At 71.0% G+C, this 94,647-nt stretch carries 92 protein-coding genes and 1 pseudogene (1 of these 93 cut by a window edge); 59 read left to right on the top strand and 34 right to left on the bottom strand.

Translation table 11 applies throughout. The annotated features are described in order from the left end of the window. On the top strand, window positions 1-405 hold a 405-nt coding region (locus ACGF3C_RS05160), incomplete at its 5' end, for a tetratricopeptide repeat protein (protein ID WP_393218879.1). Here the strand turns inward: ACGF3C_RS05160 and ACGF3C_RS05155 are convergent. Continuing rightward, a complete protein-coding gene (locus ACGF3C_RS05155) occupies window positions 399-1,673 on the bottom strand; it encodes a glycosyltransferase (protein ID WP_357226130.1) in 1,275 nt (424 codons plus the stop codon). The two genes, ACGF3C_RS05160 and ACGF3C_RS05155, sit on opposite strands and share 7 nt — an antisense overlap. Before the next feature lie 136 nt (window positions 1,674-1,809). On the opposite strand from ACGF3C_RS05155, the gene ACGF3C_RS05150 reads away from it, so the two are divergent. The 12 genes from ACGF3C_RS05150 to ACGF3C_RS05095 all read left to right on the top strand — a co-directional run bounded on the left by ACGF3C_RS05150 (window position 1,810) and on the right by ACGF3C_RS05095 (window position 15,770). After that, a complete protein-coding gene (locus tag ACGF3C_RS05150; protein WP_393218876.1) occupies window positions 1,810-2,670 on the top strand; it encodes an Fpg/Nei family DNA glycosylase in 861 nt (286 codons plus the stop codon). A 264-nt stretch (window positions 2,671-2,934) separates the two neighbouring features. Beyond that, the gene (locus ACGF3C_RS05145; RefSeq protein WP_357226158.1) at window positions 2,935-4,506 is read left to right on the top strand and encodes a sugar transferase; all 1,572 of its coding nucleotides are present in this window, start codon (window positions 2,935-2,937) and stop codon (window positions 4,504-4,506) included. A gap of 39 nt (window positions 4,507-4,545) precedes the next feature. Continuing rightward, window positions 4,546-5,772, top strand: coding sequence for a histidine kinase (locus tag ACGF3C_RS05140; protein WP_357226122.1), 1,227 nt, complete (start codon window positions 4,546-4,548; stop codon window positions 5,770-5,772). A gap of 23 nt (window positions 5,773-5,795) precedes the next feature. Then, window positions 5,796-6,557 (top strand): LytTR family DNA-binding domain-containing protein, encoded by a 762-nt coding sequence (locus tag ACGF3C_RS05135; RefSeq protein WP_355005152.1) that lies wholly within the window; start codon window positions 5,796-5,798, stop codon window positions 6,555-6,557. Between the two features lie 66 nt (window positions 6,558-6,623). Continuing rightward, on the top strand, window positions 6,624-7,292 hold the full coding sequence (locus ACGF3C_RS05130; RefSeq protein WP_357226118.1) for a DUF5701 family protein: 669 nt from the start codon (window positions 6,624-6,626) through the stop codon (window positions 7,290-7,292). A 145-nt stretch (window positions 7,293-7,437) separates the two neighbouring features. After that, entirely contained in the window at window positions 7,438-8,118 is a 681-nt protein-coding gene (locus tag ACGF3C_RS05125) for a response regulator transcription factor (RefSeq protein WP_357226115.1), read from the top strand. Continuing rightward, window positions 8,115-9,188: an ATP-binding protein gene (locus tag ACGF3C_RS05120; protein ID WP_393218871.1), complete on the top strand. Its 1,074-nt coding sequence runs from the start codon at window positions 8,115-8,117 to the stop codon at window positions 9,186-9,188. Before ACGF3C_RS05125 ends, ACGF3C_RS05120 begins: the two co-directional genes overlap by 4 nt. Then, complete coding sequence (locus tag ACGF3C_RS05115; protein WP_393218868.1) at window positions 9,185-11,023, top strand: DUF4153 domain-containing protein; 1,839 nt, start codon at window positions 9,185-9,187, stop codon at window positions 11,021-11,023. The genes ACGF3C_RS05120 and ACGF3C_RS05115 overlap by 4 nt, the downstream gene beginning before the upstream one ends. 44 nt (window positions 11,024-11,067) lie before the next feature. Next, entirely contained in the window at window positions 11,068-11,481 is a 414-nt protein-coding gene (locus ACGF3C_RS05110; RefSeq protein WP_328651696.1) for a hypothetical protein, read from the top strand. Then, window positions 11,482-13,122, top strand: coding sequence for a cation acetate symporter (locus tag ACGF3C_RS05105; RefSeq protein ID WP_357229328.1), 1,641 nt, complete (start codon window positions 11,482-11,484; stop codon window positions 13,120-13,122). It begins immediately after the preceding gene. Window positions 13,123-13,317: 195 nt separating this feature from the next. Next, entirely contained in the window at window positions 13,318-14,082 is a 765-nt protein-coding gene (locus ACGF3C_RS05100) for an ABC transporter ATP-binding protein (RefSeq protein ID WP_357229331.1), read from the top strand. Continuing rightward, window positions 14,067-15,770 carry an ABC transporter permease gene (locus ACGF3C_RS05095; RefSeq protein ID WP_393218862.1) on the top strand — a complete coding sequence of 568 codons (1,704 nt, stop codon included), beginning with the start codon at window positions 14,067-14,069 and terminating at the stop codon, window positions 15,768-15,770. Before ACGF3C_RS05100 ends, ACGF3C_RS05095 begins: the two co-directional genes overlap by 16 nt. On the opposite strand, the gene ACGF3C_RS05090 is transcribed toward ACGF3C_RS05095, so the two are convergent. Then, on the bottom strand, window positions 15,767-15,910 hold the full coding sequence (locus ACGF3C_RS05090; protein ID WP_393219106.1) for a DUF397 domain-containing protein: 144 nt from the start codon (window positions 15,908-15,910) through the stop codon (window positions 15,767-15,769). The two genes, ACGF3C_RS05095 and ACGF3C_RS05090, sit on opposite strands and share 4 nt — an antisense overlap. Before the next feature lie 70 nt (window positions 15,911-15,980). Beyond that, window positions 15,981-16,313: a hypothetical protein gene (locus ACGF3C_RS05085; RefSeq protein WP_393218859.1), complete on the bottom strand. Its 333-nt coding sequence runs from the start codon at window positions 16,311-16,313 to the stop codon at window positions 15,981-15,983. Between the two features lie 173 nt (window positions 16,314-16,486). Between ACGF3C_RS05085 and ACGF3C_RS05080 the strand changes: the two genes are divergently transcribed. The 12 genes from ACGF3C_RS05080 to ACGF3C_RS05025 all read left to right on the top strand — a co-directional run bounded on the left by ACGF3C_RS05080 (window position 16,487) and on the right by ACGF3C_RS05025 (window position 28,360). Then, window positions 16,487-17,080, top strand: a complete 594-nt coding sequence (locus tag ACGF3C_RS05080; protein ID WP_393219103.1) for a flavin reductase family protein — start codon at window positions 16,487-16,489, stop codon at window positions 17,078-17,080. 176 nt (window positions 17,081-17,256) lie between these two features. Continuing rightward, window positions 17,257-17,622 carry a DUF485 domain-containing protein gene (locus ACGF3C_RS05075; RefSeq protein ID WP_355004471.1) on the top strand — a complete coding sequence of 122 codons (366 nt, stop codon included), beginning with the start codon at window positions 17,257-17,259 and terminating at the stop codon, window positions 17,620-17,622. Beyond that, window positions 17,600-19,291 carry a cation acetate symporter gene (locus tag ACGF3C_RS05070; protein ID WP_393218855.1) on the top strand — a complete coding sequence of 564 codons (1,692 nt, stop codon included), beginning with the start codon at window positions 17,600-17,602 and terminating at the stop codon, window positions 19,289-19,291. The genes ACGF3C_RS05075 and ACGF3C_RS05070 overlap by 23 nt, the downstream gene beginning before the upstream one ends. Before the next feature lie 89 nt (window positions 19,292-19,380). Then, the gene (locus ACGF3C_RS05065; protein ID WP_357229340.1) at window positions 19,381-20,358 is read left to right on the top strand and encodes an NAD-dependent epimerase/dehydratase family protein; all 978 of its coding nucleotides are present in this window, start codon (window positions 19,381-19,383) and stop codon (window positions 20,356-20,358) included. 76 nt (window positions 20,359-20,434) lie between these two features. Further along, entirely contained in the window at window positions 20,435-21,661 is a 1,227-nt protein-coding gene (locus ACGF3C_RS05060) for an LCP family protein (RefSeq protein WP_393218852.1), read from the top strand. 159 nt (window positions 21,662-21,820) lie between these two features. Next, window positions 21,821-23,092 carry an LCP family protein gene (locus ACGF3C_RS05055; protein WP_393218849.1) on the top strand — a complete coding sequence of 424 codons (1,272 nt, stop codon included), beginning with the start codon at window positions 21,821-21,823 and terminating at the stop codon, window positions 23,090-23,092. A 190-nt stretch (window positions 23,093-23,282) separates the two neighbouring features. Next, entirely contained in the window at window positions 23,283-24,230 is a 948-nt protein-coding gene (locus tag ACGF3C_RS05050; protein ID WP_393218846.1) for an LCP family protein, read from the top strand. 58 nt (window positions 24,231-24,288) lie between these two features. After that, the gene (locus ACGF3C_RS05045; protein WP_030331693.1) at window positions 24,289-24,624 is read left to right on the top strand and encodes a rhodanese-like domain-containing protein; all 336 of its coding nucleotides are present in this window, start codon (window positions 24,289-24,291) and stop codon (window positions 24,622-24,624) included. A 10-nt stretch (window positions 24,625-24,634) separates the two neighbouring features. Further along, the gene (locus ACGF3C_RS05040) at window positions 24,635-25,423 is read left to right on the top strand and encodes a glycerophosphodiester phosphodiesterase family protein (RefSeq protein ID WP_357222633.1); all 789 of its coding nucleotides are present in this window, start codon (window positions 24,635-24,637) and stop codon (window positions 25,421-25,423) included. A 54-nt stretch (window positions 25,424-25,477) separates the two neighbouring features. Next, complete coding sequence (locus ACGF3C_RS05035; RefSeq protein WP_393218842.1) at window positions 25,478-26,932, top strand: ATP-binding protein; 1,455 nt, start codon at window positions 25,478-25,480, stop codon at window positions 26,930-26,932. A 61-nt stretch (window positions 26,933-26,993) separates the two neighbouring features. Beyond that, complete coding sequence (locus ACGF3C_RS05030; protein ID WP_357222637.1) at window positions 26,994-27,413, top strand: ATP-binding protein; 420 nt, start codon at window positions 26,994-26,996, stop codon at window positions 27,411-27,413. Between the two features lie 59 nt (window positions 27,414-27,472). Beyond that, a complete protein-coding gene (locus ACGF3C_RS05025; protein ID WP_357193613.1) occupies window positions 27,473-28,360 on the top strand; it encodes a DUF5926 family protein in 888 nt (295 codons plus the stop codon). A gap of 76 nt (window positions 28,361-28,436) precedes the next feature. Here ACGF3C_RS05025 and ACGF3C_RS05020 read toward each other — a convergent pair whose 3' ends face one another. Further along, entirely contained in the window at window positions 28,437-29,654 is a 1,218-nt protein-coding gene (locus ACGF3C_RS05020; RefSeq protein WP_357222639.1) for an arginine deiminase, read from the bottom strand. Between the two features lie 163 nt (window positions 29,655-29,817). On the opposite strand from ACGF3C_RS05020, the gene ACGF3C_RS05015 reads away from it, so the two are divergent. The 5 genes from ACGF3C_RS05015 (at window position 29,818) to pheA (ending at window position 33,314) form a co-directional block, all read left to right on the top strand. Then, window positions 29,818-30,555, top strand: coding sequence for a hypothetical protein (locus ACGF3C_RS05015; protein ID WP_355004480.1), 738 nt, complete (start codon window positions 29,818-29,820; stop codon window positions 30,553-30,555). Between the two features lie 169 nt (window positions 30,556-30,724). Further along, on the top strand, window positions 30,725-31,183 hold the full coding sequence (locus tag ACGF3C_RS05010) for a hypothetical protein (RefSeq protein WP_357222641.1): 459 nt from the start codon (window positions 30,725-30,727) through the stop codon (window positions 31,181-31,183). 75 nt (window positions 31,184-31,258) lie between these two features. After that, window positions 31,259-31,648, top strand: a complete 390-nt coding sequence (locus tag ACGF3C_RS05005; protein ID WP_357193605.1) for an ACT domain-containing protein — start codon at window positions 31,259-31,261, stop codon at window positions 31,646-31,648. Window positions 31,649-31,855: 207 nt separating this feature from the next. Beyond that, entirely contained in the window at window positions 31,856-32,350 is a 495-nt protein-coding gene (locus tag ACGF3C_RS05000) for a hypothetical protein (RefSeq protein WP_393218836.1), read from the top strand. 10 nt (window positions 32,351-32,360) lie between these two features. Continuing rightward, a complete protein-coding gene (gene pheA / locus ACGF3C_RS04995) occupies window positions 32,361-33,314 on the top strand; it encodes a prephenate dehydratase (RefSeq protein WP_357222646.1) in 954 nt (317 codons plus the stop codon). Window positions 33,315-33,401: 87 nt separating this feature from the next. On the opposite strand, the gene ACGF3C_RS04990 is transcribed toward pheA, so the two are convergent. The 3 genes from ACGF3C_RS04990 to ACGF3C_RS04980 form a co-directional block, all read right to left on the bottom strand. Beyond that, window positions 33,402-34,124, bottom strand: coding sequence for an AIM24 family protein (locus tag ACGF3C_RS04990; protein ID WP_112583872.1), 723 nt, complete (start codon window positions 34,122-34,124; stop codon window positions 33,402-33,404). A gap of 128 nt (window positions 34,125-34,252) precedes the next feature. Continuing rightward, entirely contained in the window at window positions 34,253-34,600 is a 348-nt protein-coding gene (locus tag ACGF3C_RS04985; protein ID WP_357193788.1) for a metallopeptidase family protein, read from the bottom strand. A 149-nt stretch (window positions 34,601-34,749) separates the two neighbouring features. Further along, entirely contained in the window at window positions 34,750-35,181 is a 432-nt protein-coding gene (locus ACGF3C_RS04980; RefSeq protein WP_357222648.1) for an OsmC family protein, read from the bottom strand. A 131-nt stretch (window positions 35,182-35,312) separates the two neighbouring features. On the opposite strand from ACGF3C_RS04980, the gene ACGF3C_RS04975 reads away from it, so the two are divergent. The 3 genes from ACGF3C_RS04975 to ACGF3C_RS04965 all read left to right on the top strand — a co-directional run bounded on the left by ACGF3C_RS04975 (window position 35,313) and on the right by ACGF3C_RS04965 (window position 37,859). Further along, complete coding sequence (locus ACGF3C_RS04975) at window positions 35,313-36,053, top strand: hypothetical protein (protein WP_393218831.1); 741 nt, start codon at window positions 35,313-35,315, stop codon at window positions 36,051-36,053. A gap of 172 nt (window positions 36,054-36,225) precedes the next feature. Next, window positions 36,226-37,047, top strand: coding sequence for an HAD hydrolase family protein (locus tag ACGF3C_RS04970; protein WP_355004487.1), 822 nt, complete (start codon window positions 36,226-36,228; stop codon window positions 37,045-37,047). After that, window positions 37,047-37,859, top strand: coding sequence for an HAD family hydrolase (locus ACGF3C_RS04965; protein ID WP_387351708.1), 813 nt, complete (start codon window positions 37,047-37,049; stop codon window positions 37,857-37,859). Before ACGF3C_RS04970 ends, ACGF3C_RS04965 begins: the two co-directional genes overlap by 1 nt. 2 nt (window positions 37,860-37,861) lie before the next feature. On the opposite strand, the gene ACGF3C_RS04960 is transcribed toward ACGF3C_RS04965, so the two are convergent. Then, window positions 37,862-38,464 carry a bacterial proteasome activator family protein gene (locus tag ACGF3C_RS04960; protein ID WP_355004489.1) on the bottom strand — a complete coding sequence of 201 codons (603 nt, stop codon included), beginning with the start codon at window positions 38,462-38,464 and terminating at the stop codon, window positions 37,862-37,864. A gap of 84 nt (window positions 38,465-38,548) precedes the next feature. Here ACGF3C_RS04960 and ACGF3C_RS04955 point away from each other — a divergent pair, with 84 nt between their 5' ends. Both ACGF3C_RS04955 and ACGF3C_RS04950 read left to right on the top strand, forming a co-directional pair. Continuing rightward, the gene (locus tag ACGF3C_RS04955) at window positions 38,549-39,346 is read left to right on the top strand and encodes an alpha/beta hydrolase family protein (RefSeq protein WP_393218825.1); all 798 of its coding nucleotides are present in this window, start codon (window positions 38,549-38,551) and stop codon (window positions 39,344-39,346) included. An 81-nt stretch (window positions 39,347-39,427) separates the two neighbouring features. Beyond that, entirely contained in the window at window positions 39,428-40,615 is a 1,188-nt protein-coding gene (locus tag ACGF3C_RS04950; RefSeq protein WP_357222658.1) for an ABC transporter substrate-binding protein, read from the top strand. Window positions 40,616-40,682: 67 nt separating this feature from the next. Here ACGF3C_RS04950 and ddaH read toward each other — a convergent pair whose 3' ends face one another. Next, window positions 40,683-41,516, bottom strand: a complete 834-nt coding sequence (gene ddaH / locus ACGF3C_RS04945) for a dimethylargininase (RefSeq protein ID WP_393218822.1) — start codon at window positions 41,514-41,516, stop codon at window positions 40,683-40,685. 59 nt (window positions 41,517-41,575) lie between these two features. Here ddaH and ACGF3C_RS04940 point away from each other — a divergent pair, with 59 nt between their 5' ends. Both ACGF3C_RS04940 and ACGF3C_RS04935 read left to right on the top strand, forming a co-directional pair. Beyond that, entirely contained in the window at window positions 41,576-42,040 is a 465-nt protein-coding gene (locus tag ACGF3C_RS04940) for an Lrp/AsnC family transcriptional regulator (protein ID WP_030331732.1), read from the top strand. A 72-nt stretch (window positions 42,041-42,112) separates the two neighbouring features. Further along, a complete protein-coding gene (locus ACGF3C_RS04935; protein ID WP_393218818.1) occupies window positions 42,113-43,069 on the top strand; it encodes a zinc-binding dehydrogenase in 957 nt (318 codons plus the stop codon). A gap of 6 nt (window positions 43,070-43,075) precedes the next feature. On the opposite strand, the gene ACGF3C_RS04930 is transcribed toward ACGF3C_RS04935, so the two are convergent. From ACGF3C_RS04930 to ACGF3C_RS04920, 3 genes are all read right to left on the bottom strand, one after another. Beyond that, the gene (locus ACGF3C_RS04930; protein WP_393218815.1) at window positions 43,076-44,182 is read right to left on the bottom strand and encodes a hypothetical protein; all 1,107 of its coding nucleotides are present in this window, start codon (window positions 44,180-44,182) and stop codon (window positions 43,076-43,078) included. A gap of 81 nt (window positions 44,183-44,263) precedes the next feature. Then, window positions 44,264-44,530: a DUF6457 domain-containing protein gene (locus ACGF3C_RS04925; protein ID WP_355004496.1), complete on the bottom strand. Its 267-nt coding sequence runs from the start codon at window positions 44,528-44,530 to the stop codon at window positions 44,264-44,266. Next, window positions 44,527-45,366, bottom strand: a complete 840-nt coding sequence (locus ACGF3C_RS04920) for an NTP transferase domain-containing protein (protein ID WP_393218811.1) — start codon at window positions 45,364-45,366, stop codon at window positions 44,527-44,529. Before ACGF3C_RS04920 ends, ACGF3C_RS04925 begins: the two co-directional genes overlap by 4 nt. Window positions 45,367-45,634: 268 nt before the next feature. Here ACGF3C_RS04920 and fdhD point away from each other — a divergent pair, with 268 nt between their 5' ends. Then, window positions 45,635-46,501: a formate dehydrogenase accessory sulfurtransferase FdhD gene (fdhD, locus tag ACGF3C_RS04915; protein WP_357222666.1), complete on the top strand. Its 867-nt coding sequence runs from the start codon at window positions 45,635-45,637 to the stop codon at window positions 46,499-46,501. 13 nt (window positions 46,502-46,514) lie between these two features. On the opposite strand, the gene ACGF3C_RS04910 is transcribed toward fdhD, so the two are convergent. The 4 genes from ACGF3C_RS04910 to ACGF3C_RS04895 form a co-directional block, all read right to left on the bottom strand. Beyond that, the gene (locus tag ACGF3C_RS04910; protein WP_393218807.1) at window positions 46,515-47,231 is read right to left on the bottom strand and encodes a GAP family protein; all 717 of its coding nucleotides are present in this window, start codon (window positions 47,229-47,231) and stop codon (window positions 46,515-46,517) included. A gap of 119 nt (window positions 47,232-47,350) precedes the next feature. Then, complete coding sequence (locus ACGF3C_RS04905; RefSeq protein WP_393218804.1) at window positions 47,351-47,749, bottom strand: hypothetical protein; 399 nt, start codon at window positions 47,747-47,749, stop codon at window positions 47,351-47,353. Continuing rightward, window positions 47,746-47,997 carry a hypothetical protein gene (locus tag ACGF3C_RS04900; protein WP_357235635.1) on the bottom strand — a complete coding sequence of 84 codons (252 nt, stop codon included), beginning with the start codon at window positions 47,995-47,997 and terminating at the stop codon, window positions 47,746-47,748. The genes ACGF3C_RS04905 and ACGF3C_RS04900 overlap by 4 nt, the downstream gene beginning before the upstream one ends. Before the next feature lie 60 nt (window positions 47,998-48,057). After that, the gene (locus ACGF3C_RS04895) at window positions 48,058-49,101 is read right to left on the bottom strand and encodes a DUF4192 domain-containing protein (protein WP_393218800.1); all 1,044 of its coding nucleotides are present in this window, start codon (window positions 49,099-49,101) and stop codon (window positions 48,058-48,060) included. 173 nt (window positions 49,102-49,274) lie between these two features. Between ACGF3C_RS04895 and ACGF3C_RS04890 the strand changes: the two genes are divergently transcribed. The 5 genes from ACGF3C_RS04890 to ACGF3C_RS04870 all read left to right on the top strand — a co-directional run bounded on the left by ACGF3C_RS04890 (window position 49,275) and on the right by ACGF3C_RS04870 (window position 55,957). Next, window positions 49,275-50,189 carry a fructosamine kinase family protein gene (locus tag ACGF3C_RS04890; protein ID WP_393218797.1) on the top strand — a complete coding sequence of 305 codons (915 nt, stop codon included), beginning with the start codon at window positions 49,275-49,277 and terminating at the stop codon, window positions 50,187-50,189. Continuing rightward, a complete protein-coding gene (gene moaA, locus ACGF3C_RS04885) occupies window positions 50,186-51,199 on the top strand; it encodes a GTP 3',8-cyclase MoaA (protein WP_355004504.1) in 1,014 nt (337 codons plus the stop codon). The genes ACGF3C_RS04890 and moaA overlap by 4 nt, the downstream gene beginning before the upstream one ends. A gap of 3 nt (window positions 51,200-51,202) precedes the next feature. Then, entirely contained in the window at window positions 51,203-51,457 is a 255-nt protein-coding gene (locus ACGF3C_RS04880; RefSeq protein ID WP_393218793.1) for a MoaD/ThiS family protein, read from the top strand. A 14-nt stretch (window positions 51,458-51,471) separates the two neighbouring features. Beyond that, window positions 51,472-52,716: a metallophosphoesterase gene (locus ACGF3C_RS04875; protein ID WP_393218789.1), complete on the top strand. Its 1,245-nt coding sequence runs from the start codon at window positions 51,472-51,474 to the stop codon at window positions 52,714-52,716. Between the two features lie 61 nt (window positions 52,717-52,777). Continuing rightward, window positions 52,778-55,957, top strand: coding sequence for a UvrD-helicase domain-containing protein (locus tag ACGF3C_RS04870; RefSeq protein ID WP_393218786.1), 3,180 nt, complete (start codon window positions 52,778-52,780; stop codon window positions 55,955-55,957). A gap of 210 nt (window positions 55,958-56,167) precedes the next feature. On the opposite strand, the gene ACGF3C_RS04865 is transcribed toward ACGF3C_RS04870, so the two are convergent. Together ACGF3C_RS04865 and ACGF3C_RS04860 are read right to left on the bottom strand one after the other, a co-directional pair. Beyond that, entirely contained in the window at window positions 56,168-56,821 is a 654-nt protein-coding gene (locus ACGF3C_RS04865) for a prepilin peptidase (protein WP_393218783.1), read from the bottom strand. A gap of 10 nt (window positions 56,822-56,831) precedes the next feature. After that, the gene (locus ACGF3C_RS04860) at window positions 56,832-57,860 is read right to left on the bottom strand and encodes an EamA family transporter (protein ID WP_393218780.1); all 1,029 of its coding nucleotides are present in this window, start codon (window positions 57,858-57,860) and stop codon (window positions 56,832-56,834) included. A 417-nt stretch (window positions 57,861-58,277) separates the two neighbouring features. Between ACGF3C_RS04860 and ACGF3C_RS04855 the strand changes: the two are divergent. From ACGF3C_RS04855 to ACGF3C_RS04845, 3 genes and pseudogenes are all read left to right on the top strand, one after another. After that, window positions 58,278-58,763: pseudogene (locus tag ACGF3C_RS04855) on the top strand (hypothetical protein); the annotation flags it as partial. Between the two features lie 494 nt (window positions 58,764-59,257). Further along, complete coding sequence (locus ACGF3C_RS04850) at window positions 59,258-59,707, top strand: hypothetical protein (RefSeq protein WP_393219099.1); 450 nt, start codon at window positions 59,258-59,260, stop codon at window positions 59,705-59,707. Between the two features lie 136 nt (window positions 59,708-59,843). After that, window positions 59,844-61,085, top strand: coding sequence for an AAA family ATPase (locus ACGF3C_RS04845; RefSeq protein WP_393218777.1), 1,242 nt, complete (start codon window positions 59,844-59,846; stop codon window positions 61,083-61,085). Between the two features lie 7 nt (window positions 61,086-61,092). On the opposite strand, the gene ACGF3C_RS04840 is transcribed toward ACGF3C_RS04845, so the two are convergent. After that, on the bottom strand, window positions 61,093-61,641 hold the full coding sequence (locus ACGF3C_RS04840; RefSeq protein ID WP_357226344.1) for an N-acetyltransferase: 549 nt from the start codon (window positions 61,639-61,641) through the stop codon (window positions 61,093-61,095). A gap of 133 nt (window positions 61,642-61,774) precedes the next feature. On the opposite strand from ACGF3C_RS04840, the gene ACGF3C_RS04835 reads away from it, so the two are divergent. Both ACGF3C_RS04835 and ACGF3C_RS04830 read left to right on the top strand, forming a co-directional pair. Then, a complete protein-coding gene (locus ACGF3C_RS04835; RefSeq protein WP_357201811.1) occupies window positions 61,775-62,320 on the top strand; it encodes a DoxX family protein in 546 nt (181 codons plus the stop codon). A gap of 215 nt (window positions 62,321-62,535) precedes the next feature. Continuing rightward, window positions 62,536-64,002 (top strand): glycosyltransferase 87 family protein, encoded by a 1,467-nt coding sequence (locus ACGF3C_RS04830; RefSeq protein WP_393218772.1) that lies wholly within the window; start codon window positions 62,536-62,538, stop codon window positions 64,000-64,002. A 3-nt stretch (window positions 64,003-64,005) separates the two neighbouring features. Here the strand turns inward: ACGF3C_RS04830 and ACGF3C_RS04825 are convergent, their stop codons facing one another. The 5 genes from ACGF3C_RS04825 to ACGF3C_RS04805 all read right to left on the bottom strand — a co-directional run bounded on the left by ACGF3C_RS04825 (window position 64,006) and on the right by ACGF3C_RS04805 (window position 70,115). Beyond that, window positions 64,006-64,434, bottom strand: a complete 429-nt coding sequence (locus ACGF3C_RS04825) for a molybdenum cofactor biosynthesis protein MoaE (protein WP_130405760.1) — start codon at window positions 64,432-64,434, stop codon at window positions 64,006-64,008. Next, entirely contained in the window at window positions 64,431-65,690 is a 1,260-nt protein-coding gene (locus ACGF3C_RS04820) for a molybdopterin molybdotransferase MoeA (RefSeq protein WP_393218767.1), read from the bottom strand. Before ACGF3C_RS04820 ends, ACGF3C_RS04825 begins: the two co-directional genes overlap by 4 nt. Before the next feature lie 99 nt (window positions 65,691-65,789). Beyond that, window positions 65,790-66,260, bottom strand: a complete 471-nt coding sequence (locus tag ACGF3C_RS04815; protein ID WP_393218764.1) for a molybdenum cofactor biosynthesis protein B — start codon at window positions 66,258-66,260, stop codon at window positions 65,790-65,792. Then, window positions 66,257-66,748: a cyclic pyranopterin monophosphate synthase MoaC gene (gene moaC, locus ACGF3C_RS04810; protein WP_088987073.1), complete on the bottom strand. Its 492-nt coding sequence runs from the start codon at window positions 66,746-66,748 to the stop codon at window positions 66,257-66,259. Before moaC ends, ACGF3C_RS04815 begins: the two co-directional genes overlap by 4 nt. Window positions 66,749-67,010: 262 nt before the next feature. Next, window positions 67,011-70,115: a BTAD domain-containing putative transcriptional regulator gene (locus ACGF3C_RS04805; protein WP_393218761.1), complete on the bottom strand. Its 3,105-nt coding sequence runs from the start codon at window positions 70,113-70,115 to the stop codon at window positions 67,011-67,013. A 721-nt stretch (window positions 70,116-70,836) separates the two neighbouring features. Here ACGF3C_RS04805 and ACGF3C_RS04800 point away from each other — a divergent pair. The 5 genes from ACGF3C_RS04800 to ACGF3C_RS04780 all read left to right on the top strand — a co-directional run bounded on the left by ACGF3C_RS04800 (window position 70,837) and on the right by ACGF3C_RS04780 (window position 76,651). Beyond that, the gene (locus tag ACGF3C_RS04800; RefSeq protein ID WP_393218758.1) at window positions 70,837-73,359 is read left to right on the top strand and encodes a putative bifunctional diguanylate cyclase/phosphodiesterase; all 2,523 of its coding nucleotides are present in this window, start codon (window positions 70,837-70,839) and stop codon (window positions 73,357-73,359) included. A 50-nt stretch (window positions 73,360-73,409) separates the two neighbouring features. Next, on the top strand, window positions 73,410-74,789 hold the full coding sequence (locus ACGF3C_RS04795; RefSeq protein WP_393218755.1) for a glycosyltransferase 87 family protein: 1,380 nt from the start codon (window positions 73,410-73,412) through the stop codon (window positions 74,787-74,789). Window positions 74,790-74,830: 41 nt separating this feature from the next. Further along, window positions 74,831-75,463, top strand: coding sequence for a phosphoribosyltransferase (locus ACGF3C_RS04790; RefSeq protein ID WP_357227162.1), 633 nt, complete (start codon window positions 74,831-74,833; stop codon window positions 75,461-75,463). Window positions 75,464-75,485: 22 nt separating this feature from the next. Further along, window positions 75,486-75,866: a zf-TFIIB domain-containing protein gene (locus ACGF3C_RS04785; protein ID WP_357227160.1), complete on the top strand. Its 381-nt coding sequence runs from the start codon at window positions 75,486-75,488 to the stop codon at window positions 75,864-75,866. 104 nt (window positions 75,867-75,970) lie between these two features. Then, window positions 75,971-76,651 (top strand): maleylpyruvate isomerase N-terminal domain-containing protein, encoded by a 681-nt coding sequence (locus ACGF3C_RS04780; protein WP_393218751.1) that lies wholly within the window; start codon window positions 75,971-75,973, stop codon window positions 76,649-76,651. 23 nt (window positions 76,652-76,674) lie between these two features. Here ACGF3C_RS04780 and dnaB read toward each other — a convergent pair whose 3' ends face one another. Further along, window positions 76,675-79,515 carry a replicative DNA helicase gene (gene dnaB, locus ACGF3C_RS04775; protein ID WP_357227155.1) on the bottom strand — a complete coding sequence of 947 codons (2,841 nt, stop codon included), beginning with the start codon at window positions 79,513-79,515 and terminating at the stop codon, window positions 76,675-76,677. Window positions 79,516-79,896: 381 nt separating this feature from the next. On the opposite strand from dnaB, the gene ACGF3C_RS04770 reads away from it, so the two are divergent. Further along, the gene (locus tag ACGF3C_RS04770; RefSeq protein WP_393218746.1) at window positions 79,897-81,456 is read left to right on the top strand and encodes a hypothetical protein; all 1,560 of its coding nucleotides are present in this window, start codon (window positions 79,897-79,899) and stop codon (window positions 81,454-81,456) included. 110 nt (window positions 81,457-81,566) lie between these two features. On the opposite strand, the gene rplI is transcribed toward ACGF3C_RS04770, so the two are convergent. The 4 genes from rplI to rpsF form a co-directional block, all read right to left on the bottom strand. After that, window positions 81,567-82,013 (bottom strand): 50S ribosomal protein L9, encoded by a 447-nt coding sequence (gene rplI / locus ACGF3C_RS04765; RefSeq protein WP_145778354.1) that lies wholly within the window; start codon window positions 82,011-82,013, stop codon window positions 81,567-81,569. 14 nt (window positions 82,014-82,027) lie between these two features. Then, window positions 82,028-82,309, bottom strand: a complete 282-nt coding sequence (gene rpsR / locus ACGF3C_RS04760; protein WP_051723758.1) for a 30S ribosomal protein S18 — start codon at window positions 82,307-82,309, stop codon at window positions 82,028-82,030. Next, complete coding sequence (locus tag ACGF3C_RS04755; RefSeq protein WP_181518404.1) at window positions 82,309-82,845, bottom strand: single-stranded DNA-binding protein; 537 nt, start codon at window positions 82,843-82,845, stop codon at window positions 82,309-82,311. The genes rpsR and ACGF3C_RS04755 overlap by 1 nt, the downstream gene beginning before the upstream one ends. An 81-nt stretch (window positions 82,846-82,926) precedes the next feature. After that, complete coding sequence (gene rpsF, locus ACGF3C_RS04750) at window positions 82,927-83,217, bottom strand: 30S ribosomal protein S6 (RefSeq protein WP_036391391.1); 291 nt, start codon at window positions 83,215-83,217, stop codon at window positions 82,927-82,929. A 628-nt stretch (window positions 83,218-83,845) separates the two neighbouring features. Here rpsF and ACGF3C_RS04745 point away from each other — a divergent pair. Both ACGF3C_RS04745 and ACGF3C_RS04740 read left to right on the top strand, forming a co-directional pair. Continuing rightward, window positions 83,846-84,637 carry a deoxyribonuclease IV gene (locus ACGF3C_RS04745; RefSeq protein ID WP_357201849.1) on the top strand — a complete coding sequence of 264 codons (792 nt, stop codon included), beginning with the start codon at window positions 83,846-83,848 and terminating at the stop codon, window positions 84,635-84,637. Beyond that, complete coding sequence (locus ACGF3C_RS04740) at window positions 84,634-86,937, top strand: hypothetical protein (RefSeq protein WP_393218739.1); 2,304 nt, start codon at window positions 84,634-84,636, stop codon at window positions 86,935-86,937. Before ACGF3C_RS04745 ends, ACGF3C_RS04740 begins: the two co-directional genes overlap by 4 nt. 119 nt (window positions 86,938-87,056) lie before the next feature. Here the strand turns inward: ACGF3C_RS04740 and ACGF3C_RS04735 are convergent, their stop codons facing one another. Beyond that, window positions 87,057-88,562 (bottom strand): glycosyltransferase family 87 protein, encoded by a 1,506-nt coding sequence (locus ACGF3C_RS04735; protein WP_393218736.1) that lies wholly within the window; start codon window positions 88,560-88,562, stop codon window positions 87,057-87,059. Window positions 88,563-88,688: 126 nt separating this feature from the next. Then, on the bottom strand, window positions 88,689-90,998 hold the full coding sequence (locus tag ACGF3C_RS04730; RefSeq protein WP_393218733.1) for a transglycosylase domain-containing protein: 2,310 nt from the start codon (window positions 90,996-90,998) through the stop codon (window positions 88,689-88,691). Between ACGF3C_RS04730 and ACGF3C_RS04725 the strand changes: the two genes are divergently transcribed. After that, on the top strand, window positions 90,961-91,671 hold the full coding sequence (locus tag ACGF3C_RS04725; protein WP_357231682.1) for a hypothetical protein: 711 nt from the start codon (window positions 90,961-90,963) through the stop codon (window positions 91,669-91,671). The genes ACGF3C_RS04730 and ACGF3C_RS04725 overlap by 38 nt on opposite strands. Before the next feature lie 139 nt (window positions 91,672-91,810). On the opposite strand, the gene ACGF3C_RS04720 is transcribed toward ACGF3C_RS04725, so the two are convergent. After that, window positions 91,811-92,260, bottom strand: coding sequence for a DUF5318 domain-containing protein (locus ACGF3C_RS04720; protein WP_355004535.1), 450 nt, complete (start codon window positions 92,258-92,260; stop codon window positions 91,811-91,813). 175 nt (window positions 92,261-92,435) lie between these two features. Between ACGF3C_RS04720 and ACGF3C_RS04715 the strand changes: the two genes are divergently transcribed. Together ACGF3C_RS04715 and ACGF3C_RS04710 are read left to right on the top strand one after the other, a co-directional pair. After that, on the top strand, window positions 92,436-93,074 hold the full coding sequence (locus ACGF3C_RS04715) for a PadR family transcriptional regulator (protein WP_030331823.1): 639 nt from the start codon (window positions 92,436-92,438) through the stop codon (window positions 93,072-93,074). 23 nt (window positions 93,075-93,097) lie between these two features. Next, window positions 93,098-94,177, top strand: a complete 1,080-nt coding sequence (locus ACGF3C_RS04710) for an inositol-3-phosphate synthase (protein WP_357231685.1) — start codon at window positions 93,098-93,100, stop codon at window positions 94,175-94,177. A gap of 62 nt (window positions 94,178-94,239) precedes the next feature. On the opposite strand, the gene ACGF3C_RS04705 is transcribed toward ACGF3C_RS04710, so the two are convergent. Both ACGF3C_RS04705 and ACGF3C_RS04700 read right to left on the bottom strand, forming a co-directional pair. After that, window positions 94,240-94,593, bottom strand: a complete 354-nt coding sequence (locus ACGF3C_RS04705) for a hypothetical protein (RefSeq protein WP_393218727.1) — start codon at window positions 94,591-94,593, stop codon at window positions 94,240-94,242. Window positions 94,594-94,622: 29 nt separating this feature from the next. Then, window positions 94,623-94,647, bottom strand: partial view of a ribbon-helix-helix protein, CopG family gene (locus tag ACGF3C_RS04700; protein WP_088987059.1) — the 3' portion only. Its footprint extends 182 nt past the window's final position; only the last 25 of its 207 coding nucleotides appear in the window; the start codon falls outside the window, past its right edge; it ends in the stop codon at window positions 94,623-94,625.

Here is a 94,647-nt window from a genome sequence, read left to right as displayed (position 1 = left end):
CATGTGTACGACGGGTTGGGTGATCGGCGGCGGGCCCTCGACCACTACCACCAAGCCCTGCCCATCCGGCGGGAAGTCGGCGACCGAGCCGGCGAAGCCACCACTCTCAACAACATCGGCCATGTGTACGACGGGTTGGGTGATCGGCGGCGGGCCCTCAACCACTACCACCAAGCCCTGCCCATCCAACGGGAAGTCGGCGACCGAGCCGGCGAAACCGTCACCCGCTACAACATCGCTATGGTCCACCGGGCGGACGGTGACCTGGACCAGGCGATCCGGGAACTCGAACACGTGGTCGACCTCGACCGGCAGGTCGACCATCCCGACCTCGAAGCCGACAGCGCCCTCCTCGAACAATTCCGCCGACAACGCGCCCTGGCTGACCCGTCCAGGGGTCAGTGAGGGCGGGTCAGGCTGGCGTAGATGTCCAGGTGTCGTTTGATGACCACGTCGGGGTGGAACGTCTGCTCGTACCGCAGCCGGGCCGGTGCGGAGAGCGCGGCGGCACCGGCTCGCGCGACCGGGAGCGCGGCGGCCAACGCGGCCGCTTCCGGCGGGACCACCCAGCCTGCGGTGCCGGTGACCAGGCCGGCCGGCACCGCAGGCGGACCTGCCGGTGGCGGGGCATGGCCGGCGACGGCGGAGGCGATCGCGGCGGGCCCGGTGCCGGCGGGCTCGTGCGGGGCGTCGGCCCCGACCAGGTACGGAATGCCGCCCAGCGCCGTCCCGAGCACGGGTCGGCCGCTCGCCAACGCCTCGATGATCACGGTGGGCAGCACGTCGTGCCACATCGCGGCGGCGATCACCACGGCACTCGCCTCGACAGCGGCCTGCACGCCGGCCCGGTCGAGCTGACCGAGGTAGACCACGTCGGGTCGCTCGGCGGCGGCTGCCTCCACGAGCGGGCGCAGCTCGCCGTCACCGGCCACCCGCAGCGTGCCCAGCGAACCCACCGGGTGCCGGCGCCAGGCGTCGAGCAGCAGGTCGACGCCCTTCTCTGGAGAGAGTCGGGCCATGTAGAGGAACCCGTCGCCCAGCGGCGCCGGCCGACCCGGGTCGGGTACGGAGTTCGGCTTCACCACGATGCGTTCGTCCGGAATGCCGTAGTCGCGGAGGTGATCGGCGATCGCCGAGGTGAGCGCGATGTACCGGTCCACCGAGCGCCAGGTGCCCCGGTGCACGGCCAGGGTGGTCGCCATCAGCGCGCTCTGCACGGCCGAGTCGCGGTAGCAGCGGTGCTTGATCGCGGGCACACCCAATGCCCGACCCTTGCAGTCCTGGCAGATCACGCCGTCACGGAAGTAGATCCCCGACGAGCAGACCTGCCGGTAGTTGTGCACCGTCTGGACCACCGGCACGCCGTGCCGGTGCGCGGTCCGAACCACCCAGGGCGAGATCAGGGGGTACGGGTTGTGCAGGTGCAGAACGTCCGGTCGGTGCTCGGTGAGCAGGCGGCTCAGGTCGTGTTGCGCGCGGGGCGCCCAGATCGGCGAGATCGGCAGCAGGGCCTTCGCCGACTTCGACATCGACGGGATCTCGTCCGAACTGCGGATGAAGGGCAGCACCTCGACGCCAGCGGCGGTGAGCTGGGCGATCTCCGAGTCGACGATGGTGTTCTCACCAGAGGGTTGGGCTTCCCGGTACCGGTTGTGTGCCACCACGATTCTCACGGAGCTTGCCTCTCGTTCGCGGCTGTGCCGACTGTTGCTCGCGACTGCGGGGCTCGCAAGCTCACTCCTCGCGCTCGCGGTGGAAACTCGCAAGCTCATTCCTCACGCTCACGGGAAAGAAGGCTACCGTTGTGTCGTGCCCGAACTACCGGAGGTTGAGGCGCTCGCGGGTTACCTGCGTCAGCGCGCGGTGGGGCGGCGCGTCGATCGGCTGGAGATCGCCGCGATCAGCGCCCTGAAGACGTACGAGCCGGCACCCACCGAGGTCGCCGGCCGGGCGGTGGTCGACGCCGGTCGGCACGGAAAGTTCCTCGACGTCCTGTTCGAGGGTGGCCTGCACCTGGTGGTGCATTTGGCGCGGGCAGGCTGGCTGCACTACCGGGAGGCGTTCCCCGCCACCACGCCGCTCCGTCCGGGCAAGGGCCCGATCGCGGTGCGGGTACGCCTGGATGACGGTTCCGGCTTCGACCTCACCGAGGCCGGCACCCAGAAGAAGCTGGCCGCGTATCTGGTCACCGACCTCGCGACGGTCCCCGGGGTGGCCAAGCTGGGCCCGGACGCGCTCGCCGCGGATCTGCCCCTCTTCGCCGAGCGGCTGCGGAGCAGGCGGGGGCAGCTCAAGGGGGTGCTGACCGACCAGTCGGTGCTGTCCGGGGTGGGTAACGCGTACTCCGACGAGATTTTGCACGCCGCGAAGCTGTCCCCGTTCGCGATCACCGATCGGCTCACCGACTCCCAGATCGCCACCCTGCACGCCGCCACCCGACAGGTTCTCGGCGACGCTGTCGAGCGGTCCCTCGGTCAGCGGGCCGCGGAGCTGAAGGGCGAGAAGCGCTCCGGGCTGAAGGTGCACGCCCGCACCGGTCTGCCCTGCCCGGTCTGCGGGGACACCGTGCGCGAGGTGTCGTTCGCCGATTCCAGCCTCCAGTACTGCCCGACGTGCCAGACCGGCGGCAAACCACTCGCTGACCGTCGGTTGTCTCGCCTCGTACGGTGAGTAATTCCACTTCAGGACTACGGAGCGGAATCGCCCTCACTGAGTGAAAGCTCCGGTCCGCCGTTCTGGCCACGCGCGTATCCATCGGTATAGTGGCCCGGTCCCCGGCTTCTGAAATGGTGCGGAGCCGGCCAGATCCCGCCAGCACCGGCGGTCGCCAATCTCCTTCGGGGCGACGACCGGTCGGAGCCCGCGTGGGAGACTGGGACGGTGGGCGACCCGGGCCTTCACGCCGAGTGAGCGGCCCGTGTCATGCGGGAGGACATGGGTGAGGTGACGGCAAGCCTCCAGCGCCCGGTAACCAACGAAGGCCGGAGCAGACTCGTGCGGCACGTCGACAGCTTCGAGATCCAGCCGCCGACGCCGCCGTCCCACAACGGCGTCCCTCGGTCGGCGTGGACGAGGTCGCGACGCCGTGTCTCCCGCTGGCACCGCCCCTACATCGCGACTCTGCTGCTGCTCGACTTCGGCGCGGCGGCGTTCGCCAGCTGGATCGCGATCCAGCTCTTCGACCAGGCCGCCTCCGGGTTCTCCGGGACCCAGCAGGACCCGACGTGGTTCCACACCGTCTCCTACCTGCTACTTCCACTCGGCTGGGTGGTCATCCTCTGGAGCAACCGGGCCTACGACCGGCGCTACCTGGGGCTCGGCCCGGACGAGTTCAAACGGGTGATCCGGGCATCGGTGACGGTGGCCGCGAGCGTCTCCTTCCTTGCCTTCTCCACAGTCACCCAGCTCTCCCGGTTCACCGTGGGCACGGCGCTGGTCGGCGCGACGTTGTTGATCCTGTGGGGCCGTTTCGTCGCCCGGTGGGCGCTGCACTACATCCGGCGGCGGGCCGGCCAGGCCGCTCACCGGATGGTGCTGGTCGGCACCCTGCCCGAATGCCTGGAGGTCTACGCGGCGGTCACCCGCAGCCCGGCCGCCGGGCTCATGCCCGTCGCCATCCACATCACCGACGGGTACGCGGCGGCCAGGGGCATGCCGACCCCGGTTCCGGTGTACGCCGGACGCGACGTCCTGGCCCTGGTCCGTGAGGTCGGTGGGGACACCATCGCCGTCTGCGGGTCGGCCAGCGCCGAGCCGGGCGAGTTGCGCCGGCTGGCCTGGCAGTTGGAGGGCTCCGGCGTTGACCTGGTGGTCGCCCCGCAGCTCACCGACATCGCCGGCCCCCGGGTGCACATCCGGCCGATCGAGGGTCTGCCGCTGCTGCACGTCGAGGAGCCGACCCTCTCCGGGCCGGCGCTGCTGGCCAAGAACCTGATGGACCGGGTCGCCGCCGGTCTCGGCCTGCTGCTGCTGATCCCGCTCTTCCTGGCCATCGCCGTGGCGATCCGGATCTCCGACCCCGGGCCGGTCTTCTTCCGCCAGCCCCGGGTGGGGCACGAGGGGCGCACGTTCCGGGTGTGGAAGTTCCGGACCATGTACGTCAACGCCGAGGACCGGCTGGCCAGCCTGGTCGATCGGAACGAGACCGACGGCATGCTGTTCAAGATGAAGGAGGACCCTCGGGTCTTCCCGGTCGGCCGCTTCCTGCGGGCCACGTCGCTGGACGAGCTGCCGCAGCTGATCAACGTGCTGTGGGGCGAGATGTCGCTGGTCGGGCCCCGCCCGCTACCGGCCGACGACGGTGACTTCCTGGGTGACGTGCGGCGCCGACTGCTGGTCCGTCCCGGCATGACCGGGCTGTGGCAGGTCTCCGGCCGCTCCGACCTGTCCTGGGACGAGTCGGTCCGACTGGACCTCTACTACGTCGACAACTGGTCGCTGGCGTACGACCTGAGCATCCTGTGGCGCACCGTCGGGGTGGTGCTCGCCCGAAAGGGCGCGTACTAGAGGGTTGGCGCGCCGGCTCGCAGGGGCGAGGATCGCTGCGTGGCTGCCAACCTCTCCGCCGTGGTCGGCGTCGTCTCACTCGTCACTGCGCTGACCGCGGCCCTGCTGGCGGTGCTGCGGCTGCGGGCCCGCCGTGGCATCGCCACCGCCACCCAGCGGGCCACCTACGAGGTGCTGCACACCGCCGGCCTGGCCGCCGAGCCACTGCGGGCGGGGTTGAGCGAGGCGGGCGCGGCGAAGGCCGTACGGCATCTGCGGGCGCTGGTGGGCGCGGTCGGGCTGGCGCTCGCCGACGCCGACCGACTGCTCGCCCTCGACGGGCGCGGCACGCACCACGGGGAGCAACTGCTCGCGGCGGCGCAGCGGACTGTGAGCAGCGGGCGCTCGACGGTGCTGGGTGAGCAGGAACTGCACTGCGACCGGGTCGACTGCCCGGTCCGCGGGGCGGTGGTCGCACCGTTGCTGGGGGCCGACGGCCGGGTGGTGGGCGCGCTGGTGGCGGTCGCCGACAGCCCGCCGCCTCCGGGGTTGGTGCAGGCCACCCTGGAGACGGCGCACTGGGCCGGCAACCAGCTGGCCCTGGCCGAGCTGGACTCGTCGCGGGAGCGGCTGGCCCGCGCCGAGATCCGTGCGCTGCGGGCGCAGATCAGCCCGCACTTCATCTACAACGCGCTGACCGCCATCGGCTCGTTCGTCCGCACCGACCCGGAGCGGGCCCGGGAGCTGATCCTGGAGTTCGCGGAGTTCACCAGGTACTCGTTCCGGGCGCACGGGGAGTTCACCACGCTGGCCGAGGAGCTGCGGTCGATCGACCGCTACCTGACCATCGAGCGGGCCCGGTTCGGCGACCGGTTGCAGGTGCGGTTGCAGATCGCCCCGGAGGTGCTGCCGGTGACGCTGCCGTTCCTCTGCCTCCAGCCGCTGGTGGAGAACGCGGTTCGCCACGGGTTGTCCCGCAAGCCGGGCACGGGCATGGTGAGCATCGAGGCCCGGGACGCGGGCGCCGAATGCCACATCACGGTGGAGGACGACGGAGTGGGAATGGATCCGACCACGCTGACCGCCGGCATCGCCGAGCTGGCCCACGGCACCGGCGACCCCGGTGAGGACACGGGCCAGCACGTCGGCCTCTCCAACGTCGACGAGCGGTTGCGCTCGGTCTTCGGGGACCGGTTCGGCCTGGTCGTGGAGACCGGGTTGGGCTCGGGCACGAAGGTGAGCATGCGGGTGCCGAAGTTCCACCCGGGCGTACGGGCAGGGTCGTGAGCGAGCGGACCGGGACGGGGGCGGTGAACGCGACCGGTTTCCTGCGCGTCCTCGCCGTGGACGACGAGCCGCCCGCGCTCGACGAGCTGGCGTACCACCTGCGGGCCGACCCCCGGGTGGCCCGACTGCACACGGCCGGGGATGCCACCGAGGCGCTGCGGCTGCTGCGCGACGGTGACGTGGACGTGGTCTTCCTGGACATCCGGATGCCCGGCCTGGACGGGATGGAGCTGGCCCGGGTGCTGCGCCGGTTCGCCCGGCCACCGGCGATCGTGTTCGTCACCGCGTACGACGACGGCGCGGTGGACGCCTTCGATCTGGGCGCCACAGACTACGTGCGGAAACCGGTGCGCGCCGATCGGCTGGCCGAGTCGCTGCGCCGGGTGATCGGCTCACGGGTGGTGCCGTCGCACCCTGCGGCGCTGGCCCGCGCGGAGGAGGACCCGACCATCCCCATCGAGCTGGCTGGCACCACCCGGATGCTCCCCCGCTCGGCGGTGCGCTGGGTGGAGGCGCAGGGCGACTACGCCCGGTTGCACACCGCGGAGGGGTCGCACCTCGTACGGGTGTCGCTGGCCACGCTCGCGGAACGCTGGGCCGATGCCGGCTTCGTCCGGGTGCACCGGTCGTACCTGGTCCAGTTGAAGTTGATCGCGGAGCTGCGGTTGGTCAACTCCGGCTACGTGGTGGTGATCGACTCCACCGAGTTGCCGGTGAGCCGGCGGCACACCCGGGAGTTGAAGGACAAGCTGGTCAGGGCCGCGAAGCAGGACTGGAGTCGCTGAGCCGGGAATGGCAACAGCCCTACCGTACGTTGTACGCTAGTCCGTACGACTTCCGGGAGGCCTGCCGTGACCGAGACCCCGTTCGACGCCGCATCCGAGTTCGACAGCCAACTCGACCGACTGGTGCAGCTCGGTTACCCCGCCCTCGCCGGGCTGACCGAGAGCGCTTTCCGCGACCTGGTCGCGCCGCTGCGGGCCACTGCGGTCGAGGGGACCGCCGGGCTGCCCGCGCCCACCGACGCCCGGGTGCCGTTCCTGTTGGTCATCACCCGGGACCTGATCGGTGTGCCGGAACGGGTGGGGCTCACCACGCTGGCCGGCAAGCGCAAGCCCGGCGTCATCGACCGGAACTACGCCGAGGACGATCTGCCCCGCTTCGACCCGATCAAGGAACTGGAGGTCCCGGCCGGTCCGGCGTACCTGCTCTTCGACGTCGACCGGGGCGAGGAGTTCCGCAATCTGGCCCCGGCCACGGCCATGGAGGGGATCACCGCTCAGGGCCGGTTGCCGCTGAGCATCGACGAGGGGCTCGCCTTCATCACGCTGCACCCGGCCGCGTTGGCGAGCAACCGGTGCTTCTCGCTGGTCGGCTCCCGCTGCGGCGACAAGCGGGTGCCGGCGCTGTGGATCAGCCAGGGCGCACCCAAGCTGGGCTGGTGCTGGTACGGCAACCCGCACACCTGGCTCGGCTCCGCCTCGGCCCGACCGGAGCGCATCCCGTTGAAGACCTCGTAGGCCTGGTCGTCCTCGGGGAGGCTCTGGAGTTCCCACACGCCAGCCGGCATGATCCCCGAGTTATCCACAGCCGTTCGCGGTTCTCCACAGGTTATTCACAACGCAAACCACTGATCTCCACGGCCGCTCCCTACAGTCAGGACCCATGAACGAACGCCGGGTACTGGTGGTCGAGGATGAACGGACCATCGCCGAGTCCATCGCCGCCCGACTGCGGGCCGAGGGATTCACGGTGGAGATCGCAGCGGACGGGCCCAGCGCGGTCGCGCAGTTCCACGCCGGACAGCCGGATCTCGTCGTCCTCGACGTGATGCTGCCGGGCTTCGACGGACTGGAAGTGTGCCGCCGGATCCAGGCCGACCGGCCGGTGCCGGTGCTGATGCTCACCGCCCGCGACGACGAGACCGATCTGCTCGTGGGGCTCGCGGTCGGCGCGGACGACTACCTCACCAAGCCGTTCTCGATGCGGGAACTCACCGCCCGGGTGCATGTCCTGCTGCGTCGGATGGAGCGGGCCGCCGCCACTCCCGCGCCGCCGGCCATCCGCCTCGGCGACATCGAGATCAACCAGGCCGAGCGACGGGTCCGCCGGGCCGGGGCGGACGTGCACCTCACCCCTACCGAGTTCGACCTGCTGGTCCACCTCGCGGGACGACCCCGCACTGTGCTCCCCCGGGAACGGCTGCTCGCCGACGTCTGGGGATGGGTCGACGGGAGCGGCACCCGCACCGTGGACAGCCACATCAAGGCTCTGCGCCGCAAGCTCGGCGCCGACCTGATCCGGACCGTCCACGGCGTCGGGTACGCCCTGGAGATGCCCTCGTGATCGGCCGCGCGATCGACTGGCTGGAACGGGTGCTACCGCGTCCACTGGATCCCGTCCGTTCGATCAAGATGAAGCTCGGCGTCCTGCTGGTCGCGTCCTGGGCCGTGGCCATCGGTTACTTCTGGTACGGCATCGGTTGGCTCCCGCCCGGCACGGCGGTCACCAGCATCTGCATCGCGCTGGTGACCTCGCAGGTGCTCGCCCACGGGATGACGTCGCCGCTGCGCGAGATGACGGCGGCCGCCGGCGCGATGGCCCGCGGCGACTACACACGTCGGGTGCGCGCCACCTCCCGCGACGAGGTCGGCGAGCTGGCCCAGGCGTTCAACAAGATGGCCGAGGACCTGCACGCCGCCGACCAGCGCCGACGCGAGCTGATCGCGAACGTCTCGCACGAGTTGCGTACGCCGATCACCGCGTTGCAGGGCGTGCTGGAGAACATGGTGGACGGGGTCGCCGACCCCGAACCGGCCGCGCTGCGTTCGGCGTTGGCCCAGACCCAACGGCTCGGGCACCTCGTCGCCGACCTGCTCGACCTGTCCCGACTCGACGCCGGGGTGGTGCCGCTGCGGCGAGTACGCATCGACGTGTGGGACTTCCTCGACGAGGCGGTGGAGCACGCCACCGCCAACGCGTCCGGTGCCGGTCTGGACGTGCGCTTCGAGCTCCGGGACCTGCCCACACCGCTGACGGTCCACGCGGACCCGTGGCGGCTGCACCAGGTCTTCGCGAACCTCCTCGACAACGCGGCCCGACACAGCCCACCCGGCGGCACGGTACGGGTGTGCGCCGAGGAACACGGCGACCAGCTCCGCTTCGAGGTGAGCGACGAGGGCCAGGGCATTCCACCGGCGGAGCGTTCCCGGGTGTTCGAGCGCTTCACCCGCGGCGACCGGTCGGCCGGCGGCGGGACCGGGCTCGGCCTGGCCATCGCCCGGTGGGTCGTCGAACTGCACGGCGGTCGGATCGGTGTCCTCGATCCGAGCGGACCACACCGGGATGGCCGGCCCGGCTGCCGCATCCAGGTCACCATCCCGTGCGACGGGCCACACCGAGAAGAGGCAGCATGACCAGCCCCGGCAGTACCCCTCTCCCGGCCACCGGGCCGACCGGGCCGCAGGTCTCCCCGGTCGTCGGCCCCGGCCCGGCTGCCACACCGGTCGCCGGCCGACCTCAGGCGTGGCCTGTCGCACCCGCCCCGCCCAGGCCCCCGTCGCTGATCCAGCGCCGCTGGCCTGGGCCGTCCGGACCTGCCCGTCCGCTGGTGCTGGGGGCGCTGGCGGCTGCGGCGGTCGTCGGGGCGTCGATCCTGACGATGGTTCGTCCCGGCCTCGGCTGGCTGGTGGCTGCGCTGGCCGTCACCGCTGCCCTCGGCACCGCCAGCGTCGTCCGTTCCGGGAGGCCGTCCCCGACGGCGAGCGCCATCACAGCGACCGGCGCGGCGGTACCGCAGGGACCGACCGCCGCGCCGGGGCGGACTGTCCAGGCGGATCCGACCGCCGCGCCGGAGCCGACCGTCCAGGCGGATCCGGCCGCCGCGCCGGAGCGGACTGTCCAGGCGGATCCGGCCGCCGCGCCCGAGCCGACCGTCCAGGCGGCCACCGCCCGTCCCGGTGCCACGGGGGCACCGGGGCGGGCGGTACAGGCCCTCTGGGCCGCCGCGACGGTCGCGTTGGTCGCCGTCGGCACGGTCCGGGCCGCCGGCTGGCTCTTCGCCCTCTGCCTGCTCGCGGCGGCGGTGACCGCGGCTCTCGCGGTGACCGGTGGGCGAAGCCCACTCGGCATGCTGGTCGCCGTGACGCTGCCGCCCGCCGCGACGGTACGGGCGCTCCCATGGGCGGCACGCGGAGTACGCGACACCCGCCCGGCAGGGTCCGGGGTCGGCTTCGGACGAATCCTCACCAGCCTGGCCGTCTCCGCCGTCCTGCTGACGCTGTTCGGGCTGCTCTTCTCCTCCGCCGACGCGGTCTTCGCCGAACTGGTCACCGGCCTGCTGCCCGACATCTCGCTACCCGGCGTGATCGGCTGGGCGTTCCGCCTGGTGGTGATCGGCGGTGGTCTGCTCGGCGGCGCGTACCTGATCAGCCGCCCACCCGATCTGGAGGGCCTGCGACCGAGGCCGTCACGACCGGTCCACCGACTGGAGTGGACCCTCCCGCTGGTGTTGCTCGACGCTCTGTTCGCCGCGTTCGTGCTGGTCCAGCTGACGGTGTTGTTCGGCGGCGCGGGGCACGTGCTGCGTACGGCCGGGCTCACCTACGCCGAGTACGCCCGTGGCGGGTTCTGGCAACTGCTCGCCGTCACCGCGCTCACCCTGCTGGTGATCGCGGTCGCCGCCCGCCGGGCGTCGCAGGCCACCCGCGCGGACCGGCTGCTGGTCCGCGTACTGCTCGGCACGCTCACCGCGCTCAGTCTGGTGATCGTCGCCTCGGCGCTCTACCGGATGCAGGTCTACGCCGACGCGTACGGGGCGACCCGGCTGCGGCTTGTCGTGGCGACCATGGAGCTGTGGCTCGGGCTGCTCTTCCTCCTGGTGGGGGTCGCCGTGGTGCGGCTGCGGGCCGAGTGGCTGCCCCGGTTGGTGATCGGCACGGCGGTGCTGGCGCTGCTCGGGTTGGCGCTCGTCAATCCCGACCGGCTGATCGCCGACCGGAACGTCGACAGGTACCTGGAGACCGGCCGGTTGGACGTCGGGTACGTGTCCGGGTTGTCCGCCGATGCGGTACCCGCGTTGGCCCGACTGCCCGATCCGATGCGCATCTGCGCACTGACGCAGATCGCCGCCGAGCAGCCCCGGGACGGCCTCTGGGCGACGAACCTCGGCCGGCTGCGGGCCCGAGCGGAACTCGACACGATTCCGCTGAACGGCACCCTGACCTACTGCCTCGAACTGGGACGCTGGTGAGTGTGAGCGCTTGACAATCGCGTACGGCGGGCGAGACTGCCGGGGTGGCCAAGCAACTCCCCGACGTGGGGTCGAGCGGTGCGGTGCCGCCGCCCCGGCGGTCCCGGATCGTGCTTGCCGAGATCACCAGGCAGGACACCCGCGCCGAGCGAACCCGCGCCGAGCTGGCCCAGCAGACCCAGGTCGGCGAGGCGCTGGTCCGCGGCCTGGTCCGGGCCCAGCTCGCGCTGGCGCTGCGGCTGTCCCTGGTGGTGGCCATCGGGTTGGGCGGGCTGCCCTGGCTGTTCGCGATCGCGCCCTCGCTCGGCCGGACCACTGTCGCCGGCGTCAACCTGCCGTGGCTGCTGCTCGGGGTGGCCTCCTTTCCGTTCCTGATCGCCGTGGGCTGGGCGTACGTGCGGCTGGCCGAGCGCAACGAGCAGGACTTCACCGACCTGGTGCAACGGCCGGAGCGCTGAGTGGGCAACGACTTCGTGGTCCCGGCCATCGTCGCGGTCACCCTGGTCACCGTCGGGATCGGCTTCTACGGGCTGCGGTTGGCCCGGACCACGTCCGACTTCCTGGTGGCGTCCAGGGCGATCAGTCCGACCTGGAACGCCGCCGCCATCGGCGGGGAGTACCTGTCGGCGGCGAGCTTCCTCGGCATCGCGGGGCTGGTCCTCAAGTACGGCGTGGACGTGCTCTGGTACCCGGTCGGGTTCGCCGCCGGGTACCTGGCCCTGCTGCTCTTCGTGGCCGCGCCGTTGCGCCGCTCCGGTGCGTTCACTCTGCCCGACTTCTGCGAGTTGCGGCTGGGCTCGCGTCGACTCCGCATCCTGGCCACCGCCTTCGTGATCTTCATCGGTTGGCTGTACCTGGTGCCGCAGCTCCAGGGCGCCGGGCTGACCCTGGCCACGGTGGCCGGCTCCCCGTACCCTCTCGGAGCCCTGCTGGTGGCGGCCGTGGTCACCGCGAACGTGGCGCTGGGCGGCATGCGCGCGATCACCTTCGTGCAGGCGTTCCAGTACTGGCTCAAGCTGACCGCTCTCGCCGTACCGGTGATTTTTCTGGCCCTGCAGTGGCAGGCCGACGGCCGCCCGGCGGTGACCCCGCCCGACGGGCCGACGTTCCGGGCCGCGACAACCGTCGTGGTCGAGCACCGCGCGGCCCTCACCCTGCCCAACGGTGACATCCGGGAGGTACGCCCCGGCGACGAGTTGACCTTCGCCGCCGGTGATCCGGTGCCGAACGTCTCCGGGGTGGCCACCGATGCCAACGACTGGCTGCTGCCCAGCGCCGCCGGTGACGACGACCGGGGCCTGTTCGCCACGTACTCGCTGATCCTGGCCACCTTCCTGGGCACCATGGGCCTGCCGCACGTGCTGGTGCGCTTCTACACCAATCCGGACGGCGCGGCAGCCCGTCGGACCACCCTGGTCGTGCTGGCGTTGGTCGGCGCGTTCTACCTGCTGCCCACTCTCTACGGGGTCCTCGGCCGGATCTACACCCCACAGTTGCTGCTCAGCGGCCAGACCGACGCGGTGGTGGTGCTGCTACCCGAGGCCGCCCTGGGTGACGGCCTGGCCGGGCGGCTGCTCGCCGCGCTGGTCGCCGCGGGCGCGTTCGCGGCGTTCCTCTCCACCTCGTCCGGCCTGCTGACCAGCGTCGCCGGGGTGATCTCGACGGACGTGCTCGGTCGGGGATCGGTACGCGGGTTCCGGCTGGCCACCGTCATCGCCGGTGGTGTGCCAGCGTTGCTGGCGTTGCACGTTTCCGGGCTGGACGTCTCGCAGGTCGTCGGGCTGGCCTTCGCGGTCGCCGCGTCGAGCTTCTGCCCGCTGCTGGTGCTCGGCATCTGGTGGCGCGGGCTGACCGACGTGGGCGCCACCGCCGGCGTGGTGGCCGGCGGCGGCGCGGCGATCGGCGCGGTGCTGGTCACCGTGCTCGGCCCACCGCTGTCCGGCTGGCCGGCCACGCTCATCGCCCAGCCGGCCGCCTGGACGGTGCCACTGGCCTTCACCGTGATGGTCGCCGTGTCGATGGCGACCCGCCGCCGGGCACCGGCCGACGTAGCCGCCACCATGCTCCGCCTGCACACTCCGGAAGCCCTCCGCATGTAGGCGCGAGTCCGGCGCCGGCCCGGTCTCGCGCCAAAGCCAGCGCCGATCTTGCAGTTTCGGTGGTGGATACGAGTGTTTATGCACCTTGTGTCGGTGCAGAAAGTGCAAGATCGCGTCGCGGTCCGCCTCGGGGATGATCGCGGGTCCGTCTGTCGCTGGAGGGCGGAACTGGTGATCGGCGGATAACGTCGGCGCATGACTGTTGAGCACCCCGCGCTCGCACTGCGTGGCCTGGCCAAGCGGTTCGACGGCACGATCGCGGTGGCCGGCGTCGACCTGGACGTCCCCGCCGGCTCCTTCTACGGCCTGCTCGGCCCGAACGGCGCCGGCAAGACGACCACGCTGTCGATGGCTGTCGGGCTGTTGCGACCGGACGCCGGCTCTGCCTGGGTGCTCGGGCACGACGTCTGGCAGGACCCGGTCACCGCCAAGCGGCTGCTCGGCGTGATGCCCGACGGGGTCCGGTTGTTCGACCGGCTGACCGGGGCGGAGCTGCTGGCGTACAACGGGTTGTTGCGGGGAATGGACCCGGCGGTGGTCGACCAGCGGGCCGCCGAACTGCTGGACGTGCTGGCGCTCGGCGACGCCGGTCGCACGCTGGTGGTGGACTACTCGGCGGGCATGAAGAAGAAGATCGGCCTGGCCTGCGCGCTGCTGCACGGCCCTCGGGTGCTGGTGTTGGACGAGCCGTTCGAGGCTGTCGACCCGGTGTCCGCGGCGCTGATCCGGGACATCCTCACCCGGTACGCGACCGGCGGCGGCACCGTGGTGTTCTCCAGTCACGTCATGGAGGTCGTCGAGCGGTTGTGCTCGCACGTGGCGATCCTCGCCCAGGGCGTCATCAAGCGGGTCGGGACCATCGACGAGGTCCGCGGCGGTCGCTCGTTGGAGCAGGTCTTCGTCGAGGTGGTCGGCGGGCGCACCGCTACCGGCGAGGAGCTGTCGTGGCTCTCCCAGTGAGTGCGGACGCCACCCCCGCCGCGCCGCCACGGTCGGTCTCCGCTCGACACTTCGTACGGCTCAAGCTGCGGGTGATGGGCAACAACTTCCGGGGCCAGGGCTGGCGGATCGCCCTGTTCATCGGCGGCGCGTTGCTCGGGCTCTGGTTCGCGGCCAGCGGGTTCTTCCTCTTCGCCGCGCCGGGCCTGGCCGGCAACGGCCGGTACGCGGTGCTGGTCGCGGCGGCCGGCGGCGGGCTGCTGGTGCTCGGTTGGCTGCTCCTGCCACTTGTCTTCTTCGGCGTGGACGAGACACTCGATCCGGCCCGGTTCGCGCTGCTGCCACTGCCCCGGCGCACGTTGGTGACCGGCCTGTTCGCGGCGGCTCTGGTCAGCGTGCCGGTGCTTGCGGTGCTCCTCGCGACGTCCGGGCTGGTGCTGACCGCCTGGTCGTTGGGTGGCTGGTCGGCGGGGTTGGTCGCCGCCGTGGGTGTGCTCGCCGGGCTGCTGCTCTGTGTTGCGGCGAGCCGTGCGGTGACCAGCGCCTTCGCCACCATGCTGCGGTCCCGACGGGTCCGCGACCTGGCAGCCGTGCTGCTGGCGGTGACGGCGGCGCTGCTCGGCCCTCTGCAGGTCATCGGCCTCGCCGCGCTACGGGAGGCGGACTGGAGCCGGTTGAGCGGTGTGGCGACCGTGATCGGTTGGACGCCGTTGGGCGCTCCGTGGACGCTCGGCATCGACGTGGCCCAGGGGCGTGCGTGGGCGGCACCGATCAAGTTGCTGATCACTGTGGTGGCGCTCGGCGGCCTGCTGGCCTGGTGGTCCCGGTCGCTCGAGTCGGCGATGGTGGGCGCGGCGAGCGGCGGTAAGGCACCGGTTCGGCGCGGGGTCACGGGTGGCGCGGTCGCCCAACTGTTCCCCCGGGCCGCTGGCTGGGCCCGCCGGGACCGGTTCGGTGCCCTGGTCGCCCGGGAGGCCCGTTACTGGTGGCGGGACGCGCGCCGCCGCGCCAACCTGATCTCGATCGCGGTGGTCGGCATCTTCGTGCCCGTCTTCGTCAACGTCACCGGCGGCGACTTCGCTGCCATGGACAGCGGGGGGTTGACGGCGGCTGCCAACGACAGCTCACCGGTCGTGGTCACCATTTCCATGGTTCTCGTGGGTGTGCTGGCCGCCGCCACCCTGGCCAACCAGTTCGGTTTCGACGGCAGCGCGTACGCCGCGAACGTTGTGGCCGGCGTGCCCGGCCGGGTCGAGCTGCGGGCGAGGATGACGGCCTTCTCGCTGTACGTGCTGCCGATGCTGGCGTTCGTGTCGGTGGTGCTGTCGGTGCTGCTCAGTCGACCCGGGTGGATCGGGCTCACCTTCGGCAGCCTGGTCGCCACCTACGGCGTCGGGCTGGCGGTGAACAGCCTGGTCTCGGTGCTCGGGGCGTACTCACTGCCGGAGACCAGCAACCCGTTCGCGATGAACAGCGGCGCGGGCCTCACGAAGGGGCTGCTCACCCTGCTGAGCATGCTCGCCTCGGCGGTCGCCGCGGTGCCGATGGTGGTGGCCGCCGCGCTGCTCGGTGACGCGTGGCTCTGGCTGGCCCTGCCGGTCGGCGCCGCGTACGGGCTGGGCGCGGCGCTGCTGGGCGCGTACCTGGCCGGCGACGTGCTGGACCGCCGCCAGCCGGAACTGCTGGCAACTGTCACGCCGCGCCGTTAACCGACGCGGCGGCCAGCCGCCTGGCCAGCGTCGGCGAGAAACCCACGCCAGGCGGCCGGAGCGAAGGTGAGGACCGGGCCGGAGCGATCCTTGCTGTCCCCCGGACCAGCACGACACCAGGCAGGCGCCGTTCCGTCCAGGTGGAGGCACGCGGCCCGGCCGGTGGAGGCGACGTCCCGGCGACTGGGTCCTGCGTTCGGGCCGCCCCGGTCATCCCCCGGCCGGGGCGGCCCTCGTCGACGGGAGGAGATCAGCCATGTTCGGGTTCATCCGGGGCAGGAACGGGGCGCTGTGGTCGTACCGGAAAAGGAAGGTGGCCGCGTCGGCGGCCGTGCCGGGCGCGACCGGATCGGAGCGGTCGGCAGGCCCGCCGAACCGACCACCCGCGTGGGCTGACGGGCAGACGGTGGCCCTGCCGCGACCCGGCCGGGCCGGTTGGCTGACCCCGGCGCAGACCTGGCGGGCGAACGGCGGCCGCTGGTGAACCCCGCAGCCCAGCAGCCGGATCGGGCCTCCGACCAGGCAGGCGACCGGACGACGCACCGCACCAGGGATCGGTGTCTCACCGCGAGCGTGATGTCCCTGAGGCATCAATATGACTCACAGACATCACGGTCGTTCGGGCATTGCCCTCCGCCGAGCGGACCGCGCCGCGGCCGGGCGACCCCACCGCCCGGGACGGCCGGAGAGCCGAGGTGAGCCGGCCGCACCTGCCGATGCGGCGCGCCGACCTGCACGAGTGCTTCCTTGGTTGGGCGAGGGCCCGGGGCGGCACAATGTTTCACGTGAATCATGAGCCGGGTGCCGAGATCCACCACACCGATCCGTTCGCGGTGCCGACCGGGCAACGGTCGCCGGTACGCCGGCTGCGTGGTCGCCTCGCCGCACCGGTGACCCTCTGGACGGCGCCCGGTCCGGCCGGGCTGACCGTCTCGTCCACCCTGGTGGCCGAGGGTGAACCCGACCGGCTGCTCGGGCTGATCGACCCGGAGTCCGACCTCTGGGCGTCGGCCGAGGAGTCGGGTCGGTTCGCTGTCACGCCGCTCGGCCCGCCACACCGGCAGCTCGCCGATCGGTTCGCCGGCCTCTTCCCCGCCCCGGGCGGGCTCTTCGCCACCGGCGCGTGGAACGAGACGCCGTACGGGCCGGTTCCGGCGGACGCCGGCGGCTGGGCCGGGTGCCGGCTGGACACCGCCCGGGAGTACGGCTGGGGCCTGCTGGTCGAGGCCACCATCGAGGCTGTCGACCTGACCGGGGAGGCCACCCCGCTGCTGCACTACCGGGGTCGCTACCACGAGCTGCCGATCTGAACGGACGCCTCACCACGAGCCGACCGATCACCGCAGTGACCTGAGTCACTTGGCGCAGCCAGCCAACCGCTCGGCGCACTCGCCGACCGGCGTCGATCTCAGCCTTCCCTGCCGGGGAGTGCGCTCTCTACGGTGCGCGAAACTCCTCTGACGCCTGTGAAGGTGGTGATCCACAGATGTCCACGGACACACCCGCTCCGGCCGCTTCCCAGTCGGACAAGTACCTGGCCGTACAACGGTCGGACGAGTTCGCCGGGCTGCGGCGTGCGCTGCGCGGCTTCGTCTTCCCGATGACCGTCGCGTTCTTCCTGTGGTATGCGCTCTACGTCATTCTCTCCGCGTACGCCCGGGACTTCATGGGCACGAAGCTGTTCGGCAGCAACATCAACGTCGCACTGGTCTTCGGCCTGCTCCAGTTCGTCTCCACGTTCGTGATCGCCTGGCTCTACTCCCGGTACGCGGACCGGAAGATCGACCCCATCGCGGACCGGATCCGCGCCGAGATCGGGGAGGTGACCCGTGAAGACGGTTCACGCGGTTGAGTCGTTCCTCGCGGCTGAAGCGGGCAATCACACCGCCCGCAACCTGACCATCACGCTCTTCCTGGTCTTCGTGGCGGTGACCCTGGGCATCACCATCTGGGCCAGCCGGCAGACCAAGACGGCTACCGACTTCTACGCGGGCGGCCGGTCCTTCTCCGGTTTCCAGAACGGCATGGCGATCGGCGGCGACTACATGTCGGCCGCTTCGTTCCTCGGCATCGCCGGCATCATCGCGCTGTACGGCTACGACGGCTTCCTCTACTCGATCGGCTTCCTGGTCGCCTGGCTGGTGGCCCTGCTGCTGGTCGCGGAGCTGCTGCGCAACTCGGGCCGGTACACGATGGCGGACGTGCTGGCCTTCCGGATGCGTCAGCGTCCGGTGCGTACCGCGGCTGCGGTCTCCACCATCACGGTGTCGATCTTCTACCTGCTCGCTCAGATGGTGGGCGCCGGCGCGCTGGTCGCGCTGCTGCTCGGCATCCGGCCGGGGACGACCTTCCTCGGCATGGACGCGGCCACCGCCAAGGTGGCCACCATCATCATGGTCGGCACCCTGATGATCATCTACGTGACCGTGGGTGGCATGAAGGGCACCACCTACGTGCAGATCGTCAAGGCGTTCCTGCTCATGGGCGGCGCGCTGTTGATGACCATCCTGGTGTTGGCGAAGTTCAACTTCAACCTGTCGGAGCTGCTCGGCCAGGCGGCCGCCGCATCCGGCAAGGGCAGCGCGTTCCTCGAACCCGGGCTCCGGTACGGCGTCGAGGTCGCCGGCAACTCGACGCAGACGTTCTACAACAAGGTCGACCTGCTGTCCCTGGGCATCGCCCTGGTGCTCGGCACCGCCGGTCTGCCGCACATTCTGATCCGCTTCTACACGGTGCCGACCGCGAAGGCGGCCCGTAAGAGCGTGCTCTGGGCGATCGGCATCATCGGCACCTTCTACCTGCTCACCCTCGCCCTCGGCTTCGGTGCGGCGGCGCTGGTCGGCAGCCAGGCGATCACGGCACAGGACAAGGCCGGCAACACCGCCGCGCCGCAGTTGGCCGAAGCGCTCGGCATCGACTTCTTCGGCGGCGAACTGGGCGGGGCAGCTCTGCTGGCGATCATCGCGGCGGTCGCCTTCGCCACCATCCTCGCGGTGGTCGCCGGGTTGACGCTGGCCTCGTCGTCCAGCCTGGCGCACGACTTCTACGCGAACGTGCTGAAGAAGGGTGAGGCGTCGGAGCGGCAGGAGGTGCGGGTCGCCCGGATCTCCGCCCTGGGGATCGGCGCGGTGTCGATCGCCCTGTCGATCTACGCGCAGAACCTCAACGTGGCGTTCCTGGTGGCGCTGGCCTTCGCGGTCGCCGCCTCGGGCAACCTGCCGGCGATCCTCTACAGCCTGTTCTGGCGGCGGTTCAACACCTCCGGCGCGGTGTGGTCGATCTACGGCGGCCTGCTCTCGGCCGTGCTGCTGGTGTTCTTCTCGCCGGTGGTCTCCGGCGCGGCGACCTCGATGTTCCCGGACCACGACTGGCAGTGGTTCCCGCTGTCCAACCCGGGCATCCTCTCCATCCCGTTCGGTTTCCTCTGCGGGTGGATCGGCACTGTCATCTCCAAGGAGCACGACGAGGACAAGTACGCGGAGCTGGAGGTGCGCGCCCTCACCGGCGCAGGCGCCCACTGATCACGGCACCTGTCGAGGGGTCCCCTGTTGACGTCCCACGTCAACAGGGGACCCCTTCGGCGATTTCGGCGGTCGGTAGGCTGAGCCGCATGAAGGTTGCTGAGCGCTTTGGTTCCGATCACCGCGTCCTCGTCACCGGCGGAGCTGGCTTCGTCCCGTCACACCTGGTGGACGCCCTGATCGCCCGAGGCTGCACGGTGGTGGCGCTGGACAACTTCGTGACCGGCTCCAAGGAGAACGTCGCCCACCTGCTGGACCAGCCGACCTTCACCCTCGTCGAAGCGGACATCTCCGACGGTCTGCCGACCCACCACCCGGCGCTGGCCGAGCGGTTCGACGCGATCCTGCACATGGCCTCTCCGGCCAGCCCCACCGACTTCGCCCAACTGCCGGTGGAGATCCTCCGGGTCGGCTCGGTCGGCACCCTGCACCTGCTGGAGCGCGCGGTCGCCGACGGTGCCCGGTTCCTGATGGCCTCCACCTCCGAGGCGTACGGAGACCCGAAGGAGCACCCGCAGCGGGAGACCTACTGGGGCAACGTCAACCCGATCGGGGTCCGCAGCGTCTACGACGAGGCCAAGCGCTTCTCCGAGGCCGCGACGATGGCGTACCACCGCTACCGCGGGCTCGACGCGGCGATCGTCCGGATCTTCAACACGTACGGCCCGCGGATGCGCCCGGACGACGGCCGCGCCATCCCCACCTTCATCTCCCAGGCGCTGCGCGGCGAGCCGATCACCGTGCACGGCACCGGCAACCAGACCCGGTCGATCTGCTTCGTCGAGGATCTGGTGCGCGGCATCCTGCTGCTGCTCGACTCGACCGAGACGGGCCCGGTCAACTGCGGCACCGAGCACGAGCTGACCATGCGGCAACTCGCCGAGTTGATCGTGTCGCTCTCCGACAGCACCTCGAAGGTGACCTATGTCACCCGCAGCTCGGATGACCCGGAGATGCGCCGCCCGGATCTGACGCTCGCTCGCGAACTGCTCGGATACGAGCCGTCGGTCGCGCCCGAAGATGGCCTGCGACGCACGATCGAGTACTTCCGGTCGCGGCTAGGGTAACCGGATCTCCGCATACCGCCTGCCGCTGAGTGTCGCCTGAAGGCGGCAGTGGCTCCCGCTACGTACCCTGATTTACATGTCCGCGACCTCGTCTGCCGGCGTCCCGCATCCGTACCTGCACCGCAGCGCCGGGCGCGCATCGGTGCCCGGCCCCGATCGGGGCGCCTCCGGGCGTGCCCGTCCGACCGAGGCTCGCTTCTACCCGTCGTACGACGAGGAACAGCCCCGGCCCGGCGGTCCGGCGGGGCCGACCGGGCCTGGCGGCCCGGGTGGCACCGGCGGGTCGGGACGGCGCGGCCCGCGACCGCGTTGGGGCCGGATCGCCCTGGTGGCCGGGGCCGCGGTGCTGGTGCTGGCGCTGCTCGGCAGCGTCGGCGCCTGGTTGTACGCCCGCAACCTCAACAGTGACCTGGCCCGCACCGACCCGTTCGCGGAGATCACCGGTGGTCGGCCCGCCAAGACCGTCGATGGCGCGCTGAACATCCTGCTGGTCGGCAGCGACTCACGGGACCCGGACGCGCCGGTCGACAGCAAGAGTCAGTGGCGCGCCGACACGATCATCGTCATGCACATTCCGGCCGACCACCAGGAGGCCTACCTGGTCTCCATCCCCCGGGACCTGTACGTGCCGATCCCGGAGAGCGCCGGCGCGGACTGCGGCTCAGGTTCGCGCGCGAAGATCAACGCAGCGTTCGCGTTCGGTGGGCTGCCGCTGGCGGTACGCACCGTGGAGTGCTTCACCGACGTTCGGATCGACCACGTGATGGCGATCGACTTCGGCGGCTTCAAGGAGGTCACCGACGCTCTCGGAGGGGTGGACCTGAAGGTGGAGCGCACCATCACCTCGATCCACAAGCCGTACCGGACCTTCACCAAGGGCACCAACCACATGGATGGCGCGGAGGCCCTGGACTGGATCCGGCAGCGCAAGCAGTTCCCGGACGGTGACTTCGCCCGGATGCGGCACCAGCAGGAGTTCCTCCGAGCCCTGATGGACAAGGCGGCCAGCACCGGCACGCTGGCGAACCCGAAGAAGCTGAACGATTTCCTCAAATCGGTGACCGCGGCCGTAACCGTCGACCAGACTTTCTCGGTTACAGACATGGCGCTTCAGTTCCGTAACCTGCGCGGCCAGAACCTCACCTTTGTGACCAGCCCGAACTCGGGCAGCGACACGATCAACGGCGAGTCGGTGGTGGTGTCGGACCGGGAGAAGGCGCTCGCGATGTACCAGGCCATGTCCGCCGACACGATGGCTGACTGGGTCAAGGCGAACCCGCCGAAGAGCAACGACGGCGGCTGAGCGCGGCCCGGCTGGCACCAGCCGTTCGGATCATCGAGCGGCGACGATCGACTGAGTCTGCAAAATTCGACGTCCGGATTGACCCGGGATGAACTCGCCAAGTCGATTTGATGTACGTACAGTGGTGCCGCCCCCTCCTGATCACGAGCTGGAGCACGCATGCCGGTTCAGGCCAGTCGTCGCCCTTCTACCTCCGGGTCCGCCGCCCCCAGCGGTCGAGTCGCTGCGGCCATACCCGCGCAGGCGCGCCCCTCGGGAGGCGGGCCGGGCTCGCGTCCGCCGGGTGGCGGCGGTGGCGGCGGTGGCGGCGACCGCCCGGGTGGCGGTGGGTCGAAGAAGCGGACCAAGCGCAAGGACCCGCTCTGGGCCAGGCTGACCGTCGTCTTCGGTGCCGTGCTGATGCTGAGCAGCGGGGTGGCCATCGTCGGCAGCAAGGCGTTGATCGGGCAGGCGACCGGCGGCATCGCGAAGGGCAACCTGCTGGGTGATGCCGGCAAGTCCGACGCCGAGGGCGGTGCGAGCCTGGACGGCCCGATCGACATGCTGCTGCTCGGCGTGGACGCGCGGGAGCGCTGGGCCGCCGACGACGTGCGTTCGGACAGCATCATCGTCCTGCACATTCCGGCCACGCACGACCAGGCGTACCTGATCTCGATCCCCCGGGACACCGAGGCGCAGATCCCGGCGTTCAAGAAGAGCGGCTACGGCGGCGGTTCCGGAAAGATCAACGCCGCGTTCCAGGCCGGTGCCGCCAACGGTGGCGGCTGGGAGGGTGGCGCCCAGCTGATGGCCCAGACGATCAAGCGGCTCACCGGAATCAGCTTCGACGGCGCGGCGATCATCAACTTCGGTGGCTTCAAGAACGTCATCGACACCCTGGGCACGGTGCGGATCTGTGTCAGCCAGGAGGTCAAGTCGCTGCACATGTCGTACGTCGACGGCAAGCCGATGTGGAACGCGGACGCCAAGAAGACCGGCAAGCAGCGGACCCCGGTGGTGCACAAGAAGGGCTGCCAGGAGATGGAGGGTTGGGCCGCGCTCGACTACTCCCGCCAGCGCAAGACCCTCAAGAACGGCGACTACGACCGGCAGGCCAACCAGCAGCAGCTGATCAAGGCGATGGCGAAGAAGGCCACCGAGGGCGGGATGTTGTCCAACCCGGCCAAGATGAACAACCTGATCAAGGCGGCCGGCAAGGCGTTCGTGCTGGACACCGGCGGCGTGCCGATCGAGGACTTCATCTTCACGATGCGCGGGGTCACCGGCAACGAGCTGACCATGCTCAAGACCAACAACGGCACCTTCAACGCCAACAACAACAACACCGAGGGTCTGAACGAAGAGACCCTGGCGATGTTCCAGGCGGTCAAGCAGGACAAACTCGCCGAGTTCGTCTTCACCCACCCCGAGGTGATCTCCACCCGCAAGTGAGGCCGGGAGTCGCGGAAAGCCAGCGACGACCTCCTCACCGCCCGTAGCCTGACGTGAACGGGTTTCACGTATCGGCTGCGGGGAGGCGGTCACGTCCAGGTGGGGACGGAACGCAGCGGGCCGGGCCGAAGCAGCCCCGTCCGCCCGGTCGACCCGCGCCCGTGGGCCGCGGATCCTGCTCGGCGTCGGCTTGGCCCTCGTCCTGCTGGCGGGGCTCGCCGTGGCCGGGCTCAAGACGCTCAGCCACCGCTACGACCGCACGGTGACCAAGGAGCAACTGCTCGACGCCGACGCCCGCACCGAGCGCACCGACCTGGACGGGCCGCTCAACTACCTCCTGGTCGGCTCCGACCGGCGTCCGGGCGAGAGCGGCCCCGACCAGCGCTCGGACACCATCCTCATCGTGCACGTCCCCGCCGGGCAGCGGGAGGCGTACCTGGTCTCCATCCCGCGTGACCTGCTGGTCGCCATCCCGCCCGCGCACGGCTTCGGCGGTGGTCAAGACAAGATCAATGCCGCGTACGAGCACGGCGGCGGCGGGCAGGCCGGCGCCCAACTGCTCTCCGCCACCCTGCACCGGCTCACCGGCATCCGGTTCGACGGCGCTGCGCTGATCGACTTCTCCGGCTTCCGGAAGGTCATCGACCTGCTCGGCGGGGTGGAGATGTGCGTGGACACCGAGGTCCGCTCGATCCACACCAACCGGGTCTTCCCCACCGGCTGCCAGCAGATGGACGGCGCGCAGGCGCTCGACTACGTCCGACAGCGCTACGACCTGCCCGGCGGTGACTACGACCGGCAGCACCACCAGCAGCAACTGCTCAGGGCGATGTTGGACAGCGCCGGCAGGGCGGACCTGCGGAGCAACCCCGTCAAACTGGACCAGGTGCTCCGGGCGGTCGGTGGCTCGTTGACCATGGACACCAACGGCGTACCCCTGGAAGACCTGCTCCTCGCGCTGCGCGCGCTGCCGCCCGACGGGATGCGCGGCGTCCAGGTGCCCTCCTCGCCGCAGACCATCGACGAGGTCTCGTACGTGGTGCTGGACAACGGCGGCAACGGGCTGTTCGAGGCGCTGCGCGACACCCGGGTGCCGGCCTGGGCGCAGGCCAATCCCCGCTGGGTGACCCGGTTGTGACGGTGCCGACGGCCCGGTCGGTGTCGAACCGGGCCACGAGGATCTAGTGTTGCTTCCTGTGTTCGGACCCCAGGTTCCCACAGTGCCCGTGACCGAGATCGCCGACGAGACCTACCTGCTGGATGTGCGGGAGGACGACGAGTGGGCGGCCGGCCACGCGCCCACCGCTCACCACCTGCCGATGATGCAGCTGCCGGCCCGGCTGGCCGAGGTGCCCACCGACCGGGAGGTGGCGGTCGTCTGCCGTTCCGGCGGGCGTTCCGCCCAGGTCGTCGCCTACCTGATCAACAACGGTTGGGAGCAGGTGCGCAACGCCGACGGCGGGATGCGCCAGTGGGCTGCGGTCGGCCGACCGGTGGTCGACGCGAACGGGCAGCCCGGCCAGGTCATCTGAGGCCGGCGCAATGGGCGGGCCACTGGTCTTCGCGCACCGCGGCGCCTCGTTCGACCTACCCGAGCACACCCTCGCCGCGTACCTGCGCGCCCTCGACGAGGGCGCCGACGGCCTGGAGTGCGACGTCCGGCTGACCCGGGACGGGCACCTGGTCTGTGTGCACGACCGACGACTGGACCGCACCAGCAACGGTCGCGGTCTGGTCAGCGCGCGTACGCTCGCCGAACTGGACGCCCTGGACTTCGGCTCGTGGCACCCGGGCGGTGCCCCGGGCGGTGATCTGCCGCCTGACGAGTCACACACCCGGCTGCTGACCCTGGCCCGGCTCCTGGACGCGGTGCTCGCCGCCGGGCGGCCGGTCCGACTGCTGGTGGAGACGAAGCACCCGTCCCGCTACGGCTCGAACGTGGAACGGCGGCTGGTCAGCCTGCTGCGCCGGTACGGGCTGGCCGACCCCGCGCCGGACGACCCGGTGCAGGTCACCGTCATGTCGTTCTCCCCGCTGGCGGTCCGTCGGGTGCGTGAGCTGGCCCCGACGCTGCCCACCGTGCTGTTGCTGGAGGTGCTGCCGCGCTGGCTGCGGTTGGGTCGGCTGCCGTTCGGCACCCGGATCGCCGGGCCGGGCATCGGCCTGGTCCGGGGCCGCCCGCAGTTGCTGCCCGCGCTACGCGCGGCCGGCAACCAGGTGTACGTCTGGACGATCAACGAGCCGACCGACCTGGAGCTGGTGCTGGCCGCGGGGGTGGACGGGATCATCACCGACCGGCCCGCGTACGCCCTCGCCCGGCTGGACCGCTGACCCATCGACCGGGCGGGGGTGCCCAAAACCGGGTCGGCGGGGCAGACTCGGCACATGCCGGAGCGTATCGATTTCCCCGCTCTCCTCGCCGGCCACACCGTCGTGATCGAGATGATCAACTCTGGGGACGCGGGCGTGCCGGTCCTCACCCAACTGCTCCGGGTGGCCCAGCCGGCGCTCGGCGCCACCGGGATGGCGTTCGTCGAGTTCGGTCCCACCGGCGGTCGCGTCATCGCCGCGACCGGCGCGGCGGAGTGGGCCCTGGGTCGACCACTGGCGGTCGACGACCCGGACACCGTGTGCCTGCTCACCGGACCACGGGTACGCCAGGCGCGGGTGAGTGACCTCAACGGCAAGCTGGCCGGCGAACTGGCCGGCAGCGGCCTGCGCCGGATGGTCGTCTCCCGGGCCGAGATCGGCGGTCACACCGTCGGCAGCCTGCACGCGCTGTACCCGGGCGACGACGAGCCGGGTGCCGAGCAGCAGGGGGTGATCGCTTACCTCGCCTCCTGTGTCGGGCACATGTACGGCGACCAGAGTGGCCTGCCGGTGCACGGCGACGGCCCGGTGGTGGCGGCCCTCGCCGACGGGCTGGCCGTCGTCGACCGGGACGGGCACGTCCGGCTCTGGAACCCGGCCGCCGCCCAGGTCACCGGCCGGACGGTCGAGCAGTCGCTGAGCCGCCCGTTGCCGTTCCCGCTGCCACCCTCCGGGCAGGTTCGGGACCACCGGATGCCGGACGGCCGTTGGCTGCGGATCACCTCCGGCGACCTGCCCGGCCCGGGAACGTTACGGGTGGTCACCTTCCGCGACATCACCGACCAGCAGCGCCGCGACCACGACCGCGAACTGTTCGTCGCGGTGACCAGCCACGAGCTGCGCACCCCGGTCACCGTCATCAAGGGGTACGCGGACACCCTCACCGACCACTGGGAGTCGCTGACCGACGTCGACCGACGGCAGGCGGCCCGGGTGATCGGGCAACGCGCCAACGAGCTGGCCCGGCTGGTCGACCGTCTGCTCAGCTCGGCGGCCGAGGTGGGGCCGGGCGACGACCCTCCCACCCCGTTCGACCTCGGTGAGGCGCTGCGCTCCGCCGTCGTCGACCTGCCGGCCGAGCTGCGCCGCCGGCTGGTGCTCCGCCTTCCGAGCGACCTGCCCAAGGCGCTCGGTCACCGGCCCAGCCTGGCCACGGTGCTGACCGAGTTGACGACGAACGCCGGTAAGTACTCGGCACCTGACTCTCCTATCGAGATCACCGCCTCTGGCGACGGTCATCTGGTGGCGTTCCGGGTCAGCGACCAGGGCATCGGCATCAGACCCGAGCACGTGGAACGGGCGTTCGACAGGTTCTGGCAGGGCGAGTCCGGCGACCGGCGCGGCTATCCCGGAGCCGGGCTCGGGCTCTATCTCGTCCGCCGGATCGTTGAACAACAGAATGGATGGGTATCCCTACGTCCGAGGACCGGCGGCGGTACGGTCGCAGAGGTGCGGCTACCGCGCGGTTGACCAGGGGTGGCGCGACGTGGAGGCGACGGTGGCAGCGGCAACGAGGGATCGGGCCTGGTGCGTGGTGGTTCCTCACCACCCGGGCGGGGCACGGCTGGCCCGACACCGGCTCGCCGCCGAGCTGACGGATGTCGTACCCCCGACGATCCTCGCGGACCTGATCGCGGTGCTCGCGGAGCTGGTGGGCAACGCGGTGCGGCACGCCAGACCGCTGCCCGGCGACGTCATCAGGGTTGCCTGGCAACTGCGGCCCTCGGCCGAGGGCACACTGATCCAGCTTCGGGTCACCGACGGCGGCAGCGCGAGCACCGGGCCACGGCTCCGGACGGCCAGCCCCGATGCGGCGGACGGGCGCGGCCTGCACATCGTGGCCGGCCTGGCGACCCGTTGGGGCGTCGAGCACGACGGCATGGGCCAGCGCGTGTGGGCGGAGTTCGACAGGGTGCCGACACCCCGACCCGACCTGGTGCCGGCGGGCTGAGGACGACTCGGGCGGGTCCCGGTCACGGCGAGCCGCTCGAAGCTCTAGGCTGTGACGCCGTGAGTAAGCGTCGAAAGAGCCAGCGCGCCGCCGCCGACACCACCCCTCGTCGCGACAAGGTGCGGGACGTCTTCGTGCCGCGTCCGTTCGACGGGCTGGTCGACGAGTCCGAGTGGATCGCGCTGCGCGAGTTGGTGCCCGCCGCCTCCGCCCCGCTGCGGCTGGCGCCCGCCCTGGTCGACGAATTCGGCGACCGGACGGCGACGCTCGCCACGGTGCTGCCCATGGCCGCCCCGGCGATCACCAAGCCGGACGGCCGGGTGCTGATCGGCCTCCAGCGCCACCAGCAGTCCGGTGACGTGTCGCGGGATCTGGCCGACGCGTTGCTCAGCGCGCTGCGTGCCGAGCCGGGCGGCCAGGTGGCAGTGGCGCCACTGCCCGGCCCCGGGCCCCGGCTGCAGGACATCCTCGTGGACGGTCCGCTGGACATCACCATGCACGACGGTTTCGACTTCTGGCTCGACCCCGGGGCCGCCGACGATCCGACCGTCCAGGCGTCGCTGGAGCGGGCGAACGCGGCCATCTACCCAACGGTCCGGCTGACCGCGGCGAAGGCCGCGTACTGGTGTCAGGTCCCGGAGAAGGCCCACGTGCGCTGGGTGCTGCCGGACGACGAGGACGCCGCCCTGGACGCGCTGGCCCGACTCGGCGCGGCCGGCACGTTGACGCTCGGCGAGCAGACCAAGTTCGCCGGCATGTTCCGCGCGCACGGTCGACTCGTGCCGGTCTGGGACCTGCCGGAGGAGACCCCGGCCGCCGAGTGGGAGGAGCCGGTGGCGCAGTTCGCCAAGCGGTACGCCGAGGCGCTCACCGTCACCGACCCACTCGACGCCGCCGGCCGGCGGGCCCGTCAGGGGCTGCTCGGCCGCCAGCTCACCCTGCGCTGAGCCGGGGACGACAGCGCCCCCGCGCGGCGGGCGCTGTCGTCCACTCAGCCGCGTGGCGGCTGCGCTCGTCGCGTGCTCAGCCGGCGACGGGTAGCGGGTCCCGGGTGATCGGGCAGGACATGCAGCGCGGTCCGCCCCGACCGGAGCCCAACTCGGAGCCGGCGATCGGGATCACCTCGATGCCGGCCCGCTCCAGTTGGGCGTTGGTCGCCGTGTTGCGCTCGTAGCCGACGCAGAGCCGGGGGGCCAGCGCGAGGGTGTTGTTGCCGTCGTCCCACTGCTCGCGTTCCGCGGTGACCGGATCCAGACCGGTGTCGATGACCCGGAGCAGGTCGAGGTCCATCGCGTCGGCGGCGGCCCGCAGGAACGGTGCCGGCCCGTCCACCCGCGGGTCCTCGCCGTCCCCGCCGGCGATCACCGTGTACGCGGACAGCGTGCTGGCGATGTTGGGGTACATCAGGACGGCGTCCACGTCGACCATCGTGCACACGGTGTCCAGGTGCATGGTGGCGCGTTTCTGGGCGATCGGCACCACCAGGATGGTGTGGGCCAGGCCGGCGGCGAAGACCTGCCGACCGAGGCGTTCCGCGCCGGCCGGGGTCGTCCGCTCACCCACCCCGACCGCCAGTACGCCGGGTGCGAGCAGCAGCACGTCCCCGCCCTCCAGGTGCTCAAGGCTGGGGCGGTAGACGAACTCGGTGCCGGCGAACCGGGGGTGGTGGCGGTAGATGGCGTCGGTCAGTGTGGTCTCGCGGCGGCGGGCCGGCATGGCCAGGCTGGTGACGCCGACCCGGTCGCCGATCCACAGCGACGAGTCGCGGGTGAAGAGCAGGTTGGGCAACGGGTCTATGACGAAGTCGTGTCGGTCCATCAGCGTGTAGACCAGCCCACCGGGCCGCTCGGAGCTGATCCGCAACTCCTCGTGGGCCAGCCCGGCGGTGAGCACGTCGGCCAGCGCGGCCGGGTCCAGGTAGGAGAGGTGGTCGGCGACGCGGGCGCGCAGCGTGTCGCCGAGCCGCCGGGAGCGCAGCACCTGCTCGGTGAGTTCGGCCCGGGCGTCCGCGACGGCCAGCGTCTCGGCCAGCAGGGTGGCCAGGTAGAGCACCTCGACGCCGCGTTCGCGCAGGGCGGCGGCGAACGCGTCGTGCTCTTCCTGGGCGCGCTCCACCCAGGGGATCGCGTCGAACAGGAGCGAGTCGTTGTTGCGCGGGGTGAGCCGGGCCAGTTCGGGGCCGGGCCGGTGCAGCAGTACGGTGCCGAGCCGGCCGACTTCACTGTCGACGTAGTGGGTCACTCCCGCAGCGTAGGGCAGGGTTTAGCGGCATCCGAGAAAAGAACTGTGGATGAATATGGCATTCATCCACAGTCACTCCGGCGCTCCGGCTTGCAAAACACCGGTAGTGGCAACGTAGGGTAGTGAGGACATAACTTCGAGGGACCTTTTGCCGGAGGTCGCGATGACTGTCTTTCCCGCACGACGAGCCGTACCGTCCGCTCGGGCACTGCCGCCCGTCGCGGTGCCACACCCCCGCGTCGAGGCGCCGGGGGTTCTCGAACCGGTCCGTCCGACACCGCTCGAATGGGCCCGCCGCCGTCGTGCTGAGCGGGGTGCACGCCGCCTGGAGGCGGCCGGGGCACGGGCGTTGGGCCAACTCGACCACCTCGGGCCTTCCTGGCACGTGATCGAGTGGCCGCGCACCGACGTGACAGACGTCCTCGACCACGGTCAGGACGATCGAGCCGGGTTCCTCGCCATCGGGCCGAGTGGCCTCTTCGCCGTGACCATCGCCGACCACGGCCGGGCCCGGGTGCTCGTCGCCGGAGACGTGGTGCAGATCAACGGCAAGCGACCTCCGTACGTGGCCGAGTCCCGCCGGGACGCCAAGCGGGCCAGCAAGGCCCTCTCCGAGGCGGTGGGGCTTCCCGTTCCGGTGACACCGGTGCTGACCTTCGTCGGTTCGGGCGTGATCAGCGTCTACGGCCTTCCGAAGGACTGCCTGATGGCCACCCACCGGGAACTGGACCGGCTGCTCGTGGCCGGCGGCAGCCGGATCAGCCCTGCCACCGCCGAGAAGCTTTCCCGGGTCGCGCAGCACCCGGGCACCTGGCTGAACGGCACGTACCGTCCAACCGCCGACTACCGGTGGTACGACGAGGGCCGAACGGCCGCTGACAAGCCGGCCCACCGCCGGTAACGTCACCGGCGACGCCACGCGGCTCCGGTCCCCCCGTTCACCTCACCGGTCTCCGCGCCGTCACCGGTCGCTGCGGTTCACGCTGCGCGCCCCGGTGACCCGGTGCGCTCGGTGATTCCGTCGGCGACCCGCTAGCGTGGACAGTCGATCGGTGCACATAGGAGGCGCGGTGGCCCACGTCGAACTTTCGCTCTCGGAAGCGTTCGTGCCGGCGGTGCGGGCCTCGACAGAGCCGGAGTCCGACAATGTCGGCCAATGGTCGTCGACAGTCTCCCGGGCCGACGAGCCGTGCCTGCTGATCGACGCCGACACCCGGGTGGTGGCGATCTCCACGGCCGGTTGCGAACTGCTCTGCCTCGGTGAGCCGGCCGGGCTGATCGGTCGACCGTTGCTCGATGGCGGGCTGCGCCTGCTCGACTTCACCGCCAACCGCGGCGAGCTGACCGAAGCCGAGATCGACAAGATTCCGCCCCTGCTGGCGCTCTCCTCCGGCCGACTCGCCCGGGGGCTACTCAGGGTGCAGGCCGCCTCCGTGAACAGCTCCGACGCGACAGTTGACGCGATCTCCACCCCGGTGCTCACCGACGGCACCGTCGCCGGCTCACTCACCTTCTTCTCCGAGGTCTGACCTGCGGCGCAGTGTGTCCTTCGCCGCACGCGGCGTTGCCGGGGCGGGTTTGCGCGAAGGCCGTAGGGTGCCCTCATGCTCGATATCGCTCTGCTGCCGGGGGAATACGCTGTGTGCCGGCTGGCTCCCGGCAACACCCTGCCGTACGCGCTGTCGAGCGGGCTGCGCGGCGCGGACGTGGTGACCGTGAGCTGGACCTCCGACGGGATCTCCGTGATCTGCCCGACCGAGCGGGCGCCGGCACAGGCCGTGGTGGAGACGACCTGGCGCTGCCTACGGGTCACCGCCCCGGTGACGCTGGCCGGCACCGGCAGTCTGGCCGCGCTGGTCGACCCGCTCGCCGAGGCCCGGGTCAGTGCCGTCACGTTCTCCACGTTCGACACCGACTATCTGCTGGTGCCGACCGTCCGGTTGACCGAGGGCACGGCCGCGCTCCAGCGCGCCGGGCATCGCGTCACCGGCTGACCTTCACCCGACCGGCCGCTCACCCTACGATGGGCTCGGCCACCCCGGCCGCGAAGAATTCTCCGATGTCCCGAGGATCGGCCCGTGCCGTTCACCCCGCCCCCGCCCGCGTCCCCCGCACCGCGGTCGACGATCCACCCCGCACCGGCGGCTCCTGGCCGGGCAGTCGATCGCGTTCCGGCGCGGAGCCTCGCCCGAATCCTGCCGATGGCGCTCGCCGTCGCGGCGCTGGCCGGCTGTGGCGCCCCACCCGGGCTGGGGGAGCCGACGAGCGTTCCCACCCACACCGCAGCCCCGGCACCGTCCGCCCCGAGCACCGCACCGGCCACCCCGCCGACCACCGCCCCGTCTCTCGGCACTGTCACGCCCACCCCGGACGCCGGATTGGTCGCGACGGCCTGCCGCAACGGGCCGACCGGCCAGCGGGTGCTGCAACTGTTGCGCGGCAGGGCCGGAGTGCTGCCGGCGAACGTCCGGGTCCAGGTCCGCACCGGGCCGCTCTGCGCCGGCGACTGGCAGTTCACAGTGCTGACGGTGACCGGGCACGAGGAACTCCAGGTGGTCACCCGGGGCGAGCCCGATTCCCCGGTGCTGGTCACCGCCGGCACTGACGTCTGCACCATCGAGGTACGCGCCACCAGTCCGGCCGGGATTCGCGCCCTCGCCTGCGACGCCGGCCCGGCCAACGGGCCGGGTGCGTAGGCTGATCGGCATGCCGGGAACACCGCCGACACGTTTCGTCTTCCTCGGGCCGGAAGGCACCTTCGCCGAGCAGGCGCTGCGCTCGATACCCGCCGCCGAGCGCGGCGCCCGTACGCCCGCTCGCAGCGTCGGAGAGGCGCTGGACAGCGTCCGCGCCGGCGACGCCGACGCCGCGCTGGTGCCACTGGAGAACTCGATCGGCGGGGCGGTGGGCGTCACGCTGGACGAGATGGCCGAGGGCGAGCCGCTGGTGATCACCCGGGAGGTGATCCTGTCGGTGGAGTTCGTGCTCGCCGCGCGGCCCGACACCCCGCTGACCTCGATCCGCACCGTGGCGGCCCATCCACAGGCGTCCACCCAGTGCCGGGGCTGGTTGCGCAACCACCTGCCCGACGCCGTGGTGGTCGACGTGCTCTCCAACGGCGCGGCGGCCGCCGGTGCCGGCACTGGCGAGTACGACGCGGCGATCTGCGCACCGATCGGAGCCTCCCGGCACCGACTCACCACACTCGCCGACAAGATCGCCGACCACCCCGACGCGGTGACCCGGTTCGCGCTGGTGTCCCGCCCCGGGCCGCCACCCCCGCCGACCGGTGACGACCTCACCTCGCTCGCGGTCTTCATCGCCCACGACCGGGTCGGCGCGCTGCTGTCCGTGCTGATGGAGTTGGCCGTCCGTGGGGTCAACCTGACCCGGATCGAATCCCGGCCGACCGGCGAGGCGTTGGGCCGCTACGTCTTCTTCCTGGACTGCACCGGCCACGTCGCCGACGTACGCCTGGGCGAGGCGTTGCAGGGGCTCCGCAGGGTCTGTGCCGACGTCCGCTTCCTGGGCTCCTACCCCCGGCACCGGTGGGCCGAGGCGGGCGAACGCCCGGTGCCCGCGCCGGCGGGTCTCTCCGACGTCGACTACGCCGACGCGGCGGCCTGGTTGGCCCGCCTGCGTACGGGCGAGTTGACCTGACCGGCGCGGAGCGCCCCCGAGGGAACGGGAGCGCCCGCGCCGCCGCGGTCAGCTCTACGGATCAGGTGCGCGTCGCGCGACTGTCGATCAGCTCAGCAGACCGCCGAGCAGACCGCCCTCCTGCTGCTGCTGGCCACTGCCCAGGACCGGTGGCTCCTCGGACGGCTGCACCACCACGAAGCCCTGACCGGCGAAGCTCATGGTGAACGACTCACCGGTGCGGCGCCCCAGCAGAGTGCCGAGGCCGAGCTGCTCGGCCCGGTGGTAGCCGGTCTGGAGGTTGGCCGACCAGCAGACCGCGGCCTGGGGGTCGACGTACGTCGGAGCGTCCACGTTCAGCACGACCGGGGTGCCCTTGGTGGTGATGGCGATTCGCCCGTAGCCGCTGAACACGCAGTTGAAGAGGCCGGACGAGGACGCCATCCCGGCGCCGCCGACCATCCTGATGTCGTACTGGAGGGTGGAGTCGAAGGCGAGCACGCTGCTGCCGTTGATGGAGAGGGCGTCGCCCGGCTCCAGGTCGATGATGTGCACGTCCTTGGCCAGCTCGGCGAGGAAGACGTCACCCTGCCCGGTGACCTTCATCAGCGGGACGCCCTCGCCGGTGAGCTTCTGCTTGAGGAACTTGCCGAGCCCACCTGAACCCAACGCCTGGAACTGCACATTCCCCTGGTAGGCGACCATCGACCCGACCCGGGCCATCGCCTCGCCGTTGAGCTCGATCTTCAACATCTTGGAGTTCTGCAACCGCATGCCGGGCTGCGCGGACTCCTTCTCCAGATTCTCCGCGGAGAACAGCTCGCTGCGCATGAAAGGGCCTCCTGAATAGGGTCGCGTTCGCTGCACCGACGGTAGGCGACCTCGGCAAGCACCGGCCGTCGGACGGGCGGCCAGGCGCGTTCGTGTGGCGCGGGTGGGCGGACGTCGAGCGGCGGGGCTCAGCCCCAGCCGAGCGCGTGCAACCGGGCGTCGTCGATGCCGAAGTGGTGGGCGATCTCGTGCACCACCGTCACCGCCACCTCGTCGATGACGTCGTCGTCGTTGTCGCAGATCCGCAGGATCGGACGGCGGTAGATGAAGATCCGGTCGGGCAGCACACCGGAATAGCCCCAACCGCGGTCGGTGAGCGCGTGCCCCTCGTAGAGGCCCAGCAGGTCGACCTCTCCCGGTGGTGGGTCGTCCTCGACCAGGATCACCACGTTGTTCATCAGGCCGAGTAGTTCTTCGGGCACCTCGTCGAGGGCTTCGCCGACCAACTCCTCGAAGCGCTCACGGCTCATCTCCACCGGCACCTCGCCCATTGTGCCCGACGCGGGGGCACGTGGCCCGGTAGTGCTGGACGACGGTGACTGTCGTCCGCACATGCACGGAAGAAGCGACCACCCGGAACCGGGCGGAGGCTCCTTCCGTGGACGTACGGTGTGGGCCGGCTGGCTCAGGCAGCCAGGCGGGCGTTGAGGGTGATCTCGGCGCCCGGCGAGAGCAGGCGGGAGATCGGGCAGTTGGCCTTGGCGGCCTCGGCGAGCTTCTGGAACTCCGCCTCGTCGATCCCCGGGACCTGGCCGACCGTCTCCAGGTCGATCCGGGTCACGGTCATGCCGGCGTCGGTCTTGTCCAGGTGCACCTTGGCGGTGGTCTCGACCGAGGTAGCCGTCGAGCCCGCGTCGGCAAGCGCCTTGGAGAACGCCATCGAGAAGCAGCCGGCGTGCGCGGCGGCGATCAACTCCTCGGGGTTGGTGCCCTCACCCTCCTCGAAGCGCGACTTGAAGGAGTAGTTGCCGGACAGGCCGCCCTTACCGGTGCGCACGGTGCCCGCGCCCTCGGTGAGATTGCCCTGCCATTGTGCTGAAGCGGTACGGATAGGCATGGGGCAAACGCTAGCGGAAAGGCGACCATCGGGCGACAGACCGGCGCGCGTGCCAGCCCTGCGATCCCTGTCACCACCAGCTTGCTGTGCCATGATGCGACCCAGGTCCGTGACCGGCGGAAGGGTGGCCGATGTCCGAGGAGCTTCCGATCCCGCGGCAGGGCGACCGCTCCGAGGCCCCGGCGGTGATCGAGTGGGGTGCCGACGAGCCGGCCCCGCGACGCCGCTTCGCCTGGTCCCTGGCCCACCTCGCGCAGGATCCCCGGCTGCCCCTGCTGCTCGCCGGTCTGGGCGCGGTGGCCGCGATCGCCTCGCTCGTCGGTGAGTGGCTGGTGATGAGCCTGCCGAACGGTGGGCCCGAGGGCAACACGACGATCGAGGTGCCCGCCGGGGTGTCCGAGGTCGGTGGCTTCGGGGTCGGCTACCTGGTCGGGCTTATCGCCCTCGTCTGCGCCGTGGCGCTGACGTTGCGCGGCACGGCGGCCGTACGGCCGAACGCCCGGCTGGCGGGCCTCACCCTGGCCGGCGCCCTGCTGGTGCTACTGGTGGCCGCCACGGCGGGCCTCGACAACCCCGGCCAGCGAAACTTCTTCTACTCGCTCGAGGACGGCTTTCGGATCGAGTACGGCCGCGGGCTGGTGATGGCGTTCGTCGCCTGTGTGCTGTTCGCTGCCGCCCTGCGGCTGACTCCCGCCGCGCCCCCCGGCGTGTTCGGCGGCCCACCGGACGATGACCGGCCCGCCGACGCGCCAGCACCGCGCCCCTGGCGCCGCCGCCGGGACCCCGACCCGATCGAGGACGGCCTTCCGTCTCCGGCCGACCTGACGGTCACCCCCGCCGCCCCCTTCGCCCGCCCTGACTCCCAGCCCTGACCGGCCCCCTTCACCCGCCCACCGCCCGGGAGCGGGTGGGAGTTGGCGTCCGATTCGCCTGAAAGTCATGGATGCGACCCGTTCCGCGAGGTACGGTTGCTGACCCGCCGTCACTCCGAGACTCGGGTTCCCTGACCCTGGCGGTGCGACGGCGGCGGGCGAAGGAGGAACCATGACCCGCCCGGGACTGCCCAAGTTGATCGCGACCGACCTCGACGGGACGCTGGTCCGCAGCGATGACACCGTCTCCGCGTACACCCATGGGGTGCTCGACCGGGTGCGCGCCGCCGGAATCCCGGTGGTCGGCGCGACCGGACGCGGCCCTCGGTTGACCGAGTTGACCCGCAACGACATCCGCGCCGCCGACTTCCTGGTGATGGCCGGCGGTGGACGGGTGGTCGACCAGAGCGACCCGAGCGGCCCGGTGGTGCTCCGCGACGAGCGGCTGCCCGCCGAGGTTCTGGCTCGGCTCCTCGCCGATCTGGAGGCGGAGGTCGGCCCGCTGACCGTGATGGTCGAGGCGTCCGACGAGCACGACGCCCCGCTGTGGGGCGACTACCACGAAAGCTGGCCGTACCAGGACCGCTTCGAGGCGCGCACCCGCGACGAGTGCCTCGCCTGCGACGTGATCAAGGCGTTTGCCCGGACCGCCGACCATCACGTGGACGAGCTGCTGGCGGTGGCCCGCAGGATCGTCCCGCCGCAGGTCGCCACACTCACCCAGGCCGGGCTCGGCTTCATCGAGATCTGCCCGCCCGGCGTGGACAAGGCGACCGGGTTGACAGTGGTGGCGCAGACCCTCGGGGTCGACCCGGCCGATGTGCTGGTCTTCGGCGACATGCCCAACGACCTGCCGATGTTCGAGTGGGCCGGCTGGTCGCGGGTGGCCGTGGCCAACGCGCACCCCGAGTTGCGTGCCGTCGCCGACGAGGTGACCTTGCGCAACGACGACGACGGGGTGGCGGTGTATCTGGACCGGCTACTGTCCCGGTAATGGGAGACACACCCCGCCTCATCGCCACCGACATCGACGGCACGCTGATCCGCGACGACCACACCGTCAGCCCACGCACCGCCGACCTGCTCGCGCGGATCTCCGCGCAAGGCACGCCGGTCGTTCTGGTCACCGGCCGTCCGGTCCGCTGGCTCAAAATGGTGTACGACCAGCTCGCCCGACCGCTGCCGGCGGTCTGCGCCAACGGTGCCGTGGTCTACGACCCGTTCTCCGACGAGGTGGTGCGGGCTGACCCGCTCGCCCCGCACCACCTGGCCGAGGTGGCCCGGAGGCTACGGGCCGAGGTGCCCGGAATCAGCTTCGCCGTGGAGATCCTGGACAGCCGGGAGATGCGGCACGAGGAGCACTACCCCCTGCGCTGGGACGCCGACGCCAGCGGCATCCGACCGGTCGAGACGCCGGAGGAGTTGCTCTCCGTCCCGGCGGTGAAGCTCCTCGCCCGAGCCGGCGAGCAGGACCCGGATGCCTTCGCCGAGCTGATCGCCACGGCGGTGGCGGGGTTGGCCGAGGCCACGCACTCGTCGTCCTCCGGGCTGGTGGAGATCTCGGCGGCCGGCGTGACCAAGGCGGCGGGGCTGGCCTGGTACTGCGACCAGGTCGGGGTGGCCGCGGCGGACGTGCTGGCCTTCGGCGACATGCCGAACGACGTGCCGATGCTGACCTGGGCCGGGCGTGGTGTGGCGGTGGCCAACGCGCACCGCGCCGTCCTGGCGGTCGCCGACGACGTGACGACGGCGAACACCGAGGACGGCGTGGCGGCGTACCTGGAGAAGATCTTCGGGGTGGACTGAGGTCAGAGGTACTGACCGGTGTTGTGGCCCTCGCCGCCGCCCGGCTGGCCGATGCCCGGCATCCCGGGGACGACCCCACCGGGGCCGCTGGGCAGCGCCTGCCGGCCGCCGCGCATCTGCTCCAGCTGCACCCGGGCGGCCATCTGCTGGGCCACCAGGGCCGCCTGGATGCCGTGGAACAGGCCCTCCAGCCAGCCGACGAGCTGGGCGTGCGCGATCCGCAGCTCGCTCTCGCTGGGGGCCTTGTCCTCGGCGAAGGGCAGCGAGATGCGCTCCAGCTCGTCGCGAAGCTCGGGGGCGAGGCCCTCCTTGAGCTCGACGATCGACCGCTCGTGAATCTCCCGCATCCGGCTGCGGCTGGCGTCGTCGAGAGGTGCGGCCTTCACCTCCTCCAGCAACTGCTTGATCATGCTGCCGATCCGCATCACCTTGGCCGGCTGTTCGACCAGGCGGGTCGGGTCCTCGCCCTGGCCCTCGTCGGTCTGCATCGTGCCGATCGGCCGGCCGTCCGGACCAACCACCACCACTGTGCCGGAGTGGCCGGAGTCGTCGGGGCCGGGCTCGTCGTTCTGTCCAGCGGAGCGCGCTTCGGTCATGGGGTCCATCTTTACCCAGCGGGCGCGACCCATGCCGCCCGGGACCGACTACCGGGGCCGAACCACCCGGGCGGGGCGCGCTACCGTCGCGCCATGCCTGTCGACCCGCGCGCCGTGTTGACCCGGCCCGCCCCCGAGCCCGACCGGACGGTGGCGTACGGGGACCACCCGGATCAGGTGGCCGATCTGCGCCTTCCGGCGGGTACCGGGCCGGCCCGGCCGCTGGTCGTCGTCCTGCACGGCGGCTTCTGGCGGGCCGAGTACGACCGACGGCACACCGGCCCGCTGGCCGCAGCCCTCGCCGCCGACGGCTACCCGGTGGCGCAGCTGGAATACCGCCGCACCGGGCAGCCCGGAGGCGGCTGGCCGGGCACCCTCACCGACGTACTGACCGGGGTGGCCGAGCTGCCGGCGCTGGCGGCCGAGGCGCTGCCCGGCCGGGTGAGCCTGGCCGCGCCGATCCTGGTCGGGCACTCCGCCGGCGGCCACCTGGCGCTGTACGTGGCGGGCACCGCACCGGCGACGGTGGGCGGAGTGCTCGCCCTGGCCCCGGTGGCCGATCTGGGCGAGGCGTACCGGCGGGATCTGGACTCGGGCGCGGTCGCCGCGCTGCTCGGCGGCGGCCCGGCGCACGTCCCGGACCGGTACGCGGCGGCGGATCCACGAATGTTGGTACCGATACGAACACGCACAGTAGTCGTTCATGGCTCTGACGATCATCAGGTTCCAGTGGAGATGAGCCAGGATTTTGTCGCGGAGGCACGTGCCGCGGGTTCCGATATCTCCCTTGTTGAACTGCCCGGATGCGAGCATTTCGGGCTGATCGACCCGGAGGCCGTCGCCTGGCCTCAGGTCCTTGCCGTGTTGCGGTCCCTGCACGATGATCACTAGCCATTGACGCAGCGTCGCGGACCAGGTAGAACGCCGTTGGGGCGGTGTTCGGCCCTGCAACGCTTCCCTGGAAGGAACTCGGTGTCGCAGATGAATCGCAGGCGGGCGCTCCAACTGTTGGCCGCGCTCGGAACCACCGGGTTCGTCGCCGCGTGCGGCTCAGACGGTGACGCCGAGCCGGCCGCCGACCGGGGCCCGATCAAGATCGGTTTGATCACGCCGCAGGCCGGTGGTTTCAAGAGCATCGGCGATGACATCACCAATGGCTTCCAGCTCTTCCTCGACCTGCACGACCAGCGGCTGGGCGGCCATTCGGTGGAGCTGCTGACCGCCGACGAGGGCGACACCGCCAAGACGGGCAAGGCTGCCGTCGAGGGCCTGCTCAAGCAGGGCGTGCTGGCACTCACCGGCGTGGTCAACTCGGCGGTGATGGTCGGCATCCGGGACACCGTGGAGCAGGCCCGGGTCCCGCTGATCGGCTCCAACGCCTCACCGAGCAGCCTGCAGAGCGTCTTCTACATCTGGCGGACCTCGTACGTGCTCGACGAGGCCGGCAAGGCGCTCGGCCGCTACCTGCGCGACCAGCTGCCGGCGAACGGCCGCGTCGCGATCATCATGCCGGAGAACGTCGGCAGCCCGGACGTCGTCCGCGGCTTCCGGGAGGACTTCGGCACGAACGACCCCCGGATCCGCGACGCGGTGACCTACACCAGCGCCACCTCCAACCCCGGCAAGACGACATACGCCTCGGACATCAGCAGGGCGCTGGCCAAGAAGCCCACAGCGGTCTTCTGCTTCTTCGCCGGAGCGGCGGCGGTGGAGTTCATCAAGCAGCTGCGCGAGAAGTTCGCCGGGCCGATCTACGCACCCGGCTTCCTCACCGAGGGCGCGGTGCTGGAGAACCTGAAGGACAACGCGCTGGGCATCCAGACCGCGCTGAACTACTCGGCCGACCTGAACAACACGTCGAACCGGGTCTTCGCCTCGGCGTACCGCAAGAAGTACCAGGTCACCCCCACCACGTACGCGATGGCGTCGTACGACGCGGCGCAGGTGCTCGACCAGGCCATCCAGCTGACCGGTGGGAAGCCCACGCCGCAGCAGGTCAACCTGGCCCTGGGCAAGATCGGCCAGATCGACAGCCCGCGCGGCATCTGGCAGTTCAACCAGCCGCGTACCCCGCAGCAGAAGTGGTACCTGCGCGAGGTGCAGCGCGACGGTCAGGTCATGTCGAACGTGCTGATCAACGAGCTGGCCACGCTGGGCTGAACGCCCACCCGGAGCACGGTTCGGGGCCGGTCTCCCAGTGGGAGGCCGGCCCCGGCACGTTCGCGGGTCAGTGCCGCAGCTCGGCGATGCAGCACTTCACGCTGCCGCCGCCCTTCTTCAGCTCGGCCAGCTCAACCGGGACCGGGGTGTACCCGGCCGCCTTGAGCTTGCCGGCCAGGCGGGTGGCCTCGCTGTTGAGCACCACGTTCGCGCTGTCGCTGACCAGGTTGAGACCGAAGGCCATCGCGTCCTCGTCGTCGGCGATCACCGCGTCCGGGAAGAGCTGGGTGAGCACCCGCTGACTGGCCGCGGAGAACGCGCCCGGGAAGTAGACGACATTCGCGTCGTCGATGGCCGCGAGCGCCACGTCCAGGTGGTAGAAGCGGGGGTCGATCAGGCGCAGCGACACCACCGGACGGCCAAGCGCCTCCTGCGCCTCCGCGTGCGCCGGGATCTCGGTACGGAAGCCGTGCCCGGCCAGGATGAGCCCGCCGTGCGCCTCCGGCACGTACGCGAAGTCGCCCTCACCCTCGTTGGTCTCGCTGGGTGCGATGAACCGCCAGCCCTGCGCGTCGTAGAAGGCGTGGTGGGCGGCGGCCTCGGCGGCCCGCTGCTCGTGCTTGAACCGGGCGCCGTAGACGCTGCCGTCCACCACGAAGCCACCATTGGCGGCGTAGACCATGTCGGGCAGGCCCTGCTCGGCGGTGAGCAGGTGCACCTCGTGGCCGAGGCCGACAAGCGTCTCGCGCAGCCGGTCCCACTGCTTGACGGCCAGGGCCCGGTCGACCGGGGTGGTCACGTCCATCCACGGGTTGATCGCGTACTCGACCGCGAAGTACTCCGGCGAGCACATGAGATATGTCCGCTTTCGCGGGAAACGCTGCTGGTTCACGGTCACCAAGAGTAGGTACCGTAGAACTTTGAAAACAGCCACAAGCGTTGCTTCCCAGAGGCGGAACGTTGCAGATAGACGCGGTAGACCAGCGGATCATTGCGTTACTCGTCGCGGACGCCCGTGCGTCCTACGCCGACATCGGTGCCCGGGTGTCACTCTCCGCCCCGGCGGTCAAACGTCGCGTCGACCGACTGCGCGCCACCGGCGTGATCAGGGGATTCACGGCCGTCGTTGATCCGGCCGCCGTCGGCTGGACCACGGAGGCCTTCGTCGAGCTGTTCTGCGCCGGCCGGACCACCCCGGCGCAGATCGGCGTAGCCGCCCGCCGGCACCCCGAGGTGGTCGGCGCGTACACCGTCTCCGGGGAGGCGGACGCGCTCGTGCACCTGCGCGCCGCCGACATCGCCCACCTGGAGGCGGCACTGGAGCGGCTGCGTGCCGAGTCCTTCGTGACCTCCACCCGCAGCACCATCGTGCTCTCCCGGCTGGTCGAATCGCCCGGCGTCGGCCCGTCCGCCGGCACCTCTTGACCTCAACCCAGGTTGAGGAGATGGACTGGCCCCGAGTGGGCGAGGCAGCCCATCGGGGCCGAGGGGGCTGTCATGCGGGCGATCTGGTTACGTGAGTTCGGCGGGCCCGAGGTGCTGGTGCCCGGCCCCGCGCCGGACCCGGTCCCCGGTCCCGGCCAGGTGCTGATCGACGTCGCACACGCGAACATCACCTTCGTCGAGACCCAACTGCGCGCCGGTCACCCCGGCCCGTTCCGCATCACCCCACCGCTGATCCCCGGCAACGGCGTCGGCGGGGTGATCACCGCCGTCGGGCCGGACGTCGACCCGGCGCTGAGCGGGCAGCGGGTGGTCAGCGCCACCGGAGGTTCCGGCGGTTACGCCGAACGCGCGGCAGTGGACGCGTCGGCGACGATCGCGGTGCCGACCGGGTTGGCTCTGGACGAGGCGGTGGCACTGCTGGCCGACGGGCGGACCGCCACCATGCTGATCGAGGCGGTCGGCGTCCACCCCGGTGACCGGGTGCTGGTGGAGGCCGCTGCCGGCGGCGTCGGCAGCCTGTTGGTGCAACTCGCGGTCCGCGCCGGGGCACGGGTGATCGGCGTGGCCGGTGGGCGACGCAAGGTGGACCTGCTACCCGGCCTGGGCACCGAGCTGGCCGTCGACTACCTGCTGCCCGAGTGGGCCGAGCAGGTCCGCGCCGCGGTGGGCGGGGTCGACGTGGTGCTCGACGGGGTCGGTGGCTCGGTGGCCCGGGCCGCCTTCGACCTGCTCCCGCCGGGCGGCCGGATGGTCAGCTTCGGGCTGGCGAGCGGGGAGTGGTCCCCGGTGTCGACGGAGGCCGCCACGGCACGGCAGGTCACCATGATCCGCCCGGACGTGCCACCGGCCCGGCTGCGGGCGTACACCGAACAGGCCCTGGCGGACGCGGCGGCCGGCCACCTGCGACCGCTCATCGGCCAACGCTTCCCACTGGAACGCGCCGCCGACGCGCACGCCGCCATCGAGGCGCGCGCGACGGTCGGCAAGACCCTGCTGGACGTGGCCTGATCGAACTCAGAGGTACATGCCGGTGCGGTGCTCCGACTCGTCGCGTCGGACCGGCTTGTCACCCTCACCGAAGAACCGCTTGCCACCGAACTCGCCGTGCAGACGGTCGTCCAACTCGTCGGCGAGACCGGTCATCACCTGCACGGCCAGCATCAGATGGGTCGCCTGGAAGTTGCGGCCGAATACCGGGATGGACGCCCACACCGTGTCGTCAGCGCAGTAGAGGCGGCCGATCGGCATCCGGTTCGTCAGTTCGGAGAGCTTGACGTAGAGCCGCTCGGTCGGCTCCACCTCGGTGAGCACCGGGGAGAAGACGTCCACCAGGGGCGGGTTGTCCCGCACGCGCACGAAGACCATCGCCGAGCCGGCGCGGATGGTGATGTCGCCGTCCGAGTCGATCTGCAACCGGTCGGTGTCCGACTTCAACATGGTGGAGACCACGGTTCGGACCCGATCGGCCAGGTCGAGCACGTCGTCCTGCTCGACCTGCGAGGCGGCCGCCTCGGCCAACGCCTCCTCCAGGTCCGCCTCGACGTCGGCGTCCGGACCGAACTCGCTGCGGGCGGTGCCCAGCGGTTCCACTGCCAACGGCTCGCCCTCGGCGTCGTGCACCAGATAGACGAGGAAGGCCGGGTGCGGAGCACCGTAGACGTCCCGCAGCGTGCGGGAGAGCAGGGTGGCGACCTGGGTCGACTCGGCCGTCGTGGCGTTCAGCCCGAAAGAACCGCCAGAGCCGGCGACCACCCCGGGCGGGGACCAACCGAGCGCGACCATGTCCGCCACCGCGCCCCGGTCCAGTCGGTAACCCGCCGGCAGAGCGGCGTTGCCGACCGCACGGGCGGACAACACCCGGTCCGCGTCCACGTCGACGCTGATCGAATAGACAGCGTCCCCGGTGCCGGAGGCGGTGGGGTCCAGGGTCAGGTCGAGGTGTGCGCCGACGGGAAGTTCCCGCAGGCGTACGGCGAGCGCGCGGGCGAACTCCCGCCACGCCTCGGTCACCTTCGCCCGCAGGTCGGTGGTGCTGGGCTCGTCGAGCAAGATCGATTCCGCCGGCTCAGTCGAAGCGCCGGGCAGCTCACCGTGCGGCGCCGAGGGGTGGTCAGCCGTCATGATCGCCTCCGTCCGTCACGATCACCCTACCCACGCCGCCCGTGGGTCGGATCAGCCCGGACCGGGATCGGACAGCGGCGGTCAGGGGGCCGTCGGGTCCGTGGGGTCGGCGCCCAGCTCGACCGGCCAGGCGCCCGCCAGCGCGCTGAGCCGGGCCGCGGCGTCCGCCGGGTCCGCGCCCCGGCCAACCGCCAACCCGAAGAGGTACGCGGTGACCGGCGCACCCGGACGCAGCACCTGGTGGGCGACGTCCCGGGCCAGATCCAGCACCGCCGGCACCGGCACCGCGGTCGGGTCCAGATCCAACTCGGCACACACCGCCGTGACCCAGTCGTCCATCACCGTCATCGCGCCCACTCCTCCGCCCGGCGTACGTCCTCGTCAGTGTCGCAGTCGAACCACGGCGGCGGGCCCTCGCCGGACCAGGCCACCTCCGACACGACGAGCCCCGCCAGCAACGCTCGGACCGGGGCCCCGGACAAGCTGCCGCCCCGCTCGACCGCCAACCGGTCCACCGCTGCCCGCAGCGCGGTCACCCGCCAGACGCCGCAGAGCGACTGCCGCCGCCCGTCCCCGTCCACGAAGCACGCCCCGTCGGGTCGCCGCTCACCGCCAGCGAGGCCGTCACGGGCCGGCGGTTCAGCGAGGCCGTCACGGGCCGACGGTGCGGCGAGGTCGTCGCGGGCCGACGGTTCAGCGAGGCCGTCACGGGCCGACGGTGCGGCGAGGCCGTCGCGGGCCGGCGGTTCAGCGAGGCCGTCACGGATCAACGGTGCGGCGAGGTCGCCACGGACCGGCGGTGCCGGATCGGTGCGGCCGCCCGCCGAACCGGTGTCGGGGGTCGTCCGATCGAGGTGGTGCAGGAGATCGCCGATCGCGGCCCGGGTGAGCAGCGGCAGGTCGGCGGCGAGCAGCGCGACCAAGGTGACGTCGGTGTCCAGCAGCGCCAACCCGGCCGCCGCCGCGGCGACCGGGCCCCCGCCGGGCGGGTCCTCCCGGACGACCCGGACGCCCGCCGGCACGGCGTCGGCCGCACCGACAAGCACCCGCGGCGTCGCGTCGGCGACTGCGGCCAGCACCCGGTCGCGCATCGGCCGGCCGCCGACCGGAAGCGCGGGTTTGTCGAGCCCGCCCATCCGTCGGGCGGCCCCACCCGCGAGCACCACGGCGGCGTACGTCCCCACCCGGCCACCGTAGCCGGGACCGGTCCCACCCCGATGTCGGGCGGCTGCGCAAACCCAGCGCGGCGAACGAACAGCATGATCCACTCGGATTCGCCGAAATCGCGGTGTCCCGGTGCCGGGGACACCCCGACTTCAAGGAACACGAGTGGATCACGCCCTGTGCGCCGCCGGCAGACCGGATCGGAGGGGCATCGGTCGGACGGCGCCGCCGGGTGCCCGATGGCCGGTGGTCGTGCGGGTGTGCCGGCGGGGGGTGGAGGATGGCGGGATGGGACGGGCAACTGATCGACGGGGCGTACTCCGGATCGACCTGGACGCGGCGACCGCCGGACGCGGGTCGATCCGCCGACCGGACACGCTCGCCGTGGAGGAGCCGCTGGAGATCCGGGTCGGCGCGGCAGGCCCCGGCCGACGCCGGCCGCTCGCCGTCACCATGCGTACTCCCGGCGACGATCTGGACCTGGCCATCGGGTTCCTGCTGACGGAGGGGCTGATCCGGTCGACCGACGACGTGTTGACCGCGCAACTCTGCGCCGGCGCGGAGACGCCGAACACGTACAACGTGGTGGACGTGGTGCTCGCCCCCGGCGTACCGGAACCGACCACCGACCCGTCCCGGAACTTCTACACGACCAGCTCCTGCGGTGTCTGCGGCAAGGCCAGCATCGACGCGGTACGCACCCGGTCGCTCTTCCCGGTCGCGGAGGACCCGCTCAGCGTCCCGGCCACGCTGCTCGCCGAGCTGCCCGACCGGTTGCGCGCCGCCCAGCGCGGTTTCGATCGGACCGGCGGGCTGCACGCGGCGGGGTTGTTCACCCCCGACGGTGAGCTGGTGGTGCTACGGGAGGACGTGGGCCGGCACAACGCCGTGGACAAGGTGATCGGCTGGGCCGTGCGGGAACGCCGGCTGCCGCTCGCCGGGCACCTGCTGCTGGTCTCCGGGCGGGCCAGCTTCGAGCTGACCCAGAAGGCGTGGATGGCGGGGTTGCCGCTGCTGGCAGCGGTGTCCGCCCCGAGCACCCTCGCCGCGGAACTGGCCGACGAGGCGGGGATGACACTTGTCGGCTTCCTGCGCGGGCGGACCATGAACGTCTACACCGGGCCGCACCGGATCACCGTGGAGCAGCCAGCCTGAGCCGAGCGTCCCGTCAGCGACCGATCCGGTCGATCAGGTCGAACAGGGCCAGCCGTGCGGCGGCGTCACGGGCGATCAGGAAACCGGCGATGCCGAGGATCCAGCCCAACGCGCTGCCCGCCTTCGTGACGATCCAGGTGTTCAGGCGGGCCAGCACCGGCTCGACCAGTCGCGGGCGGACCACTCTGGCACCCAGCAGCAGCACCGCCGGCAGCACCATGACCAGGCAGTACCCGGCGAGCAGCGCCACCACGCCCGCCGCTCCCACCTTCGAGGTGGCCAACAGACCCACCGCACCGAGGTACGGAAGCATGGTCGCCACCTCGGCCAGCGCCGCGAGCAGCGCGAGCCCGACCAACCAGCGGGCCGAGGAATCTCCGGCGGTGGCCCGGTCCCGCCAGCGCAGGACGCCACCGGTACGGGGACGCCGCTTGCCGTCGTAGCGGAAGCTGAGCGCCAGCATTCCCACGCCCAGCACGAGTTGTGCCCAGAGGACGCCCCGGTTGTCCAGGGCGCCGCCCAGCGCGTCGCCCAGGCTGCTGCCTCCCCAGACCAGCAGCAGCCCAACCGCGAGGTAGAACACCGCGATGGTGGCGAGGTAGCCCAGGATCCGCCGGACGTTGACCGGCCCGGGGGCGAGCAGCAACCAGACCGGGATGAAGAGGGTGCCGATGCTGGTGCTGTCGATCAACGCCAGCCCGGCCAGCGACAGCAGCAACTCGGGGGTCATGTCGTACCAATGCGGAGAACGGCCACGAGATCATTCTCCGGCGGCGGCGAGCCTGCCGCGTCGGCCGTGAACAGGAGCAACGCGTACATCCTTCGACGGAGGCGTCGCCGGAAGACCCGTCACGCCAGGTCGAGGATGCTCCAGTTGGTAGGGAGCACTGTCGCCGCCACCTTGGGTCGCACTGTCGCGTAGTGCGCCTCGTGGGTGAGTGCCGCGCGGGCGGCATGGCCGAACGAGATGTCGCCGTCCACGGCGCGGGCCAGCCTGCCGGTGTCCTGCACGTCCTCGACGTCGAGCGGCAGCAGACGGATCATCGGGGCAGTCATCATCAGGGCCAGTAGCGCGGCATCGATCTCGTCGGCCACGCTCGCGAAGGCGACAGCCAGGCACGTCGCTGGGACGGCGACCTGCCGACCCTCGTCGGCGACCTCCAGCATCAACTCCCCCACCGAGACGTTGCCCTCGATGTAGGCAGTCAGCGCCGACGCGTCGAACACGGCGGCGATCTGATCGCTCATCCGGCTCGGCCCAACATCCGGCGTCCCTCAGCCAGGGCGTCCGCCGGAATGGGTGTCGCCAGGCGCTCCCGCCATCGCGCCCTACCCGCCTCGGTCACCTCGATGCCGGCGCGCCGCAGCACCTCGTCGAGGTGTACGCGGGCCATCTGCACCCGTACCGCTGCGGTGATGGCCGCCGAGACGTTGGGCTGCTGGTCGAGCCAGTCCGCGACGTCGTCGGGGAGGCTCACGGAGCGCTTCACTGTCACGTCCGCCAGCCTATCAATTCTGGTAGCACCTGCGGTATTACCGCGCGGTGATCGCGTCCTTCAACGGCGGCCACGACGGCTCCGCCTGCGGGGGCGGATGACGCCGGGCATCCCGACCGACGGCCAGCCGTCCAGCTCGGCCGGGGGAACGCCCCGTCGGAGCAGATCGTCCAGCAGCAGCGCGAGCGAGTAGTCGGGGTGCAGGCTCAGCGTGCGTTCGAGCGCGACCGCCGCCAGCGCGCCCTGCCCGGCACGCCAGGCGGCGAACGCCAGCAGCGCACCCGGCGCGGCGGCCACCTCCGGCTCGGCGCGGCGCAGCACGTCGGTCCAGAGGGCGATGTCCCGGTCCCGGCCGTCGGTGCGTTCCCACGCGTGATCGCGGACCGGCAGGTGAGTCATCAGCAGGCTCAACCAGGCCACCTCGTCGTCGTCGAGCCGTTCACCACGCCGCTGCCGACGCTGGGCCTCGCGGACCGCCGCCACCCCGGCGGCGCGCAGCGCCCGCGCCCCGAGCAGGTCGCTCTCGGGTGCCTGCTCGACCAGCTCGGCCAGTCTCAGCTCGGCGCGGGCGGTGGCCGCGCGGGCCGCCTCCCGGGCCGGCCCGTCCACCGGTGCCACCTGCGCCACCAGGGCGGCCCGGTCGGGGAGCGCGACCTGACCGGCGAAGACCGCCGAGGCGGTCACCCGGTTGGCGTTCGGGTCGTAGCGGCGACCCTCGGGCGGGCAGCACTCGGGCTCGGTGCAGAGATAGGACCACCAGCGGCCGTCGGTCACCCGCAGCGCGTCGAGCACGTGCAGCCCGAAATCGTTCAACGCGTCGCGCAGCGCGTCCACTGCCGGGGTGACCTGCTCCGGTTGCCCGTAACCCACGACCGTGGCGGCCTCCGCGCCCTGCCGGCGGAGCACACCAGCCAGGTGCCCGGCCAGTCCGCCCAGCTCGGTCGGGTCGGGCAGGTCCGCGCGGGCGGCGAAGACGATCTGTCGGCCGACCAGCGCCACGGCGACGACGCTGTCGGTGGGGTGGAAGCCGAGCAGGTACGGCACAGCGGCGATCAGGTCGGCGGGTGAGCGGACGGCGAGCTGAGGGCGTTCGGTCGAGGTCATGTCGGAAGCCTGCGGCGGGCGTGCCGGGCCCTGCCACCCCTGTGGACGACACGCGGCTTATCCACAGTTACTGAACGTGTTTTCCCTGCTCACGCGCCACCTAAGGGTGCGGAAAGAGCGCCGATGTCGTCGGGCGACACCTGGCTGTCGTAAGGAGCGGTTACCGTGCGCTGATGGACCTGGCGTACCTGCGCGCGCATCCGGCACACCTCCCGACCTTCCGGACCCATCAGCGGCTCCGGGAGACGCCGGTCTCCGGTGGAAACATCTGCGCAGCCGCCCGGCTCACCCTCGACGACGGCCACTCCGTCTTCGCCAAGTCCTGGCCGGAGGGCGCCGACCGACCGGCGCCGGAGGGCTTCTTCGCCGCCGAGGCCGCCGGCCTGCGCTGGCTGCGGGAGGCGGGCACTGTCGGCGTACCCGAGGTGATCGTGGTGTTGCCGGAACTGCTGGCGCTCGACTGGGTGGAGCCCGGCGAACCGACGCCGGAGGCAGCCGAGCGCTTCGGCCGGGAGCTGGCCGGGCTGCACCGGGCGGGCGCAACCGCCTTCGGTGCCACCTGGCCCGGCTTCATCGGCTCGCTCCCACAGGACAACACCCTCACCGGCGGGCGCTGGTCGACCTGGTTCGCCGAGCGACGCCTCGCCCCCTACCTGCGACGCTCGGTCGACGCTGGCGCGCTGACCAGCGCCGATGCCGCTCTGGTCGAGCAGGTGATCGGTCGTCTCGACGGGCTCGGCGGCGACGAGCCGCCCGCGCGCATCCACGGCGACCTGTGGCCGGGCAACCTGCTGTGGGGGCTCGACGACCGGGCCTGGCTCATCGACCCGGCGGCGCACGGTGGGCACCGGGAGACGGATCTCGCCCAGCTCGCCCTCTTCGGCGGCATTCCCCACCTGGATCGGGTGGTGGCCGCCTACCAGGAGAGTTGGCCACTACCGGACGGTTGGCGTGACCGCGTGCCAGTGCATCAGCTGCATCTGCTGCTCGTGCACACAGCACTCTTCGGCGTCAGCTTCCGAGATCTGGTCGTCCAGACCGCCCGTGGCGTCCTGAGCCGGGCCGAGCGCGCTACGGTCGACAGGTGAGCGTCGCCCCGGGGATCGACGGCGTCCTCGTCGACCGGTACGACCGTGTCGCCCGGGACCTGCGCGTGTCCCTCACCGACAAGTGCAACCTGCGCTGCACCTACTGCATGCCGGCGGAAGGGCTCCCCTGGCTGGCCGGCCCCGAGTTGCTGACCGACGAGGAGATCGTCCGGCTGGTCCGGGTTGCTGTCGAACTGCTCGGCGTGACCGAGGTGCGGTTCACCGGCGGTGAACCGCTGATCCGAGCCGGGCTGGTCGACATCGTGACGGCGGTCGCCGCCCTCGAACCCCGCCCCCGGGTCTCGCTGACCACCAACGGCATCGGCCTGGACCGACTGGCCCCGGCGTTGCGGGCGGCCGGCCTGGACCGGGTGAACGTCTCACTGGACACCCTGGACCCGGACCGGTTCACCAAGCTCACCCGGCGCCCCCGCCTCGACGCGGTGCTGGCCGGGCTCGCCGGGGCGGCGACCGTCGGGCTCAGCCCCGTGAAGATCAATTCAGTGCTGATGCGTGGTGTGAACGAGGACGAGGCGCCGGCGCTGCTCCGCTTCGCCCTCGAACACGACTACCAGCTGCGGATCATCGAGCAGATGCCGTTGGACGCCCAGCACGGTTGGGCCCGCGACACCATGGTCACCGCCGAGGAGATCCTGGCGTCACTGCGTACCGTTTTCGATCTGAGCCCCGACCCGACCGAGCGCGGCGCGGCACCGGCGGAAACCTGGCTGGTCGACGGAGGCCCCGCCCGGGTCGGCGTGATCGCCAGCGTCACCCGCCCCTTCTGCGGGGACTGCGACCGCACCCGGTTGACCGCCGACGGCCAGGTCCGCGCCTGCCTCTTCGCCACTGAAGAGTCGGATCTGCGCGCCGCGTTGCGCACCGGTGCCGACGACGACGAGTTGGCCCGGCGATGGCGTACCGCGATGTGGGGCAAGCGTGCCGGGCACGGCATCGACGATCCCACCTTCCTCCAGCCCACCCGTCCGATGTCAGCGATCGGGGGCTGAGACGTGGAGTCGACGACGCTTACCATCCGCTACTTCGCGGGTGCCCGCGCCGCCGCCGGCCGCGCCGAGGAGGCCATCCCCGCCGGGCGGTCACTGGACGACCTCACGGCGGAGCTGACCCAGCGCCACGGCGACCGGCTCGCCGGGGTGCTGCAGGTGGCGAGTTTCCTCGTGAACGGCGTCAGCTGTCATGATCGTCAGACCCCCCTACCGGCCGGGGCCACGATCGATGTCCTGCCCCCGTTCGCGGGCGGCTGAGGGAGGCTTCACACATGATGGCGGTTCTGGGGTTCGTGGCTGTCCTGGCGCTGGTCACCGGCCTCATCCACCTCTACCTGTGGAAGCGGCTCGTTCGGGACACCACCGCGCCGGGCCGCTGGCGACGGGTCGGCGGGATCGCCGCACTGGTGCTGGCACTGCTCGTGCCGGTCACGATGGCCGGCACGCAGGCCGGGCTCTACTGGCTCGCCTGGCCCGGCTACCTGTGGCTCGCGCTGATGTTCTACCTGCTGATCGTCCTGATCGTGCTGGAAGTCCCGATGCTCGTCGCCCGACTGGTGCTGCGCCGCCGGGTGGTCGCCGCGGAGCCCGCCACCGCCGCGCCCGAGCCGGTGCTCGTCGGGGCCGCCGGGCCGACCGACCCGCCGGCCGCCGACGCCGTCGCCGCACCGGACCACGACCCGTCCCGTCGGTTGGTGCTCGCCCGTGGGGCCGCCATCTTCGCCGGTCTCACCGCCACAGGCATCGTGGGGTACGGCGTTCGCACGGCACTCGGTCCACCCCAGCTCGACCGGGTACGCATCCCGCTCGCCAAACTCCCCCGCAGCATGGACGGCCTGCGCATCGCCACCGTCTCCGACATCCACCTCGGTCCGCTGCGCGGCCGGGCGCACACCGAGCGGATCGTCGCCGCGATCAACCGGCTCGACGCGGACCTGGTAGCGGTGGTCGGCGACCTGGTCGACGGAACCGTCGCTGAACTCGGCGCGGCCGCCGAGCCCCTGCGTGACCTGCGCTCCCGGTACGGCAACTTCTTCGTCACCGGCAACCACGAGTACTACTCCGGGGTGGAGGAGTGGGTCCAGGAGGTCGACCGGCTCGGCCTACGGGTCCTCCAGAACCAGCGGCAGGAGATCCAGGCTCGGGGTGGTGTGCTCGACCTGGCCGGCGTGAACGACCTCACCGGGGCCGGCACCGGCCTCGCCGCCGGCCCGGACTTCGCCGCCGCCCTCGGCGACCGCGACCCGAGCCGTCCCGTGGTCCTGCTCGCGCACCAGCCGCTGGCGGCGAAGGAGGCCGCCCGGTACGGCGTCGACCTGCAACTGTCCGGGCACACCCACGGTGGGCAGATGGTGCCGTTCAACCTGGCCGTCAGGCTTGAGCAGCCGGTGGTCAGCGGCCTCGGCGAAGTCGACGGCACGAAGGTCTACGTGACCAACGGCGCCGGTTTCTGGGGGCCACCGGTCCGGGTCGGGGCCGAGCCGCAGATCAGTCTGGTCGAGCTGCGCTCGGCATAGCGGAGGTCACGTCCGCGCGTGGCGGCGGGTGGCCGGCGCGGCGGGCGTGACAGGATGCGGCGTGCCCCCGTTCAGCGCCGTACCCCCCGGTGGCCTACCGCCATTCGTCGCGGACCTGCACATCCACTCGAAGTACTCGCGCGCGTGCAGCCGTGACCTCACCCTGCCGAACCTCGCGTGGTGGGCCCGGCGTAAGGGCATCGGCCTGCTCGGCACCGGCGACTTCACCCACCCCGCCTGGTACGACCACCTGCGGGAGACACTGCGCCCGGCCGAACCGGGGCTCTACCGGCTCGACCCGGAGGCGGAACGGGACCTCGCCCGGCGGCTGCCACCCCGACTCACGCCGAACGCGGAGGCGGACCCGGTCCGGTTCATGCTGAGCGTGGAGATCTCCACCATCTACAAGCGGGACGACCGGACCCGCAAGGTGCACCACCTGATCTACCTGCCGGATCTGGACGCGGTGGCCCGGTTCAACACCGCGCTGGGCCGGATCGGCAACCTCGGCTCCGACGGCCGACCGATCCTCGGACTGGACTCCCGCGACCTGCTGGAGATCACCCTGGAGGCCAGCCCGGACGGCTACCTGGTGCCGGCACACATCTGGACTCCCTGGTTCTCCGCGCTGGGCTCGAAGTCGGGCTTCGACGCGATCGCGGACTGCTACGCCGACCTGGCCGGGCACATTTTCGCCGTGGAGACCGGGCTCTCCTCCGACCCCGCCATGAACTGGCGGGTCGGCAGCCTGGACGGCTACCAACTGGTGTCCAACTCGGACGCGCACTCGCCGCCGGCGCTCGGCCGGGAGGCGACGGTGCTGACTGCCGAACGGGACTACTTCGCCGTTCGGGAGGCGCTGCGTACCGGTGACGGCCTGGCCGGCACGATCGAGTTCTTCCCGGAGGAGGGCAAGTACCACGCGGACGGGCACCGGCTGTGCGGGGTCAACTGGACTCCGGAGCGCACCCGCGCTGCCGACGGACGCTGCCCCGAGTGCGGCAAACCCCTCACCGTGGGTGTCCTCAGTCGGATCGAGGAGTTGGCGGACCGGCCGGACGGGCACCGGCCGGCGCACGCCCGGGACGTCACCCACCTGGTGCCGCTGGCCGAGATCCTCGGCGAGATCAACAAGGTGGGTGCCCGGTCGAAGAAGGTCGAGGGGCGGCTCAACGAGCTGCTGGCCACGCTCGGCCCCGAGCTGGAGATCCTGACCACGACCCCGCTGACCGAGATCGCGCAGGCCGGTGGTGAGCTCCTCGCGGAGGGCATCGGGCGGCTGCGGCGCGGCGACGTCCGCCGGGTGCCCGGTTACGACGGCGAGTACGGCGTGATCACGCTCTTCGACCCGGCCGAGCTGGGCGCGCAGGAGACGCTGTTCGACGTACCGGTGCCGGCGCAGCGACGACCCGCGGAGCCGGCTCCACGGGTCCCGGCCAAGCGCCCGGCGGCGGCCAAGGCGGAGCCGAAGCGGAAGCCGGTCCCGGCGCCCGCGCCGCCGATCGCGTCACCGCCGTCTCCCCACGAGCCGTTCGAGCCGATGCTCTCCGGCATGGAGGAGGTCGGCACCGGCCTGCTGGACCGACTGGACGCCATGCAGCGGGTGGCCGCCTCCGCACCCGGCGGTCCGCTGCTCATCGTGGCCGGTCCGGGCACCGGCAAGACCAGGACGCTCACCCACCGCATCGCGTACCTCTGCGCGGAGCTGAACGTCTTCCCCGAGCACTGCCTCGCGATCACGTTCACCCGCCGGGCAGCCGAAGAGCTGCGGCACCGCCTCGATGGGCTGCTCGGCCCGGTCGCCGAGGACGTCACGGTGGGTACGTTCCACGCGTTGGGGCTGACCATCCTGCGGGAGAACGTCGGCGCGGCGGGTCTCCCCGCCGACTTCCGGATCGCCGACGACGCCGAGCGGGCGGCGGCACGCACCGAGGCCGGCGACGACAGTGCCGCTTACGTGTCGCTGCTGCGCAAGCAGGACCTGGTCGACCTGGACGAACTGGTGACCCTGCCGGTGGAGCTGCTGCGGGCCGACCGGAAGCTTGTCGAACGGTACCGGGACCGCTGGCGGTGGATCTTCGTCGACGAGTACCAGGACGTCGACGAGGTGCAGTACGAGCTGCTGCGGCTGCTCAGCCCCGCCGACGGCAACCTCTGCGCGATCGGCGACCCGGACCAGGCCATCTACTCGTTCCGGGGTGCCGACGTCGGCTACTTCCTGCGCTTCTCCGAGGACTTCACCGACGCCCGACTGGTCCGACTCAACCGCAACTACCGTTCGTCGGCCCCGATCCTGGCCGCCGCCGTGCAGGCCATCGCGCCGTCCTCGCTGGTCCGGGGCCGGCGGCTGGACCCGGCCCGGCTCGACCCGGAAGCTCCGCTGGTCGGGCGGTACCCTGCGGCGTCGGTGAACGAGGAGGCCGACTTCGTCGTGCGTACCGTCGACGATCTGGTCGGCGGGTTGTCGCACCGCTCGCTGGACTCGGGCCGCATCGACGGCCGGTCCACCTCACTGTCGTTCTCCGACATCGCCGTGCTGTACCGCACCGACGCGCAGGCCGCCCCGATCGTGGACGCCCTGACCCGGGCCAACATCCCCGTGCAGAAGCGTTCCCACGACCGGCTGCGGGATCGGCCCGGGGTGGCGGCCATCGCCCGCGAGCTACGACACGCCGACGGCCTGGCCGGCTCACTTGCCGCCCGGGTGCGGCTGGCCGGTCAGGTGGTCGCCGAGCGGTTCGCCGTGCCCACCCTGGACGGCGCCAGCAGTGCGGTCCGCCCCGAGGACGTCCGCTCGGCCGTGGACCTGCTGACCCCGCTGGCCCGACGCTGCGGCGACGACCTGGAGGCCTTCCTGTCGCAGTTGGCCACCGGCGCCGAGGTGGACGCGCTCGACCCGCGGGCCGAGGCGGTCACGCTGCTCACCCTGCACGCCGCGAAGGGCCTGGAGTTCCCGGTTGTCTTCCTGGTCGGTGTCGAGGACGGGTTGTTGCCGTTGCGCTGGCCGGGCTCGACCCCCGACGAGGACGCCGTCGCCGAGGAGCGCCGGCTCTTCTTCGTCGGCCTGACCCGGGCCCAGGACCGGCTGTACGTCAGTCACGCCGGCCGCCGCACCCGGCACGGCACCGAACGCGACTGTTCACCTTCGCCGTTCCTCGGCACCATCGACCCCGGCCTCTTCGAACGCTTCGGGGAAGCCGAACCCCGCCGCCCCAAGGACCGCCAACTCCGCCTGATCTAAGCCCCCTCACGCCCCCAAGCCCCCAAGCCCCCAAACCCCCACGCCGCCACAACCCCACGCCGCCACGCCGCCGCCGATCTTGCACTTTCGGTTGCCGATGTGCGTGGAATGCACCTTATGTCGGCGCAGAAACTGCAAGATCGACGAAGTCTGGGGCCGGGCCGGGGCCACGGCCACGGCCACGGCTTGGGCGGGGCCGGGGCGGGGGTGTTAGGGGAGGAGGGCGGCTAGCCAGGCGCCCGCCAGCAGGGCCGGGCCGAGGGGTAGCAGGGTGGTCCGGTGCACCTTTCGGGTGACGAGCAGGGTGAGCACCAGACCGCCGTGCAGCACGTGCGGCAGGAGCAGCCCGGTCAGCAGGGCGTCCCACCCCAACCAGCCGAGCGGCAGGCCGAGGACGGCGGCGAGTTTCACGTCCCCGAAACCCAGCCGTGAGCCGGGCAGCAGGGCCAGCAGCACGTGCGCCCCGCCCGCGACGACCGCACCTGCCAGCGCGCCGAGCAGCCGGCCGGGAGTGCCGGACAGCAGCGCCGCTGTGGTCAGCCCTCCGAGGGCCAGCAGCCCGGCGACGAGGACCAGCGGGTCGGGCAGCCGCAGGCAGGCCAGGTCGACCCGCGCCAGCACCAGACCGACCGCCGCGACCGCGAGGAAGACCGGCAGCGCCAGGTCGTCACCCACGGCGACGGCAAGGCCGGCGAAGACGCCGGCCGCCACCACCGGGTCGACCCAGGGCCGCCGGACCGGCTGCGGCAGTGAAAACGCCGGTCGCCAGGCGTCCGCGGTGGCGAAGCACCGCGACACCAGGGGTACGACGAGGCCGACCAACGCGCCGAGCAGCGCGATCGACACCAGCGCGGCGGCCGACATGGGCCGGACGTTACTGGCGGTCGTGCAACGGCGTGTCCCCCGATCGTGATGCCGGCGTATCCCTCGATCGTGATCCCGTGCCCGCCCGGCGCGGCCGTTCGGTGGTCACCACCACGGCGACCCCGGCGACGATGACGGCACCGCCGAGCAGCACCTGCGGGGTGATCGGCTCGGCCACCAGCAGCGCGCCGAGCGCCACAGCAACCGCCGGGTTCACGTAGGCGTACGTCGACACCAGCGAGATCGGCGCGTTGTGCAGCAGCCAGACGTACGCGGTGAAAGCCACCAGCGAGCCGGCCACCATGAGGTAGCCCAACGCCAACCAGGACCGGGTGCTCACCGCCGCCGGGTGGAAGTCGGCCAGTTCGCCCCGACCGGCAGCGAGGGCCACCAGCACCAGCGCGCCGGCCATCATCTCGTACACCGTGGCCACGAACGGGTCGGCGGGCATCCGGATCCGTCCGGACAGGAACGACCCGACCGACCAGGAGGTGGCCGCCGCCACCACTGTCAACGCCCCGACCAGTGGCACCGCTGCCGAACTACCGCTCGGCAGCACCAGCAGGACGAGGCCGGCGAAGCCCACTGTGACCCCGGCGAACGTCCAGATCGGCGGCCGGTCCCCGGTGGCCGAGCGCAACAGCACGACCAGCAGCGGCACCGTGGCCACCAGCAACGCGGCGATCCCGGACGGCAGCGCCACTCCCGGCGGCCCTGATTCGGCGAGCACCACCAGGCCGTTGCCGGCGCTGAGCAGGAGCACCCCGACCAAGGCGGCCGAGCCGAGTTGCCGTCGGTCCACCCGCAGCGCGCCGGGGCCTCGACGCAGTCGCAGCACCACCGCCAGGACCAGGCCGGCCACGGCGAAGCGGAGCGCGGCCGACAGCAGCGGAGGCATCGTCTCCACTGTGATCCGGATGGCCAGATAGGTCGACCCCCAGAGCACGTAGACCACGATCAACGCGGTCCAGATCAGGGTCGGTGTGCTGTTGGCACGACGGCCGGCGAGGGCCGTGGCGCTCGGTGGAGGTGAGCTCATCAGTGGACCACGCTACGGTGACCCCGGAGCCCGCGTCGCGCTTTGGTGGCCGGCCTCTCACCACTTGTGCAGGAGGGCGGCATGACGAACTACGGACAACCGGGGAGCGGCCACCCGGGGCCGTGGCGTGGGCAGAGACCCGACGAGACGCCCGGTCGACCGCCGCAGCAGCCCTACCCGCCGGCGGCGGAGCCCTACCCGCCGGCGGTCCCGTCGTACCCGCCCACAGCGCAGGGACGACCCGGGGCGTACGGCGGCCCACCCACCCCGCCCTACGGTGCGACGCCCGACGCGCCCTACGGTGCGGCACCCGACGCGCCCTACGGCGGCGGTACGGCCACGCCCTACGGCCACGAGTCCCGCTCGCCCTACGGCGGCCCGTACCAGCCGACCCCGACCTACGGCGGGCAGCCGTACCGGCCCGACGACCCGTACGGCGAGGATCCGGCACCGAGCCGGCGCGGTCGGGGGCCGCTGATCGCGGTACTGGCCGTCGTACTACTGCTGGTGGTGGCCGCCGCCGGGGCGTTCTGGTTGCGCAGTGGGCCGAGCGACCCGCCGCCGGCAGCCGCGCCGAGCAACTCGGCCGTTGCTGGTGAACCCAGCGCGGACGCGGTCGAGCCCGCGCCGAGCGCGGCCGCGCCAGAATCGTCGGCCGATCCACGGTTCGCGAAGGTCGGCCAGTGCGTCCGCAACGACGGCACCGCTGGTGGCAAGCCGAAGCTGCTGATCAGCGGCTGTACCGCGAAGTCCTACGAGGTGCTGAGCCGGATCGACGGCCCGACCAGCGGCGAGCGGGACGCCGAGGCCAAGTGCGCCAAGGTCGAGGGCTACACCAACTGGTATTTCTTCGACAGTGAGCTGGACACTCTCGACTTCGTCCTCTGCCTCAAGCAACGCTGAGACCACCCACCCCCGGGGATGACATGACGACCTACGGACCTGCGGGTTCCGACCAGCCGGACGATCCGTACCAGCGCCCGCCCAACGGGCCTGACAGCTCACCACCGGTCGATGAGACGGTGCCGCTGCAGAGCACGCCGCCGCCCGCGGACGACCCGACCCGGCAGCAGTGGGGTCCCCCGCCGGCTGGCGCGGAGCCACCGACGGCACCCATGTGGGCGCCGCCGCCCACCGATCCGGAGCCGCCGACCGCGCCCATGTGGGCGCCGCCGCCCATCTCGGGCCCGGGTTACCCACCGCCCGGCCCGTACCCGCCAGCGGGTCCGACACCGCCGGCCGGGCCGTACCCACCCGCCGGCTCGACACCGCAGGCCGGGCCGTACCCACCGGCCGGGCCGTACCCACCGGCGGGCCCGATGCCCGGTCAGCCGGCCGGGCCGGCACCGGGGCAGCCACCGGCGCCCTGGGGTCAGCAGCCTCCCGGCGGCTACGGTATGCCGCCCGTCGCGCCGGCGAAGAAGACCGGCCGCAACGTCGCTCTGATCATCACCGTGGTGGTGCTGCTCGTGCTCTGTCCGTGCCTCGGCCTGGCCGGATGGGCAGTCTGGAAGGTGGCCGACGCTGGCAGTGACGCGGCGCGGGCCCCGTCGACGAGTGCCCCGGGCGTTCCACCCGCGCTGCCCAGCGACGCTCCGACGTCGGCCGCCCCGACTCCGGGCCCGGAGTTCGCCAGGGGTGACTGCGTGGTGAACGACGGCAGTGAGAGCGACGCGGAGCTCCGTAAGGTGCCCTGCGGCCCGAACACCTATCAGGTGCTGCTGCGGATTCCGGCGACCACCGACGGTGACCGGTGCGAGATGCTCGCGCCGCAGGCGACCGCGAACTATGTGCACGACAACTCGGTCGACCTGTTCGACTACGTGCTCTGTCTGAAGGAGCGCTAAAGCCTGTTGCCAAAACTAGGGCTGTCTAGCGTGGACGCTAGACAGCCCTAGTTTGTGGTCGACAGTCTCGACACGCCGGTAGCCCCATCTATCCATGTCTAGCCTCGCAGCTAGACGGCCCGATAATCTGCGATGCGTGGATCCGGTCCGCAACCCGTACGCGCCGGGCGCCGGTCAGCGTCCGCCCGAACTTGCCGGGCGGGGGCGAGAGCTGGACGTCTTCGACATCGTGCTCGAGCGCATCGCCCGGGGCCGACCCGAGCGCAGCCTCATGCTCACCGGGCTGCGGGGCGTCGGCAAGACGGTTCTGCTCAACACGCTCCGTTCGCAGGCAATCAACCGGCTCTGGGGCAGCGGCAAGATCGAGGCTCGACCGGACCAGTCGTTGCGCAGACCGGTCGCCGCCGCACTGCACATGGCCGTCCGGGAGCTGGCCCCCCGCCACCGCGCACCGGACCGCATCGACGCGTTCCTCGGCGTCCTCAAGGCGTTCGCCCAGCGGTCCAACCCGACCAGCCGGGCCGGTGCCGCCACCAAGCTGCGCGACCGGTGGCAGCCCGGCATCGACGTGCCGGCCGCCAGCGGTCGGGCCGACTCTGGCGACATCGAGATCGACCTGGTCGAACTGTTCAGTGACGCCGCCGCCGTGGCCAGCGACGTCGGCACCGGCATCGCCATCTTCATCGACGAGATGCAGGATCTCGGCCCGGAGGACGTGTCCGCGCTCTGCGCCGCCTGCCACGAGCTGTCCCAGCTCGGCGCGCCGCTGATCGTCGTCGGCGCCGGCCTTCCGCACCTGCCGGCGGTGCTCAGCGCCGCCAAGTCGTACTCCGAACGGTTGTTCCGTTATCAACGCATCGACCGGCTCGACCGGATCGCCGCCGACCGGGCGCTCTGCGCGCCCGCCGAGCGCGAGGAGGTCGAGTACGAGCAGAAGGCGCTCGACCTGCTCTACGAGAAGTCCGGCGGCTATCCCTACTTCGTCCAGGCGTACGGCAAGGCCACCTGGGACCACGCGCCACGCTCGCCGATCACCGCCGCCGACGTGCGGGTGGCCGCTCCCGAGGCGGAGGCCGAGCTGGCGGTCGGGTTCTTCGGTTCCCGGTTCGAACGGGCCACTCCCGCCGAGCGCGAGTACATGCGGGCGATGGCCATGATGTCCGCGGTCGAGGGCGAGCCCGGCGAGGTGGTCCGCGACGACATGGACGCCGCGGTGCCCACCGCGGAGATCGCCCGTGCCCTCGGCCGCAAGCCGGCCAGTCTGTCTCCGGCCCGGGATGCGCTGATCAAGAAGGGGCTGATCTACTCCGGTGAGCGGGGCACTGTCGCCTTCACCGTCCCGCACTTCGGCCGGTACCTGCGGACGCAGCCGGCCTGAGGCCCGGTCAGACCTTCGACCAGGGGGCCGGGAAGAGCACCTCACCGCGAGGCGGGGGGCCCTCCTCGCTGGTGGACGGCGGCAGCACCAGCGCCTGCCAGGGCTCACCGAGGCCGGCCCAGGGGCTGGTCAGGCCGAGTTCACTCGCCGGGCCGAACCCGAACCGGCGGTAGAAGACCGGGGCACCGAGGACGACGACGAGCCGCTCGCCCAACTCGGTGGAGGCATCCAGGGCAGCCTGCACCACCGCCGTGCCGTGCCCGACACGCTGTCGGTGCGGCGCGACCGCCACCGGGCCGAGAGCCAGGGCGGGCACGTCCAAGCCTCGCTCCGGCCGCAGCCGCACCCGGGTGAGCAGCGCGTATCCGACCACCTCACCGCCGTACTCGGCGACCATGGCCAACTCCGGCAACCAGGCGGCGGTGTCGCGCAGCTCCTCGACCAGGCTGACCTCCGGCGGCGTCGCCACGTCCGGGCGGGCGAAGGCGGCGGCCAGTACGCGGCGGACCGGGCCGGCGTCGGCCGGGTCCTCGGGGCGTAGCCGCAGCGTGGTCACCCGCGCGACGTTACCCGCCAGCGCCCGTCCATCCGTGACGGTCGCTTGACTCGGCGTGGCGCACGTGTACGAACACCAATCCGATCCTGCGGTTGACGGGGTAGCAAACGTCGCGAGGGGGTATGACTGATCCATGACGCCCGTACGTTCCCTCGCCCGCGCCATGCTGAGCGGCATCTTCGTGGTCAGCGGGTATCGCAACCTACGCGACCCCGGCCGGCTCGCGGTGGCCGCCAAACCGGTGACCGACAAGGTCGCGCCGATGCTGAAGAAGGCACACCCGAGCTTCCCCACCGAGACCGAGACGCTGATCCGGCTCAACGCGGCTGTGCAGGTCGGTGCCGGTCTGATGCTGGCCACCGGCCGGTTCAGCCGACCCGCGGCGCTGGTTCTGGCCGGCACGCTGGTGCCGGTGACAGTCGCCGGGCATCCCTTCTGGAACAACGACGACCCGATCGCCAAGAACAACAACCAGATTCATGCCCTGAAGAACCTCGGGCTCCTCGGCGGTCTGCTCCTCGCCGCCGCGGACACCGGCGGCAAGCCGGGTCTGCGGTGGCGGACGGGCCATCGCATCGGCCACTCTCGACGTTCCATGCAACGTGCCGTCCGGACCGCCCGGCGCGAGGCCCGGATCGCCGTTCGCTCCGCGTCCACCGCACGTCGACTCCCCGGCTGACCTGCGTCGATCCGTCTCCGTCTCACCCCCACCCCTCGCTAAGGCCGCGAATTACCTGAACCACCCGGTAGGCGTTAACGCGGTGGAAATGTCAAAAACATGTGTGGGATCGGACACGGTCGCATAACGCGGGAGGCACTGACGTGAGGCGCCGTTCTAGGCTCCGTGCAGGACCTGGACGGGTAGGACGACCTTGGTACGGGGGTGGCCACGCCATGCCGACGGATGTCGGTAGACGGGCGGACCGCCTCGCCCCAATCCAACGTGTGACACGCGGGATCGACCGCGTGGCTCGCGGGATCGATCGCAGGAACGTCGTACGGGGCGCCATCGTGGCCGCCGTCGCCTATGCCGCATGGCTTGCCATCGGTGCCTTCGGGCGGCCGTACAACTTCTTCGACATGAAGATCTACCACGGTGCCGTGGTGTGGTGGGCGAGCGGTCACGAGCTCTATGAGTTCATCGCGCCCGAAACCACACTCGGGTTCACCTACCCGCCCTTCGCCGGGCTGGTCATGCTGCCGATGGCGCAGCTGCCGATCGGCACGGCCGGCCTGGTCAACGCCGCCGCCAGCATCGCCGCCCTGGCGCTGGTACTGGCCGGGCTGCTCCGACCCATCGTGGACCGACTGGGATGGCCACTGTGGTTCACTGTGGCCCTGGCGGTGCCGCTCGCGGTCGCCATCGAGCCAGGTCGGGAGACGCTCGGCTACGGCCAGGTCAACATCCTGCTGTTCGCCTTGATCATGGCTGATCTGATCGGCCTTCGCTGGCGGTCGCGCCGGGGCACCCACTACGCCGCCACAGACGGGCCGCTGCTGCGCTTCATCTACGGCGGGGCCTGGGCGGGAGCCGGTATCGGCCTCGCCACGGCGGTCAAGCTCACCCCGGCGCTGTTCATCGCCTACCTGCTGATCACCCGTCAGTGGCGGGTGGCGGCCACCGCCATCGGCACGACGATCGGCGTGACGTTGGGGACCTTCGCGATCGTCGGGGACGAGTCGCGGACCTACTTCGGCAGCGTGCTGTGGCAGACCGAACGCGTCGGCGCGGCGGACATGACGCCCAACCAGTCCCTCGCCGGCCTGCTTGCCCGGCTGTACGACTCGATCGAGACCCCGGGGCTGCTGTGGCTCGCCTTCTCGGTGCTGGTCCTGGCGCTGGGCCTGTCCCGGGCGGCCAGTTCCCGCGCCGACGGTGACGAGTTGACCGCCTTCACGTTGGTGGGTCTCACCGCGAACGTGATCAGCCCGATCTCCTGGACGCACCACCTGGTCTGGGTGATCCCGGCGATCATCGTGCTGGCCGACGCCGCCGTGCGTCGCCGCGAGGCGAGCCGGGGGATGCCGCAGCGCACCGGCCAGGGGCCGGTGTTCGGCGGTCTACCCGGCGTCAACGGCCTCCGCCCGCCGATCTGGTACCCGACGCTGACCGGGCTCCGCCACGGCTTCGCCGCGATCGGGCTCTACCTGCTCTTCCTGATCTCCCCGATCTGGCCGTACGAACACCAACTGCCGGAGATGTCGCACTACCAGGACGGTCTGTTCGGGGCGCTGATGGAAAACTCGCTCGCGCTCGCGCTGATCGTCCTGGTCGCCGCGCTGCCCTGGCGCCCCGGCGCGGAGCCGGCGTTCTACGGCGACCGGCTCGCCCGGGCCGTGGTGGTCAACGGCCGCCGCTGAGCGTCAGGGGCAGTTGACCCATTCCTCGGTGCCGTCGGTGAAGACCTGCCGCTTCCAGATCGGCAGTCGCGCCTTGACCTCGTCGACCAGCCGGGCGCAGGCCGCGAAGGCCGCCGCCCGGTGCGCGGTGCTCACCGCGGCGACGAGCGCGACGTCACCGATCGCCAGGGGGCCGACCCGGTGCGAGACCGCCACCGCGTAGACGTCGGGCTCTGCGGCGATCTCGGCGGCCACCTCGCGCAGCACCTGTGCGGCGCTCGGGTGGCCCTCATACTCCAGGCTGGTGACCTGGCGACCGTGGTCGTGGTCGCGGACCACGCCCTGGAACGACACCACGGCGCCGGCCCGGCGGTCGGCGACCGCCGCCTCGTGCGTGGCGAGATCGAGCGGCTGGTCGGTGACCTCACCGAAGGTGATCGCTGGTGCGGTCACGACGCACGCTCCCCGGGAAACAACGGCAGTGGCACGATCGGCACCCGGTCGCCCGGCTCACCGCGGGTGCCGGGTCGGATGACCGCGAACCCGTCCGCGCCGGCCAGGCCCCGCAGCATCGCCGAGCCGACGTGACGGACCGGGAACGCGACGCCGGCGGACCGGTCCAGTCGGACCAACGCCAGGTGGGTGTGGTCACCACGACCGGGCACTGCCTCGGCCAACGTGACCTGTGGCAGCGCCGGCATCGACCGGCCCTGGAGGCCGGCGAGCAGCGGGGCGACCAGTGACACCAGCGCGACGATGGCGGACTGCGGGTTGCCGGGCAGCCCGGCCACGAACCGGGCTCGCCCGTCGGGGCCGGTCAGCCGGGCCAGCAGCATCGGGAAGCCCGGGCGAACCGCCACCGTGTTGACGACGTAGTCGGCGCCGAGCGCCTCCAGGGTCGGGTGCAGGTGGTCGACCGGACCGTTCATCGTGCCGCCGGTGGTGCAGACCAGATCGGCGTGGCCAAGCGCCGAGCGTAGGGCCGCCACGTGCGCGGGCAGCGTGTCGGCCACCGGGCCGACCACGTCGGACGGGCGGACCTGGCAGCCGTAGCGCCGCAGCCAGGCCGGCACCGCGGGGCCCAGCGCGTCGCGGATGCGACCGGCCGCGGGCGGACCCGCCGTCAGCAGCTCGTCGCCGAAGACCAGCAGCGCGGCGCGCGGCACCCGCCGGACCCGCAGCGTGTCGTGCCCGCAGGCGGCGGCCAGGCCGATCACCGCCGGGTCGACCGGCGTGCCGACCGGCAACAACTCCTCATCGGCGTACGCCTCCTCGCCGGGCTCGCGCCACTCAGGCGCCTCCCGGGGAACGCCGCTGATCAGGCCGGTGGTGGATGCGGCGGACTCCTCGACGCGGAGCACGGCGGTGGCACCCTCGGGCACCATCGCGCCGGTCGCGATCTCGACAGTGGTGTCGTCCTCGGTGAGCGGCGCGGGGGTGCTGCCGGCCAGGACCCGGCCGACGACGCGCCACGGCCCACGGCCGCGCACCGCCCAGCCGTCCACGCTGGAGGTCGGGAACGCCGGCAGGTCGGTGCGGGTGGTCAACGGCTCGGCCAGTGTCGACCCGTCGGTGTCGGCAAGTGGTCGGGCGGCGGCGGGCAGCGCGGCGGCCAGACCGACCGCGTAGACCCGCGAACGGGCTTCTTCCCACCCGGCTGGCGGGGGTGCGGTGACCCGATCCGCGGTGGGTGCGGTTTCCGTGCTCACCGACCGAGCCTATCGGCCCGGACCGACACCCGCCCGGGCCTGGCGCGCACCGGTCGGTGCTCGCCGCAGAGCGGTCAGTGCCCCCGTCGTGCGGAGCGGTCAGTGGTCTCCGCCGCGGAGCTGGTCCACGGTGTGGCCGAGGATCGGCCCGAGAACGGCCAGGCCGTCCCGGGCACCGCCGGTCGAGCCGGGCAGATTGACCACCAGCATCCGACCGATGACCCCGGCCAGGCCCCGGGACAGCACCGACGTCGGCACGCGGTCACGACTGTGCGCCCGGATCGCCTCGGCGACGCCAGGGATCTCGTAATCCAGGAGGCCCCGCGTCACGTCCGGGGTCCGATCCGTCGGGGTCACTCCGGTGCCGCCGCTGGTCAGCACCACGTCGACACCGTCGGCGCGGGCGGCCCGCAGAGCGTCGCCGACCGGCTCGCCGTCGGGCACCACCACCGGGTCGTCGACCTGGCAGCCCAGCTCACGCAACCCGGCGACGAGCAGTGGCCCGCTGGTGTCGGCGTAGACACCGGCCGCAGCCCGGTTGGAAGCGACGATCACCCGAGCCCGGATCACGGCCGGTCCTCCGGCCGAACCCACTCGCCGGTCTTGCCGCCCTCCTTGCGCAGCACCCGGACCGCCTCCACCGAGGCCGCCGGGTCGACCGCCTTGACCATGTCGACCAGGGCGAGACCGGCGACAGCAACCGCCGTCAGTGCCTCCATCTCCACCCCCGTCCGGTCCGCCGTGCGGGCGGTGGCCGTGATCTCCACGGTGTCGGCGGTCAGCCGCAGGTCGACGGTGACACCGTGCAGCGCGATCGGGTGGCAGAGCGGAATCAGGTCAGGAGTGCGCTTGGCCCCCATGATCCCGGCCAGCCGCCCGACGGCCAACGCGTCACCCTTGGGCAGCCCGTCGCGATGCAACAGGTCGATGACCTCGGGCGTGGTCCGCAGACGGCCGGCCGCGACGGCCAACCGACCCGTCACCGCCTTGGCGGAGACGTCGACCATGCGGGCCGCGCCGGCGCGATCGACGTGGCTGAGCTGCGCGGGTTCGGTCACGGTCGTGAGCCTATCGGTGTGGTCCGACGGCGGTCGGAAGGAGCGGCGTCACGCTGGCGACCGCACCGGGTGCTGACGGCGCAACGGCCCCGACGCCGCTCCTCCCTCGCCAGCCCGCCGCCGAGGTCGCTGGGGGGACCCGGCAGCGGGCGCGTGTCGACGACCCGGTTCTGCCCAGGGGCAGAACCTCCCCCGTTCGTCGATACGGCCGGTAAGTTACCGGGCCTGCCGATAAGAAATCGATAAGCGCCGTTCAGGCTGGTCAGCGCTCCGCGACCACTGCCGCCCCGGCCAACTCGGCGAGGCGACGTTCGGCTTCGAAGCGCTCCGGCACTCCCATCCGCCGGAAGATCGCCAACGCCCGCTCCCAGTGCCGCCGCGCCTCGGCCGGGTCGGTGCGGGCGAAGTGTTCGGCGAGCCCAGCCAACGCTCGACCCTGCTCGTGCGGATGCGCGATCCGAGTGGCCAGCCGCAACGCCTCCTGGTGCACCTCGAACGCCTCACCGCCCCGCCCCTGCGCCAGCAGGGTGCGGCCGAGTTCGTTGAGCGCAGCCGCCTCGACGTGTCGCTCCCCCGAACCGATCGACAGCTTCCGAGCCAAGTCGTGCTCCTGCTGGGCCTCCACCAGTCGACCCAGACCCCGATAGGCGATCCCGAGGTCGTTGCGCACCTCAGCCTCGGCGTATCGGTGGCCGGTGCGATCACGGAGGGCCAACGAGGCCAGGAGTATTCGGATCGCCTGCGGCAGATCGCCCATCCGGACCCGCACGGCGCCGATATGGCTGAGGGCGTTGAGTGTGTGGAAGACGTCGGAGTTCGTCCGGGCCCACGCCAGGTGCAGGCGATGCAGGCGCAACGCCTCCTCGTAGCGCCCCAGTGAGGTGAGTGCCATGCCGAGGTTCGGCAGCGCCATCGGCACCTTGGCTTTGCCGTATCCCTTGTAGTCACGCAGGTGCTCAAAACCGACCCTAACCGCTCCGGTCAGGTTGCCGCTCCAGTAGTAGACAGCAGCAAGATTGGCGCGGTACCGCGCGGTTCTGAGCACGTCCCGCGAGTCTTCGGAGAGGGCGACAGCGCGGGTCAGATGGTGCAGTGCTTCTCGGTTGTCGCCAGTCCGGATATATCCGGAAGCGAGGTAGTTGTTCATCAATGCCGTTGCACCGACGTCCCCGGATGCTTCCGCTGCGGTCAGCGCGTGCCGGTGGGTCGTGATGATGTCCTCGAAGTATCCGCGGATGTAACAGAATCGCCAGAGGGCACGGGCCAGCCGCCACGAGTGCTCGTGGAAGCCCTCATCGAGCGCTGCCCCCACCATCGTCACAAGGTCCGTCCGCTCCGCTTCCAACCAGTCAGCAGTGGGCTCCCCGATAGCGTCGATCAGCTCTGGTCGCCCGAACGGGACATGTGTGACGCGAGATTCCAGGTCGTTGAGCTCCAGCGTCTTGGCGACCCTCAACGCCACCGCCAGAGTGAAGTCGAACAGGTGAGCCAGCCCGGCCTTTCGGTCGCTCACAGAGTCGGTACGCGAACACAACTCGATGGAGTAGTGCCGCATGAGGTCGTGCAGTCGATATCGCGTCGAGTCCACGTCCTCCACCAGGTTCCTGTCGACGAGGTCGTCGAGCGCCGCGCGAGCATCCGTGATCGTCAGCCCGGTCAGCGCGGCGACTGCCGGCGTACTGAAGCGACTACCGGGATACAGGCCAAGGAATCGGAAGACACGCTTGGTCGAACTCGCAAGCGGCTCATAGGAAGCGGCGAAGGCCCCGGTGACGGTGTTCTCCTCCTGAGCCAGGTAGTGCAGCGCCGGAGCATCGCCAGCCATCTGCTCGGCAAGGTCCGCCAACCGCCAGCCGCGCCGGTGCGCCAGCCGCGCACCGGCCAGCCGGATCGCCAGTGGGAGATACCCGCACCGACGCACCACCTCGGCGGCCGCCTCCGACTCGGCCTCAACCCTGTCCCGACCGATGCTCAGGCTGAGGAGATCCACGCTCTCCCGTGGGTTCAGGAGCGGCAGCGTCTGCGAGGGCCCGACATCCAGGTGGGACAGACGACGCCGCGAGGTAACCAGCACGACGGTGGTCGGCTCGGCCGGAAGCAGGGGCATGATCTGCTCGCTGCTCGCCGCGTTGTCGAGCACCACCACTGACCGCCGGAGGGCCAGTTCCTGTCGCCACAACTCCACCCTGTCGTCGAACTCCACGGGTACACGACCGGCGGGAACGCCCAACTGTCGAAGCAGGGTGACCAGGGCACTCGCCGGCTCAACCCGGTTTTTCTCACCGTGCCCGCACAGGTCGATGAAGAGCGCGGCGTCCGGGTAGCGATCGGACAGCCGACGGGCGAGGTGCACGGCAAGAGTCGTCTTCCCGCTGCCCGCCATGCCGTCGATGATGTGGACGGCCGGCACCCGCGCCTCGACCCGCAAGGTCTCCGCCAGCAGCCGCGACACCACGTCCTCCCGGCCGACGAAGTCGGTGACAGCTCGGGGAAGGTGATCCACCACGTCGGGCCGAGGCGCTGTCTCAGCGATCAGGGCACCGACTGTGGGAGTCGGGTTCGGGAGACGGCGGGCACTCTGGCCGGCCGGACGGGACGCGGCGCCGTCCGCCGGTCGCCGGAGTGGCGCCGCCGAAACGATCGTGCGATGAAGAGCCTGAAGGTCGGAACCCGGGAGGACGCCGAGCTCGGCCATCAGCTTCGCCCGAACCTCGTCGTACGTGAGGAGCGCGCCCGCGTGGTCGCCACGCTCGTGCAGCGCCCGTCCGAGGAGGACGTACGCCGGTTCCCGGAGGGGATGACGGGCGATGGCGTCCCGTAACAGGGGGATCGCCAGGTCGCCGCGCCCCGCTCTGAGCTGCGCGTCGGCAAGGAGTTCCACGGCCAGCAGACGCTCCTCCTCGGCGGCCACCACGCGTGCGCCGAGCACCGGCCCGAGCGATATGCCGGCGAGCATCGCACCCCGCCAGCGCGCCACGGCGGACCCCAACCGTTCCAGGGCGCTGTCGACGTGACCGGCTATCAGGGCTTCGCGGCCCGCGGCGCACTCCATCTCGAAGCGGAACACGTCGATAGCTTCCGGCCCGACGGTAAGGCGGTAGCCGCTCTGCTGCCTGACGATGACACCCCGACCAGACTCGTGAGCCTCGAAGGTACGGCGCAGATTGGCGGCGTAGGTCCGGACGTTCGCCACGGCAGAGCGCGGCGGGCTGTCTGGCCACAACTCGTCGACCAGGTCGTCGAGGGTCACCAGTTGCCCCGGTTGGACCGCGAGCATCGCGAAGACAGCCTGCTGTTTAGGCGTACCCAGGTGCAGCTTGCGAGCCAGCAGTTGCACCGAGAGGCCACCCAGAAGTTGAATCTCCACCCGTCCCCCTGCTTCAGCGGGGTATTCAGCCGATCACGCAACGAAGCTTACGGGCACCCGGATGTCGACCTGACACCAATCAAGCCGTCGATGCATACGCTCCTACGGCCGCCCACTGCGACGCTGCCGATGAGTGCAATGCGAACATTGCAAGAACCATCTGCGCCCTCGGCGTTCTCGACCGCTGCCGCAACAGGGAAAGAAGGAGCGAAAGCCCTCAGCTACTTGTTCGGCACGAGCCGTCGGCTCCGGGGACTGGAACTGACCAGGGCGGTGCCACCATCATCAATGTTCCACTGCGAAGGGGAGCCAGGCTGAAGCTGGCGAGCGGTTGACCGAATCGGCGGATGAGTTGCGGCATCACCGACGGCCACACTGAGGGCGCGGTCTAATCAGTCGTCGCGGCTCGCGACATTCCGCAACGGACCGGATGCAACAGGCAAGCATCCCAGCGCTCTCCGCACCGGAACGCAAACAGAATGTCACTTATCCGCACAGGATTAACTAATGTTGAGGATAACGACATTTATCGTCCCTAACTAGGGCTAACCCCATTTAAGCTCCATTCGTAGAGGGTCGGCGCCAACAGAGCCCGACAACCGCACGAAGGGGAGGGTGGGTGAAATGCGCGGAAACGAGTGGGGCTGACATCGATGCGGGACTTCCGCAGCGCCCGGCGATATGGTTGCGAGTACGACAGGCGAGGTAATCCAGGAGTTGCGTGGCCTCTTCACAACGACGCGATGACGGGACCGATCGACGGCTACGGCTGATCGTCGGTCTCCTCGTCGTTGCGGCCACGATCGTTGCTCTCGCCTCCCTGAGATTGACCTTCCCCGCGGCCGAGGCTCCGACACCCGACGTAGCGACCCTGGTCACGCTGACCGCCATGATCGCCTTGGGTGCGTTCGTCAAGACCCGCGTACGTGTCCGGTCCACGGTGCACCTGATCAGTTGGAGCGAGGCGGCGATCGTCATCGCGGCTGCCATTGCCCCCGTTCCCTGGGTGGTCCTCTGCACCTGCATCGGCATCACCATCGCCTCGGCCCGTCTTCCACCCATCAAGCTGGCCTTCGGCGTCGGCAAGAACATCCTCGTCGCGGCCGGGGCCGGCACCGCCTTCGCGCTGCTCGGTTGGACCTGGCCCGCCATGCAGGCCCCACAGCTGGTCGGGATCCTGGCGGTCGCCTACCTAGTCGCTGCCCTCCTCGACGAACTGCTGGCGATCCCCGTGATCGCGCTCGCCTCCGGCACCAGAATCTCGACCCAGTTCCGCAGCAACCTGGATCTTCGCCTGGCCGGCTACGCGGTCCGGTTCGTGGTGGCGGCCCTGACCCTGCTCACCCTCCAGATGGACCCACGGCTCCTGCTCGCCGTGCCACCCCTGGTCCTGAGCCTGCACCTGGCCTACTCCGCGCGCATCCGAGGCCGCACCGAGCAGCAGGCGTGGCAGCGGCTTGCCCGCACCACCGACGCGCTCAACGTGGTCGACCTCGACAACGTCCTCACCACCGCCGTCACCCAGGCCGCCGAGCTGTTCTCCGCCGACGAGGTCGAGATCGAGCTGAGCGACGGCAGCCGCACCGTACGCGGCGGCACCGGCGGCATCACCTTCGACGGCCCCCCCGGCACCCCCACCGACGTGGACGGCACGGTCGTCCCGGCACCGCTGGAAGGCCATGACCGGACGGTCGACGTCGGCATGCTTCGACTGCGTTTCCGCGGCCCGGTGCAGCTCTCCGAACGGGAGCAGTACACCCTGCGCACCTTCGCCTCCGCGCTCTGCACCGCCGTCCGCAACGCCCAGGCGTACGCCGAACTGGCCCGAGTCGCCGACGAGCACGCGTACGCGGCCTCGCACGACGCGCTGACCGGCCTGGCCAACCGCCGGCACCTCCTCGACGAGGGCACCGAACACTTGAGCACCCGCCATGCCGAAGGGGTGACCGCGCTGGTGCTGATCGACCTCAACCATTTCAAGGAGGTCAACGACACGCTCGGGCACGCCGCCGGCGATCAGGTGCTGGTGCAGGTGGCCGACCGGCTGGGGGGTGCGGCCCAGCCGAGCGACCTGGTGGCCCGCCTCGGCGGCGACGAGTTCGCCGTACTCATGCGCGGTCTGCCGGCCCCGGCGGTCGCCGCGCACCGGGCCGAGACGCTGCTCGCCGCCCTGCACGAGCCGTTCGAGTTGGACGGCATGCGCATCAGCGTCGAAGCCAGCGGTGGCATCTCCGCCGCCCCGTCAAACGGCGGCATGGCCGAGTTGCTGCGCCGCGCCGACGTGGCCATGTACCAGGCGAAGCGAGCCGGGCAGCGGATCTCCACGTACGCCCCGACCCGCGACACCGCCGACCTCGGGCGCCTCACCCTCGGCGGTGACCTACCGCGCGCGGTCGCCGACCACGAGTTCGTCGTCAACTTCCAACCGATCGTCGACCTGGGCACCGGTGAGGTGACCAGCGCCGAGGCCCTGGCCCGCTGGCACCACCCCACCCACGGCCTGATCGACCCACTGCGGTTCCTGGAGGCGGTGGAACGGTCCGGCCTGCTACCGGCCTTCGCCGAAGCGATCCTCGACCAGGCGCTGATCGCGGCGGTGAGTTGGCGCGACGCCGGCTTCGACGTACCGGTCGCGGTCAACGTGTCCCCGCGCAGCCTTCTCGACGCGCGGTTCCCCGGCTCGGTGCTGGCTCGCCTCCGCGCACACGACCTACCACCGGACCGGCTGGTCCTGGAGTTGACCGAGACGCTGACCCTCAGCCAACTCGACGTGGTCGACCGGGTGCTCAGCCGACTACGCGACGAGGGCGTCCGGTTGGCGTTGGACGACTTCGGCACCGGCTACTCCTCACTCTCGCTGCTCTCCCGAATCCCGGTTCACGAGCTGAAGATCGACCGGAGCTTCGTGACGACGATGGAGAGTTCGGCGGAGGCCGCCGCCGTCATCCGCTCCACCCTCGACCTGGGTCGCAGCCTCGACCTGGACGTGGTGGCCGAGGGGGTGGAGAGCGAGCCGCAGCGGCGGGCCCTCTGGGAGTTGGGCTGCGTCGCCGGCCAGGGGCACCTGTTCGCCCGGCCGATGCCGTCCGGCACCCTGCTCGCGGCGATGCAGCGCGGCTCGGGCGGCCGACCGGGCACCCTCGCCGCGCCGCTGCACGACACCGGGGCGGTGATCCGGTTGAGCCAGAACCGCCGCCAGTCCGGCCGCTCCAGGCCCGACCGCCTGCCACACCTGCCCGCCTGAGCAGGCATCGGCCCACTGCGTGGGCAGCCCGGTCTGCCAGACTGTCGCGCGTGATCGTCGACGACCCGACCGCCCACCGCAGTCGCTGGCACTGGCGCACTCTCGACAACGCCGCCGGCGGGCTCGCCCTCGACCTGGGGCTCTACGCCGTGTCGGCCGCCTTCGCGGCGATCACAGCTGTCACATCCACCCTGCTGCCGCACCGCGCCTGGGGCGCGGTCGCCGCCGTCGGCTACCTGCTCGCGACGCTGACGGTGATCGCCCAACTTCTGCTGCGTCGACGCTCTCCAACCTCCCGGCTGACCGGTCTGCCAGCCCGCTGGGCGGTCACCGGCCTCGCCTGGGCCACCACCACACTGCTGCCCCTGGCCTGGCAGAGCATCGATCGGGCCGGTGGGCGCACCGACCGGGCCCAGGAGGAGGTGCTGGTCGTGGAGCAGGCCGGCAGTCGCCTCCTGGAACACGGCACGCCGTACCTCGGACCGGACGCCATCGCCGCTCTGCCACCGGGCGAGCAACTGATGGGCTACACCCCGTACCAGCCCGGCATGGCGATGTTCGGCCTGCCCAGGGCGCTGCTCGACACCTGGTGGACCGACTCCCGGGTCTGGTTCGCTGTGGGCACCGCGCTGGCGCTCGCCCTGGCCGTGGCCGCCCTGCGCCGAACACCGGCCACCACGGGCGAGGCCACCCCAGGCCAGGCCACCACCAGCGAGGCCACCAACGCCGCGACCCGCCGACGGGACGCCGCCCTGCTGCGCGGTGTGCAGGCCGCCACCGTACTGCCGATCTGCGCCCTCACCCTCGCCACCGGCGGTGACGACCTACCCGTACTCGCGCTCTGCCTGCTGGCCCTCGCGTTCGCCGCCGCCGACCGGCCCGGCCGGGCCGGCGTCGCGGTCGGACTCGCCGGCGCGCTGAAGTTGTTCGCCTGGCCGGTCGCCCTGGTCCTGATCGTCTGGGGTCTGACCCGACGCGCCGGCACCCGGGTCGCCGTCGGCGCGATCGGGCTGCCCGTCGCCGCACTACTGCCGGCGCTGCTGGTGGACCGCGACGCCCTCACCGAGAACGTGCTGCGCTTTCCCCTCGGCCACGGGCTGGTCACCAGCCCCGCGCAGTCCCCGTTCCCCGGCTACCTGATCGCCAACGCGCTACCCGCGGGCCGGTTGATCGCCGCCGGGCTGCTGGTCGCCGCCGGACTGGCCATCGCCGTCCGGCTCGCCCGCCGCCCGCCAAGCACCGCCGTCGCCACCGCGCTGATCTGCGGGTACGGGCTGCTCGCCGCCATCGCCCTGATGCCGACCACCCGCTTCGGCTACCTGCTGTACCCGTTGGCCCTGCTGACCTGGGCCCCCGCCCTGCACCGCCCGGTCGACACACCGACCGCCACCGTTGCCGACGAACCCTCCGGTCGGAGCACTTCGGCCTAACTTCCGGGCGGAACGGCGCGTCAGGGCGTAGACCTGAAGGCATGACCACGTACCGCGACCGGGCCGACGCCGGCCGGGTGCTCTCCGAACGGCTCACCGCGCTCATCGGCGAACCGGACGTCGTCGTCCTCGGCCTCGTCCGGGGCGGCCTGCCGGTCGCCCGGGTCGTCGCCGAACGGCTCGGCGCACCACTCGACGTGCTTGTCGTCCGCAAGCTCGGCGTGCCGTGGGCCCGGGAGGTCGCCTTCGGCGCACTCGGGCCGGGCGGTGTCCAGGTGCTCAACGACCCGGTGGCCAGCCGACTCAGCAACGACGACATCGCCGAGGTCCGACACCGGGAGCAGGCCGAACTGGAGCGCCGGGAACGGCTCTACCGGGGCGACCGCCCACAGGTGGACCTCACCGGGCGGACCGCGGTGATCGTCGACGACGGCCTCGCCACCGGGGCGACCGCCCGCGTCGCCGTCGAGGTCGTCCGCCAACTCGGGGCACACCGCGTCGTGGTCGCGGTCCCGGTTGGCGCGCAGGAGGCGTACGAACTGCTCTCCGCCGAGGCCGACCAGGTCGTCTGCGCCCAACGCCCAGCAGACTTCGGGGCGGTCAGCGCCTACTACGACGACTTCCACGAGGTGACCGACGAAGAAGTCACCGAGGCGCTCACAGCAACTGCATAGGTCCACCAGGTACCGTCGGGCGATGAGTAGCCTTACCTGTCCCAAGTGTCGCGGAGAAATGCGCCAGTACGAACGCAGTGGCGTCGTCATCGACCAGTGCGGGGAGTGCCGAGGCATCTTCCTGGACCGCGGCGAGTTGGAGAAGCTGTTCGAGGCGGAGGCCAACTGGAGCCGCCAACAGACCGGAGGCGCGCCGGGGCAGCCCGCGCAACAGCCGGCCGGCTACCCACCCCCGCCGCCCCCGCCGCACCAGCCCGGTTACGGCACCGTACCGCCGCCCCCGCCGCCCGCCCACGGCTACCCGCCGCAGCCGGCCTACGGCCACCAGCAGCAGCACCACGGCTACCACGGCCACTACCGGCAGAAGAAGCGCAAGGGCTTCCTCGACGAGATGTTCGGCTGACCCCAGGCCGACCTTCCGCCCGGGTCGATCACGCGTCGACCCGGGCACACCGCCCCCGCCATTGATCGTTGGCGCGCGCCACGCTTCGTGCGAGGCTCAATCGCATGACCGCGATCCGACCGGACGAGGCGCTGGCCCAGGCGTACGACGGCATCACAGCGGTGGTCGGTCGCCTCGACGACTCCGGCCTGCAACAGGCCACCCGGTGCCGGGGCTGGCTCATCGCCGACCTGCTCCTGCACGTGCTCGGCGACGCCCAGCGGGCACTCGTCACCCTGGCCAGCCCGGTCGACGGCCCCGCCGACGTCGACGACGTGAGCTACTGGCGCGACTTTCCCGGCGGCAACGACGACGAGGCTGCCCGCCATGCCTGGTGGGTCCGCCGCTCGGCTGCCGCCTTCGACCGTCCGACCAGGATCGTCGAACTCTGGCGGGACACCGCCCCGGCCGCGGTCCGCGCCGCCGCGTCAGCCGACCCTGACGGGTACGTGACCACCCAGGGACACGTGCTGCGCGTACCGGACTTCCTCGCCACCCTGACCACCGAGGCCGCCGTCCACCACCTGGACCTGACGCTGGAACTGCCCGACGCTCCGCCGCCCGGCCCACTGGCCGTACAGGTCGCGGTAGCGACAATGGACGGCCTGCTCAGCGACGACACAGTTCGACCCGCCGCCTGGGACGACAGCGACTTTCTGCTGAAGGCCACCGGGCGCGTACCGCTGACCGACCGGGACCGGCTGGAGCTGGGTGAGTCGGCGGGCTGGTTCCCACTGCTCGGCTGACCGACGACAGGCTGCCGCGTCGGTCAGCCGATGGCCATGTCGACGAAGCGGGACAGGTGCAGCTGAGCCGCGACGGTCACCGTGTCGGTGGGCCCATTTCGATGCTTGGCAACAATGAAATCCGCCTCCCCGGCCCGCGGCGACTCCTTGTCGTAGTAGTCGTCGCGGTGCAAGAGGATGACGACGTCAGCATCCTGCTCAATTGAGCCTGATTCACGCAGATCGGATAGCTGGGGTCGCTTGTCGGTGCGTTGCTCCGGGCCACGGTTCAGCTGACTGACCGCGATCACCGGGCACTCGACCTCCTTGGCCAACAGCTTCAGGCCACGGGACAGGTCGGCGACCTCCTGCTGGCGGCTCTCGGTGCGCTTCGGTGAGGTCATCAGCTGGAGGTAGTCGACCACGATCATCTTGAGGTCGTGCCGCTGCTTGAGCCGCCGAGCCTTGGCCCGGATCTCCATCAGGTTCATGCTCGGCGTGTCGTCGACGAAGAGTGGAGCCTCGCTGATCTCGCCCATGCACCGGGCCAGCTTGGTCCAGTCGTCGTCGGAGAGCTGACCGCTGCGCAACACGTGCAGCGGCACCCGCGCCTCGGCGGAGAGCAGCCGCATGACGATCTCGACCTTGCTCATTTCCAGCGAGAAGATGGCTGCGGCCTGGTTGGCGCGAATAGCTGCATTTCGGGCAAAGTCCATGCTGGCCGTGCTGTTGTGGGTAGGGATCATCGCCCGGCTGGCCAAGTACAGGTGTTCGTCGTTATCGACGGTCACGCACCGCACCGGAACGCTGGGGACCGGCCGGACGTCGACGATGAACCGCGAGGTCGTTCGAACGTCGGAGGTGGTGCGGCGGCGTTCGACGTGCGCATCCTGCTTCCGCCTGAGCCGGAAAACGACATCCGGGGTGGAGAAGTTCAGGGTGTACGCGATCGACGACTCGGGCAAGCGGCCGCGCACCGGCTTCGCGTTGACAGTGCAGCGGTAGCCGAGGCTGACGATGAGTTCGCGTACGTCATAAGCCAGCCGCTTCGAAGTCGACGTGTACTGGAGGTTGCCGGAGGGGGCAACGGTCCCATCGGTGTCCATCAGCCCAGCCAGCAACGCCCTGCGCTGAGCCTCCGAGGCGCGCAGATAGACGCCCGGGATGCGCTTGCTCCCCGCCACCCCGACCTGACGCAGCAACCCGAGGAAGGAACCATTCCGGTGACGGCAGTCGGCACACTTCCTCGTCGCTGGATTCTCACGCAACGCCCTGGTGGAAGCGCCACAGTCCACGCAGACACCGTTCCCCGGAGCAACGGCCGTGGGCTGCAGCAGAATGGTGTAGACCATCGGGCCGCTGGGACGCACGACGAAGCCGTCCGCCTCGATGTGCGTAACCATCTCCGGATCGGCCGTGGTGAAGCGGCTGGCGCCGCTGTGCCCGTCACCGAGCCACGTCCCCAAGGTGTAGGGCGGGATCAGCAGCTCACGGTCCGGGAGTTGGATGGGAGCGCAATTTCGAACGGCGTGGTTGAGCCGGCGTTCGACAGTGTCGGTACGCAGCGTGGCCGCGATCTCGGCAGTGGTGACGACGCCGTCGTGGTCGGCCCGGCTGCCGGTATTGACCTCTCGTTCGGCTCGTTGAAGAAGCGCGCTTAGAAGCGGACCGGCCGGATAGCCCGGCGCGGTCCAGTTCCGTGGCTTTCCGCTACGGACGATGGGACGGCTGATCCGGCCAACCGATCCGACCTCACGGGCGACGGTGTGCAGGACATGCCGGAACTCCGGCCCGACCTGCTCAATCGTGTCGAAGAGCGTGATCGGCTGGTTCCCCAGGGAGCTCAGCCGCTCATGCGCCGCACGCACGTTGACCAACGACGATTCGGGCCAGTGCCGCCTCCTCTGCCGCGCCGGTTCCTGCCGCCTGATCGCCCGCGTGGTCGTCTTCCAGAGGTGCTCCGCGTCCGCCACGATGACGGTGCCGTCGGAGAACTCGACCTCATAGCAGGGACGGTCGTGCATCACGTCGAAGGCGTGTGTGACAGTGGTCGGTGTGCCGTCCGCGGCCAGTAGCTGATCGCCCGCCTCAACCTCGCCCATCGTGGTCCAGCCGTCCGGGGTCGGCAGTGGGGTGTCGAGCGCGAGCGCCTTACCCAAACCAGGCCTGCCCGCAACGATGATCAACTGTCCGGCGTGCAGGCCGTTGAGCAGTCGATCCAGGTCGCTGAAGCCGGTCGGCACGCCGGTCATCATGCCGCCGGTCGCGCCCACTGCCTCGATCTCGTCCAGCGTCGGCTGCAACATGTCCGCGAGGATCGCGAAGTCCTCGCTGACCCGCCGTTCGGTGACGTCGTACACGGCCTGCTGGGCGAGGTCGACGACGTCGTCCACGTCGCGGCTGCCCCCGCTGGCGGTGCCGTAGCCGAGCTGCACGATCTTCGTGCCGGCCTCGACCAGTCGGCGTAGCACCGCCCGCTCGCTGACGATGCGGGCGTAGTACGCGGCGTTGGCGGCGGTGGGCACGCTGGCGATGAGTGTGTGCAGGTACGGCGCGCCACCGATGCGTACCAGATCCCCGGAGTCGGCGAGGGCCGCCGCGACCGTGATCGAGTCGGCCGGCTCACCCCGGCCGTAGATGTCGAGGATGATGTCGAAGATGGTGGCGTGCACCGGCCGGTAGAAGTCGTTGGTCTTGAGGATCTCGACGACATCGGCGATGGCGTCCTTGGAGAGCAGCATGCCGCCGAGGACGCACTGCTCGGCCGCGACGTCCTGGGGCGGGGTCTTGTCGAACTGGCCATCCCGCTGTGCGGGTGGCTGGCCTCCGCCGGAGCGTGGCTCTGCCCGCATGTCGTCGGTGACCGACACGGGTCCCCCCTCCACTGCGCCGGATCCAACCCCAGCTCTACTGCTGGGGTGCGACACGTCTCCTCCGACCGGGCCGGTCGATCGGGGGCCATCGCCGGCGGTCGAGGGCCAACCATACGGACCCCGAGGTCAGAGACTCAACAACGCCGGTGGACGAGCCTCGGGACAACCTGTGGATCCCGGTGGACAGCATGTGCGCAGCGTGTGCACAGCCTGTGGATAACCATTGGGGAATTCTCGACCATAATTCGTTGACCTGCGAAGACATACTCCCCAGCCTGTGGAGGAGAATATTTCGGTCGGGCCTGTGACACGATCGTCCCGTACTATCTCCAGCGAACGGCTACACCTGGACAGCGGATTCCGCTTTCGGTTCAGAAGGGTCACACTCCGGCCGTGAATTACCGGGACTGGGGACGCGGCGATGGCAGCCCGCGCGAGCGCCAGCCAACCGCCTCGTGGAGTGAGCGCGCGGCGTCTGTTCCGGTTGATCCGTACGACGAGGACGGGCGCTACCGCACCTCCAGCCGTCGACGTGCGTTGGAACGCGGCCAGGACGAGCCTGTCGACGCCTACCTGCCCCGGTGGGCGCTGGAGTCAGGGGTCCGGCACGCGGACGGCGCTGGTCGGCACGCGGCACCGGACGACGACGAGGACGAGCCCGAGCGGCCGATCTCCGGGGCGGGCCGACGGTCCGCCGAGTCGTCGGGTGGTCGGCGGCGGGGCAGCGAGCCGCGTCGACGGGAGCAGGCAGCGATCGGCCCGGCGCCAGACTCGGACCACACCCGGGAGTGGACGCTCGACCGTCCGCAGGACCAGGGTTATTCCGGCCGCCGACGGGCCGACGCCGGCGAGGACGAGCCAATCTCTGGTGCTGTCTCGGAGCGGCGTCCCCGCCGCGCGCCGGTTGGCCGTCCGCAGGTGATCTGGTCGGGCGGGGAGCCGGAGTCCCCCCCGAGCGAGCAGGTCCCGGACCAGGAGCCGAGCCGTCCCACCCGGCGTAGCCGTCGTGCGGCGGAGGAGTCCTGGTCCCGTCCGGCGGCCGACCCGTGGGTCCGCAGTTCGGAGCAGGTGGCAGAGCCGGATCCGTCGTACCCGCCTGCTGTGGACCCGTGGGACGCCTCGGGCGTGCACGCGTGGCCGCCGGCGGCCGGCGCGGACAGCGGGGACCTGAGCGGGCAGTGGTCGGCGGTGGAAAGTGTCGGCGGCTGGGAACGGTCGGACCGCACCGGCCAGTGGGAGCGGTCCGCGATCGAGGACGACCAGTGGGACCGTACGCTGGCGCCGCGCTCCGATCGCCCGGCACCTGCCGAGGGGTGGCCGAGCCGGGAGGACGGGTTCTGGTCCGGCACCCGGTTGGCTGATGACGACCCGCGTTGGATGGACCCGACGACGTCGGCGCCCCGGTCTCCGGTGGTGGGATACACCGCCCCACGGCCACGCAGCGCGCCTGCGCCTGCGGCGCGTCCGGGCGCGCCGCGTCCGGGTGCGCCCCGACGTAGGGCGGACCGGCCGGCGGTGGGCACGGCGTCGGTACGTCGGCGGGTCGAGTCGGCGGCCACGGGTGCCTGGGCGCGGCGCTTGGAGGACGACCTGCTCGACCCGGATCCGGGTGGGTCCGTCCGGCCTCTGCTGTATACGGCGGCCTGTTACCTGGTGCCGGCGATGCTGATCTTCGTTTGGCTGTTGACGTTGGACAGCCAGGCGCCGGCTGGTTGTGTGACAGACATCAGCGGGGGCGGGTGTGAGTCCGCCCGGTCCCGCGCGCTGGAGTCACTCCTGGCCGGTTCGCCGCGCTTCGGTCTGGCCCTGGTGAGCAGCCTGGTGGTGGCGGCCCTGCTGCGGCGGGTGGGTACGACCTGGCGCTCGGCGACCATCGCGGTGGCCGCCGCGGTGGTGGGCGGTGGCCTCTCCACGGTGTTGATCAGCGCGGTGACGGGCCAGCCCATCGGGTGACCCGTCGGCGGGCACGCCCGGCCGTGGCCCTGGTTGCCGCGTTGGACGACGTACGCACGAGAGCCCGCACCGATCGCTCGGTGCGGGCTCTCGTGGTGGTGTTGCGGACGTCAGCCCTGAACGACGTTCAGGTTGAACGACGCGGTCACCTCGGGGTGCAGCTTGATCTTCACCGGGTAGGTGCCGGTCGACTTGATGTGACCGGGCACCTCCAGCCGACGCCGGTCGAGGACCGGGCCGCTGGCCGTCTTGACGGCGTCGACGATCTCGGCCGGGGTGACCGAGCCGAAGAGTCGCCCGCCGTCGCCGGCGCGGACCTTCAGGTTGACCTTGAGACCCTCGAGCTGAGCCTTGACCTCGTTGGCGTGGTCGAGGTCGCGGATCTCGCGAGCCCCACGGGCCCGCTTGATAACCGTGACCTGCTTTTCCGCGCCCTTGGTCCAGGCGATCGCGAAGCCCTGCGGCAGCAGGTAGTTACGGCCGTAGCCGTTCTTGACCTCGACGATGTCGCCCGGGGCACCGAGGCCGGACACTTCCTGAGTCAGGATGATCTTCATATCGGTGCCTCCTCTCAGCGGGTGGTGGCCGTGTACGGCAGGAGCGCCATCTCACGGGCGTTCTTGACCGCGCGGGCGATCTGCCTCTGCTGCTGCGAGGTCACGCCGGTCACCCGACGAGCGCGGATCTTGCCGCGATCGGAGATGAACTTGCGCAGCAGCGCGGTGTCCTTGTAATCGATGTAGGCGATCCCGTCCTTGTCGAGCGGGTTCACCTTCTTCTTCGGCTTGCGCAGTGCCGCAGCCTTGGCCGTTGCACGTGCTCCTGGTTTGCGATCGCGAGCGCTAGGCGCCATTAGAACGGTGGCTCCTCGTCAAAATTGGCGCCCGAACCGGCACGCGCGGGAGAGGGAGCGGCCGAAGCCCAGGGGTCGTCGAAGTTGCCTCCGCCGCCACCCTGGTTGCCACCACCACCGCCGCCACCGAAGCCGCCGCCACCGCCGCCGGAGCGGGACATCTTCTGCACCTTGGCCGTGGCGTAGCGCAGCGACGGGCCGATCTCGTCGACCTCAAGCTCGATGACTGTGCGCTTCTCACCCTCGCGGGTCTCGTACGACCGCTGACGCAGCCGGCCCGACACGATCACCCGGGCGCCACGCTGCAGCGACTCGGCGACGTGCTCGGCGGCCTGCCGCCACACGGTGCATGCGAGGAACAGCGGCTCGCCGTCCTTCCATTCGTTCGACGCCTTGTCCATGAAACGGGGCGTCGAAGCGACTCGGAACTTGGCGACCGCAGCCCCGGAGGGGGTGAACCGCAACTCGGGGTCATCGGTCAGATTGCCGATGACCGTGATGGTGGTGTCTCCTGCCATGACCATCTCCTCGCGCACTCAGCGTCTCGTCGTACAGGCTCTCAGAGCCCTCCGACAGAGTCGCGGAGGCTGATCCGGACGAACCGGGGGTTGGAAGGCTTAGCGCATTTCCGGTCGGATGACCTTGGTGCGCAGCACGGACTCGTTGAGCCGGAGCTGACGGTCCAGCTCGGCCACCGCAGCAGGCGTGGCCTGCAGGTCGATGACGGCGTAGATGCCCTCGGCCTTTTTGTTGATCTCGTACGCGAGGCGCCGGCGGCCCCACACGTCGGTCTTCTCAACCGAGCCACCCGCGGTCCGAATCACGTTCAGGTACGTGTCGAGCGACGGTGCGACGGTGCGCTCCTCGAGGCTGGAGTCGAGGATGACCATCAGTTCGTAGTGACGCAAGACGTGCTCACCTCCTGTGGGCTAAGCGGCCACGGTCCTTCCGTGGCAGGAGGTCTTGTGTCGCTGCCCGCACGCGCCGAGGGAACTCGGCCGGACGCGGACAACCTGACCAGGATACCCGGTCCCAACGATCATGCCCGGGGTGGTCGGGACCGGACCAGGACGAGCCGACGGGGGCCCACCGTCCGACCGTCAACCGGTCGGTGGTGAACCCCCGTCTACGAGGCCGCGGGGCGTCCGGTCCGCATTCCTTGGGTGGGACCTGGGGAGGAACGACCACACCGATGAGGTTGGACCGAAGACGCCCCGCGGAGCTTTATCGTGTTGTTATCTGACGATACAACAGCACTCGTACCTTGTAGGGGGGAAAAGCACAATTCTCCGAGATTCGTCGTCGCTCGGTACCCGTTGTGCGATGGGTCGCCCCCGCTGCGCCGGGCCGCGCCGCGGGGGTGACCTCGCTGTCGGCCGTCGACCGCCGGTCGCCGTGTGCGACGCTCGCGCCGCTGGCGGCACCGGGACGCTGGTCGCCGGTTCACACCCATCAACGATCGTCGGTCCCTCCGGTGACGCGACACCGCCCCGGCCGTCGCCTCGCCGGTCGGGGGCGCGACGTAGGCTCGCTCGCATGCGTATCGGAGCCCACGTCGACTCGACCGACCCGCTGGCGGAGGCGGCCGCCCGGTCCGCCGAGACCGTGCAGTTCTTCCTCGCCGACCCACAGGGTTGGAAGGCGCCCAAGCCTCGCGAAGATGCCGATCGGCTGCGCGCCGCCGAGGTCGACCTCTACGTGCACGCGCCGTACGTCATCAACGTGGCCACACTCAACAACCGCATCCGGATCCCGAGCCGCAAGCTGCTGCTCGGGCACGCCAACGCCGCCACCGCCATCGGTGCCAAGGGCCTGATCGTCCACGGTGGGCACGTCAACGCCGGCGACGACCTGGCCGTGGGCTTCGACAACTGGCGCAAGACCTTCGCGTACGCGGCGGACTCCGGCGGTTTCGGCGTACCGGTCCTGATCGAGAACACCGCCGGCGGCGACAACGCCTGCGCCCGACGGCTGGACGCGCTCGCCCGACTCTGGGACGCCATCGGTGACTACGAGGTCGGCTTCTGCCTGGACACCTGCCACGCGTACGCGGGCGGCGAGGAGCTGCTCGGCCTGGTCGACCGGGTCAAGGCGATCACCGGGCGGATCGACCTGGTGCACGCCAACAACTCCAAGGGCGCGTTCAACTCCGGCCAGGACCGACACGACAACCTGGGCGGCGGGACGATCGACCCGGAGCTGGTGGTTGCGGTGATCCGGGCGGCCGGCGCGCCGGTGGTCGTCGAGACACCGGGCGGCGTGACCGGCCAGGCCGCCGACATCGACTTTCTGCGTGAGCAGCTCGGAGCGGAGAGCCCTGCGGCATGACGAGCGGACAGCCCGGGACCGGCAACGCGCGGCCCACCCCCACCGGCGCGGCCGGCGAGAGCCAACCCGCCACCACTGCCGCGGCCGGCACCCCCACCCAGCCGGCTCGCACCTCCGACACGGCCCCCGCCGGGACCATCGCGGACCAGTCCCCACCTGTCGGCGGCGACACGACCGGAGCCACCCCGAACGGCGACGCCGGGGCAGACCGCGCGACGAGTGGTGCCGCCAGTAAGGACACGGCCCGGCACGGCGACAAGCAGGGCAACGCGGCCAAGAAGGACGACGCGGCCAAGAAAGACGCTGGCCAGGGCGGCACCGCAACCAGCGACAGCACCGCCACGGGCACCGACGCATCCGAGAACAGCGGCACGGTCGATGGCGCGGCCAGGGACAGCGGCACGACCAAGGACAGCGGCACGACCAAAGACAGCAAGCCGGCTAAGGACAGCGACCCGGCCAAGGACGTGAAGGCGGACGGCGCCGACGCTACGGACAAGGCCGACAGCGAGGCGAAGCCGGTCGGTCCGGAGCGTTGGGAGGCGTTCGCCTCCGCACCGGAGCCACGGCCCTCCATCTTCAGCCGGGCGGGTCGGGCGGTCGGGCGGTTCCTGATCCACGAGTGGACTCTGGCCGCCCTCGGCGCGTTGGCACTGGCCGTGTTGATGACCTGGCCGACGCTGCGCTATCCGCGCTACACCCTTCCGCAGGACTACTGGGACCCGAGCCTGCAAGCCTGGCAGATGGCCTGGTCCGGGCACATCCTGCTGGCCGAGCCGGCGCGGCTGTGGCAGTCCAACACGTTCTTCCCCGAGCTGTGGAGCTTCGCGTTCTCCGACACGCTGCTCGGGTACGCCCCGGCCGGGATGCTCGGCAGCGGTCCCGAGGACGCCGTGCTGCGCTACAACATCATGTTCGTGCTGGCGCACGCGCTCGCCACGCTCGGGGCGTACGCGCTGGCCCGACAGCTCGGGGCCGGCCGGATCGGCGGCGCCGTCGCGGGCGTGAGCTACACCTACGCGCCGTGGCTGCTGGCCCAGGCCGGGCACCTGCACGTGCTGTCGAACGGGGGCATTCCGCTGGCGCTGGCGATGCTGGCGCGCGGGCACGGGTGGTCGCTGCGACACGGCTACCGGCCGGAGCGCCGGCACGACGGTTGGGTCTACGCGGGTTGGCTGGTGGCGGCCTGGCAGCTCAGCCTCGGCTTCGGCATCGGGCTGCCGTTCGCGTACTTCCTGGCCGGTGCGGTGCTGGTCACTGCCGTCCTGTTCTTCGCGCGGCGGCTGCGCACCGGGCAGGCCGTTCCGTTCGGTCGCCGGTTGTTCGCCGCGGACGTGCTCGGCGGGGTGTTGTTCGCCGGCGTCGGCCTGCTGATGGCGTTCCCGTTCTTCAAGGTGACCGAGCTGCACCCGTACGCCGAGCGCACCATCGGCGACATCAGCCTCTTCTCGCCACCGGCATCGGGCTTCGTGACAGCACCCGGGGAGTCGCGGATCTGGGGTGGGCTGCACGAGGGTGCACGGGCAGCGCTGCCGTGGCACCCGGAGATGACCCTGCTGCCGGGCTTCGTGCTCTACGCGCTCGCCGCGGGCGGGTTGTTCTTCTCGGTCTGGCGGTTGCGGCACCGACTGCTGCTGCTCGCCGGGGTGCTGCTGACGATGGTCTTCGCGATGGGCACCCGTTTCTTCGACGGCACCTTCACCTACGTTCCCCTCTTCGAGCACCTGCCGGGCTGGAGCGCGTTGCGTACCCCCGGGCGGTTGATGCTCTGGACCACGTTGTTGCTCGGCCTGCTCGCGGCGGGCGCGGTCACCGCGCTCACCGACCGGGTCCGCGAGTTGACCGCGCAGCGGATTCCGTCGTGGCCGGGGCCGTGGCTGCGGATGGCCACCCTGCTGCCGTTGCTGCTGGTCACCGTCGAGGGCCTGAACACCACCCCGCACCCGGTGGTGCCGACCCAACCGGCGGCGATGCGTTCGGCGGAGGGGCCGCTGCTGGTGCTGCCCAGCAATCAGAGCCTCGACCAGCACGTGATGCTCTGGTCGACCAGTGGGTTCCCCGACGTGGTCAACGGCGGGAGCGGCTTCACACCGCGCCAGCTCGACGATGTCCGTCGGGTGAGCCAGTCGTTCCCGGACCAGACGAGCATCGAATACCTGCGCACGCTCGGCGTCCGCACTGTGGTGCTGCTGCGCGGCCAGGTGGCTGGCACGCCGTGGGAAATCACCATCGACGCGCCGGTCGAGTCGCTCGGCATCAGCCGGCAGGAGGTCGGGGAGGCCGTCGTCTACCGCCTGTAAAGCTTTAGGGCGGGTTTTCGGGGGAGCCCACCCGGCTCCGGGCGGTCAGGCTTGATCCCTGCGCCGGGCGGGCTCCCCCGAAAACCCTGACGTGGTGCCGGCCGCGGTCGGCTTGAGGGTCAGGTCGTGTGCACCGGTACGGGTGCTTGTTCGCTTCTCGCGGGGCGGCGCCAGCGGTCTATCCAGGGGGCGTCCGGGGCGCCGTCGAGAACCCCGCCGTCCGGGTCGTCCGGGTAGGTGGCCCGCACCGCGTCCTGCTCAGGGTGCAGGATCTCCTTGACGACGAACACGCAGAGCACCACCACAGTGGCCAGTCGCAACGTCGAGGCCAGCACGAACACCCCCTCCGGGAAGACGGGCTTGCTGGTTGCCGCGCCGAGCAGTTCCCCGTAGAAGGCGACGAAGTAGCAGACCTCGGCGATCTGCCAGGCCAGGAACGCGCCCCACTTCGGCCGGGCGAGCACCACCAGCGGGAGCATCCAGAGCACGAACTGCTGCGACCAGACCTTGCTGAAGATCAGGAACGCGGCGACCACCAGGAAGGCGAGCTGACCCAGCCGGGGTCGGCGCGGTGCCCGCAGCGCCAGCACCGCGATGCCGAGGCACGCCAGCCCGAACAGTGCGTACGAGACGGTATTGAGGGTCGGGATGTTGGCGTTGAGCCACTCGAACGGGCCGAGGTTGGCGGGGTCGTTGCCGACCTTGCCGTCAAGGTAGCGTCCGATGTACCAGAGCGTGCCCCAGTCGATCGGCCGGGTGGTGTTCAGCTCGAAGAACCGGTCCCAGTTCTCCGGGTACGCCCGCGCGGCCGGCAGGTTCACCAGGACCACCGCCGCGACAGCCGTCCCGATGGCGGTGAGCGCGGCCCGAACCCGGTCGGCCCGTAGCGCCAGGATGAGGATCGGCCCGAGCAGGAACAGCGGCCAGAGCTTCGCCGCGCCGGCCAACCCGAGCAGCACGCCGGCCAATGCCGGTCGTCTTCGAGCCCAGGCGAGCAGGCCGAAGGCTGCCAGCCCGATGGCGAGCAGGTCCCAGTTGACGGTGGCGGTGAGCACCAGAGCCGGGGCGAGTGCGAACATCGCCGCGTCCCAGGGTCGTCGTCGGCGCAACGACAGGATCACCGCCACCGTGGCCACCGCGAGCGCGCCCAGCACCAGCGCGTTGAGGTTGTAGAACCACTGGCCCTGGTTGATGCTCGGATCGCCGTCACCGATGGCGTGCACCGGCAGACCCAGCGCCCCCATGAAGTAGCCGGTCAGCACCGGGTACTCGACCGGGTGGTCGCGGTAGGGCACCTTGCCCTCGTTGAGCCCTTCGGCGTAGTAGAGGGCGAGGACGTCGGTGTAGCAGAACCGGGTGTACTGGACGTTGTTCTGCCAGGCGCCGTTCTGGCAGGGCGATTTCTGCACCCAGTGCAGCGCGAGCGTGAGGCACACCAGCGCCAGCACGATCCGCGCGGCCGTCCAGAAACGATGCTCCCGACCGGCCGGCCGGTTCAGCGTTGTCGCGTGGTCGCCGAGCGGCCCGCCGATGACGCTGGAGATGCCGCGGACGAACCCGTCGGAGCGGGACGGGTGATCGGTGGTTCCGGCGTCGTCGATGCCGGGCGTCGACTGGGTGCTCATGAAGAGGCATCCTGCCGTACGACAGGGGTGCCCGTCCTGTCCCGGCGCGGAGTTCCGGGTACGAAAACGCCGCCGCCGGCCGGGACGTGTCGTCCGGCCGGCGGCGGCGTCGTGTGCTGGTGCGGGTCACTCCCGGTTGGGTGGCAGGCTGGGTAACAGCCCACCGCCACCACCACCTGTGCCGCCGCCGCCCGGATTACCGCCGGGGTTACCGCCAGGGTTGCCACCGGGGTTGCCGCCTGGATTGCCCCCAGGGTTGCCGCCGCCGCCGGGGTTGTTGCCGCCGGGGTTGCAGAGGATGTCGATCAGCGGGTTACAGGGTTGTCCCTGGCCGGGCTGACCCCCCGGGTTGGGCGGCGGCGAGGGTGGCGGCGGGGCTTCACCGTTTCCGGAATCCGGATCACCGACGTTCGCCGCCGGCGGGAAGTCGACCTTGGGCTTGCCCTTGAGCGCCTCGTTCATGAACCGCTCCCAGATGTCGCCCGGGAGGTTTCCACCACTGACCTTGCGCTTGTCCTTGAGGATGAGTGGCTTCCGGTTCCCCACGTTGCCCACCCACACCGCGGTGGCCAACTGTGGCGTGTAACCGATCATCCAGGCGTCGCCGTTGTCCTCGCTGCCGTCCTTGAGTTCCCAGGTGCCGGTCTTCGAGGCCGCCTTGCGACCGTCGTCGAGGCGGTGGTTGACAGCGGCCGGGTAGTCCTTCAAGACGGACGTCACATCGTCCACCACGCTCTTCTCGATTCTCCGCTTCGAGTCGAGCTTCTCGCTGTAGACCTTGTCCCACTTACCGGTGTTCGGGTTCTGCTTCTCCACCGAGTAGAGGAAGTGCGCCTTGTTGTAGACGCCCCCGTTGGCGAAGGTCGCGACGCCGTTGGCGTGGTCCAGCACCGTGATCGGATACTGGCCGTAGCCGACCACGTTGAAGAACGGCTCCGGCGTGATGTCCTTCGGGTCGCTCTTCGTCAGGTCGTAGGCCTTCGCCGGGTTGGTGTCAGTGCGCCACATGGCGGTGACGCCGGCCTGCTTGGCCATGTCGACGACCTTGTCCGCGCCGATCTCCTCCGTGACGTAGTAGAACGGCACGTTGAGGGACTTGAGCGTGGACACCCGCAGCGTGCAGGAGTTGCCGCAGGAGGGGTTGTCGGTGCCGGCGTTGCTGACCTTGAAGGTGCCCTCCGGCTTGAAGGCCTTGCCCTTCCAGCGAGACTCGAGCGCCTTCTTCTCCTTGAGCGCGGCCGCCAAGGTGTAGATCTTGAAGCTTGATCCGGGCGAGTGACCGCCGCTGATCGCGCCGGTGGAGTCGGTGTTCTTACCGGCATAGTCGGTGCCGGTGCCGTTGTCACCGCCGTAGTACGCGACCACCCGACCGTTTGTGGGATCGATCGCCACCACCGCGGCCATGATGTTGGAGGGCTGACCGGCCAACTCGGAGCCCTTGGACTTGCGCTGGGCCGTCTCGACCGCCGCCGCCTGCATCTTCGTGTCCATTGTGGTGCGGATCCGGTAACCGCCGGACATCAGCGCCTGGGAGCACGACGGCTTGGCATCTGTCACCTCCGTGTCCTTCTCGACACAGATACCCCTGTCCCGCATCTCCTGCCGGACGTAGTTGATGACGTTGCCGTACGGGGTGTCGACGCCGAAGTCGACGCCGATGCCGCCCTTCTTCGGGGACTTGATGGCCTTCAGCGGGTACTCGGCAGGACGCGGCTCCATGCCGGGCACACCCAGCCAGCCCTCCTTGACCATGCCGTCGATCACGTAGGTCCAGCGATCCTGTGCCGCGGTGGGGTTGATGGCCGGGTCGTACCCCTGGTGGGTGGAGCTGGGTTCCGGCTGCTTGATCAGAGCCGCGAGGACGGCACCCTCGGCCGGGTTGAGCTTGCTCACCGACTTGCCGAAGTAGGTCTGCGCTGCGGCCTCGATGCCGTAGGCGCCCCGGCCGAAATAGATCACGTTGAGGTAGTGCTGCATGATCTGCGGCTTCGTGTACTCGTCGTTGAGCTTGGAGGCGAAGATCGCCTCCTTCACCTTCCGGGCGTACGTGTCGTCCTTCAGGTTGTCGTAGGCGTTGCGCGCGTACTGCTGGGTGATGGTGGAGGCACCCTGCTTGTCGCCGCCGGAGAGGTTGTTCCAGCCGGCCCGGGCGATGCCCTTGTAGTCCACACCCGAGTGTCGGTAGAAGTTCCGGTCCTCGGCCGCGGCCACCGCCTTCTGCACGTAGTCCGGAATCTGGTCGATGGTGACCAGGGTCCGGTTCTGATCGCCCACCTTCGCGATGATCGTCTTGTTGTCGAAGGCGTACAGGGTGGTCGCCTGCGGCGGAGTGATCTCGTCCGGAAGCACCACGTTCGTCGAGTAGTAGGTGAACCCGACCACGCCGATGCCGGCGAGCATGACGAAGACGGCGAACCCGGCGATCAGCAGGTTCATCCGCTTGCGCTTCTTCGCCCGCGCCGCGGCGCCCGAGTCGCCCGGACCACGGCCGCCCCGACCGGGACCACCCGGGCCGCCCGGCCCACCGGGACCCCCAGGGCCGCCCGGCCCACCGGAGACCGGTGAGACGCTTGCGCGCGCGACCGCCGCACGACCACCGACCGACGCGGACCCGACGCTGGCCCGGCCCGCCGAGGCGGTGCCGACCGAGGCCGCACCGACGGAGGCGGCACCGACCGCGGCCCTACCTGCGGGCGCGCCCGGCGCCGGGGAGACGGGCACCGAGGCCCGACCGGCACCGGCGCGTCCAGCTGCCGCACCCGGTGCCGGCGAGACCGGCACCGAGGCCCGACCGGCCCGGCCGGTCGCTGCCGAACCCACCGACGCGGACCCGGCGGCCGCGCTGCCACGCGGCGGCACCGAGGCGGAGCCACCGACCGTGGCGCGGCCACCGGCAGCCCGGGGCGTCACCGAGGCGCGGCCCGGGGTTGCCGCGCCGGAGTCACCGCCGGGCCGGCGGTACGCGTCGTCCGCGCCCGGTCCGGGGTCACCGTCCGGACCCGAGTACTGGGCCCGCCCGCGCGCAGAACTGGGATCACCGTACGAGTTCATTCCTCACACCCTGCCGGTCGCGGTGGGGCGCGGCTGCGCCGCCACCGGGTTGCCGTGAGTTGCTTCACCCGGGACGCCGGCACGGGGGTGCCGGCCGACCGGGGTCATTGCCGTATCAATCGGGCCAATCGGGCGAACAAGCGGTCGGCCGTCCCGGGTTTCGTCTGCCACTCCGGGGCCGGTCCAACCAGCTGGTGTCACCGTTGCGCCTCTCGCCTCCGCCGACCGGCGCCTTCGGCGCCCGCCGCGTCCTGCTCGCTCGTGCCGTCGCTGTCGCCGGTCAGACCGTCCCGGCCGAGCAGGTACTGCTCGACGAGATGGTTCCAGTCACAACCGAGGCACACCTCCACGACGAAGACCTGGAACTCACGCAGCGTCATCGCCAGCACGGGCAACTCGGCAAGTGTCCGAGCCTGGCCGGCGGACTGCTTGAGTTCGTCACCGTAAATGTAGTGGACCAGCGTCAGGTTTTCGCTGCGGCAGATCGGGCAGCGCCGGTCCGTCGGCTCTCCGTGGAACCGAGCGGCGTTCTTCAGGTACGGCGACGCGTCGCAGACGTCGTACGTGCCGACCCGGCCGGCCAGGAGCTCACGCAGCACTGCTCGCTTCTGAAGCGAGTAGTCGACGACCTGGCGCTGCGTACGCATGCGGAGAAGGGTACGCGGTCCGAACCGAGCAGGCGACCACGCTCACAATCCGTGACGACGACATCTCGGAACGGGGGTTTGCCCTGGCCCACGCGACCCGCTAACGTGCGATGTATCGGTCCGATACATCGCGGCGGTTACCACTCCACGCCGGAGGGTAAAGAGAGGGTGGCCAGTGCTTGAGTTCGCCATCCTCGGCCTCCTGCAGGAGTCTCCGATGCACGGCTATGAGCTGCGCAAGGAGCTGACCGCCAAACTCGGCGCGATCCGGGCGGCGATCAGCTACGGCTCGCTCTATCCCACGCTACGCAGGCTGCAGGCGGCGGGATGGATCACCGAAGCTGCTGAGACACCCGCCACTGCCGAGGAGGTTCCCGCGCTGACCAGCCGACGAGGTCGGGTGGTCTACAAAATCACCGCGGAAGGCAAGGAACGCTTCGCCCAGCTGATCGCACAGGCCGGGCCCGAGACGTACGACGACACGGGCTTCGGGGTGCACTTCGCGTTCTTCGCCCGGACCGACCAGGCGACCCGCCTGCGCATTCTGGAGGGTCGCCGCCGCAAGATCGAGGAGCGTCGCGAAGGGCTTCGCGACGTGCTGGGCCGGGCGGCCGAGCGCCTCGACGCTTACACGCTGGAACTGCAGCGCCACGGCCTTGATGCCTGTGAGCGCGAGGTCCGCTGGCTGGAGGAGCTCATCGCCAACGAGCGCTCCGGCCGAGCCCCGACGGTCCCGAACATCGGGACAGCCGGCGGCCGACGAGAAGACAACAGCCCGCCTCCGCCTGGAGAGACCAGGAATGAGCGGCCGTGACAGAAAAGAAGGAGGCAGACGCTATGGGCTCCGTCCGCGTCGCCATCGTCGGTGTGGGTAACTGCGCCTCGTCCCTGGTTCAGGGCGTCGAGTACTACCGGAACGCCAACCCGAACGACCGCGTCCCGGGTCTCATGCACGTCGCCTTCGGCGACTACCACGTCAACTCCGTGGAGTTCGTCGCGGCGTTCGACGTGGACGCCAAGAAGGTGGGCATGGACCTCGCGGAGGCGATCGTCGCCAGCGAGAACAACACCATCAAGCTCTGCGACGTGCCGCCGACCGGCGTCAGCGTGCAGCGCGGTCCGACCTTCGACGGTCTGGGCGAGTACTACCGCGAGATCGTCGAGGAGTCGGACGCCACCCCCGTCGACGTGGCGCAGGCGCTGCGTGACGCGCAGGTCGACGTCGTCGTCTGCTACCTCCCGGTCGGCTCCGAGCAGGCCGCCAAGTTCTACGCCCAGGCCGCGATCGACGCTGGCTGCGCGTTCGTCAACGCCCTGCCGGTCTTCATCGCCTCCGACCCGGAGTGGGCCCAGAAGTTCACCGACGCTGGCCTGCCGATCGTCGGTGACGACATCAAGAGCCAGGTCGGCGCCACCATCGTGCACCGTGCCCTCGCGAAGCTCTTCGAGGACCGCGGCGTCGAGCTGCTGCGCACGTACCAGCTCAACTTCGGCGGCAACATGGACTTCATGAACATGCTGGAGCGCAAGCGCCTGGTCTCGAAGAAGATCTCGAAGACCCAGTCGGTCACCTCGCAGATCCCGCACGAGATGAGCAAGAGCGACGTGCACATCGGCCCGTCGGACCACGTGCCGTGGCTGGACGACCGCAAGTGGGCGTACATCCGCCTGGAGGGCCGCTCGTTCGGTGACACCCCCCTCAACGCCGAGCTCAAGCTCGAGGTGTGGGACTCTCCGAACTCGGCCGGCGTCATCATCGACGCGGTCCGGGCCGCGAAGATCGCCCTGGACCGGAAGATCGGCGGCCCGATCCTGTCGGCCTCGTCGTACTTCATGAAGTCTCCGCCGGTGCAGTACGCCGACCACGACGCCCACCAGGCCGTCGAGGAGTTCATTGCCGGTGAGGTCACGCGCTGACGCGCTGAATCATCAAGCACGTGGAAGGGCCGGGTCCGTGCGGACCCGGCCCTTCGCCGCGTTCAGCTCGACATCTCCAGGTACGGCGACAGCCGCAACGCCAACTCGTCAACGGAATCAATCTCACCGCTGGCCAACGCGTCGGTGAGCGCCATCCGCTCCTTGGCCGGCATGTGTAGCACCACCCCGCAACGAACCAGGAAGATCCGCATAGCTGCCCAGGCGAGGCCGGCGTTCCACATGTCGAGCGGCCGCCAGATCATCAATCCGTGCATCAACGCCGCCGTCCTCTCCAGCACGGTCGGGTAGACGGCCCGCCCCAGCATCCGGGCGTGTGGGCGGGCCGCCGCTGCGACGAGGATGCCGCCGTCCCTGACCCGGCTGTGCTGGCCCGTGTGCTCGGACAGGAGGATCAAGAGGTCTTCCGGCTCGGGCCACGGTTGATTCACCGGTCCCCCAACATCTCGAAG

This window comes from Micromonospora sp. NPDC047762 (assembly GCF_043204655.1).
Taxonomy (GTDB): Bacteria; Actinomycetota; Actinomycetes; order Mycobacteriales; family Micromonosporaceae; genus Micromonospora.
This window is presented reverse-complemented; position numbering and strand designations above follow the sequence as displayed.

Bases quoted from the DNA above. Each gene is read 5' to 3' on its own strand.
- ACGF3C_RS05145 (WP_357226158.1), top strand. From the start codon at position 2,935: ATGGGTGAGGTGACGGCAAGCCTCCAGCGCCCGGTAACCAACGAAGGC.
- ACGF3C_RS05125 (WP_357226115.1), top strand. From the start codon at position 7,438: ATGAACGAACGCCGGGTACTGGTGGTCGAGGATGAACGGACCATCGCC.
- ACGF3C_RS05115 (WP_393218868.1), top strand. From the start codon at position 9,185: ATGACCAGCCCCGGCAGTACCCCTCTCCCGGCCACCGGGCCGACCGGG.
- ACGF3C_RS05100 (WP_357229331.1), top strand. From the start codon at position 13,318: ATGACTGTTGAGCACCCCGCGCTCGCACTGCGTGGCCTGGCCAAGCGG.
- ACGF3C_RS05080 (WP_393219103.1), top strand. From the start codon at position 16,487: ATGCGGCGCGCCGACCTGCACGAGTGCTTCCTTGGTTGGGCGAGGGCC.
- ACGF3C_RS05075 (WP_355004471.1), top strand. From the start codon at position 17,257: ATGTCCACGGACACACCCGCTCCGGCCGCTTCCCAGTCGGACAAGTAC.
- ACGF3C_RS05065 (WP_357229340.1), top strand. From the start codon at position 19,381: ATGAAGGTTGCTGAGCGCTTTGGTTCCGATCACCGCGTCCTCGTCACC.
- ACGF3C_RS05060 (WP_393218852.1), top strand. From the start codon at position 20,435: ATGTCCGCGACCTCGTCTGCCGGCGTCCCGCATCCGTACCTGCACCGC.
- ACGF3C_RS05055 (WP_393218849.1), top strand. From the start codon at position 21,821: ATGCCGGTTCAGGCCAGTCGTCGCCCTTCTACCTCCGGGTCCGCCGCC.
- ACGF3C_RS05040 (WP_357222633.1), top strand. From the start codon at position 24,635: ATGGGCGGGCCACTGGTCTTCGCGCACCGCGGCGCCTCGTTCGACCTA.
- ACGF3C_RS05035 (WP_393218842.1), top strand. From the start codon at position 25,478: ATGCCGGAGCGTATCGATTTCCCCGCTCTCCTCGCCGGCCACACCGTC.
- ACGF3C_RS05015 (WP_355004480.1), top strand. From the start codon at position 29,818: ATGACTGTCTTTCCCGCACGACGAGCCGTACCGTCCGCTCGGGCACTG.
- ACGF3C_RS05005 (WP_357193605.1), top strand. From the start codon at position 31,259: ATGCTCGATATCGCTCTGCTGCCGGGGGAATACGCTGTGTGCCGGCTG.
- ACGF3C_RS05000 (WP_393218836.1), top strand. From the start codon at position 31,856: ATGGCGCTCGCCGTCGCGGCGCTGGCCGGCTGTGGCGCCCCACCCGGG.
- pheA (WP_357222646.1), top strand. From the start codon at position 32,361: ATGCCGGGAACACCGCCGACACGTTTCGTCTTCCTCGGGCCGGAAGGC.
- ACGF3C_RS04990 (WP_112583872.1), bottom strand. From the start codon at position 34,124: ATGCGCAGCGAGCTGTTCTCCGCGGAGAATCTGGAGAAGGAGTCCGCG.
- ACGF3C_RS04980 (WP_357222648.1), bottom strand. From the start codon at position 35,181: ATGCCTATCCGTACCGCTTCAGCACAATGGCAGGGCAATCTCACCGAG.
- ACGF3C_RS04975 (WP_393218831.1), top strand. From the start codon at position 35,313: ATGTCCGAGGAGCTTCCGATCCCGCGGCAGGGCGACCGCTCCGAGGCC.
- ACGF3C_RS04970 (WP_355004487.1), top strand. From the start codon at position 36,226: ATGACCCGCCCGGGACTGCCCAAGTTGATCGCGACCGACCTCGACGGG.
- ACGF3C_RS04965 (WP_387351708.1), top strand. From the start codon at position 37,047: ATGGGAGACACACCCCGCCTCATCGCCACCGACATCGACGGCACGCTG.
- ACGF3C_RS04960 (WP_355004489.1), bottom strand. From the start codon at position 38,464: ATGGACCCCATGACCGAAGCGCGCTCCGCTGGACAGAACGACGAGCCC.
- ACGF3C_RS04955 (WP_393218825.1), top strand. From the start codon at position 38,549: ATGCCTGTCGACCCGCGCGCCGTGTTGACCCGGCCCGCCCCCGAGCCC.
- ACGF3C_RS04935 (WP_393218818.1), top strand. From the start codon at position 42,113: ATGCGGGCGATCTGGTTACGTGAGTTCGGCGGGCCCGAGGTGCTGGTG.
- ACGF3C_RS04930 (WP_393218815.1), bottom strand. From the start codon at position 44,182: ATGACGGCTGACCACCCCTCGGCGCCGCACGGTGAGCTGCCCGGCGCT.
- ACGF3C_RS04925 (WP_355004496.1), bottom strand. From the start codon at position 44,530: ATGACGGTGATGGACGACTGGGTCACGGCGGTGTGTGCCGAGTTGGAT.
- fdhD (WP_357222666.1), top strand. From the start codon at position 45,635: ATGGGACGGGCAACTGATCGACGGGGCGTACTCCGGATCGACCTGGAC.
- ACGF3C_RS04910 (WP_393218807.1), bottom strand. From the start codon at position 47,231: ATGACCCCCGAGTTGCTGCTGTCGCTGGCCGGGCTGGCGTTGATCGAC.
- ACGF3C_RS04905 (WP_393218804.1), bottom strand. From the start codon at position 47,749: ATGAGCGATCAGATCGCCGCCGTGTTCGACGCGTCGGCGCTGACTGCC.
- ACGF3C_RS04895 (WP_393218800.1), bottom strand. From the start codon at position 49,101: ATGACCTCGACCGAACGCCCTCAGCTCGCCGTCCGCTCACCCGCCGAC.
- ACGF3C_RS04890 (WP_393218797.1), top strand. From the start codon at position 49,275: ATGGACCTGGCGTACCTGCGCGCGCATCCGGCACACCTCCCGACCTTC.
- ACGF3C_RS04875 (WP_393218789.1), top strand. From the start codon at position 51,472: ATGATGGCGGTTCTGGGGTTCGTGGCTGTCCTGGCGCTGGTCACCGGC.
- ACGF3C_RS04865 (WP_393218783.1), bottom strand. From the start codon at position 56,821: ATGTCGGCCGCCGCGCTGGTGTCGATCGCGCTGCTCGGCGCGTTGGTC.
- ACGF3C_RS04860 (WP_393218780.1), bottom strand. From the start codon at position 57,860: ATGAGCTCACCTCCACCGAGCGCCACGGCCCTCGCCGGCCGTCGTGCC.
- ACGF3C_RS04850 (WP_393219099.1), top strand. From the start codon at position 59,258: ATGCCGCCCGTCGCGCCGGCGAAGAAGACCGGCCGCAACGTCGCTCTG.
- ACGF3C_RS04835 (WP_357201811.1), top strand. From the start codon at position 61,775: ATGACGCCCGTACGTTCCCTCGCCCGCGCCATGCTGAGCGGCATCTTC.
- ACGF3C_RS04830 (WP_393218772.1), top strand. From the start codon at position 62,536: ATGCCGACGGATGTCGGTAGACGGGCGGACCGCCTCGCCCCAATCCAA.
- ACGF3C_RS04790 (WP_357227162.1), top strand. From the start codon at position 74,831: ATGACCACGTACCGCGACCGGGCCGACGCCGGCCGGGTGCTCTCCGAA.
- ACGF3C_RS04785 (WP_357227160.1), top strand. From the start codon at position 75,486: ATGAGTAGCCTTACCTGTCCCAAGTGTCGCGGAGAAATGCGCCAGTAC.
- ACGF3C_RS04780 (WP_393218751.1), top strand. From the start codon at position 75,971: ATGACCGCGATCCGACCGGACGAGGCGCTGGCCCAGGCGTACGACGGC.
- rplI (WP_145778354.1), bottom strand. From the start codon at position 82,013: ATGAAGATCATCCTGACTCAGGAAGTGTCCGGCCTCGGTGCCCCGGGC.
- rpsR (WP_051723758.1), bottom strand. From the start codon at position 82,309: ATGGCGCCTAGCGCTCGCGATCGCAAACCAGGAGCACGTGCAACGGCC.
- ACGF3C_RS04745 (WP_357201849.1), top strand. From the start codon at position 83,846: ATGCGTATCGGAGCCCACGTCGACTCGACCGACCCGCTGGCGGAGGCG.
- ACGF3C_RS04740 (WP_393218739.1), top strand. From the start codon at position 84,634: ATGACGAGCGGACAGCCCGGGACCGGCAACGCGCGGCCCACCCCCACC.
- ACGF3C_RS04735 (WP_393218736.1), bottom strand. From the start codon at position 88,562: ATGAGCACCCAGTCGACGCCCGGCATCGACGACGCCGGAACCACCGAT.
- ACGF3C_RS04725 (WP_357231682.1), top strand. From the start codon at position 90,961: ATGACGAAGACGGCGAACCCGGCGATCAGCAGGTTCATCCGCTTGCGC.
- ACGF3C_RS04730 (WP_393218733.1), bottom strand. From the start codon at position 90,998: ATGAACCTGCTGATCGCCGGGTTCGCCGTCTTCGTCATGCTCGCCGGC.
- ACGF3C_RS04720 (WP_355004535.1), bottom strand. From the start codon at position 92,260: ATGCGTACGCAGCGCCAGGTCGTCGACTACTCGCTTCAGAAGCGAGCA.
- ACGF3C_RS04710 (WP_357231685.1), top strand. From the start codon at position 93,098: ATGGGCTCCGTCCGCGTCGCCATCGTCGGTGTGGGTAACTGCGCCTCG.